The sequence below is a fragment of the Rufibacter radiotolerans genome, from assembly GCF_001078055.1.
In the GTDB taxonomy this organism is placed as follows: Bacteria; Bacteroidota; Bacteroidia; order Cytophagales; family Hymenobacteraceae; genus Nibribacter; species Nibribacter radiotolerans.
Map to the genome: position 1 here is coordinate 4,252,125 of NZ_CP010777.1, position 115,343 is coordinate 4,367,467.

Genomic DNA, 115,343 nt, shown 5'->3' on the forward strand with positions numbered 1-115,343 from the left:
TCTTTGGCGGCATCACCAACACCTTAAACTACAAAGCAATTGACCTAAGCTTTTTCTTTCAGTACTCATATGGCAATGAGCAGCTAAACTGGAACCGCTTCTTTTTAGAACATGGCGGAACAAGAACTTCCCAGTTTTCTACCAGTCAGTTAGACAGATGGCAGAAGCCAGGTGACCAGACCATGGTCCCAAAAATGACATCTGCCAATTATGCCAGTGACCTTAGACCCTCCCGGTTTCTGGAAGATGGATCTTATCTACGCCTTAAGAACATTACCCTGGGCTATACTTTGCCTAACGGGCTCACCAGCAGGGTTGGAATCTCATCAGCCAGAGTGTATCTGTCTGGGCAGAACGTATTCACCGTCACCAACTACACCGGCCTAGACCCTGAGATTACGGCCACCGCATCTAATACCCTAACGCAGGGCATTGAATTCTTCAGCATGCCTCAGCCCAGAGTATTTATGGGTGGTTTTAACATCAACTTCTAAAACTCCTGATGGCTGTAATCATGCAAAAGAATTCAACCCTCAGAACAGCTGATAAAGGCGATATCAAAACTTCTACTTCTAACGCATTTCATATGAGATATCATAATTACTTATTAGCCTTCTGCTTTCTTATAGCACTGGGCGCCTGCGATGACATCTTGGAGCAGGAACCTCAGACACAGATAGCGCAGGAAAGGGCTATCACCAACAAAAAAGGTGCTGAAGCTGCCGTGGCAGGGATGTACAATGAGCTCCAGGATGCAGATTACTACGGCAGAAACTTCCAGATCATGAGCGACATTTCTTCTGATGTGGCCCAAAGTATTGGCACTTGGGATTTCTACCGTGAGATGGACACCTATTTAACCTCCATAGGGAATACTGAGAACGGGAATTTCTGGACCAGGGCGTACCGGGCGGTTAACGTGGCCAACAATATCATAGATAAGGTTCCCCAGTTAACAGATGCCCAGGATCTGGAAAAAAACAGCTACTTAGGCCAAGCCTACTTTGTGAGGGCCCTTGCTTTTTTTGACCTTACAAAAACGTACGGCGGGGTACCCGGTGTCATAGGTACTTTAGGAGTGCCTCTTGTTACCAAACCTTCTGCAAGGGTAGATGAGTCTTTCTTTCCTTCCAGACCCACGCTGGCAGAATCTTACAAACAGGTAGAAAAAGACCTTCTAATGGCCATTGAGTTGTTGCCAGAGCAACACGCTTCTGATGTTGCAACCAGGTCACAGGCTGTAAAAGGAACAGCTAGAGCCCTTTTAAGCAGACTTTACCTATACACGAACCAGCCTGAAAATGTGATTAAGTACGCAGATCTGGTAATTGCGGACCCAAAGTACAGGTTTGTCGCCAACTACCTGGATATCTTCCAGAGCAAATTTACCACTGAAGCTATTTTTGAGTTAAACTTTAACTCTACAGATCAAAACGGACTGAGAAACTGGTATGTACCGTCAACCATAGGTGGCAGAGGTGATGTAGCAGCACACACAAGCTTTTACCAGGAAGTAACAGCCAACCCGAATGATATTAGAGGGAAATTGTTCGCCTATAATTCAGGGGCAAAGGTGTATTACCCCACCAAATACATCAAATCAGGCAACATTGACAATTCCCATATCATCAGGCTCTCTGAGGTTTACCTTAACCGGGCCGAGGCAAGAGCAAAAACCGGGAATATTGCCGGCGCGTTATCTGACCTTAATGCCATCCGGAGAAATGCTGGCTTAGGAAATATAACCACCACCGGTACAGAAGAAACGCTAAAGGCAATATGGCAGGAGCGAAAAGTGGAGCTTGCTTTTGAAGGCCACAGCTTTTTTGACATAGTACGCACTGGCCAGACATCAACAGAACTAAGGGGGGTAGAGCGCACAAACGGGCCGGCGGTTTCTTTGCTAGACCTTAACCGCCAGGTCTTCCCTATCCCAAGCTTTGATATAGACTCAAATAAAAACCTGGTACAAAACGAAGCCTATAAATAAGGCCCGTCTGGTACCAATGGTCAGGTCTACCGCATAAGCTGTTCCGGTGTTATTCCCTTCCTGGCGCCAGCAGACGCTTGCCGAGGAACCCTGTTTCCGGGCCGTTTTCAGGAAAACGGCCCGGAAACGCGGCGCCTGCGGATGCTCGCGCCAGACCACTCACGTGCATATAGGTGAAAACGGAAAACTCTAAACAGGTTCTACTATCTAAAACCCCCTTTCATGGTAACAAGACTACAAAACACTTTAAAATCAGGTTTTTTGTTAGCCGCCGCAACAGCCTTCCTTATCGCACCGCTGCCGGCAGATGCACAGAAGCAGAAAACCAGTAAAAAAACAGTTACTTCCCCTTATGCTCCTTCGCTATACAATGGCCTGACCTGGCGCTCTATTGGCCCTTACCGGGGCGGGCGCTCTGGCTCAGTGACAGGAGTGCCTGGCAAACCCAACCTGTATTATTTTGGCGCAACCGGTGGTGGTGTGTGGCGGACAGTTGACGCAGGGTCTACCTGGGAGAATATCTCAGATGGTTTCTTTGGAGGGTCTATAGGAGCCGTTGCCGTGAGCGAGGCTGATCCAAACGTGATCTATGCCGGAGAAGGGGAGCAAACGGTGAGAGGCAACGTATCCTCTGGCTTTGGGGTCTGGAAGTCTTTAGACGCAGGAAAGACCTGGCAGCATATTGGGCTAAAGAACACCAAGCATATTGGCCGCATCCGTATTCATCCTACAAACCCCAATATAGTGTATGTAGCCGCTATGGGTGATTTGTATAAGGCGAATGAGGAGCGTGGAGTCTATAAGAGCACAGATGGGGGTAAAACCTGGAAGCGCACCTTGTTTGCCAACCAGGATGCCGGTGCTGTAGACCTTATCATGGACCCTTCCAATGAACGGGTTCTGTATGCCAGCACCTGGAATGTACGGCGTACCCCTTACAGTTTCTCTTCCGGTGGCCCTGGTTCAGGTTTATGGAAAAGCACAGATGCCGGTGAAACCTGGAAGGAAATCTCCAGAAACGCTGGCTTGCCCAAAGGCACCCTTGGGATTATTGGCGTAGCCGTGTCGCCGGCCAACACAGAACGTGTTTACGCAATGGTGGAGGCGGAGGACGGCGGCCTGTTCCGGTCTGAAAACGGAGGCCTTACCTGGCAGAAAGTGAACGATGACCGAAACCTGCGGCAGCGTGCCTGGTATTATACCCGCCTGACGGCCGATCCTAAGGACCAGGACGTGGTGTATGTGATGAACGTATCTTACCATAGAAGCAAAGACGGCGGCCGTACCTTTGAGAGTGCCAATGCCCCGCATGGCGACCACCATGATCTGTGGATAGCACCGGAAGACCCCTCGCGCATGATCATAGCCGATGACGGCGGAGCACAAATAAGCAAAGACACAGGCAAGAACTGGAGCACCATGATGAACCAGCCTACGGCACAGTTCTATCGGGTGGTGACAGATAACCATTTCCCTTATCGTATTTATGGCGCGCAACAGGATAACTCCACCGTAAGGATTGCTCACCGTACTGAGGGGAATGAGATAACAGAAGCCGATTGGGAAGAGTCAGCGGGTGCTGAGAGCGCTCATTTGGCGGCTGATCCGCAAAATCCAGATGTTGTCTATGGGGGCAATTATGGGGGCTTCCTATCCCGTGTAGACCACAGCAACAAACAGGAACGTGTCATTAACGTGTGGCCAGACAACCCAATGGGTGCTGGCGCAGAGTCTATGAAATACAGGTTCCAATGGAACTTCCCTATCCTGTTCTCCCCTAATGACCCTAAGAAGCTATACACGGCTTCTAACCATGTTCACGTCACCACAAACGAAGGCCACTCCTGGCAAACCATCAGCCCGGACTTGACGCGCAATGACACCAGCAAGCTAGGTTCTTCAGGAGGGCCCATCACGCAGGACAATACCAGCGTGGAGTATTATGGGACTATCTTTGCTATCAATGAGTCTGCCATTGAGCCTGGGGTAATCTGGACAGGGTCTGATGACGGTTTGCTTCACATAACCCGTGACGGGGGTAAGAGCTGGAAAAACATCACGCCAAAGAACATGCCTGAGTGGATCATGATCAATAGCATAGACCCGCACCCTACCCTTAAAGGGGGAGCCTATGTAGCGGCCACCATGTATAAATCCGGTGATTTCCAGCCCTACCTATACAAGACAACGGACTATGGCAAAACATGGACCAAGATTACTGACGGCATTCCAGACACGCACTTCACCCGCGTAGTACGCGCCGATCAAAAGCGGCCCGGCTTGTTATATGCGGGCACAGAATATGGCATGTATATCTCCTTTAATGATGGGCAAAGCTGGCAATCCTTTCAATCTAACTTGCCTCTTGTTCCCATCACAGACCTTACCATAAAAGACAATAACCTGATAGCAGCCACCCAGGGCCGTAGCTTCTGGCTGATTGATGACATCACGCCTCTGCATCAGTTAACCGCTGGTATGGCAGACAAACAGTTTCACCTTTTCAAACCTCTGGACAGCTATAAGATGGCGGGAGCCAGAAAAGAACCTTCTAAAACAGCCGGGGAAAACCACCCCGGGGGTGTTATCATCAACTATTTCATGCAACAGAAGCCTGATACCACCACCGCAGTGAAACTTGATATCCTGGACCAGAATGGCAAGCTCATCCGCAGTTTTACTAGCAACGCAAAAGACAAGAAAGACAAAATAGAGGTTAAGCAAGGAATGAACCGCTTTGTCTGGGACATGTATTATCCTGATGCCAGCCGCTTTGAAGGCTTAATTTTATGGTCTGGCCGAGGTGTTTTAGCCCCCAAGGCTCTTCCGGGCACTTACAAGGCAAAACTAACGGTGAACAAGAGTAGCCAGGAGACTGACTTTGTTATCTTAAAAGATCCGCGCATCAAATCCTCGCAGGAAGATCTGCAGGCACAGTTTACGTTCCTGTCTGAAGTTCGGAATAAACTGACGGAGACGCATGATGCCATCAAAGAGATCAGGACTATGCGCACTCAGCTTAACACCCTGAAAAGCAACTTAAAGGGAGATGATAAAAACAAGGAGATTATAGACGCGGCCAACTCATTAGACAAGAAGATTACGGCCATTGAGGAAACCCTGTATCAGACCAAGAACCGCAGTAACCAGGATCCTCTTAACTTCCCTATCCGGCTGAATAATAAGTTAGCAAATTTGGTGCAGCAGGTGGGAACCGGAGATTTCCGCCCTACCGAACAGGCGTATGAGTTCAAGAAAGAGATAACTGCTAAAATTGACGACCAACTAAGCCTCTTCAAGCAAGTACAGCAACAGGACATTCCTGCCCTCAACAAATTAGTAAAGGACAAGGGTGTAAATTACATAAGCGAAAAAGAGAAGGCAGCCCCTATGCCAACTTCCTCCATACAGTAACCTTAAATCTGCCAAATGCCTGTCATACCTGACAGGCATTTGGCATTACAGGCTAAACGTAGTGGATGCTATAGAGCAATTGCTTTAGTAAGTGTCGGCTTCTTCATTACCAAATTAGCTTAGCAACGTGTCTTAAACACCATAAATATCATTATCCCTCTATGAAGAAACTGTTATACCCTCTGCTTTTCCTGGCAGCTACCCAGTTTGCTGTTTCGCCAGCGGCGGCTCAGAAAAAAAGCAAAGAAAAAGCAAAAGCAGAACATCAGACAGACCAGCTCAACCCCTATTTCAAAGCTGTGAAATGGCGCAACGTTGGTCCCTCACGGGGTGGCCGGTCTGTAACGGCAAGTGGCGTGGTCAATAATCCGCTAACCTATTATATGGGTACCACTGGCGGCGGCCTTTGGAAAACCGAGGACGCCGGACAGAGTTGGTTCAATATCTCTGACGGCTTTTTTAAAACAAGCTCGGTTGGCGCGGTCACAGTCTCTGAATCTGACCCCAACATTGTGTATGCCGGCATGGGCGAACATGCTGTAAGAGGCGTTATGACCTCACACGGCGACGGGGTTTACAAATCAACAGATGCAGGCAAGACCTGGACTAAATTAGGCTTGGACCTGACCCGGCACATAGCCGGGATAAGTGTCCATCCGCAGAACCCCGACGTTCTGTATGTGGCAGCCCAGGGCGCCCTGCACGGCCCCGGCCAAGAAAGAGGTGTCTACAAATCTGTGGATGGTGGCAAAACATGGAAAAAGACACTCTATGTAGATGAGAACACCGGCTGTGCTGACATAAGCATGGATATGAATAATCCTCGCATTCTTTACGCTTCCATGTGGGATCATCGCCGCTTGCCTTGGCAGGTGATTAGCGGGGGCAAGGGAAGCGGTCTATACAAATCTACTGATGCCGGCGAAACCTGGAAAAAGCTGGAGAACGGCTTACCTAAGGAACTTGGCAAAATTGGGGTCTCTGTTTCAAGAGCCAATTCCAATAAAGTGTACGCCGTTATTGAAAGCGACACCCAGAAAGAATTAGGCGGCCTGTTTGTAAGTGAAGACGGCGGCGGCAAATGGAATAGGGTGAGCAAAGATCACCGCCTTACACAGCGTGCCTGGTACTACATAGAGGTTTTTGCAGACCCTCAACAGGAGAACACGGTTTATGTGCTTAACGCCCCGGGGTTAAAATCTACTGACGGTGGCAAGACCTGGACACAGATCACAGGCACGCATGGAGATTACCACCAACTGTGGATGAATCCGAAGGATAGCAGGAACATGGTGGTGGCAAATGACGGCGGGGCAGCGGTAAGTTTCAACGGGGGCAAGACATGGTCTACGCAGGATAACCAGCCCACCGCTCAGTTCTACCGGGTAAACGCTGACAATCTATTCCCCTATAATCTATACGGCGGGCAGCAGGACAATACCTCTGTTAAGATAGCCAGCAGAAATACCGCAGGCGGCAGCATTGGGGAAAGAGACTGGTCTTTTAGCGCCGGCGGCGAAAGTGCTTTCCTGGCGTTTAACCCAGACAACCCGCGCTATGTGGTAGGAGGCAGTTACCAGGGCAACATAGAGGTGCATGATGTAGTGACTAACCTAAAGACGTCTATCATGGTGTCCCCTATCCTATACTTAGGCATGGAGCCCAAAGACATGAAGTATCGTTTTAACTGGAATGCCCCTATCATCTATTCCGCGCATGCGCCCAACACGTTCTACAACGCAGGCAACATTCTTTTCAAGACGGCAGACATGGGGAAAACCTGGCAGGCCGTTTCCCCAGACTTGACCAGGCATGACTCCACTAAAATGGTCATAAGTGGTGCCCCCTTCACCAATGAAGGAGCCGGCGGCGAAAACTATGGCACCATTGCCTATGTCATTGAGTCACCCCATGAAAAGGACGTGCTATGGACGGGCAGTGATGACGGCCTGGTACACCTCACCCGAGACGGAGGCAAAACATGGAGCAATGTCACGCCCAAGGGGCTAGGAGAAACCCTGGTGAATAGCATTGAGGTATCACCACATGACAAGGCCACAGCGTACATAGCCACCACCCGCTACAAATTCAATGATTTCTCCCCTTCGCTCTACAAGACCACAGATTATGGCAAGACTTGGGCTAAAATCACAAACGGCATACCCAGTGAGGCCTTTACCCGGGTGGTGCGGGAAGACAGTCAACGAAAAGACCTTTTGTTTGCCGGGACTGAACTTGGCCTGTACGTTTCTTATGACGGCGGTAAACAATGGAATAGCTTTCAGCTCAACCTACCCCTCACCCCTATTTCAGATTTGAAAATCCATCAAGGAGATTTAATAGCCGCCACCCAAGGAAGGTCATTCTGGATTCTGGATGACTTAAGCACTATCAGGCAGTACAATAAAAACCTGTCTGCCACCACCTTACACCTCTACCAACCTGAAGACAGCTACCGGGTAGCGGGAGGGAGTGCCCTGGATAAAGTAGAGAATGAGGAAAGCGGGTCTGGTATAGGGGGCCCGGCGGGCACTAACCCTGCATCTGGCGTCACGCTTTACTACCAGTTACCCGCCAACTTTGAGAAAGACAGCCTGGTTACCTTAGAGATAATGGATGACCAGGGCAAGATTGTCCGGAAATACTCCAGCAAGACAGACAAAAAGTTTGTGGCGTATCCGGGTGGCCCTACCCCAGACCCCACACTTTCTACCAAGCCGGGCCTTAACCGCTTTGTGTGGGATATGCGGTATGCTACCCTTCCGGGCGTACCCACCGCGTTTATGCCCTCCAGCTTAACGGGCCATAAATCGGCGCCAGGATCTTACCAGGCCAGGTTAAAAATTAACGGCCAGGAAAAGACCGTAGCCTTTAAAGTACTGGCAGATCCCCGGATTGACATCGCCCCTGGGGCCTTTAAAGAGCAACAGGTAGTTTTGACGGCGTTAGAGGACGGCGTTAGGGACATTCATACCTCAGTCTTAAGAATGCGGAAAGCCAAAGAACAGGTAAACGCCTTAGTTGAACTCCTGGAGGAAACGCCTGACATGAAACAGGTAATTGACCAGGGCAAAGCACTCACCAAAAAGATCACGGCCTGGGAAGATGAATTGATCCAAAATAAGTCACTGTCTAACAATGATTTCCTTAACTATGAAAGTAAGTTAAGCGCCCATTTGTTATATCTGAAAGATGACTTAGACACTGATATACCTTTTGTGACAAAGGCCCAGCAGGAAAGGCTAACCGAGCTTAACGCCTCCTGGCAAAAATCAAAAACGGACATGAATGAGTTGATACAAAAGGATATTGCCAACTTCAACCAGCTTACAAAACAAGCCAACTTGCAAAAGATCACCCTGCCGGGCCCTGTCACGGAGAAGGTCGTTTTCTAATGCTCCTTTTCCATTTTAATCTAAAGAGCTATTTTGCTACCTGATCTGACGCAACGGCTGCCTTAGGTTCTAGCCAGCCTAAGGCCTCCCACTTATGAGGGCCCTGAAGAGAAATACTGAAGGAGGTGCCCTTAGAAATTTGACCGGCCGCAAACAACTAAAAGGGTAGGTGAAGGAATACTGGGCAGGCCAAGGTCGCTATGCAAGATACTACCAGCAGAAAAGAGAATCCCGCTTCAGGTAATGAGGCGGGATTTTTGTTTTTGGGCTGTTTTCAGGAAAAGGGGCTGGAAACGCCTACGTCCTTTTACCAGGTGAGGAAGCAGGATGGTATCTCACAAAGCCTAAGTTGCTCACATGTTTTAATTACGCAGAAGCACTTGTCAAATTTTCGACTGAGGAATTAGCTAACCTTAACCATCCCTTGGCCAGCTGGTTAAATGCTATAATAGCTTAACGCGCTATTATATAGGCACTTACTAAACCTTTTATACAGTACCGCGTATAATATCTTGATCTCGTAAATCAAAAGTTTTGTAACTGTTTCTAGTTAGGTCTTCACCTAGAGTCAAAAAACCGGTGAGAATCTAAGCGAACAAAAGGAGTCTTATGGCAACATTAGGACTCCTTTTCGCATTTTAAGCCCCCTTGCCCAAACCAAGATAGTGCAGATTTCCTGAGTACTTGTCTATATTCCAATCTTCGCTACCATAAGAAAGGGGAAGCCTGCTTCAATTGCCTGGAGTAGGCTTTTTGGGGCCGTTTTGCAGAAAGGGGGCTTAAAACTGGGCTGTTGATTCTGAAAAAGGGGAACGGTGAGCAAACTTTCTTTTAGAATTGCATTACTAAAACAGTATATCTGGTTTTTGTGTAGCCACTTTTGATATTCATTAGAACGCTAAGTTTACTTGGAGAATTAGCCTTATAGCTCATCAATTCAGATAGAATGATTAAATTTTTTCTTTAAATATTAAAATTTAAATCATTTATCTAAATAATACTCTTACCTTCGGCATATCCTTCTACCTATATAGTATACAAATCAAATAGTTAATAATCCTACATCCACTCTGTTTCAGGGAATGGACTGACCTTATATTTTTAATATTTTAATAAATAAAAATTCCCCTTTCTTGTATGCTACCCCGGCTAATCTATAAATCTCTAACAAATTCTATCGCCTATTTCCTACCTACCCTTTTTGGCCTGCTCCTGTTGATGGTTCCCGTCTCTGCCCAAAAGAGAGCCATAGAGATGACAGTTGCCTCTACAGAAGCTAGGGCTGCCTTGGTAGCTGGCCGTGAACTGGCTGAAAATCAGCACCACGACAAAGCTCAGAAGTACTTCACCAAAGTGATCACCAAGGATCCGGCCTGCGCGATTGCCTATCTATACTTAGCCCAGTCTGTGGCCCCAGCCAGTACAGCTTATGTCAATAACCTAAAGCAGGCAATTACACTAATGGGTAAAGCATCTGAGGGAGAGCGTGCACTTATAGAAGTAGAAAAAGCTCAGGCAGAGGGTCATGTTACCAAGACCAAAGAACTGCTGCAAAAGTTGGTACGCCAATACCCTACAGACAAGCGGGTGTTCCTGGCCGTATCTGGCCACTACTTGAGGCTATTAGATTATACAGAGGCTGAGGCGGCACTTACCGCCGGCATGGCCTTAGACCCTGACTTCCCGCCTTTTAGCCTTTGGTTGGGCCATATAGCGGCAACCAAGGGCCAATTCCCTATTGCCACGCAGGCTTTGCAGACCTATCAAAAACTACTCCCCGATGAGCCAAACAGCTTTCTAGCCACGGGGCATCTTTATTTGAAACGAGGATTTTACACCGAAGCTATCAAGTCCTTTACAACAGCCTTGGACCTAGACCCACAGTTTTATCAAGCATATGGGGCGCTTGGCATGGCATATCTGGCAAATGATCAACTCACTGAAGCTAGGAATCAAGCAGAAAAATTATTGGGTTTGGCCCCCAATACTACTTGGCGACGCCAGGCCTATTATGCCCTCATTGGCACTTATTTAGAGGAAAGTAAACTCCACGAGGCATTAGCCTCCTTGGCTAAGAGCCGGGAGCTCGCGGAGAAGGACAAAGATTCCTGGGAGATCGCTCAGGACATGAACCTTGTCGGTGATATCCACTTGAGCCAGGGAAAAGTCAATGAGGCAACTGCGCAATACCAAAGCGCCCTCAAGGTGATGGAAACTGCTGACGCTTTCATAGGCATGAAAAACCAAGCGCGCCTTACTTATCTGACTCACGCTACAGAGGTAGGCTTAGCGACAAACGACCTTGCCGCCGCGCGCCGGCATATCACCGAATACAGGAAGCTGGCCAGTCTTCAGCAAACCCCTGGTCTCAACCAGGAACTACACAGGCTTCTAGGCTTAGTGGCTTTGGTAGAAAAGAAATATGAGGCAGCAGCACAGGAGTTCGCCAAATCTTCGCAACAAGACCCCCGCACCTTTCATCTTCTGGGAAATATTCACCTGGCCCAAGGAGACCAAGCTCAAGCCAAACTAAACTGGATGGCGGCAGCGCAACTAAACGACCCCACGCACAGCTACCTGCTGCTTCGCCGGAAGGCAAAGCAATAATATCCTTTCAAGGCGGAGGCTTCCTTCTGCTTGACTTTTCTGCTTCTCTCTATTCTCCGACCACTCTTTGCCTTGGCCGGTGCCTCGCCTTTTATGACCACTAAAATGATTTTAGTTTATCTACCAACTACTTTATGAAAAAAATCTACCCTCTATTGAAGACGCATTTAGATGATGCCAGGAGAGTCTCAAACCCCTGGTTCACTAGAATAGGTCTTTTCCTTTTGGTATTCTTGGCTCCTTTTTTAGCTAAGGCGGGCCATGACACCGGCTGGTCCAATGGCGCCAGTGATTATCACGTAAAGTTTACATACTCAAATTACTACAATGGTTGTAACCGGTGGATGATGTTTAACCCAAGTGGTCCACGGTTAGACCTTGGGGGCAATACCAGCGGAACTGCATACTTGATACTTGGGCCTAGCAAATCCATAAAATATTCTATAGTAATTGGTTATAATGGCTGTGACGACAGAGACGATGTGGCGCTAAATGGTGGCCCATGGGATTTTTACACATTAGCCATCAAACAACCTATTAATCTATCAGCGTCAAACAAAGAGGCGTTTGATTACATTGAGTTGAAATGGAAAAAAGACTCTGATATTCCGGACGCAAACTTAAGGTACAGGATTTACCGCGACAGCGGGTCTTCTCCAGTCGCTACCATTTCTGGCAACGGCACTGACATGACTTGGAAGGATCTCAGCGTGAATCCCGGTGAAAGCCACTCCTATCGCGTTACGTCTTATACTCCAGATTGGGGGGGGCATGAGTCTGCAGGAATTGGGGCAACAGGCTACACCAAACCATCTGGCATGGTAGTGTCCCAAGGCACTTACCAAAACCGCGTGAACATCACCTGGACCAACCTTTCCTCGTTTGCTGAGAATGTGAAAGTGATGCGTTCCATACCTGGCGTCGCCGCCGGCACCCCCGCAGATATCACCAAGTTGGAGGAACTTGAAATTCTCAACAAAAATGCCACGGCTTACAATGACTACGAGGCCGTGCCAGGGTTCAAGTATTCCTACTACATTTTTCCGGTGGCCGATGGCAGAAACTTTACCCCTACCAAGACAGATGGGTACCGGGCAGCTAACGGCATCATTAAAGGAACTGTTAAATCTAAATTTGGGGCGGCAGTAGCTGGCGTTACCGTTACCGTTACTAAAAAAACCACCACCATTCCCTTGGGAGCTATCACCTATGCCCCTTACACCGCCACCACTGATGAGACCGGGTACTATGAAATCAAAGGGGTATACTACTATGACGCCAGTGACTTTGAGGTGTCGGTGAAAAAAGGAACCCATGTGTTTACCAAAGATAAAATCACCCGCCGGCTTGATCTAAACACCCCTGTAGTTGCCGGCGTAGACTTCACAGATGAGACGGTCTTCACCGTGCAAGGCAAAGTGAAATGGCCATCGCCTAGCACGTGTGGCATCAAAGGGGTAGACATATTGATCAACGGCCAGAGCCGCGGAGTATTGACCGATGCTTTAGGCAATTATAAGGTAGCCCTCCAAGACGAGGGAACTTACACCTTTACACCCCAATACCTACATCATGGGTTTACTGCGTCAACCCAATCCGTCACCGGCGATATCTTCAACCTTAACTTTGACAATAAACAGACAGATACCCTGAAGGTGATTGTGCAGGGCGGTTGCCAACGCTCTGTTGCAGAGACCATTACGGTTCAATTGACCAATAATGACGGTGGCACCATGTGCTTCACCCAGAGTTACACCATTGGCGCCACTGGCGTCCTTTCCATACCCAACCTGCCGGCCCGCAGTTATTCGGTGAAAGTGCTGGGCCTCACCATGAAGGACGGGACCACCAACTCCAACATCATGTATCAGTTTGCCAATAAGGTAATTCAGGTAGATTTATCTAAGCGGGACACCGTAACCACCAAAGATTCCACCGCAGTTATCACCTATGTTGCCGCTAAAAATGAAACGCTGCCCAATGGAACCGTCATTGTCACCCCGGCCCGAAATGACACCACTTATAAAGTTACCTCCACTACAGCCGTACCGGTGCCTACCGCCGAGTTCATTTACCGGGCACCGGTTGAGATAAAAATTGACTATGCCGCCGCTGGCGTAGAAAGCGCCTGTTCAGGCACAGATCAAATCAAACTGATGGACCAGGGTGTCAAGTATCGCATGGCCATTTACCTGGCCGAGAAAAGCGTCAACGGCATTCCTGGCTGCCCCATCAATTCAGGTAAGGTAACCATTTACAATTTTGTGGGCGACGAGCCCCAGCCCATTACCCTGGACATTAATGAGCATGGGTACGTGTACTATGATGTTATAGCAGGTTCTCCTGAAATAGCCACCAGCACCACCCACAACCACCAGAAACTGCTCTATCTAAAAGCCGACATCGGCTTCCTGGCCCCTGTGGTATTGGAAGATTGGTTCCTGGTGCAGGGTTCTAAGGTGCTGGCTCCTTCCTTTATCACGCGTTCCCCTGATCTCCCTATGATTGTGATGCATGACCCGCCAGGAGACAAGAGTTTTGCCACTATCTCCAAAGGAACCACCTTCTCCCAATTCCAGACGTCAGAAGTCTTAGTAGGCGGCGAAGCTGGTCTATGGGCCAATCTGCTGGTTGGGGCCAAGGTGCTTACGCCTTTCTCCAGCACCGGCGCGGGCGCTGTTATCAATTTCAAGGCGGTAGCCGGTCGTGATAACTTCAATCGTTCTGGTATGGTTACCACCATCACTTTTAACGACGATTACTCTACCTCACCGGAATATGGCTATGTAGGCAATAACGGGGATGTTTTCATTGGCGCTGCCTTCAACCAGGAGTTCTCCTTTGCCGAAGAGCTTACCTTTGATAAGACAACCTGCACCGCCAAGGTGAGGGAAACGGCTTCTATGTCCATGACGGACTTCGCCACCACGTTCATCTATACGGAACGGCATATCAAGGAAACCTTGCTGCCACTGCTGGAAAACCTGCGCACTGCTGCTATTACCGTAGGTGACACCCTGGAGGCCAACCGTAATACGTATGCTATTCTGGCTTGGAAGAATATCCTGGAGAAAAACAACCTGAACCGCACCAAAGACGCTGAGTTCCAGAAAAACATCTCCTTTAGCGCCGGCGCCGCTTATACCAACACGGCCACTATAGATGTAACAGCCTCAGAGTCTTATGAGTACGCGCAAATGGTAAACACCGAGCTTGCGCTAGGGGCTAAAATAACCAATGAGGCCGGGGCCTGGTTTGACAGTGAGTTTGGGGTGACGGCTAACTTTCGGTGGTCTACCACCACCAACAAGGGCACAGATAACACTACCTCCCAGACCGTTAGCTACCACCTGGAAGATGACGATTCCGGCGACTTTTTTAGTGTGGATGTTCTGAAGGATAAAGCCAGGGGAGTCCCCGCTTTCTTCCTAAAATCAGGAACCAGTAGTTGTCCTAATGAGGAAGGAACGCAAGCCCGTGACAAAGCCCGGATCCAGGTTTTCCCGCCTACCCTAAGCAATGTGCCTTTGAATACCCCTGCCGTCTTCAGAGTGGCCCTAGCCAACCAGAGCCAAAGCAAAGAAGGACGTGAATACAAAGTGAAGGTCATTTCCACCACCAACCCAGACGGTGCCATTGTAAAACTGGGGGGCCAGATTATCAACAGCGAGCCCGCTACTTATTACCTGGAGTACAACCAGGTTATGAATGTGGCCCTCACCATTGAGCGCGGTCCTTTGGCCTCTGTGTATGAAGGCATAAAAGTCATCATGTACCCTTCCTGTGATGAAGCCAGCGATGGTTTTGATGATGGCAGCTCCACCACTGAAGGTATCAATGTGTATTTCCAAAGCCAGTGCACCAGCGTGGCCTTGCAACTGCCCGGCGATGGCTGGAAGATCATCAAAAGCAACAACAACAAGCTGAACGTCTCACTGACGGGATATGACAAGAACAATCCGTCGCTACAGTCGGTGAGCATTGAGTACCGCCGCAAAGGCGAAGGCTGGTCTACCCCTGTGACTTATCTGAAAGCAAGTGGCGCGTTTGACATGCCTTTCATAGATTTCCAGTGGGATGTGACCAACCTGCCAGACGGCGAGTATGATATTCGTGCAACTGCCTCTTGCGGAGAGAACGGTACTTCTACTTCCAGCATTCAGAGCGGTATTATTGACCGCACCTCTATTGCACCGTTTGGTTCACCAACTCCTGCAGATGGCTATCTGGCCAAAGGTGGCGAGATCAGCGTCTCCTTTGACAAACCCATTTATGCAGACTTGGCGCACTATGACACCACCTTCTCTAAACCGGTAATTACGTTGGTTCGCAAAGACACCGGGGCTAACATTCCTATCACGGTGCAGATATCTGGCCAGAAGCTGATCATTCAAACCAACCCGGCTTCTTTGATCAATACCTTAGAGGGGGTTGAATTGGTTGCTACTGTGGCAAACCTTCAGGATCTAAGCAAGAACATACAGAAGTACCCAGTTGAATGGGCATTTAAGGTAAATGCCACTCCTATCTTCTGGGATCCGGCGGAACTTGTAGCCTCAGCCTTCTTCGGAAAACAACAAGACTTACTGGCAGACCTTAAGAACGCCTCTAAAGTAACCAAGCTGTTCTCCATTACCGGCTCTCCAACCTGGCTTACGCCGAAGGTGATGACGGGCGCCATGCTTCCTGAAAACTCGTTCTCTCTGGCTTTCACGCCTAAGGCAGACCTGGCACCCGGAATCTATACCGGCACCATTACCGCCGAGGTAGACGACAAAACGCTGAGCTTACCGGTGAAGTATGAGTTACTGGCCATTCCACCAGCCTGGAAGGTGAACCCTGCCAACTATCAGTACAGCATGAACATAGTAGCGCAGCTTAGCCTCACCGATGCCAATGCCCCGCTCTCCTCAGACGTTCGCGACGCCATAGGAGTGTTTGTGAATGGCACGCCGCGCGGAACGGCTCGCATAGAATTCGTTCCTGGTTTAAACGTGTATGCTGCTTTTATCACGGTATACAGCAACGAGCCCTCTTTGCAAAAAGAAACCTTAAACTTTAGGATGTGGAATGCCCTTACCGGTATTGAATATGGCGCCAAGGAAACCACGTACTTTGTGCCAGATGGTACTCTGGGTACTGCCAAGGCACCGTACATCCTGCACCTGAAAGGCATACTCCAAACCATTCCGTTAAACCAAGGTTGGAACTGGGTATCATTAAATGTCTCTAATCCTGACATGACCCTGAAAACTTTGCTGAGCAGCATAGCCACGGACGATGCCACTAAAACCTTGTCTATCAAATCACAGACTCAGTTTTCGCAATACTCAGCTAGTTCTGGGTGGGTAGGTTCCTTGTCAACGCTCAATACGCAAGCAGGGTATTTATTGTACCTATCACACGGACCAGACACCCTTAGGATAGTGGGTTCCAAGATTGCCGCCATTGCTCCTCTTCCCCTATCGGGAACCTGGAACTGGATAGGCTATCCCCGCAACAAAAGCAGCGATGTGAACGAGTCATTGAAGACGCTTACCAACAAAGCTGGGGCTGTGATCAAGAGCCCATTGGCCTTTGCGACGTATGAAAGTGACAATAGCACCTGGGTAGGAAGCCTGAAATCGCTGACACCGGGGATGGGGTACAAGCTGAAGATGACCGGCAGCGGTGTCTTAAGCCAGACCCAGAACCAACGCTCCGGCAATAAGGTCAATGCGCAGAAGTTTGAGTTCAACATGACGGTGACCGCCCTTGTGTACCGAAGCCAAACCGGACTTGTTGCCGAAGACCAGGAACTCTATGTCTTTATAGACGGGGTAGCCCGCGGGGTAGCCCAGCAGGAATACCTACCAGGTCTGAATGCCTACCGCACCTTCCTAACCCTGCACGGTGATGCGGAAGACAACGGTAAACTTCTGGAGTTCAAATTAATTAACCCTTCTACTGGTGAAGAATCCAGCCTCCATGGAAATGCCTTGGTGTTTAGCCCAGACCAGATAGTTGGTAGCGTGAGCAAGCCGTTTGAGCTTAGAACCACAGGCACTGCCATGGCCTATGAACTAGGCCAGAACTATCCTAACCCTTTCAAAGGGGAGACGAGCATCAGGTACAGCATGCCAGAGCGCCAAGCCGTAAGGATTGTGGTTTACAACCAGATGGGTGCCCAGGTGAAAGTACTGGTAGATGAGGTACGGGACGCTGGCAACCATGAGGTCACCTTCAGCTCGGGTACTTTGCCGTCTGGTATCTACCTATACAAAATGGTGGTAGGCGAGCATGTGATATCACGTAAAATGGTGGTAGTGAGGTAAGCCCGCACTTTCTATTCCATCATACACATTCAGGGGGATTAACTGGTGAAAGCCACGTTAGTCCCTCTGTTTTTTTTTATGGTTGCCAGAAATGAGGGCATAAGAACTTTCTATATCGCTATCTTTGGTCTTTTTCTACCCAAGTTCTCCCTGACGGAAAAACCCCTTCTGGGAAAAACGCAGGTAATAGATTCTTTTCCTCCTCACGGCTTGCTTGCAACTAATAAGCGGCAGGCCGGGTTAGAGACATAGCCCGCACCCTTAACCCTACGCATGGACAATACCTTCGGCTTACCTATTATTCCGCAGAACGAAGAACAACGGCTTGCCAAACTACGCAGCTTAGATATATTAGACACCCACCAGGAAGAGGGGACGTTCAAGTACATTGCCAGCATGGCGGCGCGCATGTTCAACGTGCCCATTGCGCTGGTGAACCTGGTGGAAAGCGATTCGGTGGTGACCAAGGCGGGCGTGGGCATTGAAGACGGCACGGTAACCCCCAGAGGAGTTAGCCTGTGCTCGCTGGCCATTCTCAGAAAAGACCCCACTGTTTTCAAGAATGCCCTGGAGGAACCCTGCCTGCTCAGTAACCCTATGGTGACCGGCGAACTGGGCCTGCGGTTTTACGCGGCGGCTCCATTGACCACGTCAGACGGGTACAACATTGGCGCGCTGTGCATTGTAGACAAAGAGCCTCGGGACTTTTCTGCCACCGACCAAAAGATTCTGGAAAACCTGGCCTCTATTATCATCTCTGATATTGAAAAAGCCTAGCAGGCTTTTCTGTAAGACTTAGCCGGTTTGAGCTTTACTCTTTTCTGGTGGCTTGCCTCAAAGTAGCAGACATTATAAAACAGAAATCCCGCTCCATTACCTGGAGCGGGATTTCTGTTTCGGGGCTGTTTTCTTTAAAACGGGCTCTAAACGGGTAAATACTTCTGCCATCTGGTCATTCTTTGGATTTACGGGCCCACCTAAACCACAAGAGTTACTAACATTTTTGGGGTTATCAACAGAACTTACTAACATTATTAGACATTCATACACCTATATTGCCAATCTCTATATTTTAACCAACCACACTAGCAAAATCATATACCTCAAGCGTGAAAGATATTCTACCAGAACTACTCTGGCAATAATTTTCTGTCTAGACCCAAGAAATTGAAAATAAGAGATGATAAAGGTAATTATATGTAAGCAGGTCTAATTTGGCTCTCGTTCAGGTGAGGAGGAAATAGATTTATTGTCTACTTTCAGGCCCAGTAGCTAATGCCTTGTTATGCCCTCTCTTGCAGACACCCTGAAATTTTACCTCCAGAAATTTACCCGCTTGCGGCAGGGCGGCACCAAATACGGGCCGGCTCCCCACAAACCCATTTTTTTATTGAGCCTTCTAGAGCTTTTTGAGAAGGATGAACTACAGGAAAACAAGATTTACATTACCCCAGAACTGGTAGGCACGTTCAAAGAGAACTTTACGTTGCTGGTTACCACGGGGCATAACCCAGATTTTTACCTGCCCTTCTACCATTTGGCTAGTGAAGGCTTCTGGCACGTGAAAACCTTGCCGGGTAAAGAACTAAACTCCGCCATCAAAAGCTTTACGGTTCTGAATGGGTTAGTAGAATATGCCTATCTAACCGATGACCTTTATCTGCTCCTGCTGGCTCCGGAAACCAGAGGCGTTCTGAAAAACGCTTTACTGCAACGCTACTTCCCAGCCAGCAGTCACCAGTACCAACAGTCAAAAAGAGCCAGGGGCTATCTTCAAGATTTAGAGAATTATATTCTGAATGAACCCGCTGCCAACTACACTTCTATTCAGCAAATAGCGCCCGACGAAGAACAGGTTTTTGTGAGAGGTGGGTTGTTCAAGAAACTGGTACCACAAGTTTATAACTTCACTTGCTGCATTACCGGCATGCGCCTTATTTCTAACCACGGTTTCTCTATGGTAGATGCTTGCCACATAGTTCCATTTAGCCGCACCAATGATGACCGGGTGACCAATGGCATGGCCCTCTGCCCCAACCTGCACCGCGCTTTTGACAGAGGCTTGATTACCGTGGACCAGCAACTGAAAGTATTGGTTTCTACGGCCATCGCCGAAGATGAAGCGAACGCTTATGCCCTAAGGAAACTGGATGGAAAGCGGTTGAGTTTACCGTTTGGGGCCATTCACTATCCAGCGCAGGAGAACCTGGCTTGGCATAGGGAGCGGGTGTTTAAGGGGTAAACCTTTCACTGTTGTGGTATTCAAGAAAGCTCCTGTCAGGCAAGAATTTAGAAGGCAGGATCATTCTCGCATTATCGTACTTCAGAAAATAATCCTCGCCAGGATTGTCCACTTTATTCCTTTTAAGGGAGGAAGATATCTTGACGATATAATCAGGGGTAATGGTTAATAGGCCAGCCTCAAAGGCTTTGTCATGCAAGGCATTAAGGATTAATCCATTTCTAGGATTAAGCCGATTTTTATCATCAATTCCCCACGGCCTTATATGTCCCGCTATTAGAAGGGCTGGCATCTGGATACCCGTAATGCAGCAGGTTGAATTATAGGCAGCAAGAACTGTACGTCTAAAAAAAGCTTGGTTCACCCGCACTTTGACCATCTGTTCCCTCACTTTTCCCTCCCTAGGAAGTTCGGTTTCATCAATCTGACATGCCTGCTCCACCGTTGAGTGTTCAAACTCCGCCCGTAACTTCTCACTCTCATAAGGAAGATCGTCCCAGTTGTGGTAGAATTGATTCCAGACCTCTCTGTCCAGCTTGCTTGTGTTTTGGGCACCTTTGATGCCTCTGTCCTGCAAGCTCGGGTCTAAACTTGCGAAGTTTACCAACTTGTAAGCAACAGAACTACTGGTTCTTCCAATCAACTCCGCTAACCTAATTACCTCCGGGTTATTCCTATGAAGTTTTCCGAAAGGCAGTTTACAATACAAATTGATAGCCAATATCAATTCTTCTCGGGTCCAAAGACTTTGGCCTTCCTTCATACATCAAAACTAAATCACAGGTAGATAACCAATTACAGGGCTGCTTTCTGGCTTCTTCCCCAAAAACACCCTCAAAACACCCTCAAAACACCCTCAAAACACCCTCAAAACACCCTACAATAACAACGTATCCACCCTATGCGCGTGCACCATCATCTCACAGGGGGACCAGCTGAAGATGGTGAACCGGCCGTCTTGGGAGGCCACCATGGCAATGGCGTCCTGGTTGTCATGCACGAATTGGGCCGCCGAGAGGTGGCGGGTACCGCCGTTGTTGCTGGGGTGCACAATCACGGGTTCGCTGCCCAATACGGGTTCAGTGACTACAATCTGCTCCACCAGTTCATTGCCGTCAGACCTGATGATCTTCGCCCCGAAAGCCAGTAACTCATGCTGGTCACTGATCACGGTGGCCCCGTCTACGGCGGTAAGGCCAGCCACGCCGTCTATCTCGCGGCGCAGCGCGCCTTGCCAGATACTGCGGCTGCGGTCTTCCTTGTCCTGCTGCATGAGGTCTGCCAGGGCCGAGAACGCCGGGGTGATGGCGTAGGGCATGGGGCGCACCACAGACTCCTGCCATTTGTCTGATCCGGCGGGCACCACCAGCAGGGTACCGCCGCGGCCATGGGCGCGCATAGACACCGCCAGCTGCACCAGCACGTTCACAGAGTCGTCCCAGGTGGCGGGCGTGGTGAAACCCAGCAGAGAGGTCATCACGGCGGGGCAGTCGGGCAGGGTGTCACTGTGCTCGTCAATGATCTTGATGTCATCGCCTTTGAGAACGGCCACGTTGGCAAACTTGCCAAACCCGCTGGCACGCCGGTGCTTTACTACCAGCAGGCCGGGCTCAGAGACATCCAGCACAAAGCAGAAACTCAGGATCTCGCGGGTGGTACCCCAGAGGTAAAGCTCGCCTTTCTCCATCCAGACGCCCAGGTGAATACCAGGCCGCTCCACTCCGGGGGCCAGTTTGGTGAGGTTATGCGAGGTAAGGGGCAACCGGTAAGCAAACAGCAGCGGCTTGCTGGCCTGGTCAGGGGAGAGAAAGGCCAGCGAGATCTTGGGCGACTGCCCCTCTTCCTTGCGCAGGCTGGCCCAGAAAGCGGCGTCAATTAGGGCTTCAATCACCTTGGCGGGCGGGGCCGGGGCCAGGTTCTCTTCGCCTCTTAGCCGGGCGTCTGCCTGCTGCTCTGCAAAATGGGTTTCTATAACGGGAGCCACGGTTCTTGCCGCGGCATATGTAGACTTCCGGATCATGTTCCAATATTCATTTTCAAAAGCAACCCGGCAGGTGCACTACCCTGCCTGGCCGGGGCTACGCCTGAACCTACCAGGGCAGCAGGCGCCAGGATGATGGGCCGGCCAATGGCGCTGGTTGCTTTAAGTTCTAACTTACATTTTGTTTTGCAGTGCGCAAGCCAGCGGCGGCATTAGTTTTGCCCAAACCACGGTTCACTTTTGTTTTAAAGGCGTTTTCCTGAAAACAGGCCTAAAACGCAATGGTTTAATGGGCCAGATTACCGGCCCGGTTCTCAAAATAAAAATACTATATACGGCTTTGTCGATGCCCTCCAACCTATTATATTTCCTAAACATTTAACCCCAAAAACTCCCCCCTATGAAACACCTGTACCGTCCCCTGCTTTTGGCCCTTTTGATGGGCTTTGGCGTGTCTTGCTCCGTGGAAGACGTGGCTCCAGACCCGGCCATGACCCAGACCAACACCAGCAATGCCACCGCCACCCAGGACAATCACCTGACCATGGGCAACCCCAGCGCCGCCGGCACCAGCTACAGCAATTACCTGCACAGCAAGCCGCAGTTTGTCATGTCTTACAACAGCTACCGGGGCACGCCCAACTGGGTAAGCTGGCACCTGAGCAGCGCCTGGGTAGGCAGCACACCCCGGCAAGATGACTTTAGGGCAGACACCTCCTTGCCCAGCAGCTTTTACCGCGTGCAGTCCAGTGACTACACCGGCAGCGGTTTTGACCGGGGCCACAACTGCCCGTCAGCAGACCGTACCCTTACCGTGGCAGACAACTCAGCCACGTTCTTAATGTCTAACATGATTCCGCAGGCCGGCCCCAACAACCAGCAGACCTGGGCCAACCTGGAGAACTACTGCCGCACCCTTATCAATGCCGGCAATGAACTCTACATCATCATGGGCAGCTATGGTGTAGGCGGCACCGGAAGCGCCGGTTACAAAGAAACCCTGGCCGCCGGCAAGATCACCGTACCCAATCGCATCTGGAAAGTGATTGTGGTATTACCTAACGGCACCGGTGACGCCGCCCGCGTGACCACCAGTACCCGCGTCATTGCCGTGAACACCCCCAACAGCACCAGCATCAGCAGCAGCTGGGGTTCTTACCGTACCACGGTAGATGCCATTGAATCGGCTACTGGCTATAATCTGTTGTCTAACGTATCATCTAGCGTACAGTCCGTGATTGAGGCCAAGGTAGACGCTGGCCCTACGCAGTAAGTTTTAATCGCCCGCAGGGGAAACGCCTTCCCGGACATTTCCCCTGCGGGTTTACTTTTCTTTAGATGACTATGTCTGCTTTATTACCTGAGTTAGCGCAGGCCGCCCAAGGCTTGTTGTTCATAAGCGAGAGCGAGGCCCCTCTGGAACCCTTCACGCTGCCGGCCGGTACCCCCGCCGAGACCGAGGCCAGCTTTCTGGAAGCTATGGGGCATACAGGCCAGCCGGTGAAACAGGTAGAGCTGCCTTACTTTTTCCGGAACATGGTGCGCCCCTCAGAAGACCCCGCAGAGCAGGCTACCGCAGCGCGCTACCAGGCGCTGCAGACCTGGCTGCAAACCAACCTGCAGGACGTGAAAGTGTATAGGGTGGGGCAAATAGAAATACAGGCCTATATCATAGGAAAGGCACCTGATGGCACCTGGCTGGGCCTGAAAACTACCTTGATTGAAACCTAAACCTAGCGTAGAGTACAGTCTATACCAGTTCCTTTAAGAGGTTTTCCATAGACGTGGTCTTCAGGTAGGGGTCTAACTGCTCCTGCGAGGTAAACGTGCGTACCATGCCAATGCTGCCGCAATGTTCCAGCAGCCAGACCTCGGCGTAAAAGGTACCCATAAAATACAGACTGATGTGGCACCAGCCCTTGAGGCGCGCATGCAAATAGCGGCCCGAATTCTGCATATACCTGATCTGTTCAGTCAAAGGCAACTGGCTAAATTCCTTTACTTTCATTTCCATCTCTTCTTGTGCCGTACTGTTTTAAATTACGCTCCCTTCTGCTGCTTTAGTGTTTAAGGTAGCACTTTTATTTGATCTGCCTGGCTTGTTGCCACCCCGCTGCTAAAAGATTTTCTTGGCAAATTCTCCTTTCCCTTTACCGGCCATGAAGCCGTTTTTAGTAGCAGGCAGGAAATTAATCATCTGGCCTCTGGCCGATAGGGAAGCGCCTACCGCAGGCCCGGGAAGGACCATGTACGGCAGCAGTTCTTACAGACGCCTCTGGCAGAGAGCTACTTTTACAACGAAGCCTTTCTCACTTGGTTTTTGCTTGCCGCCAGAGTACAAAGAGGTTCTTTCTGCAATACTGTTTTAGGCTTATTTTTATAAAAACAGCCCTGAAACGCCATCCCTGTTTTAAAAATACAGAACCTGTTTATAGGAAAGAAAACAGAAGTGCAAAGTACCTGATGGGTTTGCTCCTTGGTAGCCGCTTGGCAGACATTACCCTTTTTACCTCAAGTGAGCTACCTGCCGCAAGCGTGCGCTAAGGCTTAGAGGCATGATTGAATATTACCTTCCTGCTCCTTATTATTTTTTGTCATCCTGGAAGAACCTGGTGGACGAACGGCAGTAGCGTTGATTCAATGTCTTTACCGTTCGCTACCAAGATCCTTTCAGGATGACAAAGAGGGAGCAAGAGAGAGGGAGAGAAAGTGGGAGAAGGAGGGAAAAAGCAAAGCATCTGGATGGCGAGGAAACCTAGCGGATGCTGACGCCTTATCATCTTTCCTTTTCATCTTTGGCAGCAGGTTAACATCAGGCGTTTTGGGCATGTTTTCAGGAAAACGGCCCTAAAACAGGAAGAGCGCTTACGGCGTGGGTGGGCAGAGGCGGGAGGCTTCTTCGGCGGCCGCCGAGAAACCAAGCCGGGCGGCTTTGGAGAGCAGTGCGCAGCTGGCCGCAGAATCTTTTTGGGCCTGCTTAACCTTGGCTTGCAGGTAATAGGCTTTGGCGTTTTGGGCATCGGTCTGCAGTGCTTCCTGGGCATCTTGCCAAGCCTGGTCATACTGCTGCGTGCGGTAATAGGCAAAGGCCCGGTACAGCAGTGGCTCTATTGAATCTTTAGCCGAGAGTCTGGCCGTTTTCAGGTACCGGCTAAGGTCTGCCTGCGCCTGGAGCCAGTTGTCTTCCAGTTGCAGGTGCACCAGGGCCCGGTCCAGGTACGCCGCGGAGAGAGCGCTGTCCAGGGTGAGGGCTTGGTTGAGGTCTTGCAGGGCGTTCTGGTATTGCCGGGTCTGCAGGTAGCTTTTGCCGCGGGCGGCGTACCAGCGGGCCGGTGGGGCGTCTTTTTCCTGCAGCGCCTGGGAGTAGTCTTCAATGGCGCCCGCCGGATTCTGCAGATGCGCCAACCGTAGGCCTGCCCGCTTCACCCGTGCTTCCTCCAGACCTGGTTTATATTCCAGGGCAGTAGAGTAGGCGTCATGGGCCTGCGCCCAGTTCATTTTCAACTCTGCTTCCTGGGCCCGCTGCATAGCCCTGCCTGAGGCAATCTGATTCCAGCCCAGTTTCAGGCCCAGCACCAGCAACACCACCAACAGCACTACCCCAATAATGATCTGCAGGTCTCGCCTGGAGAAATTGTGTTGCTTGGGCCGCTCGCGGTAATGGCGCTCCTGGAAACCGGCCGGCTGGCGGGTGTGGTGGTAACGCGGGGTAGCGTAGGCTTGCCCTTGCCGCTGGTGCAGCTCATATTGCTGCTGCAGGTCAAAAGAGGCGCGGCGCCGTGGGTTAGACAGCACCTGGTAGGCCTCGTTCACCTGTTTGAAGCGCTCCTCGGCGTGCTGGTTCCCGGGGTTTTTATCTGGGTGGAATTTAAGGGCCAGGCGCTTATAGGCCGCCTTTATCTCAGCGGTGCTAGCCTTGGAAGTGACTCCCAGTATATGATAATAATTATTTTTCAATGGGCTAAGGGCGCATGCACGGCTTCAAAAATACGAGAATCCTTCCCTGAACGGGTACAATTGCCCATGGTTTTTGCCCTGTTTCAAAAAAACGTCCTAAAAACACCTTTCTCTCCAGTGGGCACCTTATCCGCTGCCGCCTCATTTGCGTATGGAATTTTGTGGAGAAGTTTTTTTGGAATATTTTCCGGAGATGTTCCGTATATCTCTCCTACGCACCATCAACTAAAAAGAAACATGGCAGAAGACAAAAGCAAAACAGATAGCATCATTGGTAACCTAATGGGGTACATAGACACCCGCCTGGACCTGATAAAACTTGATTTACAGATTAAACTGAAAAGCATTTTTGTAAGCACTATCCATGGGGTACTGCTGGGGTTGGTAGGTGTGATGGTGCTGCTTTTTCTGAACGTGTTTATTGCCCTCTTATTGAATGACCTGCTGGATAGTTCCTACTGGGGCTTCGGGATTGTCACGTTATTTTACCTTATCTTGCTGGTAATTTTAATAGTGGGCCTAGACAAGAAAGTATTCCAGGGCATGGCCGACAAAGCCTTCCGGAACACCATCTACAAAGCAGACGAATCTGAACAAACGATCTAATCTATACCTGAAACTATGAGTGAACTTAACAATCCGCTTTTTGATGACCAGCGCGAGTTTCTGGAACGTCAGAAAGAAGAATATAAAAATGCCTTGCTGAGTGATGTCTCTGAGTTGAAAGACCAGTCGCAGAAAGTGGGTAAGAACCTGTTAATGGCCGGCGGCTTTTTACTGGGGGTTTTCCTGGTGAGCAAAGCCTTTGCCAGCGGCAGTGACAAGCCTAAAAAAAAGAAAAGAGGTAACCGCCTGGAGAACCCCGCCCGGTTCAAAGGCGCTGAAGACCGCGAATGGATCTCCTCTATCCCAGACGTGGAAGATGATGAGCCGTTGTACAGTGCCATTGAGCGCACCTACCCTGCCGTCTACCACCCCACCACCGGCACCGTAGGCGCACCGTACTCGCAGGAGCGGAGCAAAGGCGGTGGAGCTTCCTCGGTGCTGACGGCTTTCTTCCAGTCTGACCTGTTCAAGGTGCTGGAGCAGCAACTGGCGGCCGTCCTCATGGTGTACCTCACCAAAATGATTGAACAGTACACCCACCAAAACCGCGCCGCCCAGCCGGTGCTGGTAGAGGAGACCACCATTGATTACCAGTTACAGCCAGACCAACCTACGGATGCCCACCAACCGACGCAGCTATAAGCCTTTTTCAGATTTACTTACCCCAGCCACCGCTAACCGCCCCAAACGGTTAGCGGTTCTGTTGGACCCAGACCACCTCACCATTGCCCGCTGCCAGGAAGTCCTGGCCTTGAGCCACCGGCATGAGGTGGACTATTTCTTTATTGGCGGCAGCCTGATCTCCAACCCAGACCAAGCCTCATTGGTAGGGTACCTCAAGCAGAACAGCAGCATTCCGGTGATCCTTTTCCCCAGCAGCGGCCTCTACATAGACCCGCAGGCCGACGGCATGCTTTTGCTTTCCCTTATCTCGGGCCGCAACCCAGATTTCCTCATAGGCCAGCACGTGGCCTCGGCGCCTTTATTGAAGTCCAGCGGCCTGGCCCTGTACCCCACCGGCTACATGCTTATTGACTCTGGCCGGCAAACCACCGCCTCTTACATGAGCGGTACCACCCCTATCCCCCATGACAAGCCTTCTATTGCCGCCTGCACCGCGCTGGCTGGTGAGATGCTGGGCCTGCAGTATATCTTTTTGGACGGTGGCAGCGGCGCCATGTACCCGGTGAGCGCAGCCATGATCCAGGCCGTGCGGCAGATGGTCTCTGTTCCTATTCTGGTAGGCGGCGGCGTGAACACCCCTGAGAAAGCAGAAGCCGCCTGGAAAGCCGGCGCCGACGTGCTGGTGGTAGGCAACCACATTGAAAAGGCCCCGCAGTTCATTGCCGAGGTAAGCGAAGTGAAACTACGGTTCAACGTGGCCCTGCCGCAGGAACAAGCCTAACCCATTGCTTTTGCCTTGCTTTTTGGCTATCTTTGATACTATCCCTTACAAAAATGTACCCGTTTAGAGACATCCCCTCTACCCTTTTGCAGCCGTTCACCGGCCTGGTAGCAGCTTCTCATCATGCCTCCCTGCGTGATGTCCTGAACGGCTATTGCCTTTTCTTTTTCACGTCGCCCAAAGACTTTAATAAGTAAGCCGGAGCTATAAATTCCGGCACGCTCCCCTTTTGCCGTTACCGGCCAGAGAGGTAGAACCTATGTTCTGCTTCTCTGGCCGGTAACGGCTTCTTCTTTTCCGGTTTTTCCGTAGGCATCCCGCACCGCCCTGGCTTGCGGTAAAGGTGTTTCACCCGGCACTGGAACAGGCAAAGATGACACTCGCTCTCCCCCATTTTCTATTCACCTTAATTCTTACTTTTATGAACTCCGTTTTTTTAACCGAGCAGGACTATGAACGTCTTCATTTATTGGTACAGGCCCAGCGGTCTGTAGGCCCCGCCGCCCTGGTAGAGGGCCTTTGCAAAGAATTGCGCACCGCCACCCTTCTCCCGGCCAAGCAAGTGCCGGTAGACGTGGTCACCATGAACTCGCAGGTGCGCCTGCGCGAAAAGAAGAGCGGCACCGTCATGGACCTCACCCTGGTATACCCTAAGAACGCAGACGTGACTACCCGCAAAATCTCTGTACTGGCGCCCGTGGGCTTCGCCATACTGGGCCGGCAGGTAGGCCAGGAAGTGGAATGCCCCGCCCCCCGCGGCACCCTGCGCTACCAGATTGAACAGGTGATCTACCAACCGGAAGCCGCCGGCGATTTTAACCTATAGGCCAACCGCTTTTTATAACGCGCCTCATTCTTTCCGTTTTAAGCCTGTTTCCCGGAAAACAGGCTCAAAACGCGATCTGGTATGCCCTTACCTCAAGGTAGCCTCATCTGTAGGCCTTGCGAAAAGGCAGTCCTTACTTATTGCCTCTTTACCAGAGGATATTTCACATCTAAACCCGCAGCCATGAGAACTGAACTGATAAATGCTTTTGGGAATGTCTATTTAACCATTACCCTGGACCAGGAAAACAGATGGATACACGCCCAATGGCAAGGCTATTCCACTGAAGATTCCATCAAAACCGGCATAGAGGCCTATACCCAACTTCTGGAGCAAGGTGACTTCCACTCCATTCTGGTAGACACCCGCCTGATAATCGGCTCCTGGAACCACTCTCTGGATTGGATTCTGGAAGAGTGGGCGCCCCAGGCAGCCCGGGCCGGCCTCCAGTATTACGCCATGGTGGTGCAGCCCGAAACCTTTGCCGAAGCTTCCGCCGATGCCTTCTATGAGCAGGTGCGCTACTTTAAGGCCAAAGTATTTGATGATATTGAGGCCGCCGAAAACTGGCTGATGCGCCGGTCCAACTGGCTCCAGAGCAGGTCCTTTAAGTTTGCTTAAAGCCGAATGGTTTGAGCCTGTTTTCAGAAAAACGCCTTATAAACAGAAAGGCCCACTGAAAAGTGGGCCTTTCTGTTTACTCTAAATTTCTATATCTACTTACACGTTCATAGAAGACTCGCGGCGGCGCATTTTACCGGCCGGAATCCCGAACATCATCTTGAAACGACGGCAGAAATAGGCGGTGTCTTTGTAGCCTACGTCTTTGCCAATCTCCCTGATGCTTTTCTTGGTGGTGCGCAGCAAGAATACGGCCCGCTCCATGCGCTGGTATTCAATGTAATCCTGTGGGTTGATACCGGTCAGCATTTTGAAGTACTGCCCTACATAGTCTTCAGACACGTTGGCCACGTTGCTGAGCACTTTGTTAGACAGGTCTCCGCCCAGGTTCTCCTTGATGTAGTTGAACAGGTCAATGAGGCGCGGATCCTTGAAGTAGGTGCTGTTGGTAGCCAACTGCTCCACAAACATTTTGTTCTTCAGGATATAGCGGATCAGCTCCACCACCAATTGCTCCGTGTACAGGCTGATGATACGCTCCTTGCCCGGCAGGTCCTGCATGCTCTCCTCTACAATCTTGATCACCAGCGTGGCCAGCTTGTTGCTGGTAATCACAAACGCCGGCACCTCAAGCGAGGTAAAGAAGTTCACAGAGTCAAACACCTTGGCCTCAAAGCTTACAAAGCTGTGGCTGTCATCGGCTTCGCCGATGGCGTCCAGATCTGTGTTGCTTTTGAAGAACTTGTCTTTGGTGGTGATGTAGTCATCATTGGATATTACCCGGCTTTCTGTATCACCGTAATATAGTTTTGTGCTACGCCCACCCGGAATGAAAAGGATCTGCCCTTCTTCCGCTACTTGCTTGTCATCACCAAAGGCAATAATGCCATTGTGCACTAATATAAGGTTATTACCTACATCATAGTAATTACGAACAGTGAGGGGCTGCTGTAATACCAGGTTTTTAGCCTTGATGTAGCGCACTTTTAGTGACTCAATAATTTTATTGTAATCTTCCATGTAAGGGCACTAAGTTAAGGGTTGTTGGTTTTGTTGATTTTTTAAGTTGTCTGTCGCGATAAAACTAGCACTTATCTTTTAATTTATCAAACAAAAAACTAATATATTTATAAACCCTCAACTCCTATATACTTAAATACCAACTTACAGCGTTCTATAAACCTCCTTCTATTTTAATATCTCCCGTGAGATTACTATTTTCTGAATTTCTGAGGTTCCCTCGTAGATTTGGGTGATTTTTGCATCGCGCATGAGTCGCTCCACATGGTATTCTTTCACAAACCCGTACCCGCCGTGTATCTGCACAGCTTCAATGGTAGTGTCCATGGCTACCTTAGAGGAAAACAGCTTGGCCATGGCCCCAGATTTTGAATAATCCCGGTGTCCGTCCTTGTCGGCAGCGGCCTGCAGGCACAGCAAACGGGCGGCATCTATGTTGGTAGCCATATCGGCCAACTTAAATTGGATTCCTTGATGTTGGGAAATGGGAACGCCAAAGGCTTTCCGCTCCTTAGAATACTTCAAGGCCAGTTCATACGCGCCAGAGGCGATGCCCAGCGCCTGTGAGGCAATGCCAATACGGCCGCCGTTAAGCGTAGCCATAGCAAACTTAAACCCGAAGCCGTCTTCGCCAATGCGGTTCTCTTTGGGCACCTTCACGTCTGTGAACATCAAGGAGTGCGTGTCTGAGCCTCTAATGCCCAGTTTGTTCTCCTTAGGGCCTATCTCAAAGCCTGGCATGCCTTTCTCCACAATAAGAGCATTGATGCCGCGGTGGCGAAGCTCTGGGTTGGTTTGGGCAATCACCAGGTACACAGAAGCGGTACTGCCGTTAGTGATCCAGTTCTTGGTACCATTGAGCAGGTAATGGTCGCCTTTGTCTTCGGCGGTGGTGCGCTGCATGGTGGCATCTGACCCGGCCTCTGGCTCAGACAGGCAGAAGGCGCCTATGATTTCACCGGAGGTAAGTTTAGGCAGGTACTTTTGCTTCTGCTCTTCGTTACCGAACTTCTCAATCCCCCAGCACACCAAAGAGTTGTTCACTGACATGACCACAGAGGCAGAGGCGTCTACTTTGGAGATTTCCTCCATGGCCAGCACGTAAGACACGGTATCCATTCCGCCGCCGCCGTATTTGGGGTCTACCATCATGCCCATGAAACCCAGCTCGCCCATCTTCTTGATCTGCTCTGCTGGGAATTTCTGGTGCTCATCACGCTCAATAACGCCGGGGAGCAATTCGGTCTGGGCGAAATCGCGGGCAGCCTCTTGTACGGCTAAATGTTCTTCTGTTAATTTAAAGTCCATATACTGCGGTAATTATGAAAAGTATTTTTGTAAGGTTCAGGTACCAAATTTAAACAAAAATTTGGTATGCATGCAGACTATACTACATCTGCAACTACACAAAGCTAACAAATGTTAGCTTTTTTAGCTAACGGGTTTTTGCGGCTCCCGGATTTAAATTTTTAACCTAAAAAAAGAGGGTGACCAAGGCCACCCTCTTTTACAGGTATTTGATTCTAAGGTTACTAGTCCCGGCGCCCCAATAACATGGAGGCGTAATAGAGCAAGGTAGCCAGCGAGCCAATGGCGGCCACCACGTAGGTCATGGCGGCCCATTTGAGGGCGTCTTTGGCCATAGCGTGTTCCTGGGTAGTCACCACGCCTCTGGTATCCATCCAGGCCAGGGCGCGCTTACTGGCGTCAAACTCCACCGGCAGGGTAATGAAACTGAACAGCGTGGTTAACGCGAACAGCGCCACCCCAATGGCCAGCGGAATAGGCGTTGACTGAATCATGATCACGCCCAGCAACAGAATCCATTGCATGTAGCGGCTGGCCACGCTCAGGGCCGGCACCATTGCCGACCGGAACTTCAGGAACGTATAGGCTTTGGCGTGCTGCACGGCGTGCCCGCATTCGTGGGCCGCTACCGCGGCCGCAGCGGCGCTCCGGCTTTCATACACGCTCTCACTCAGGTTCACGGTCTTGTCTGCCGGGTTGTAATGGTCAGTGAGTCTACCGGCGGTGGAGATCACGCGTACGTCTGTGATGCCGTTGTCAGCCAGCATCATTTCCGCTACCTCGCGCCCGCTCAGGCCAGAGTGGAGCCCCAGTTTGGAGTATTTCTCAAACTTACTTTTCAATGTCCAGCTGACCAGTGCAGAGATCAGCATCATTGCAATCATTATAATCCAGATACCACCCATTTTCTTTGTCTTTTACTTTAAAGGTTAACTGTGTTGGTCGCCCAGGATCTTGGCCACCACCTGTGACGTGGAATATCCCTTCACCAGCGGAATGGTCTTTACGGTGCCTCCTTTGGCTAAAACAACGTCATGCCCCACAATGTTCTCCAAGGTATAGTCATCGCCTTTCACCAGAATATCCGGTTGCACCGCCTTGATTAGCTCCAGAGGGGTTTCCTGGTCAAACAACACTACGGCATCTACAAACCAAAAGGATGCCATAACCCTTATACGTGACATTTCGTCCTGTAATGGTCTGGAAGGCCCTTTTATCCTACTGACAGATTGGTCGGTATTCAGGCCCACCACCAGTTTATCGCCCAGCAGCCGGGCCCGCTCCAGGTAATCTACGTGCCCTATGTGCACAATATCAAAGCACCCGTTGGTGAACACAACTTTCTGGCCCTGCGCCTGCCACTCCCCCACCTTAGTTAAAAGCTGCGGAAGCGTAAAGATTTTCTCCTGAGACGGAAGCATAGACATAGTAAAGAAATTGGATGAATAAGCGTTTACAGATACGCCTGCCGGAAAGATAGGATAATTTCTGTTTTGGGCCTGTTTTACCAAAAACGGGCCTAAAACGCCTAGGCTACCTGCCGGGCCGCCCGGGCCCTGGATTGGGTAAGGCTGGCCATCAGGCTGAACCCGCCCATCACCACCACCAGAATGGCGCCGGTGGTATGGGTCACCAAGGCATAGGCCATGCCGGTGTTTATGGGAACGGCGTAAAGCAACAGAGCGGTCCTTACCAGAATGTGGTACACCCCAATACCGCCCTGCACCGGGGCAGACATGCCCAGGCCGCCCACCACCAGAATACCCACTCCGGCTTGCCAGCTAAGACCCGCCGTGCCCGGTAGCGCGAAGAACGCCAGGTAACTGGTCAGAAAATAGGTAAGCCAGATGAACAGCGTATGGAAGATAAACCAGCCTTTATGCTCTATATCCTTAATACTGAAGATACCCAGCCAAAGTCCGCGCACAAACTCGCCTACCTTCCTGAAGATTCTGCGGTGCCGCAGCTTCTCAATGTTCTTATAGATGACCCAGCCGGTGATGGAGGCGGCTATGATGGTAATAGTAGCCAGGATATACAGCGTCTGCAGGTTCTGCTGCAGGCTCAGGTACCTTTCTGAGAAGATGTCCAGGAAGAAACGGTGCAGCCGGTCAAACTCCAGCAGGAGCGCAAACCCCATGCACAAGAAGAGCATCACCAAATCCAGCACGCGCTCGGTGACCACCGTACCCAGGGACTCGTTCACAGGCACGTCTTCTGATCGCTTGAGAAATGTGCATCGCATCACCTCGCCGGCCCTTGGCAATACTATATTGGCCAGGTACCCCACCATCAGGGCATGGTAGGTGGCCCAAAGCCGGGGCTTGTAGCCCAACGGCCCGAATTGCATGCGCCACCTGATGGCCCGGCTTACATAGCCCGCCACCGACAAGGCTAGCGTAACCCCAATCCAGAGGTAATTGGCTTGCGCCAGTTCTGCTTTCACCGCCTCAAAGTTGATGCTGCGCAGGGCGTAAGCCATCAGGAAGATGGAGATCGCCAGCAGAAGCAAATACTTGAGTACGTTGACGATCTTCTTCATTCAGGGGCCAAGCTTAAACTAAGCGGTTATGCTGGTCCGGGAAAATGACCGTGGGCTCATGGGACCGGGCATCTGCAAAGTTGATGAGGGCATAGGAGATAATGATGATCACGTCGCCTACCTGCACCCGGCGGGCCGCCGGGCCGTTAAGGCAGATCATGCCGCTACCACGCTCGCCTTTGATAATGTAGGTTTCAAAGCGTTCACCGTTGTTCACATTCACAATGGTTACCTTCTCATGCGGCACCATGTTGGCGGCATCCATCAGATCTTCATCAATGGTAATGCTGCCCACGTAATGTAATTCGGCCTGGGTTACCTTAGCCCGGTGTATTTTGGATTTAAGAACTTCAATCTGCATCAAAAACAATCTAAAAACATGCAAAGTTATAGATTATTTACGAGACAAACAGGATAATGGGGTCTTAGAAGGCTCCCCTAGAATTGGACTTTGTTTTTTTGCTTAAAGCAGGATATTGTCAATGAGCCGCACCTCGCCTAAGAACGCGGCCAAGCAGAGCGCCACCTTCTCAGATTCCTCTACTTGCTCCACGGGCTGCAGGCTCTGGGCGTCTACCACCTCCAGGTATTCTACCCTGATTTCCGGGAAAGCTGCCAAAAACGCCTCTGTCTCTTCCTTTGCCTGCGCTACCGGCTGGGTGGCCAGTTTCTCCTCCAGTACCTGTAAGGCCTGGTATAGCCTGGGCGCCACGGCCCGTTGTTCTGGGCTAAGCCGCCGGTTCCTGGACGACATGGCCAGGCCGTCTTCCTCCCTGATAATAGGGTAGCACACCAATTCCAAATCAAAGTTCAGGTCTAACACCAACTGCTGGATGATGGCAAACTGTTGCAGGTCCTTCTGCCCGAAAAACGCCTGGTGCGGCGCCACCAAATGGAACAGCTTGCTCACCACGGTAGCCACCCCATTGAAGTGGCCCGGCCGGTGCGCCCCTTCCATGACCCGCTCCAGGTCCCCGAAGTCAAACGTGAGCTTGGCCTTGTGCTTGTACATCTCTTCGGCTAAGGGTGCAAACAGCACGTCACAGCCTTCCTGGGCCAGCATCTGGCCGTCTTTTTCCAGTAGGCGCGGGTACAGGCGGTAGTCGTCTGGGTTGTTGAATTGGGCGGGGTTCACAAAGACGCTGCAGACCACCACATCATTCTGGCTTTTGGCTGCCCTGATCAAGGAAAGGTGCCCTTCATGCAAGGCGCCCATGGTGGGCACAAAGCCAATGGAGAGCCCCTGCCGGCGAAGGGCTTCAGTATGATTTCTGATTTCTACCAGAGAGGAGAACTGCAACATAAAAGGCAGTGGGATTTTAAAGTGTTCAGAAAGTGTTCAGACAAAAGACGCCAAAGGTAGGATTTTATTCAAATAAATTGAAAATCAGCCAATAATTGCTTAATTTTGCATCTCGCAATACCTATTGCCTGTTTACAATTTAATTTCTCCAACCAATGTCCAAATTGAGAATCTTATACGCGGCCACCGAGATTGATCCCTTTTTGCAAACTACAAAAGTAGCGGAATTCCTGAGGATGTTGCCACAAGCGATGCAAGAGCGTGGGATGGAGGTTCGTATTTTTGTGCCCCGCTTTGGGTTGATCAACGAACGCAAGAACAGATTACATGAGGTTGTTCGTCTGTCTGGTATCAATATTGCCGTGGGCGAAGAAGAGAAACCCCTGATTATCAAGGTGGCCTCTATTCCTAATGCCAAGCTACAGGTTTATTTTATTGACAACGAAGACTATTTCCACCGCAAGTCCGTTTTGGTGGACAAAGACAATAAATTCCATGCAGATAATGATGAGCGTGCCATCTTCTTCTGCAAGGGCGTGCTGGAGACAGTGAAAAAATTAGGTTGGGCCCCGGACATTGTACATTGCAATGACTGGATGACAAGCTTAATGCCTTTGTATTTGAAGACCACTTACAAAAATGATCCTATCTTTAAGGCCGCAAAGTCGGTTTTCTCGGTTTATAACAGTGAGTTCACCCACAAGTTTGAGGGAGACCTTTTAGAGAAAGCCAAAATGCTGGATATTGAAGATGAGATGTTGGCTAACCTGCGGGCTGGCGACTTTGGCGCCTTCATTAAGATGGGAATGCAGTATGCAGATACCGTGATCAAATCTAATGAGGACTTCAGTGACAACATGAACGCTATGTTCACGGAGTACAACAACACCAAGCAGATCAACACCATCAGCACAGACGAAAACACCTTAGATTCTTACTTCAATTTCTATAATGAACTTGCGAATTAGCAAAGCAGCAGCCGCTCTCTTTCTTTCCTCTCTTGTTTTTTCCGCTTGTGAAGACCCTACTGCCATTGGCTTAGAACTGCAGGAACCCGGTACCCAGATTGGAACCACCTATTCAGACACGGCTACCGTTAAAGTTTCAACTGTTTTGCTGAACGACTCCGTTATCACCCTCAACTCAGCCCGGGTGCTGGTAGGGAGCGGATCAGACGCCACCTTTGGCTCGCTTACAGCCAAAACCTTCGCTGAATTTGGTATTCCTACGGCAGATATTGTCTTTGACGCCAATAAAGGCGCCGACTCACTGGTGCTACGCCTGGATTATGACTATTACTTTGGTGACACCACCCAGGCTATCACCTGGAACGTGTATAAGTTAACCGAGGGGTTCATTGACCAACGCACGTACTATACCTCTTCTTCTTTAGAGACCAGTGCTGAAGTGTTGGGAACGGTTACGTTTAGGCCGCGGCCTAAAGGTACCTACGTGACCCTTGGCGCCACCGGTGACACGCTTACCCGCAATAACCCGTACCTGGTCAACATAAAACTAGACAAGGCCCCCGGCGTGGAGCTGGCCAATGCCATTCTGGCTCAGTCTGGCAAAGAACCGCTTAAGACGCAGCAAGGCTTTCTGGATAACCTCCTGAAAGGCCTGGTGATTGCCCCGGCCAGTACGCAGAACAATGGAGCTGTTTTAGGCCTGAACCTGAATGCTGTTAATACAAAACTTACCCTGTATTACACCGCTACCGCAGACAGCAAGCCAAAGGAGTATAGCTTTATTCCTACGTCCCGGTTCTTCAACCAGATTCAGTCCAGCAGAGCCGGCACTCCTTTGGCCAGCCTGAGCGCCCATGGCTCCTCTATTTCTTCGGGGGCGGCCAATAACCTTGCTTTTATGCAGGCAGGCGCGGGTCTGGTAACTAAGATTGACTTACCCTACGTGACTAATTTCCGGACCCAAAATGGCGTTAGCAAAGACCTGGCCGTGAACAAAGCCGAACTGGTGATTCCTATTCTGGAGTCTTCGGTGGCCAACGGTAATGATTCTCTGAAACTTCCTGCCATTGCCACCGTATTGGAATCCACTCTCAACAACCGTATCTCCCGCACCACTGGTGGCGTACCAAACGCATTGGTGGGTGAAGGCACGGGCGCTGAGGCCAGGTTGGAATACCGCGGAAAAGGGAAAGGGTATAATTATGTGGTGAACATTACCAGTTATATGCAAAGCCTTCTGTACAACAGAAAGGCCAACAACGGGTTAATTCTGTACCCTTCTAATATCAGCGCTACGCCGTCCACGCCAACCAACTTCGCGCAAACGGTGAACCGCGCCATTATTGAGGCCAATCAAGGGAATACCAATCCTGCTGCCCGCAAGGTGAAGCTCCGGATCTTCTATTCAACCGCTCAATAATTCATTTATATAATTCAAAGTAAACAGACCTATACTATACTATGTGTGGAATTGTAGCATACGTAGGGCAGCGTGAAGCATGCCCTATCATTTTGAAAGGTTTAAAGCGGTTGGAATATCGTGGCTACGATAGTGCCGGAGTAGCCTTGCTAAGCGAAGGTGAACTAAAGGTTTTCAAGAAAAAAGGCAAAGTTGCTGACCTGGAGGCCTTTATAGGTGACCGTAACACCAGCAGCCATATTGGTATTGGACACACCCGTTGGGCTACCCATGGTGAGCCAAATGATGCCAATGCCCACCCCCATTACTCCAGTTCAAAAAAGATCGCCATTATTCACAATGGTATCATAGAGAACTATGCTTCTTTAAAGAAACACTTGATCAATAAGGGCTACGAATTCCACAGCGACACAGACTCTGAGGTTTTTGTGAACCTGATTGAGGACATTAGAGAGAACAGCAAGGTTTCTTTGCCTGAGGCCGTACGCCTGGCCTTGCATGAGGTAGTAGGCGCTTACGCAATTGTGGTAATCTCCCATGATTCCCCTACCCAACTGGTAGCCGCCCGTAAAGGTAGCCCGCTGGTGATTGGCGTTGGCAAAGGCGAGTACTTCCTGGCTTCAGATGCTACTCCTATCATTGAGTATACTAATGAAGTGGTTTACCTCAATGACTTTGAGATTGCTGTAATTAAAGACGGCGTCCTGGATATCCGTACAAAAGAAGACGTGGTTCAGACACCATATATCCAGACGCTGGAAATGGAGCTGGAATCCATTGAGAAAGGCGGTTACCCGCACTTCATGCTGAAGGAGATCTTTGAGCAGCCCCGTTCTATCCTGGACAGCATGCGCGGCCGTTTGGTAGCTGAGAACACGCAGCTGACCATGTCCAGCATCAGGGAATATGCTACCCGCTTTAAGAATGCAGACCGCATTATTATTGTGGCCTGCGGTACTTCATGGCACGCTGGCCTGGTGGCCGAGTACATGATTGAGGAGTTTGCCCGTATACCGGTAGAAGTAGAATATGCTTCTGAGTTCCGTTACCGTAACCCGGTGATCAGAGAGGGAGACATTGTAGTGGCTATTTCCCAGTCTGGTGAAACCGCAGATACCTTGGCGGCCCTGGAACTGGCTAAGTCTAAAGGAGCCCTGATCTTTGGGGTGTGTAACGTGGTGGGTTCTTCTATCGCCCGTGCCACAGACGCAGGTGCCTACACGCACGCCGGCCCTGAAATTGGGGTAGCCTCTACCAAAGCGTTTACTGCGCAGGTAACGGTTCTTTCCCTGATTGCGATGATGCTGGCTGAGATGCGCGGCACCATGGAAACCTCCGCCCTTCGTCAGATGATGATGGAAATGGAGCAGATTCCTGCCAAGGTGGAGAAAGCCCTGCAACTGGACAAAGAAATACAGGCGATCTCTGAGATTTTCAAAGACGCTACTAACTTCATCTACCTGGGTCGTGGTTTCAACTTCCCGGTAGCCCTGGAAGGCGCGCTTAAGCTGAAAGAGATCTCTTACATTCACGCAGAAGGGTACCCGGCGGCAGAAATGAAGCACGGACCTATTGCCCTGATTGATGAGAACATGCCGGTAGTGGTAATCGCTACCAAAGACAGCTCATATGAGAAGATCGTTTCTAACGTGCAGGAAGTACGGGCCCGTAAAGGACGCGTGATCGCTATCGTTACCGAAGGCGATACGGTGATCCCGCAGATGGCTGAGTTCGTGATTGAGGTGCCAGCCGCCCATGAAGCGTTGATGCCGCTTATCTCTGTGATTCCGTTGCAGTTGCTGAGCTACCACATTGCCGTAATGCGCGGCTGTAACGTAGACCAGCCCCGTAACCTGGCAAAATCTGTAACGGTTGAATAAGCTGTTCCAGACACAAATACTAAAAAGGGAAGCCATGTGGCTTCCCTTTTGTTTTGGGGTCGTTTTCTGAGAAACAGGCTTAAAACGCAAAAGGCTTTTCGCTACGCTATCTCTTACTTGATCTCATATAAGGTGGCCAGAAAGACGCAGGCTTTGTCTACGGCCCTGCGGGAGCTTTCCTGCAGAATGCTTACTTCCAAGACCTCGCGTTCAAAATTAGTAGAAGACGGGTGCAGGCCCACCAGGTGGAAATTAAGGGGCAGATAATCGGCCGCCAGGGCCTCCAGCTCAAACCCCGAGGCGTTGCAGAAGACCACTAGCTTGTCGGCTTTCCCTTCCTTGTTGTATTGCTCCATGCGCCAGGGCTGCTCGTGCAAAAGCAGGTCAAATACCAGGTCTGCCTGTGGTAACCATACAGCCAGTTCCTCTGGGGTCTGCAGATGCAGGTAGGCGCGGTTATAGAATCGTAACCCAAACTCTGCTTCCTGCTCCGGCGTTGCCAAAACCAATGTATTCATAATTCAGTACCTTTAGCCCATAAAGATAACGATTAAACTACATCTACTTATGGCAACCAACCTTATAGAAAGCAAATCTGCCCCGGCTCCCATTGGCCCTTACAGCCAGGCCGTGATGGCGGGTAACACCCTGTACGTATCTGGCCAGATTCCCTTAGACCAGGCTACCGGCAACCTGGTGCAGGGCGATATTCAGTCAGAAACGCACCAGGTCATGAAAAACCTGCAGTACATCTTAGAGGAGGCCGGCATGGATTTCAGCCACGTGGTGAAGTGCAGCATCTTCGTGAAGGACCTGGGTAACTTCGGCGCTATCAATGAAACCTACGGCAGCTATTTCACCAGCAACCCACCCGCCCGTGAGACCGTGGAAGTGAGCCGCCTGCCCAAAGACGTGAACGTGGAGATTTCCTGCATTGCGGTGAAGTGGTAGTTTGGTAATGTGCTAATTTTTTAATGTGCTGATGTGCTAAAGGGGAATTAGCAAGAACAGTTTCCTGAGAGAATGGCATATTGGCAATACTCCCGTTTTAGGCCTGTTTTTAGAAAAACAGGCCTAAAACATTTTAATAGTCAGGCAATTGAAGACACTACTTCTCAATTTATACAGCGCGTTATTTCAATAGCACATTAAAAAATTAGCACCTTAATTATTCCTCCTCCCCCTTGGCCTTTGCTTCATTAGGCCCGGGCTCGGCGTTTACCGGGGTGTGGCCTACTTCCACCTCATGGTTTTCCACGCGCACGGCAAAGGAAGACGGATAGATATCGGCGCCATAGCGGCGGGCGTATACCAACGTGAACTGGGCACCTAAAAAGATAATCTGCGAGGTATAGAAGACCCATACCAGCACCACAATCACAGAGCCGGCCGCGCCGTAAATGCTGGAAAAATCACTGTTGCCCAGATAAATCCCGATCAAGGATTTGCCCAGCGCGAATAGCAGCGCCGTTACCAGCGAGCCAACCCACACGTCCTTCCATTTGATCTTGGCGTCTGGCAGGTACTTGTAAATAAGAGCGAACAGGAAGGTCACCACGGCGGTAGACACCAGAAAATTGGTAATTTGGGTGAGGTGTATCATTGACGGGTCTACCTTCTTGGCCAGGTAGGAGGTAATCACCACCAGAATAGCATTCACAATCAAGCTCACCAGCAGCAAGAAAACTATACCAAAGATCATAGCGAAGGACAACAACCGGTCCACCAGAATCTTCAGGTATTCGTTTTTGGGCTTCGGCTTTACGCCCCATATCTGGTTCAATGATTCCTGCAAAGAGATGAATACCCCTGTTGCCCCCACCAGCAGCGTCAAGACCCCAATAATAGTGGCCAAGGTAAAGTCAGCGGACTGATGGATACTCTCCACCATCTCCTGAATATCGGCGGCACCTTTGCTGCCCATGAGCTCGCGCAACTGGGTGTATACCTCGCCCTGCACCGCCTCACGCCCAAAAACGGCGCCAGCGGTGTTGATCATGATAATGAGAATGGGCGGGAGCGCGAAGATGGTGTAATAGGCCAGCGCCGCCCCTTTCTGGAAGGAGTTGTTGTCCAGGAAGTCAAACCAGACTTCTTTAATGATACACCAGCCTTCAACAAATATTTTCTTAAACATAGACCTGGTTTTCCCTTTCATACGCACCTTACACGGTAGGTTTACAAACTTCCGGAAAGGTAACCTTATTTCATTGATAGAAGACCGCTTTCAGCAACGCAGGCCTCTCCTTTAAGAATACCTGACAGAACCGCAAGGTTTTACGGGTAAAAGCTTTAATGAAGCCTTGAAAAACTGTACTTTTGCACTCCTATTTATAACGTTGAATAACATGGAGAGAGAAGTACGAGTACGCTTTGCCCCCAGCCCAACCGGGCCTTTGCACATTGGTGGGGTGCGTACAGCATTGTATAATTACCTGTTTGCCAAAAAAATGGGCGGCAAGATGTTGCTGCGCATTGAAGATACAGATCAAAACCGCTTTGTGCCCGGCGCCGAGCAATACATTTTTGACAGCCTGGCCTGGTGCGGCATTAAGTTAGATGAAAGCCCTGTCCACGGCGGTCCGCATGCCCCTTACCGCCAGTCTGAGCGCAAGCCCATGTACATGGACTACGCCCTGCAATTGGTAAACGCCGGACATGCCTACTACGCCTTTGACACCGCCGAGGAACTGGAAGCCATGCGCGAGCGCCTGAAAGCCGCCAAGGTAGCCACCCCGCAATACAACGCCATTACCCGCGCCACCATGAAGAACTCCCTCACCCTGCCAGAGGATGAGGTGAAGCGCCGGCTAGAGAGCGGAGACCCGTACGTGATCCGTTTGAAAGTGCCGCGCAAAGAGGAGATCCGTCTCAAAGACATGATCAGAGGCTGGGTGATGGTGCATTCCTCGGCTATTGATGACAAGGTGTTGATGAAGTCTGATGGCATGCCTACCTACCACCTGGCCAACATCGTGGATGACCACTTGATGGAAATCACCCACGTAATACGCGGCGAAGAGTGGCTCCCGAGCGCGCCGCTGCACGTACTGCTGTACCGCTATTTTGGGTGGGAAGATACCATGCCTGAGTTTGCCCACTTGCCTTTGCTTTTGAAACCAGACGGCAACGGAAAGCTGAGTAAGCGCGACGGCGACAAGCTGGGTTTCCCGGTGTTCCCGCTGAACTGGGTAGACCCCGTGACCGGCGAGCAGTCCAGCGGTTACCGTGAGGCCGGCTACCTGCCAGAGGCCTTCGTGAACTTCCTGGCGTTCCTGGGCTGGAACCCCGGCACGCAGCAGGAGTTGTTTACCATGGACGAACTGATTGAGGCCTTCAGCATTGAGCGCATTGGTAAATCAGGTACCCGTTTTGACATTCAGAAAGCCCGCTGGTACAATGAGCAGTACCTGCGCGCCAAACCAGACGCCGAACTGGCGAAATACCTGCTGGCCGCCCTGCCGCAGGGCATTGACTGCTCAGAAGAACGCGCCGAGAAAATTGTGGGCCTCATGAAGGAGCGCGTGACCTATCCGCAGGACTTCTGGAAAGAGGCCGTTTACTTCTTTGAGGCACCTACCCAGTACAATGAGCAGGTAGCCGCCAAGAAATGGTCGGCGGCCGGTGCCGGCGCCTTTGAGCAGTTCAAGAACGAACTAGCCACCTTGCCAGACTTCAACGCCGAGACCGTGAAGGCCCTACTTTTGCAGGTGCTGGAGCGCAACGGCCTTAAGATTGGCCAAGTGATGCAGGCCTTGAGAATAGCGCTTACCGGCGTAGAGGCCGGCCCAGACCTGATGGCCATCATTGAGATCATTGGCCGGGAGGAAACCGAGCGCCGTATTGAGGCGGCTTTGGCCAAACTGGTGCAGTACGCCGTTTAACACATCCATTCCGTTTTAGGCCTGTTTTTGGTAGAACGGACCTAAAACGCTACCCGTGCTTTCTGCACGTAAACCTCCTTTATAAATTAGCGCCCGGCGTTTGTTTATGAAGGAGGTTTCTTTTTAATTCGTTTATCCTTCTTTGCGTTTTCCCGTTTGTAGTAGAACAAGCAAAACCGGGTGGCTTGCCGCACAGGCCTCCCCTAACCCGACACTACTATGGCAAAGAAGAAGTCTGATAACGGCAAAAAAGACAATAAACCAGAGAAAAAAGCGAAGGTACACCCAGAGCTGGAAGGCTTTGAGATCAAGATCAACCCCCTGGGCGATATTACCTCCAACTTCAACATTGACCAGCTTAACTCCTTTCTGGACCGCAACGTGAGCGATAAAAAGCTGGTAGGCGACCAGGGCAAGAAACGGGAGCAGGAAGAAGAGGAATACCCTATTGAGGAAACCGTGGAGGAGGAAGAGAACGAGGAAGATTTCTTTAAAGGGAGCACCGGCCTGGGCGAGGAAGATGCTGATGACATCGCGGGCAAAGACGAAAAACCCTCAGGCGACAAGCCTAAAAAGAAATAACCTTTTACACCCTTTATGAGATCCCACGAAATAGACTACCGCATTCACGGCAATGACATTCAGGTACTGGAAATAGAGCTGGACCCCCAGGAAACGGTCATCGCCGAAGCCGGCGCCATGGTGTTCATGGAAGACGGCGTTCAGTTTGAGACCAAGATGGGCGACGGCTCCAACCCGGCCCAGGGCTTTCTGGGCAAATTGGTGCAGATGGGCAGCCGCGCCCTTACCGGCGAGTCCTTGTTCATGACCCACTTCACGCACCGCGGATACGGCAAAGCCAAAGTGGGTTTCTCGGCCCCCTATCCCGGCACCATTGTGCCTTTGGATCTCACGCAGTTCCCCAACGGGCTCATTGTGCAGAAAGACGGGTTTCTGGCCGCGGCGCTGGGCACCAAGATTGCCATGCACTTTAACCAGCGTTTGGGCGCGGGCTTCTTCGGGGGCGAAGGCTTCATCATGCAGCGCCTCACCGGCGATGGCCTGGCCTTTATCCATGCAGGCGGCACCGTGATTGAGCGGCACCTGCACAATGAGACCCTGCGCGTAGACACTGGTTGCGTGGTAGCCTATGAAAACGGGATTGATTTTGACATACAGCGGGCGGGCGGCCTGCGGTCCATGGTGTTTGGCGGCGAAGGCCTTTTCCTGGCCACCCTCCGGGGCACCGGCCGCGTCTGGATTCAGTCTATGCCAGTGAAGAAACTTATTCAGGCCCTTATGCCGCACGGCGGAAATGCCAACAAAGAAGGCGGCCTTCTGAGCAGCTTCCTGGAGTAACTTTCTTAAGCGAAGACAATAAAAATGCCCGGCGTAAACCGGGCATTTTTTGTTAGCTCGTTTCGGGCCTGTTTTCTGAAAAACGGGCCCAAAACGATGCATTGATTTTATCAGGCACCCGCAGGCGGAATTGGGGCCGGTACCACGTTCTTAATGGGCGGCAATGATTTAAGATAGGCGAAGATGGCTTCCAGATCCTGGTCTGTCATGTTGCGGTAATTAGGCCAGGGCATGGGCGGAAGCAAGGTTCTGCCATTTTCCATGCCTTTGTACTTTCCTTTCCTCAGAGCTGTCTTGAAGTTATCTATGGTCCAGTTCCCTATGCCGGTGGCGTCTGGGGTAAGGTTAGCCGAAAAAGACGTGCCCCAAGGACCTACCCCCACTGTATTGTCCATGGAAAAAAGATGCCACCCACTTTTGGCGGCGCCTGCCAGCACAGGAGGAACCTTGTCTGAGGCGGGGTGCCCCGATAGCAACCGGCTGGGGTCCGGGGTCATAGGCGGAATCTTGTCTGTAGGCGCCAACTTAGGCGAGTGGCAGTCATTGCAGGAACCCACAGCGACTAGGTATTTGCCTCTTTCCACCAGCTCATCCTGGGTAAGTGCTGCAGGTTGGGTAGTGGTTTGGTTCAGGTCACTGGTAGTGCCGGCTTCCGCAGTGGTGCCTTCCTGCTTTTTATCTTCGCAGCTATAGAATACTGCGGCGGCACACAAGAGAGTCAGAATTTTTTTCATGGCTTTAAGAAGGTTATGGTGAGAGAAATGAGGGACTGCAGGCACAGGTGGAAACTCCCTATAGAGGGTAAGCAGTAAAATCTGTTGGGGAAATCTCAGGAAGCGGCCTTGGTTACTTTAATGCCAGGACACTCATTTATGTTAAATGCTTCAGCCATAGTTACAACCCACTGTAAGTGAGTGCCTACTTTACCTGATCCATTTCCTGCTTATGCGGCCTAAGCGGTGTTCCCAAGAAAACTTTCTAATAAATAAAGATAATAAATTAATACTTATTCTTTTATAAATACCAATTTATTTTTTTTAGAGAAATTTCTCTGGTATGCTTTTGCTTATCTATGAAGCTGTTTAGGAAAGAAGAAAACCAGACCAGTTTCTAAAGGAAAGGCCAGAGGAGGAAAGGCCAGAGTGGAAATAAACTCTGTACAGAAGATTGGAAGCTATCCCACTCTTCTAAAACACGAAGTCTGTTTTGAGCCTGTTTTTAAGAAAACAGGCTCAAAACGATTGCAAGAAATAGGGTCTATTGAGCCAGGTTATTTACTTCCAGGATTTCCTCCAGGTACTCCCGGTTGTTGGCCAGGCGCGGCACTTTGTGCTGGCCGCCCATTTTGCCTTTGAACTGAAGCCAGTTCAGGAAAGCGCCTTTGGGGGCCACGGTGATCAGGGGTGCCTGCAGGGCCAGGTCTTTATGGCGCTTGGCGTCATAGTCTGAGTTAACCGAGCGCAGGGTCTGGTCCAGCACTTGGGTAAACTGGTCCAGGCTGGAAGGCTGCTGGAAGAATTCTATCACCCATTGGTGCCCGCCTTTGCTCTTGCCCTCAAAGTAGACAGGGGCGGCCGTGAAATTGGTGATAGTGGCACCAGTGGCCTCACAGGCCTTGGTAATGGCCACCTCCGCGTTCTCCACCACTACCTCCTCACCGAAGGCATTGATGAAATGCTTGGTCCTGCCGGAGATCTTGATGCGGTAGGGCGCCAGAGAGGTGAATTTAACGGTATCGCCAATCTTGTAGCGCCAGAGGCCGGCGTTGGTGGAGATGATAAGCGCGTAGTTCTGGCCCAACTCCACCTGATCTAAGGTGAGCACCGTGGGGTTCTCCTGGTCGGCCTCCTCCATAGGAATGAACTCATAGAAGACGCCGTAGTCCAGCATGAGCAGCATCTCGTCCTTTAGGTGGGGCTCATCCTGTATCCCGAAGAAGCCCTCAGAGGCGTTATAGACCTCCAGGTAGTTCATTTTCTCAGACGGGATCAATTGCCTAAACAGCTCGCGGTACGGCCCAAAGGCCACGGCGCCGTGGGTGAACAACTCCAGGTTTGGCCATACCTCCATGATATCCTTGGCGCCCGTCTCCTCCAGAATGCGGTTCAGGAGCACGTAGGTCCAGGTGGGCACGCCCGAAAGGCTGGTCACGTTTTCTTTGACGGTGATCTCCACCATCTTCTCAATCTTCTCCTCCCACTTGTCCATGAGCGCCACCTTGAGCGGCGGGGTGCGCATGGCCTCGGCCCAAATGGGCAGGTTCTGCATAATCACTGCCGACACGTCGCCGCAGCGGGTGTTGGCGTTGAAGTCATTGGGGTGGTGGCTGCCGCCGATGGAAAGCCCCTTGCCTGAGAACACCTTGGTGTCTGGGTAGTTGTTCACGTAAATGGAGAGCATGTCTTTGCCCCCCTTGTAATGGCATTCTTCCAGCGCCTCTGGGGTCACCGGAATAAATTTACTGCGGGCATTGGTGGTACCCGAGGACTTGGCGAACCACTCTACCTTGCTGGGCCACAGAATGTTCTGTTCGCCCTTGAGCACGCGCTCAATGTGCGGATACAGGTCTTCATACGCGCTAATAGGCACCCGCTCCTGGAACTCCCGCACGCTCAGTTTGTCTGAGTAGCCGTACTGCTGGCCCCACTCTGTATTTTTTGCGGTATTGATAAGGTTGGAAAACAACTCGTTCTGCACATCATGCGGGTACTTCCGGAAGAGATCTATCTGATGGATTCTCTTCTTCATTACCCATGTCACTAGCGAATTGAATAACTCCACTATAGAATTGTTGATTGTTAGTTGTTGATTGTTTTTGATCTGCTTATGTTTTCAGGTTATCGTTGGTCAACTTAATTAGATTGTTGATCGATATAGGTAACCTTTACAGATTTTGGAATATGTGCTTGTACTGTTCTTCAGAGATTAAGTTTCTGACTTTTGCGTTCTCATTCCAATCCAAGCATTCATAAACAGAGCCGCGAGCGAAACGATAAAAGTTGATTTTGTCTTTCTTCCCGAACCTCCCGAAGCCCTCCGCCAGATTGGCTGAAAGGCTGTCCACTGCTCTTGCAAATTGCTTACCAACCATCTCTTTTTCAAAATGGCCCCATTTGGTTACTATTTCCCAAACATAATTGCTTAGTTTAAAAGCAGCTTTATAAGCTTCAATATCATTTAACTGCAGATATTTTCTCTCTTCCATCTAAAAAAAAAAACAATCAGCAATTAACAATCAACAAGTAACTAGATCTTCCGCTTCAGCTCAAAGTGCTTGCCCAGATAGACACGGCGCACTTGTTCGTCGGCGGCCAGCTCTTCGGCGGTGCCGGATTTCAGGATCTTGCCTTCAAAGAGCAGGTAGGCGCGGTCCACGATGGAGAGGGTCTCGTTCACGTTGTGGTCGGTGATGAGAATGCCTATGTTCTTGGTTTTGAGTTTGGCCACAATGGTCTGGATCTCTTCTACCGCAATAGGGTCTACCCCGGCAAACGGCTCATCCAGGAGCACGAAGCTGGGATCTACGGCCAGGGCCCTGGCGATCTCGGTGCGGCGGCGTTCGCCCCCGGAAAGCACCACGCCTTTGTTTTTGCGCACGTGCGTGAGCGAGAACTCCTCCAGCAACTCTTCCACTTTCTCGCGGCGCTCCTGCTTGTTCTTATCGGTCATCTCCAGCACGGCCATGATGTTCTCCTCCACGGTCAGGTCCCGGAACACCGAGGCTTCCTGCGCCAGGTAGCCCACGCCTTTTTTGGCCCGGCGGTACATGGGCAAGGTAGTGATGTCTTCGTGGTCCAGGAAAATGCGCCCGGAGTTAGGCTTCACCAGCCCCACAATCATGTAGAAGGAAGTGGTTTTACCGGCGCCGTTGGGCCCTAGCAGCCCCACAATCTCGCCTTGGTTTACCTCTACGCTCACATCATTGACTACCGTGCGAGACTTATATTTTTTGAACAGGTTTTCGGAACGTAAAATCATTGCCTTAAAATTAAGGAATAAACCTTAGATGTGGTATGGTAACGCAAAAGAGGGGGCTTTACGCATAAATTGTTAAATGGTTATATTATATTGTTGCACTCTGCTTATAAAGTGGTGTATATGAGTAATAAAATTTGCTGTTTCTCATCTTTTGCTTTACCTTTTACGTCCTTATTACTAGTAGATCAACGTAACCATGTTCTCCTTTTTCCACATCCTGCGTCGCAAAGGTACGGCACCGGTGGCCCTGTTCTTCATAAGCCTGTTTTTAATGGCGGCGGGGTCCACTTCCTCAGAATTTCTGCATGGCATTGATGTGTCCCGTTACCAGAAAGACGTGAACTGGGAGCATGTGAAGGAAGCCGAGATCCATTTCGCCTTCATGAAAGCCACCGAAGGCGATTTCCTGAAGGACCGGTACTTTGACACGAACTGGGAGAACAGCCGCAAGTATGGCATTAAGCGCGGGGCTTACCACTTCTACCTGCCAGATGTGAGTATTGAGGACCAGATTGAGATTTTCAAAAGAACGGTGACGTTGCTGCCCGGCGACCTGGCCCCGGTCCTGGATGTGGAAACTCCTTGCAACAGCATTTCTGATGCCCAACTTCGCCGCGACATCTTTCAGTGGCTCACTGCCATTGAGGAACACTACGGCGTGAAACCCATCATTTATACCAACCAGATCTATTACAACCGCAAGCTCAGAGGCTATTTCACGGATTATCCTTTATGGATTGCCCGGTACCAGAACGCCGAGCCTATTACGCACCCCAAAGACAACATGGCTTTCTGGCAATACTCAGAAACGGGCACCGTGAAAGGCATTGACGCCCCGGTAGACATGAACTGGTTTTTTGGAGACGTCTCTGCGCTGAACAAGCTTTGCGTTCCGGCCAAAGCGGCTGCCCCAGCCCCTACCGGCACCATGGCACAAAACAACGAGCTTTAAGCCCGTTTTCGGGAAAACAGGCGTAGAACGCCAGCCCATTCTTCGCCGGATACACCAGTCTGCCTAGCTTCTGGCTGCTCTTTTATTGAACAACAGCCACCCTAGCAAAAACCCTAAGCCGGCGCCCAGCAGAAACGGACGCGACGTGGAAACCGGGATAAACCTGGTCTTTTTGGCTGTTACCTCAAACACACCTTTCGGGACGGCATAGAGCCCTCCGCCGGCCCCTTCCCCGCTGGCGTCTTTCCCGGCTTCGGTCTTCTTATTGCCTTGCCCGTAGCCTCCGCCCAGACCCATGGCTACCTGCGCCACCGGAATAATGGTCTTGCCCTGGGTTTCTATGGGTTCCCCGAAGATATTCTTGATAGAGGCATTCTGGTTCAGGCTGGCCGCTACAACGGAACCAATATTGTGCTCTTCTAAAGTGCTGTCTGGCATCATAACGGTTTCCTTAAGGTGTCTTAGTTTGTACTGCTTCTTGTAGGGAATGTTGTTCTTGCCCAACGCGCTTCATCAACAGATAGACCCATAAAAAACGCCCGGCCCCTTTTCAGGAGTCGGGCGTTTTAGGCCTGTTTTCAGGAAAACGGCTCGGAAACGGGTTACCGCATGGTGTTAGGCTGGCTTACTGGCGTGGTGGCTGGCTGTTGACCGGGCGCGGGCGTGGCTGTGGCGGGTTCCTCAATCAGTTCAAGGCCGTACTCTTTGCCTTTCACCAGCGTTGGTACCCCTTTCTTCATCCAGGCAGGCTCTGGGGCGCCTTTCAGGTAATGGTCAAAGAACTGTGACATGCGCACCGAAAGGTCTTTGCGGTTCTTGCGTTGCACCAGGTTGTGGGCCTCGCCGTTATACACCAAAAGCCAAACGGGTTTGTTCAGGCGGCGCAGGGCCATGAACATCTCAATACCCTGGTACCACGGAACAGCACCGTCATTATCATTGGCCATCATCATGAGCGGGGTCTCCACTTTGGGTACGAAGAACAGCGGAGAGTTCTCAATGTACTGCATGGGCTTTTCCCATAGCGTTCCGCCAATACGGCTTTGGGTGCGCTCATATTGGAACTGCCGGCTCATGCCGCTTTCCCAGCGTATTCCGCCGTAGGCGCTAGTCATGTTGCTTACCGGGGCCCCGGCCATGGCGGCCTTGAACATGTTCGTGCGGGTTACTAGGTACGCCACCTGGTAACCGCCCCAGCTCTGCCCCTGCAAGGCCATGTTCTTCTCATCCACGAAACCTTTGGCCACCAGGCTCTGCACGCCCGGGATAATGCTGTGGTAGGCGCTCTCGCCGGGGTAACCGTCTTTGTACACGATGTCTGGCACAAACACCAGGTAGCCTTGGCTCACGAACAACGGAATGTTAATGGTAGAGGCGCTGGGGGCCGGCGAGCGGTAATTGTGAAGGGTCTCTGCGTTGCGTTCATAGAAATACACCAGCATGGGGTACTTCTTCTTGGGGTCAAAATTCTCGGGCTTGAACAACAGGCCTTCCAGGGGAACGCCATTGTCTGAGCGCCAGTCTACCAGTTCCACGCTGCCCCACAGGTACTCATTCTGCTGCGGGTTGGCGTTGCTGATCTTCTGCGGATTGGTAAAGCTGGTGTTGCTTACCCACAGGTCTGAATACTCTTTGAAGCTGGCCTTCCGGAAGATAAGGCGGTCGCTGTTTTTGGCTTTGCGCACGCTGGAGAAGCTGTAGGGCTGCATCAAAACTTTTTGCGGCGCTCCGGCCTTGGTTACGTGGTCGGTGTAGAAACCGGCGTCTTTGGTCTTCAGGTCCAGGGTGCGCAGCAGAATCTGGTCCTCTGAAGGGATCACGCGCTGGCTGGGGTTCAGGCTCAGGTACCGGAACTGCAGGTTGTTCTGACGGCCGTAGCCGTCGGTGATGTTCACGGCAGCCGCTTTGCCAGAAGGGTCCAACCGCCAGATGTCATAGCGGTCATTTACCAGCAGGTGCGCATCGTCTTTGGTCCAGCCGGTGATACCGTACTCCTCAGGCAGCGTAGGCATGTCATTCTGTTCATCATAAAACGCCACTTTCATTTTTTTTGTGAGGTTCACCGGGGTGCCAGCTTTCACAGACATCGCTTTCCAGGAACTATCAGCGGGCTCATACCAGTACAGGTATTTCCCGGCCGGCGATAATCTTGGGGTGCCGCGGGTGTTTTTTATGGCCAGTTTGCGGCTGCCGTCTTTCAGGTCAATGAGCCAGGTGTCTTGCCGGGACGGGGTGTCATAGCCCACACTCAACAGGTAGTTCACGTTGCTGCTGCCCACGGCCACATCAGAAGTACGACCGGGGTTCAAAGACACATCCGGAATCTCCAGGGTGGCCAACTGCACTATTTTCTTGCTTTTGAGGTCATACACGGCCAGGAACGAGCGTTTCTGCTCCCGCTCCAACTGCTTGAGCTGCATGGGCTGGATCAAAGGATCACGGTAGGTCCAGACATCAAGGCTCACTTTCTCCTCGTCTAGCTTGGTAGAGTCTTTCTCATACTGGGTAGGGCGCGGAAAGGTCCCGAAGAACAGGCGGTCGCCTTTGTCTGAGAAGCCCAACTGGGCGTGCTCGCTCACCATCCATTTTGCCGGCATGCCTTTGTAGGCGGTATCTGCTAGCACGCGGATTTTGTTGTCTTTGGCCACCCAGTGGCGTAGCTGAAAGTACCGGATGTCTTTGCCCGTGCTGTCCTTGCTGGTCACAAACGCCAATTGCTCGCCGGCCTTGTCTGACACCAGGTTCTTGTAGGTCACGCGGCCACTGTCAATAGGCATAGCTTTGCGTGAAGCCGTATTGAAGGCATGCACGCCAGCCTTATGTAGAGAGTCTTTGGCGGCTTTCACGAAGAACAGCATGTTGCCCTTGTCTGAGAACTGGAAATCAATGACGCGGTCAAAGCGGTATTCCTGGCCGGTAGCCAGATGGCGAAGTACCAGTTCAGAGGCCTCTTCCTTTTTGTCGGTTCCCGCGCCGGTAGCTCTGCCCGTAGGTCTGCTAGGGGCCGGGGCCGGAGTGGCCGCCTTGGTTTTGCTAGTATCTTTGGCGGCCTTAGTAGCCAAGGGCGCCTCCAACTGATAGGCTAGCCATTCGCCGCTTTGCTTGGGCAGTTTATAGGACTTCACGCGGGCCACGTACTGCGCGCTTCCTTTGGCCAGGTCATAGATAGCCAGGGAATCCTTGGGCATCTCCTCGGGCTTCTTCTTTTTCAACTTTGCCTGACGGGTAACGGCATAGGCAGGTTTGATCTGGAAGATGGCAAAACGGCTGTCTACGGTAAAGGCGCTTTTATAGCCATGCTTAAAGGCCTTGCCCGTGTTCTGGGTCAAATCTCTCAGGTGCAGGACGCCGTCGCCCTCCTGGGGTTCTACGCCGTAGAGCAGGAATTTACCGTCATTGGAAAGGGAGTCTGCCTCAATGCTCTTCCAGGAGTCATAGACATCATGGGTCAAGACTTTTTTAGCGGGCGCCTGGGCCTGCGACGTCAACGCACATGCGCTCAGCAAAAGCCCCGCCAAAACGATTTTGGGTTTCATATCTGGGAATGGTTGTTTGTGTAGGATGGAAATTTAAAAATACACTATCTGCTCCTTACATGCGAACTTATTCCCCGCTAAATCCTGGTTTAGAAGCGTTTTGAGAAAAACGGCCCTAAAATGGCTATGGCATGGAACGAGCAACCACAGAGAAACAGTGTTACCATTTGAACCGCCACGGACAGGTCAAGCCCTGTCCCTACACCAACGTGGCTTATTCTCCTATGTGCAAGGCCATTGGCGAAGACACTCGTAGGAGCTGCGCACGCTACGAGGTCTTTGGAGCCAGCGCAATCTGGCAAGAAGCAGGCACTCTTTCCTCTCCGCCTGAAAGGCGATACAGGCATGGCAACGGACCAAGCAGCAAACCAGTCGTGTACCCATAACCTTGCGGAGGGCCGCCACGCGTAGCCCGAAGCAGGGGCAAGCAGTAGCGGAACAAACAGTAATGGTGTAAGCTCCCTATGGAACAGATAGCCTTTGCCAGGTGGTACCGCGGTGAAGCCCCGCCTGTCTGAGCGGCAGCGAGTTCGGGGCTTCTTGATTCTTTTGGTTACTTTTCTCATCAAGGAGAAAAGTGACAGACGCCGGCCGGCCGCGACTCCCGCTAAGAGACTGGGCAGGAAGTTAATAAAAAGTAAAAGCTTATTGGTAGATGGAAAGGCAGTCTAAGTCGTTGGCCCCTAGGAACACCAACCACGGCGAGTAAAAGGCCAAATTAGAAAAAAGTCGTTTTAGGCCCGTTTTCTCAAAAACAGGCCTAAAACGGAAAGCACGATAAAACAGAAAGCTATTCCGCGAAGCGGATGTCTTTGATGCGAAGTTGCAAGGTCACATTGCCCCGGAACACATTCTCCTCCACGCAGTAACACACGTCAAACGGAATGCCTTTCTGAATGCGGGGATAGTATTCGGCCATGCCGAACGCGATGGCGTCAAAGGAAATGTCACCGTCTTGGGTGAGGCGCAGCTTGAGGTGGGCATCGCCTACCACGCGCGCTGAGCCGGTGTCATAGACGCAGGAGCTCACGAAGACCGGCGCCATGTTGCCCGGACCAAACGGCTCCATCTGCTTTAAGATGTTGAAGAACTTCTGGGAGATCTGGTGGAACTCCAGCGGGCTGTCTATCTCCACCATGGGCACCAACTGCTCCTCCAGAATGGTATTGGCTACAATCTCCTCAAACCGCTCCCTGAACGCCGGCACGTTTTCCACCGGCATGGTAAGCCCGGCGGCGTACATGTGCCCGCCAAACTGGTCTAAGAGGTCTGAGCAGGCCAGAATTGCCTGGTGCACATCAAACCCATGCACGGACCGGGCCGAGCCCGTGGCCTTGCCGTGGGACTCTGTGAGGATGATGGTGGGTCGGTAGTATTTCTCAATGCATCGAGAGGCCACAATGCCTACTACACCTTTGTGCCAGTTCTCTTTATAGAGCACTGTGGAGCGGGCGTTGCGCAGGAAATCATCATCCTGGATCATCTGCAGGGCCTCTTTGGTGATGCTGGTGTCATGGCCGCGGCGCTCTGAGTTGGAGACGTTAATGGCCTGGGCCATGTCAAAGGCTTCTTCCTTAGTTCTGGCCAGCAGCATGGCCACCGAGCGCTTGGCATCGCCCATGCGGCCGGCGGCGTTAATGCGCGGGGCAAACCCGAAAACAATCTGCGTGATGTCCAGCTCGCCGCGCAGGTCGGCCAGCTCTTTGAGCGCTTCCAGCCCGGGCCTGAGCAAGGCGCCGCTGTTCATGCGCTGCAGCCCATGGTAAGCCAGAATACGGTTCTCGCCGGTAATAGGCACAATATCGGCGGCAATACTGATCACCACCAGGTCTAGCAGCTCATACAAGGGCTCCAGGTCAAAGCCCTGGCTCAGGCAGAAGGCTTGCATGAACTTGAAGCCCACGCCACAGCCGGCCAGCTCTTTGTAGGGGTACGGACAATCTATTCGTTTGGCGTCCAGCACAGCCACGGCCTGAGGCAGCAGATCATCAGGTAAGTGGTGGTCACAGATGATGAAGTCAATGCCTTTCTCGTTGGCGTAGGCAATCTTGTCAATGGATTTGATGCCGCAGTCCAGGGAGATAATCAGGCTGAAGCCGAATTCCTGGGCGTAGTCAATGCCGGCAAAGGAAATTCCGTAGCCTTCGGCATAACGGTCCGGGATATAGTACTCAATTCTATCTTCAAAGAAAGTCTGCAGGAAGCTGAAAACCAGGGCCACCGAGGTGGTGCCGTCCACGTCATAATCGCCGTAGATGAGAATGCGCTCCTGGCGGTGCAGGGCCTCTACCAGCCGAAACACGGCCTTGTCCATGTCCTTGAGCAGGAAGGGGTCATGCAGGTCTTGGAGCGAAGGGCGGAAATACGTTTTTGCTTCCTCATAGGTACAGATGCCCCGCTGGCAGAGAATGCCCGCCAAGGTCCTGCTAATGCTCAGGCTATCGACTAAATTCTGTACTTTTGCGGCGTCCGGCGCTTCCTTTACTACCCATCGTTTCTGCATCGGCTGTGTTGCTGCGGTTTCATCTGTGATATGAGGCGACAAAAATACGAAATCTGACACAGAACTCGGGCACTCGTTTTACCAGCTACGCGTTTACCAGGAAATAATTCACCTTATGGCACGTCTTCACCCATGAAAAGAATCAAAGATATTTACCACAAATACAAAGACTACGGCCTGGTGGACGGCCTCATGTACCTGTCTTTTTTCCTTTTTCTGGCGCTGCTGTTTCTCTTCTTCGCGTAGCAGATTTCTGTTTTGAGCCTGTTTTTAAGAAAACGGCCCTTAAACAGGAAGTAAACTTCCCCTACACCTTATCGCCCCGCAGCTTCCTCAGCCGTTTGCGAGCCTCCGCCACGAACACGCTGCCCGGGTGTTTCTCCAGCAGCTTGCCGTAGAATTCCTGGGCTTTCTGGGGTTGCTTGAGGTTTTCCTCGTTCAGTTTGGCCAGCAGGAAAAGGGCATCATCTGAAAGGATATCATATTTGGGGTTGTCAATGATGAGCTGCAGGTTTTTAGCGGCCTCGTCAAATTTGCCCATCTGCTGCAACAGCTCGGCCTTCTGGAAATAGATCTCGTCGGTGAGGCTGTGGCCGGGGTATTTGGTCAGCAGCTTGTCCAGGGCGGTGAGGGCCTCTGGGTACTTGTGCTGGAATACCAGGAAATCAATGGCGGCGTATTCCTTGAGCGCCGCCGCCGAAGTATCCATACCGGTGTTGTCTATGATGAGCAGGCTCAGATCCAGGGCGTCATTGGCAATCTCGCGGCTGGTGGCCAGTTTCAGGATATCCAGGTGGCTCTGGGCCAGTTCAAAATCGCCTTTGTAATAGCTCAGGCGGGCATTGCGCAGTTTGGCCTCATAGCCCAGAGGCTGCTCTTTGTGCGTTTTCTCTACCTGGCTGTAGAGCAGGGTGCTTTCCCAGGGCTCGCCGCGCAGCAGGTACACATCGGCTAAGACCAGTTTGGCTTCAGCTACTACGTTTGGGTTGGCGCGGGGCATGTCTATCACTTCTTGCAGGTTCTTCATGGCCGGGGCCTGGGCGTCCAGGTAAAAGGCCTGCAGTTCCCCCAGCTCCTTGATGATCTCGGCGGTACGGTCAGAACGGCCCATTTCCTGAAGCAGGGCTTCGTACTCCTGTGCCAGCAGCTTTATCTTGGCCTGGTCAATAGGGAACGTGTTCTTCACCTGCTCTTCGCGGGCCTGGATGATGCGCTGGCGGGCAATGGGGTACAGCTCTCCGGTCTTGTACTGCTGCATCACATAGGTGTAGCCCTCAATCGCGGTTGCGAAATCTTTGTTCTGCAGGCTGATGTCTGCCAGGGAAAGCACCTGGGCGCCTCCGGCCTGGGTACGGCGGTCCAGCGCGCGGGTCTGCAATAGCGCCGGCCCGAAGTCCTTGCGTTGCAGCAGGGTCCAGATAAGGAGCTCCTGCACGGGCGTGGCGTCTGGATTTGCCTGCACCTCTACCATGAGGCGTTGTTCCAGCTTATTCAAAGACTCTTCATCGCGGAGCGTGTTCTGCAGCATGTTCTGGGCATAGGGCAGCGGAAGGGCGTTGTTTTTCAATTGGCGCAGCACTTCTTCAATGAGCGGGTCTGTCTTGCGTTGGTAGGCGTACAGCTGCAGCAGTTGCGGCGCGAAGCTTTTCTCGCTGCCGCTCAGCTCCCGGGCCTTCAGATAGGCTTTCTCGGCGTAGTCCAGCAGGTCTGCCTGCTGAAAAGAGGTGGCAATGGCATAGACATTCTCAGGGTTGGTGGTCTGGACCACCTGCGCCCATTTCTTTTCGGCAGCGGTGTTGTTGCCGGCGGCCTGCATTACCTTTCCTTCATCTATGGCGTAGGCTGGCACCGTGGGGTATTTCTTCTGGGCTCGTTTCACCAGTTTATCGGCTTCCTTGAAATTACGCAGGGCCAGCAGGGTCTTGAGGTAATCTGGGTACACCAACCCGAACTGTACGTCCTGGTCAATGAGCTTACTGAGTAGCACCTCGGCTTTGGCGTAGTCGTTCTGGCGCAGGTATTCCTTGGCCAGCGCCATCTGCTCCGGTATGTTCTGGGCCACGGCCTGCTGCGGCGCAGTCATTCCCCACCCCCAAAGGGCCACCAGGCATAGTATCCAAAACGGTCTTTTCATGTGCTGTAAAATGGGTAAGCTCTTCTTCCTTAACGTATTCTACGGAGATTCAATATAGCGTTTTAGGGCTCTTTTAAGAAAAACAGGCCTAAAACAGATTCCCCTGAAAAAGCAGAAGCCGCGCTGGTGGCGCGGCTTCTGTCTTCTATGTTAGAAATCCTGGTTCTAGAAGAACCGAACGCGGTTGTCTTCTACCTTGGCGTTCTTGCGTACGGCCTCATACAGGGCACCTTGTACACGTCCGGCACGGGTTCCTTGCAGTTGCTGCTTCACGGCCTTAATGTCAGCTACCGGTGTGGCTGGAGTGATGCTAGACAGTTCCACTACTACTACCCCACCTTCGCCGTCAATTGGCGCGGTGCGCTGGCCCGGCTTCAACCCGAAGGCCTTACCGATGGCTACTGGCTCAAAACCTAAACCTGGTACGTTGGCGGCACCCAAGGTCACGTCACTAGCCGGACGAACAATGGCGTCTGCGCCGTATTTGGCAGCGGCTTGCTCCAGGGTACCAGAAACAGCACCTAATTTCTCTTTGATCTTCTTCGCTTTCAGTTCATTGCGCACGGCAGCGGTCAGCTCATCACGTACGTCATCTACTTTGGCGGTTCCTTTTTCACGCTTACCGGTTACTACCGCTACCACGTATTGGTCATCCATGGTGATTACGTGTGACACGCTTCCTACTTTGGTGTCTTCTGAGAAGGCCCAACGAACCAGTTCTCTTCCGTTCTGGAGGTTATTCACGGCACGGTCTGCGGCGCTGATCTTGGCTTCAGCGGTGCTCAGGCCTTTCTCTGCGGCTACGGCTTTCTTGAATTCTTCCAGGTTTGAGCTGTTAGAGGCAATGGCGCCGGCACGGCTGTAGGCATACTCACGCGAGTTGTCACTTGGCGTAAGGGCCCGGGTTACCTGGGCTACCTGGTACGTTTTAGTGGTTTTAGGCTCCGTGATCTTTACAATGTGGTAGCCATAGTCGGTTTCTACCAGGTTAGGCAGCAAACCAGGACCGCTGGCCGCAAATACCGCTTTCTCAAATGCAGGCACCATGCGTCCTTCAGTGAACCAACCAAGGTCACCACCTACAGAGGCAGTTCCGTCAGTACCGTGTTGGGCTGCCAGTTGGGCGAAGTTAGCTCCTCCTTTGATCTGATTCAGGATGTCCTGGGCTTTGGCTTTGGCAGCGGCTTTGGCCTCTGGGGTAGCGCTCTCAGGCTTGATCAAAATGTGGCTGGCGCGTACAGAGGCTTTGCCGCCTTCTTTTACACCAATGATCTTGTACAGGCTAAAGTTTCCGCCCTGGGTGAAAGGACCGTAGATCTTGCCTTGCTCCAAAGATTGGGTCTTCAGTTCTTCCGGCAACTCATTAGCAGGTACGTAGGCTCCGTTGAATGGGGTATCAGACTCAGCTTTCACAAACAGGGAGTCATTCTCTGTGCTGGCAAAGCGGGCGGCCAGGTCAGCCGTCTCTGTGCTGTAGGCGGCGCTGTCTTCCTTAGAAGCACTTACCGGCACGGTTACGTAGGTGATAGACCGGCCTTCTTCTACTTCAAATTTCTTTTTGTTCTTGTTCAGATACTCGCTCAGCTGGTCATCGGTTACTTTCACCGTTGAGTCTGCAATGCTGAAATACGGGATGAACAGGTATTTCAGGCTGGCGCGGCTGTTTTGCTCGGCATTGAAACGCTTGGCCTCTTCGGTGGTCACGTAGTTAGAGAACGAGAACAGGTTGTAGTATTTGTTGCGCAGGCGGTCTGTGGCCAGATCCTGCTCGTATTTGCGCCAGGCGGCTTGTTGCTCCGGAGGCATGCTGCCCAGGTTACGCAAGGTCTGCTTTACCTGGTCTACGTTGAATTGGCCGGTTTGCGGGTCGGTGAACATTTGCTTGAGGGCAGGGTGCACGTTGCGGCCCTGTACCATGTCTACCTGCTCGTCTTCAGAGATACCTAAGCCTACTTTGTCAAACTCGCCCTCAAAGGCGTACTTGAAAACCAGTTGGTTCCAGGTCTGCTCACGCAGAGAAGCCAGTTCCGCCTCTGAGGGCTGACGGCCGTATTGGTTGGCATAATTGTTCTTAGCCTCTTCAAACATCCCCTCAAACTCCTGCACAGACACCTCATGCCCCGCAATTTCTCCTACCACCATCTTGTCTCCGAACAACCGGGAATTTGGTCCCAGCAGGTCTCCCAACACAATGAAAATAAGCAAGCCAACGGCAATAGCGCCAATGGCGAAGCCAGACTTTTCTCTAATCTTGTTAATTAATGCCATGTAAGTATTTGACGTATTTTAAGCGTTATGCAAAATAATCTGAATATGTGATAAAATCAAAATATAAGTCTCTATTAGGCAGCTTATTCTTCGGCGGCGCCCAACTTAACAGAGAGATGTACCGTATTGATGCGGTGTTCATCCATGGAAAGGATCCTGATCTCAAAAGGAGGAACCACAATCACGTCACCAGCCGAGGGAATCTCTTCCAGCACAGACAAGATAAAGCCCCCCAAAGTTTCATAGTCCCCCTCGGGCAGGTTCAAGTCATAGGCATCATTGAGGTAGTCAATTTCCTGGCGGGCACTGAACAGGTAAGACCCCGGTTCTGGCAGCGGTTGCTCCAGCAGGTCTTCCTCATCATACTCGTCATTGATATCACCTAAAATCTCCTCCATCACGTCTTCCAGGGTCACAATGCCCGAGGTGCCGCCAAACTCATCCAGCACCAGCACAATGCTGCGGTGCTCGGTAATAAACTTCACGAAGAGCTCTTTGGCCAGCATGTTCTCCGGCACGGCCTCCATGGGGGTAAGGATCTCCTCCAGCGTGGCGGGGTTGGTGAAAAGCGAGAATTGGTGGCAGTAGCCCAGAATATGGTCCAGGGAGTCCTGGTAGATGAGGATCTTGGAATGGCCAGTCTCAATGAAGGCCTGCCTGAGCACGTCTACCCCTTCCTCCAGCTCAATGGCGTCAATCTCGGTACGGGGCACCATGCACTCCCGCACTTTCACGGTCTTGAACTCCAGGGCGTTATGGAAGATCTTGCTGTCTACCTCACTGGAGTTCACCATGGCCAGGGTAGCCTCCTCTGGGGTCTGCAGCTTTACCGCAAACGGCTGGAACGCCAGGGCATTGGAAAGCAGCTCTTTCTCGTTTTCGGGGTCTTTTCCAGAAAACAGGCTAAAAACAGATGTAAGCAGCGCCGTGAACGGATAGAAGAGCAACAGAAAAAAAGCCACCGGCCCCGCCACCAGTTTCAACAACCCGGCCGGGGCCGAAAGGCTAGCCATGGTACCCACACCCACCACCAGCACCCAGTTGGCCAGCAGCGTGACGGTTCCGGCCAGCAGATAGGCCCAGACGGTCATCAGGAATTGGTTCAGGTAAAACGCCAGGCTGCCAAACAGGCCAAAACCCAGCAAGACTACCCCCAGCCCCAGCCCCAGTTGAATAGTCAGGAACAGCAGCTTTTCCCGGCGCAGCAGAAAGCCCAGCAAGGATGATTGGTTTTCTGAGGCCTCCAAGGAAATAAGAGGCCGCGTAGTATAGCGGGTAGCCACCTCAGCCACGCTGAAAAGCGATAGCAGCAGTACGCCCGCCGCAATAGCAATGTATAGGGTGGCTAAATCCATGGGCCGGAATAGGAAATCAAGGCTTTGGTCTGTTCATACGGAAAAGCATGAGAAAGATCACCGAGAGCATGAAGATCCAGTAGCTTTCCAGAATACCCGTCACCATGGCCTGGTGAATGCCAATGACCAGGCAGACCACGGCTAGGGCCAGATAAATGGTTTGCTTCAGGGTCATTGCTTTAACATAAAAGAGCCCGAGAACTGCTTGAGCTGGTAATTGGAGAAATCTTCATTGGCGGTGAGGCCTACGCCCGTCACTACTTCCTCGGCGCTGGTGATGCGCACAAACTTATCTGTGTAAATGCTTCTTTTCTGCCGCTGCCAGAACAATTCCTCTGTGTTGAGCTGCTCGTTTTTCTTAGTGTTTTTTACTACCACGTTGTTACGGGCAAAATAGAGGTCTTTGGCTTTGTCATACTTGGCGTATTTAGCCGAGATGATGCTGGTAGGCACCCCTTCTTCATAGAAGGTGATGTACAGGCCTTTGGGATAGACCACGTCGCCGTTCTGGAGCTGCTGCTCTACCGGGGCACTTAGCTTGAGCTTGGTCTTGGCCGAGTCACTGTAAATAGTCACCTGGTTGTAGGTCTCAGAACTGGGCCCTTTGTACTCAATAGGCTTCACCGCGTCATCTGCGCCCTGGCAACCCCAGGTAAGCACGCTGAGCAAAAGCATCAAATAAAATAGACCAATCCTACGCATAGATCTTGTTAGCAGAACCTGAAAATATCACTTATGGCTATAAACGCATCAGATACCAAACCATATCCCTTAAATGGGGCTATTGATTTGGTATCTGCTTTTTGCTAAACGCCGGGTAATGAGAATGTACTAGTCAAACTTGCGTTTAATGAACCAGCGGTTATTGAAGGTAACGCCCAGGCTCACCCGCAGGTATTGTTCCTTCAGGCCAGATTCCTTCGCTTCTAATTGACCAATAGCAAAACTGGTGTTCAGCATGGCTTGGGTATAATCTGGCGGACGAACCCCTCTCCCCAGCGGGAAGGAGAAGCCCCAGGTAAGGGCCATGTCTTTTAACGTCTGAATGCTACCCGTGGTGTTCCCCAGCGTAACGGCCTGTATCTCTGAGTTGCCATAGTACCCGCCCACACGGTAGGTGACCCGTTTCAGGTAAGAGCTCACGGAGTTAGGGTCTGGGGTGAACTCGGTACCAAGTCCTATTCTGTAGCTGTCTCCCAATTCCTGGCGGCCTTCGTTCTTGTTCAGGCTGAAGCCTCTGAAATCAGAGCCTTTGGTGGTGGAATAGTCCAGGCCGGCAGACCAGGTTTTGTTGTTGTCAATGGAAAGCCCCACCTGTACCATTTGCGGCAAAGTGGTATTTCCTTCCAAACTGTCTGTGGTAATGCCAGAGATCAGGGATTCATCCAGGGCTCTGCGCTCCTGGGCCACCTGCCGGTCTGCGTCAATCACGGCCTTGGTGGTGTAGGTAGAACCCAGCCCCATGCTTATTTTATCACTGAATTTCTTGCGGTAGTGCAGGCCTCCCTTGAACAGCAAGCCAGAGTACTTGGTGGTAGTATGGAAAAGCGTCTGCTGCAGGTCACTGGTCTCGCCTTCCTCCACCAGAATGGTAGTGGCTTGCTTGTCAATGGTACCAAAGATATAAGAACCAGTAACCCCGGCGGTAAGGCCATTGGCAATGCGAACCCCATTCCCGAAGGACACTTCATTAAGGCCTCCGGTGCCTTTGTATTGGGTAAAGGTACTGGCGGTGCCTTCCTCTACGCCGGCTACGGGAGCAGTCAGATAGGTGATATAGTTTACCCTGCTGTAGGGCTTCAGGCTTAAAGAAGAGGTCCAGAAGCGGGAAATAGGAACAGCCAGTGACAAATACCCCAGGTTGGCGGTACCGTCAATCTGTGATTCCTTTTTATCTGAGATGCGTTTGAGTTCAGAAGCCACGGCGGCCTCAAAGGTTACCAGATTGTTGTAATACAGCAAGGCCGGGTTCATGTCATTGATCAGGGCGCCGCTGGCGTTCCCTACCCCTACCTGGCCCATGCCCGCGCTGCGGATGGTACCAGTACCATGCACCACATCACCAACCCCAAAACGGGAATACGGGGAATTTGAGAGTTGTTGCGCCTGTAGCTGTTGCGAGCCAATACATAAACAGGAGAAAAGGAACAGTGCGCGGAAATGTTTATACATTATACTCAAGAATTCGGTTTAACCCGATTAAAACCAGTTCGGGAATGACAAAGATGCGTGCTTTTACTGTACTTTCAAAAAACGGGGCGTCACCGCCCGTCAATACCACCGTCAATGGTTTGTATTGACGGTCATAATGTTGAATCATGGCTTCGGCCTCTGCCTTCACCCCAAAGAGAATTCCTCCCTGTATGGCTTCTGCGGTGGTCTTCCCCGGCAAGGGCGGCAATTCATAGCCTTCCAGCAAGGGCAACTTACCGGTAAACGTATGCACCGCCTGGTAGCGCATGGTAATACCCGGTGAAATAGTACCTCCCTCAAAAGAACCGCTGGCCAGCAGCAGGTCATAGGTAATGCAGGTTCCGGCGTCTATAATCAGGCAGTTGCGCTCTTTGAACAGGTATTGCGCGCCCACCGCGGCAGCCAACCGGTCAACGCCCAGCGTATGCGGGGTGCCATAGTTGTTCTGCACCGGAACCGGTGTCTGGGCAGTATACAGAAGATGCTGCCCCGTTACCGGTAGCTGCTGCACCAAGGCCGCTGATTCCTGGCTCACCGACGCCATAATGGCGTTCCGGACCGGCAAACCCGCCAGTTTCTCCCCCAAGGAGGAGAAATCTGGGCAGGTGAATTGCTGTACCAGTTGCCCGTCTTCAAAAAGACCGGCTTTAAAGCGGGTGTTGCCCCGGTCAATGGCCAGATTCAGCATTCTTTGAACGGCAGATTACATAAAGTATTTCAGGCGCACCACTTCTTTTTCTGACAAGAAGCGCCAGTTGCCCCTAGGCAGGTCTTTTTTGGTAAGGCCGGCATATTGCACGCGGTCCAGGGTGACAACGTCATAGCCCAGGTGTTCAAAGATGCGGCGTACAATGCGGTTACGTCCAATGTGGATCTCCAGCCCCAGGAATTTGTTGCTGTCACCTAATAGGCCTAAGTCATCTACTATGGCTTTGCCGTCTTCCAGCTCCACCCCTTCCTGAATCTGCTTCAGGTGTTCCTGGGTGATAGGCTTGTCCAGCTCCACCTGGTAAATCTTAGAGACCTTGTTAGACGGGTGCGTCAGTTTCTGGGCCAGTTCGCCGTCATTGGTGAACAGCAACAGACCAGTGGTATTTCTGTCCAGACGGCCTACCGGGAACAAGCGCTCCTTAGAGGCATTCTTGATCAGATCCATGACAGTCTTGCGGCCTTCCGGGTCATCAGTAGTAGTCAGGAAGTCTTTGGGTTTGTTGAGGAGCACGTACACCGTTTTCTCCCGGCTAAGGGTTTTGCGGCCATATTGCACGGTATCAGAAGGCGCTACTTTATAGCCCATCTCGGTTACCACCTCTCCGTTTACCTTGATCTCACCGGCGGCAATAAGCTCATCGGCCTCACGGCGCGAACAAATACCGGCGTTGGCGATATAGCGGTTCAGACGCAGTTCATCACTGGCACCCTCTGGCTTTTTCTTCTTCTGGCGCTCTTCATAGCGTCTCAGGTTATAGGCCGGAGCCTCCTGGGTTTCTTCATCTGAACGGCCAAAACGGCCTTCCTTAAATCCTTTGCTGTCTCTGTCAGGGCGGTCAGAACGCTCTGGGCGGCTGTGGGCACGCTCCGGACGGTCATCACGGCGCTGGAATGAAGAGGAACGGTCCTCACGGCCACGGTTCTCACGCGGGGCGCTGCGGTCAAAAGGTCTGTCGCCTTCTCTGCGGGCCGGGCGTTCTCCGCTGGTTTCGTCTCTGTTTCCAGAAAACGGCCTGTTTTCGCGGGGAGCGTCACTGCGCCGGTCATCGCGGCGGTTAAAGCTGCCTCCTTCTCTGTCGCCGGTTCTTTCTCTGCGGTCATCGCCGCCGCGGCCTGCGCCACGGTCTGGGCGGTCAGAGGAGAAGCCTTCTTTTCTGAAACCACCCCGGTCGGGGCGGTCACCGCTACGGGCGCCACGGCTGTCTTCACGGCCGGCACCAAAAGCGGGACGGTCGCCAGAGCGGCGCTCGCCGCCACGGTCATCGCGGTTGCCAAAAGAACGGCGTTCGCCGCCTCTTTCCTCACCTCCGCGGGTTGGGCGGCTACCACCTTCACGGCGGTCCTGGTAAGAACCTCCGCTGCCGCGGCTATCTCTGCCTTCTGAAGGGTTAAAGCCGCCTTCTCTGGCCGGACGGTCAGAACGGTCTGGGCGGTCAGCGCCGCCACGGGGTCTGTCTGCACCACGGTCATTGCCGCGGTCTGGTCTTTCAAAGCCGCGGGCCGGACGGAAGTCGCCGCCTCGGCGGTCGTTTTCTCTTCTGGGAGCGCGCTCGCGGTCTTCGCGGCGGGTGTTTACTTCGCCGTCAGGCGCATCTTCGCGGCGTGGTCTTTCGGCACGGTCACCTGCGGGTCTGTCTGTATTTTCTGGTTTTCTTTCTCTGTTCCGGAAGCCGCCTTCACGGTCTCCGGGGGCAGGGCGGTCAAAGCGGGTGCCTCTGCCAAATACTTTTCTTTCGCCGCCGCGGGAGTTATCACGTGCGCGGTCGTTGCCTTCTTGAGGCGTATCTTCGTTTCTAGCCATGTTCTTGTGAAAATTGCAGTATCGCTACTGTATAAAAAGGATGTGATGGTATGCTTAAAGCGCAGCGGCTTCGCCGATGGTGTTTTCCTCCGGAGCCAGGTCACGGAGCTGAGGGAGGTCTTTGAGGTGATTCAGCCCGAAGTATTCCATGAACTTCTGGCTGGTGCCAAACAGGACCGGGCGGCCAATGGTGTTGGCTTTGCCCTTTATTTCCAGAAGGCCTTTGTCCAGCAAGCGCTGGATGGCGTAGTCACAGCTCACGCCTCTGATCTGCTCTACCTGGGAGCGGGTAATGGGTTGCTTGTAGGCAATAATGGCCAGGGTCTCCAGGGCGGAGGCCGATAGCTTCTTCTTGGATTTGTGCTTGAGCAGAATGCTTACCGAGTCCTGGTAAGCAGGTTTGGTGAGAAACTGATACCCACCTCCAATAGCGTAGATCTGAAATGCGAAAGCATCGGTGGAGAATTGAGTGTTTAACTCCTCAATTCCCTCCAATACATCACTTACGCTTACCTCCATGACCAAGGCCTCGGAAAGGCATTTCTGCAGTTCCTCAATAGACACCGGCGAAGTGGCGCAAAAAATCAGAGCCTGAAGGTGGTTCAGTAATAGGTTCAAATGGGTTCTCTTTATTAGTCGTTGCGGTTCATTTTGGCCTCAATAGTGTGCTGCGTGTGCGGCACGGCCTTTAAACGCTCCTTGGGGATCAGTTTCCCGGTTTTAATGCAAACGCCGTAGCTGCCGTTCTTGATCCGGATCAAAGCGTTCTCCAACTGCTGGATAAACTTCAACTGCCGGGAGGCCAATTGGTTCAGGCTTTCTTTTTCCTGAGTATCTGCTCCGTCTTCCAATACTTTAGAAGTTGAGGCGGTATTGTCTGTACCGGCGTCATTTCTACGGCTCAACGTTTCCTTTATAAAGCCAACCTCTTTGCGGGCGTTATTTAATTTCTCAATGATGATTTCCTGAAATTCGTTCAATTCCTCTTGGGAATACCGCTGTTTTTCTTCACTCATGGCTTTTTGGGTTCGTAACGGTTAAGCTATAGTTTGTTAGTATATAAGAACACTGAGCCGGCTCTATTTGGTTTCCTGAAGGCAAGATTCCAAACATTGTCTGCCTGTTTCAGGAAGACACCGGCTCCTTTTTTTTGCGCAAAAATACAGTTATTATTTCTTAAAACTATGCAGAGTATCAAAATGGTAGCCGAATTTTACTATTCCCTCCTGTAACAGGCTTCTTCCTTCCTCTTTTATGGCAGCAATAAAAATGCTCAGCTCCTTTACAGCAGCCGCTTCTCCACTTGGTCTCTCACCGTCCTCTCCCTTTATCGTGAGCTCTTCCTGAAGGCATTCCCCGGTTGTCCCTACCCAATATTTTTAGTCTAAGAGCGGTGGCTTTGACGGAATGGCAGAGCGGTTGTCTACAAAATCAGGTCCTTCCTCACTTAACATATTTAAATTCTATATATTTAAACAGCTCTTTCCCATGGGTGAGGCAGCGGGCTCTTTCTATCTGGAAACCTATTTTCTTTCAGAAGACAGTCACGCTAGTGGTGTATAGTGAAATCGCTCTCATCTACCGCAGTTGGGGCGGAGCGGTTTTTATAAAGTGCTACTTATTAACATGATTTGATATGAGAAAACTTTACTTCATAGCCGTGGTAGGCTGCTTTTTCCTGCTCCAACACACGGCCCAGTCGCAGAATCTGGTAAAGGCTAACTTGCTGGCCCCGCTTCTGCAGACAGGCTCTTTCTATTATGAGCGGGTCATTGATGATACTAAGAGCACCCAGCTGGGCGTGTTCTTCACCAAGTTTGAAGAGCTCTCAGGGTTTGGGGTGACCCCCGAGTTCAGGTTCTACCTTTCTGAAACCCCGGCGCCAGACGGGTTCTACGTGGCGCCCTTTCTGGGTTTTATGCGCTTTACCGTAGAAGACAATGAGTTTGAAAGTTACAAGGGCACCTCTACCAACTTTGGCGGCGGACTGGTAGCCGGTAGGCAATGGATCTTTAAAGACCGGGTTTCCTTTGATATTTTCCTGGGCCCTGAGTACACCGCCAGTAGTGTAAGCGTGGAGTCTGGGAACAAAGGTGACATAGAAGACGCCGCCTTTAGCGGTTGGATTGGCCGGGGCGGTATTAGCCTGGGTCTTAAGTTTTAGATAACTTGACCTTCAACAAGAAATGCCAGCCGCTTTAGAAGCGGCTGGCATTTCTTGTTTTATCTGTTTTTAAATATTGCTTAGTCCAGCCACTTGAGCATCTGGATGGCGGTAGCGGCTGCTTCCACGCCTTTGTTGCCGTGCTTGCCGCCGGCGCGGTCCCAGGCCTGCTGCTCGTCATTGGTGGTCACCAAGCCAAAGATTACCGGCTTGTTGAACTTCAGGCCTACCTGGGTGAGCCCGTGGGCCACTGCGTGGCAGATGTAGTCATCATGCTTGGTTTCGCCTTTGATCACTACACCCAGGGCGATGACGGCGTCAATCTCATTGCTCTGGGCCAGAAACTGCGACCCTAAGGTCAGCTCAAAGCTACCGGGCACGGTGTTGCGGTAAATGTTGTCTGGTTTGGCGCCGTGCTGTAGGAGCGTCTCATAAGCGCCCTTGCACAGGGCATCTGTGATTTCCTTGTTCCATTCTGCTACTACCAGACCAAATCTCTTTCCGGAGATGTCCGGCATACTATCTGAGTTATACTCACTGAGGTTCTTCAGGGCACTTGCCATTGAATTTCAACGTTTAAAAAAGAGGAATTGCTTTAGACCGGGCTGTTTTAGGCCTGTTTTGCCAAAAACGGCCCGGAAACGGTTCTACGCAAAATTGCATAAAAAAACGGAGCGGCTGCCATAAATTACTACAGCAGCCGCTCCGCGGGATTCTCTTTTCAGAAATTATTTCTTGGCCAGGCCTTCAGCGCGGGCTTTGTATTTCTTGGCGTCGTTTACCTCTGGGCTTACCGGATAGTCATTGATCACTTTCTCGTACACCTCCACGGCTTCTGCGTATTGGTTAGCCGACTCATAGGCCACAGCGGCTTTCATAAGGTACTGCGGCGAGAAGAAGTCATTGGCTTTGTGGTCGGCGGCTTTCTTGTAAAGGGCAGCCGCTTCCTCTTTCTTGCCCAGCTCCAGGTTGGCATCGCCTTGCAGGCTGTAGGCACGGGCCTGAAGCAACAAGTCATCAGACTTGAATTCCTCCAGGTAATCCAGGGCTTCCTGGTATTTGCCTTGCTTTAAAGATACCACGCCGGCGTAGAAGTTGGCTAGTTTACCAGCTTTGGTGCTGCCGTACTCATCTGCTACGGTTTTAAAGCCAGCGTTCTGGCCGTCACCGTTCATAGCTTTGTTCAGAGAATCAGCTTCTAGGTAATACTCGGCCTGGAACATGGCCGCCAGGGCCTCCTGATTTTTAGTCTGTTGGTTCTGGTAGTACAGGAACCCGCCCACCACAGCAGCCGCAATGGCCACAAACAGACCTATCAAAAGGTTTTTGTGACGTACCACAAATTCCTCTGACTGCACAAGGCGTTCGGCCAGCGCATCTGGATTCTCCACTAGCTCGAATTCGCTCTCGTGCTTCATTGTATTATTTGACATCAGTAAATATAAAAATATGATTAGCTGCTGGTTATGAGAAAAAGCCCTGCCCGCTGAACCCCATTTCAAGAGAGAGGGTTCCCGCGAGCGGGATTTTTAGTCCATCACGTAAGGATAGTTTTTCTCTACGTAAATGTCTGTGTATAATTCTTCTGGCGCCGGGTACGGAGACTTCTCTGCAAACTCTACAGATTCCTGCACCTGGGCTTTTATTTTGTTGTCTATGGCTTCCAGCTCCTGCTCGGTGGCATACTGGTTCTCCAGAATGGTGAACCGCACGCTCTCAATAGGATCCTGGTTGCGGTAGCTCTCCAACTCTTCTTTGGTACGGTACTTAGCCGGGTCAGACATGGAGTGGCCTTTGTAGCGGTACGTCCGGAACTCCAGGAAGGTAGGGCCTTCACCGGCGCGGGCACGCTCAGCGGCGCGGGCTACGGCATCATGCACGTCTTCACAGCGCATGGCGTTCACGGCCTCAGACGGCATGTCATAGGCCAGACCCAGTTTGTAGAGCTCGGTTACGTTAGAGGTACGCTGCACTGAGGTACCCATGGCATAACCGTTGTTCTCTACCACAAAGATGGCAGGCAGTTTCCAGAGCATGGCCATGTTAAAGGCCTCATGCAAAGCACCCTGGCGTACGGCGCCGTCACCCATGTAAGTGATGGACACGTTGCCGGTCTTGTTGTATTTCTCTGCGAAGGCTAAACCTGCACCCATAGGAACCTGCGCCCCTACAATACCGTGGCCGCCCACAAAATTCACCTCTTTGTCAAAAATGTGCATGGAACCGCCTTTGCCTTTAGAGCAACCGGTGGCTTTGGCGTACAGCTCGGCCATGACGGCGTTCGGCGAGGTGCCCAGCCCTAGCGGGTGCGCGTGGTCACGGTAGGCCGTGATCCATTTATCGTCTTTGGTAAGGGCGGTAATGGCACCGGCGGCACAGGCTTCCTGGCCAATGTAGAGGTGGCAAAAGCCTTTTATCTTCTGCTGGCCGTATAACTGACCGGCTTTCTCCTCAAATTTGCGCATGAGCTGCATCATCTCATACCAGCGCAGGTAAGTCTCTTTTGAAAATGCTGGGGCAGCGTTTACCTTTGCCTTTTTCGCATCTTTTGTCTTCGCTGCTTTCGTCTCCGCCATACTATTGGTTTGTTCGTAAGGGTTATTCAAGGAATATGGGAGCTTGCCTACACGCTAAATCTAGGTAGATTTAATGCCCGGTTGGCTCCGTAAGGTATTCTAACATGCGAAATTAAGTAAAAATCTTCAAACAAGTTCATGCTCCTCGAAAATCTACACCTTCTCCACTTCAAGAATTACGAGGAAGCCACCTTGCCTTTTTCAACGCACATCAATTGCTTTATAGGCGACAACGGCAGCGGCAAAACCAACCTGCTGGACGCCATCCATTACCTTTCGCTCACCAAAAGCGCGTTTACGGCCTCAGACCTGCAGAACATAAAGGAGGGCGAGGACTATTTTATAGTGCGGGGCCGGTTCAAAACCCAGGAGAAAGTGAGCGCGGTGCAGTGCTACCTCAAGGCGGGCCAAAAGAAGATCATCACGCTTAATAAGACGCCCTATGAGCGTGTGAGCGAGCACGTGGGCCAGTTCCCAGTGGTCTTGATTTCGCCCTATGACACCGACCTGATCAGGGAAGGCAGCGAGGAGCGCCGCAAGTTCTTTGACGCCCTCATGGCCCAGTTGGACCATTCTTACCTGGACCTGCTCATTCAGTACACCTACATTCTAAAGCAACGCAACTCCCTGCTCAAGCACTTCGCTGAGAAAAACTACATGGACCGCGAGTACCTGCAGGTGCTGGATGAGCAGCTCATGCCGCTGGGCACGGAGTTGAGCATCAGGCGGGCTGCGTTCCTGGAGACCTTTGAGCTGGTTTTCCAGCGCCACTACCACCACCTGTCTGATTCCTCTGAGGTAGTCACCCTGGATTACCAGAGCCAGTTGGTGCGGCAGAACTACGCTTACCTGCTGGACCAGAGCCAGCGCAAGGACCTGCTGCTGCAGCGCACTACCGTGGGCCCGCACAAAGACGACTTTGTGTTCTTGATGGATAACCGGAGTGTGAAGAACTTCGGGTCACAGGGGCAGCAGAAAAGCTATGTGATTGCGCTCAAGCTGGCCCAGTTTGAGGTGCTTTCCCTTCAAAAGGGCCAGAAACCGCTACTGCTCTTAGATGACATCTTTGACCGGCTGGACCAGAAACGGATCACCAAACTCATGCAACTGGTCGCGGATAACACCTTCGGGCAGATTTTTTTGACAGATACCCACTTGGAACGTACCGACAAGATCCTGCGCCCGCTCTCAGACAACATCCGGAGGTTCAGGATAGCTGAGGGCACGGCGGAGACGATTGATGATGAGGGGTAGTTGTTGGTTGGCATTCATTTGAAAGTATGAAATCAGTAGTTCTTATTGTTTCAATCTTCATCTTTTCCTCTTGTGAGTACAGAGAAGTAAAATACTCTGGTTTAAATGACTTAGTGGCAGGAGTTCAACAGGTCGTACTTTATGATAATGGTGAATTTTACTTAGTGCTTAGTCTTGGGGGAACAGAAGGAACCTATGAAATCAAAAATGACACTGTGCATCTTGTCTACACTGATAAACCTGAAAATTGGCCAGACAAACTATTAATAACTGACAACTACTTTATCACCATAAATAGCAACAGCTCAATAAAACCAATAAGAATCAGAAGGTAATTCGCCCTTGTTGGTGTTCTCACCAACAAGCACCTTAGCTATCCATTAAGTAAAACCCGTTTCAAGCCTGTTTTCCCAAAACCAGCCCCAAAACAGAAAGTGCATAACCCCGTTTATAAATGGGGATAACCTGGTGGGTAAATTCATTTGCCGCAAGACCGTTTGGCAGCCCGCAAATCACCTAACTTTGACCCATTCACAAGCCCATTAGACCCCACCTACCATGCGTCCGCTTAACCCCAGAAGTCCGTTTATGCGCAAAGCCGATACTATCTCCATCAAAGACAGTATTGATGCCATGCTGAAGGCGTATAAACTCAACGGAAAGCTGAGTGAGATGCAGTTGGTGAGTTCCTGGGAGAAGATCATGGGCAAGGCCATATCTATGAAAACTCAGGAGGTGTTTGTGCGCAACCGCAAGTTGTACGTGCGCCTAACCTCGGCCCCGCTCAAGCACGAGCTCAACATGGCCAAAGGAAAAGTCATGGCCCTGATTAACGCCGAAGTAGGCGAGCAAGTCATTGACGACGTGATCTTTCTGTAAATCTCCCCAAAATTCTGATACCGGTAAGGATTAGTTCGTTTTAGGCCGCTTTGCGTAAAAAAGGCTTAGAACCGGCCATAAATCCTTATGTCTACAGATCTCTCGCCATCTGAAGTTTGCCAGATCACGGGTAAGCGACTTCCGCTAAGCCAGCTCATGCCGGCCAACGCGGTTCGGGAGCCTTTGGTCAAGCTCATCTTGCGCGATCACCCCACCTGGAACCCCAACGGGTATATCTCTATGCAGGAACTCAACAAGTACCGCACTGCCTTTGTGGAAGATGTGCTGGAGGAGGAGTTCGGGAAACTGACCCAGTTGGAGAAAGAGGTGGTGACCAGCATCAGCCAGAATGAGCTGCTCTCCAAAAACCTGGAGACCGAGTACACCGGCCAGCTTTCTTTGGGCGAGCGCCTCGCTGATAAGATTGCCTCGTTTGGCGGGAGCTGGCGCTTCATCCTTCTTTTCCTGGGCTTTCTGGCCCTCTGGATGACGGTGAACGTGATCGCTTTCTTCGGGCGACCCTTTGACCCCTTCCCCTTTATTCTGCTCAACCTTATTTTGTCTTCCATTGCCGCCCTGCAGGCTCCGGTGATCATGATGAGCCAGAACCGCCAGGAAGAAAAAGACCGCCTGCGGGCCGAGCATGACTACCAGATCAACCTCAAAGCCGAACTGGAGATACGCCAGCTGCACGAGAAAATTGACCACCTGCTCATGCAACAGGGCCACCGCCTGTTTCAGATCCAGCAGATACAGATGGAGCTGCTCAATGAGATAAACGAGCGGCTGCAGAAAGAATAAGACCGGCGCCGCCGCCTGGCCCAAGGGCCGATGGTTGGGGAAGTTTCTGTTTTTGGCTTACTTTTAGCAAAACAGCGTCAAAACGCCATGCACCAACCCATCCCAGAACCAGAGCTTTTCCGGCCCGTCTCCCATTCCCGCACCACCCTCACCGAGCTGATGATCCCCAGCTACGCCAACTTCGGCGGTAAAATACACGGGGGCATTCTGCTCTCCCTCATGGACAAAGTAGCCTATGCCTGCGCCGCCAAGCACGCCGGCAATTACTGCGTGACGGTAACGGTAGACGGGGTGAATTTTCTGCAGCCCGTAGAGGTAGGCGAACTGGTCAGCCTCATGGCCTCCATCAATTATGTGGGGAACACCTCGCTGCTGGTAGGCATTAAGGTCATTGCCGAGAACGTGAAGTCAGGCACGGTTAAGCACACCAATACCTCTTACTTTACCATGGTGGCCAAGGGCGAAGACGACAAACCCACCAAAGTACCCGGCCTGCTCCTGGAAACCCCCGAAGACGCCCGCCGCTTTATTGAAGCCCTGCAGCGCAAAGAAATAAAAGCCCGCTCTGAGCAGGAGTTCAAAGAGATCAAGACCCACCTGGAGCTACGCCAGAACATTGCGGCTCTGGTAGGTCAGCGGTGCCAACTGGCCTTTGCACTATAAACCGTTTCGGGCCTGTTTTTTGAAAACAGGCCCGAAACGGAATTTGTCTAACAATAATCTTTAAGTGGATAATTCTAGGTGGCTGCCCATTTTTCCACAGCTTTACCCGTGGAAAACTAAACCGTAAAGTAACTTTCCAGCTGCTGAAGCGTGGTTTCGTCTGTTTTCATGTCTTCCACTATCTTCCCTTTCTCTAATAGCACAATGCGATCGCAGACTTCAATTACGTGGCTAAGGTCATGACTGGAAATAAACAGGGTCATGCCCTGGCGTTTTAGGTCTTTGAGCAGGTTCTTGAGGCGTATCTGCGAACTGGGGTCCAGGTTAGCGAAGGGTTCATCCAGGATGAGCAGCTCAGGGTCAGACATGACGGCGGCGGCCACCCCTACCTTTTTCTGGTTTCCCTTAGAGAAGTCTCTGATATACTTGCGCTGCCCCAGAATCTCGCCGTTGAAGAAATCGCTGAAGCGGTCCAGAAAGGCCTGGATATCGCCGGGCGTGAGGCCGTTCAGTTTGCCAATGAAGTTGAAGTACTCCTCGGGGGTAAGGTAGTCAATCAGGAAGCCTTCGTCCAGGTGCGAGCCGGTGTACTGTTTCCAGTCTTCGGTGGCGCGCACGTTCTCGCCTTTGCTGAATACCTCGCCTTTGGTGGGCCTGATCAAATCCAGAATCATCCGGAAGAAAGTGGTCTTGCCGGCGCCATTGTTGCCTACCAACCCTACGGTTTCGCCGGGCTGTACCACCAGGGCCGGAATATTCACTACCGTTACGCCGTTGTAGTTCTTTTGGAGGTCGCGTACTTCTATCATATGGTTATTTTTTAGACACAAGAACCAGGTGCCAAACACCATACCCTTATGTGGTTTTAACTTCTTTTACCTGTAGCCAACTAGCTACCTTTTACAATTTCCCTTATAGCTATATCTGCCGGTAGCCGGCGGCAATGGTGTATTTCTCCTGCTGGAAACGCTTTACTACCACGCCCAGCAACTGCTTATGAAACAGGAAACCCAGAAGACCCGCCACGGCTAGCGCCGCTATGCCCCACCAGGGGTTACCTAATAAGGAGAAGGCGAAATAAAGGAGGATGGGCAGTAACATGGCAGGCAGCATCATGATGAACTGTGAGGCCCCCACGCCCTGCCAATTGAAAGAGGCGCTTTTGCTCAGGTCAATCCGTTTCTTGTTGTAGGTGCTCAGGTACAGCACCACAAAGGTGTTAATGCCAATGTTGTACAGAAAGCAGGCCGTGTTTATCAACATGATCTTGCCGCCAGCAGCAGGCATTAAGCCGTACAACAGCGTCACCAGATAGGCCACGGTGCAGGCGGGCACAAACATCCAGAACTTGCCCAGATAGAACGTATAGGGGCTCAGGCGCTTGGTGAGCAGGGCATCAAAATGGGCACTTTGCCAGCCCGGCACAAACTGTCCGTAGCTCAGCATCATGAACCCCGTCATGAAAATGCCTGGGAAAATGAGCATGGCAAAGCCGTTTGTGTAGATTTTGTTAGTGTAAAAAAGGAAGCCGTACGCCATGAAGAGAACCGCCATGAGGATGGTGGATTTGGGCCGTTTATGGCGCATGATCAGCTTCAGCTCCAGTCCAATCAAAGTGCCTAACTCCCCAAACCGCTGCAGGAACCCAATCTCAGAGGAATCACCCACTTTAGCGGCTTTTCTAATGCGCATTTCCTCTGGGTACGTGTGTGCCACCAGGAACCGGTAGTTGAGCAGATACACGGCCACCAGCAGAACCAAGGGCACCAGTACCCATACCGCGTTGGTGCCTAAGGCATTGAAAAATGCCCCGGAGGCCGCTCCCAATGAGATATAACCCAGGTAATTAATGGCAGCCAAGGCCACTACGGCCAGCAGGAAACCACCCGTCACAAAGGGCTTTTCCACCAATTGGCGTTTGAAATACAGTGTTAAGTAGTTGTTGACCAGCGTGAGCAGGAAAAGGCCCGCCACCCAACTCCAGGCGCCACCCAGCCCGTATACCTCAGGCAACAGTTTCAGGGCGAAGGGAATGAACAACAGCAGCGGCAGGAAATTGAACAGGCTGGAGAGGGATTTCCAGAGCACAAAATGCACTAGCTTGCTTTTACCCACTGGCAGGTGCAGATACGGCTGAATGCCCAGCACCGGCAGTTCCTGCATCAGAAACCTGAAGCCCAGGTCAAAAAGGAAATAATAAAGCAGCACCCTGTTCACTAATTCCACCGGGTCCTCATCGGGCCAGCCGGCCTCCAGAATCTTGTCCAGGAACAGGCTGAGGAGCACCACATAGGACAGCAGCAGCAGTATGAAAAACCCCAGAACCAGGTTAATGGCCAGGTTCTTCTGCCACACCGATGACCGGGTGGATTCTTTCCATTGGTGCGAGAGCAGTAATCTGATCATAGGGCGCTTTATAGGAATCACTAATACCAGATTAGTAAGCGGCCTCAATTTTTTATTACAGCCTTTGCGCTATTTTATTTTCTGTTGCCTACCTGAAAACCTGCTTTTTACCGCCCTGGCCCATAAAAAAACGTCCCCTTTCCTACTCAGGAAAGGGGACGTTGGTGTTTTAAGCATGTTTTTTGTAAAACGGCCCTAAAACGCATTTGTCAATTGCAATGGCTTTCAGGAGCAGATGCTTTCAAGGCTAAGCGGCGGCTTCCAGGTTCTCCAGTTCGCCATAGGCCTGCTGCAGGGACTTAAGGTGATCCCCGAACATTTTCCTGATGTACCACTTCAAAAAGAAGTAGCCCAGCACCGCACCAATCACAAACCCTATCACCAGCCTAAGTCCCATCAAATCCCAGGGAAGGTGCGAGATGTTGATGCCCCGCGCCAGTTTCAGGTAGGCCAACTGCCCGGCAGCCAACCCGATGGGGGCCAGCAGCATATTGGTCCAGAAATACAGTCTGGTAAGCCCGGTGAGCATTTCTATGAGGTTCTTGAGCGTGGCCCTAAGGTTAGCCGTGGTCACGTTAAGGCTGCGCACATAGGTCAGGCGGGCCCAGAAATACGCCAAAAACGGCAGACACACCACCACTACCACCAGGCACAGCACCCTAAAGGCCAGGTCTCCGGAAGTAAAGATGGCCCCAGCCCCAAACAGAAGAATGGTCAGTACCTGCACCCCTAGCTCAAAGTAGATGTTCTGCTTCAGTTTGGTCACAGAATTCTCGGTACGGGCCTTTAACAGGACCGCTATCTGGTTTTCGGTGACCTTGTGCGCCGCCGCCGTCTGGGCGGCGTACGTCTGCCACACGTCTTTGAGGCTATCTAATTTCATCATACACCGGCGTTAACAACTTCTCTAGTTTGGCTTTTATTCTATTAAGCTTCACTCCCACATTAGACTTGGTGATACCGATAATCTCGGCCATCTCATCATAGGTTTTATCCTCTAAGTACAGCATGACAATGGCTTTCTCTACCTGAGAGAGTTGGTCAATGGCGGCGTAGAGGTACTTTATTTTCAATTCATACTCAGCGGAGGTATCCGGCGCGGCCGGAATCTGCAGGTCTGTCTCAGACAAGGACCCATGGTGCGGCCGTCGGCTTTCCTTCCGGAAACTGGAGACCGCCGTGTTCAGGGCCACCCGGTACATCCAAGTGCTTACTTTAGACTCGTGCTTAAACGTGGGATAGGACTTCCAAAGTTGCAGCACAATTTCCTGAAAGAGATCTTTCCGCTCCTCAGGGTCCCGGCAGTACATGCTGCACACCTTATGGATCAGGGCCTGATCCTGGGCAATGAGCTTAATGAATTCTGCACGAAGGGCCGGGTTCTCCACCGTTTTTAAGTTGGGGTTTGGGTATTAGTAGCCAAAGCCACGGGTAAATTACAATTTCCCGGGGAAAACTGCACGGGGAAAGGGGGTTTGGAGATACAGGTATGGGCGAGAATTATGCGTTTTGGGCCTGTCTTGCGGAAAACGGGCTAGAAACAGAGTTGATCTACAGAGGAGTGTCATCCCCCTACCCCCTTCAAAGGAGGACGAGGAAGAGGACTCAAGTGGTGGTTGGTGGCAGTAGTGGTTGTTGGTGAGAACACCAACAACGGCGGGCAGTATTGGGCATAGAAGAACAAAATATCAAAGAACGCTCTTTCGGATTTGCAATCCGGAAGTTACGAAAGGGGGATTTGTAATCCCCTTTGCGGCACCTTTCGAGTTTTAGTTATTTACCCACCATATGTGCTCTCCTGTGTAAACACCCCTCTGCGCTCCCCTCAAGGGGAGAGTCTGCGTTGTAGTAGGCACTATTGCGTTTTGAGGCTATTTATCGGGAAACGGCCTCAAAACGCAATTAATCAAAACCCCTCCCTCCCAAAACCAAGAAAGCCTTACCAGACACATCTGATAAGGCTTTCCTTCTAGCACTATTTTTCCCTTACGGAAAGATACCCAATGACTGGTAACTCACGCCTATCTTCTCAATAGCGGCATAAAAACCGGCGGTGCGCAGGTCTGTGATGCCTTTGATCTGGTGGGTGACTTCGCGCATTTCCTGGTAGGCGGTAATCATGGTGTCTTCCAGGCCGGAGTAGACAAGGTCCCGCTCATCGGCGCCGTGAATGATGAGGAGTTTTTCCTCGGCGCTAAGGCTTTTGCCGGTGGTTTTCTCAATGGTGTTCACCAGGCGTTTCAGGCTGGCTTCTTCGGCCCGCTTGCCCATACGCCCGAAGCGAACGTTAGACAGGTTCTTGAGCCACTCAAAGTAGGAAACCGTTACCCCGCCGGCGTTCAGGTACAAATCTGGGAGAATGATGACCCCGCGGGCGTGCAGAATGCGTTCGGCCTCCTGGGTGATAGGTCCGTTGGCGCCTTCGGCCACGATCTTGGCTTTCAGGCGCGGCGCGTTCTCCTCATGGATTACGTTCTCCAGGGCGGCCGGTAACAGCACATCACAGTCATACTCCAGCATTTCACTGGAATTAGGGATGAAGGCGCCTCCCTGGTACCCCTCAAAAGAGTTGTTTTCTTTGCGGTACTGGAAGATGCTGTCAATATCCAGCCCGTCTGGGTTAAAGATTCCGCCTTCCCGCTCAGCCACGCCAATGATGATGGCGCCATCGCCCTGTAGGAATTTACCGGCATGGTACCCCACGTTTCCTATCCCCTGGATAATGATACGCTTGCCAGCCACGCCGCTGGAAAGATTCAAAGGCTGCAATACCGCCCCGTCATGCAGGGCCTCGCGCAACCCGAAGAAGATGCCCAGACCGGTGGCCTCGGCGCGGCCCCTGATCCCGCCCTGGCCCACCGGTTTCCCGGTCACGCAGCCTAAGGCGTTGGTCTCGCCAAATTTGAAGGTATGGTAGGTATCGGCTATCCAGGCCATTTCACGGCTGCTGGTCCCGTAATCTGGGGCAGGCACGTCTACGGCCGGGCCGATGAGGTTCTTTTTGATCAACTCTGAGGCAAAGCGGCGGGTTACCCGTTCCAGCGTCTCTACGGAAGAGGTTCTGGGGTTTATCTTCACACCGCCCTTGGCGCCCCCGAAGGGCACGTCTACCACGGCGCATTTAAACGTCATCAGGCTGGCCAGGGCCACCACCTCATCTTCGTCTACGTGAATGCTATACCTGATCCCGCCCTTGGTGGGCAGTTTGTGTTGGCTGTGCTGGGCCCGTATTCCCTCAAACACCTGTACCTGCCCGTCCACCTCCACCGGAAAGTTTACCTTGTACACACTGTTGCAGATCTTGATCTGCGATAAAATGCCAGGATGAAGCTTGGAGTGTTGGGCGGCCTGGTCATAGTAGTAATGCACGCTGTCCAGGAACTCTCTTCCCGGGGAAATCTTTTGGCTCATAGTTTTCTACAGTTGGTGGTTACAGGGTACAACGTAGGGAGCCGCCGGTGCGTTGCTTAGGGGCCGGAATGTTCCACGGAGAACATTTGGGAAGTACCAGTTTTGGGCTACTTTCTGAAAAACACCCTTAAAACAGACTTCCTTCGGTTCCTACTCCTTTTTGGGTTTTACCAGATTAATGCAGAAATTACGGGATAGTTTGTAGTGCCTTATACCCATTCCCATCTAACATGACTTCTTTCTTTTCTTTGCCCCGCCTGGCCGCAATGGCCGCAGGGTTAGCATTATTTCCGCAGGTAACCCAGGCGCAAGCTATCATTAAGCAAGACCCTACCATCAAAGCCATGACCGAACAGGTGTCTGCCCAGGAACTGGAGCGCCTGGTGCGCGGCCTGGTCAGCTTTGAGACCCGCCACTCACTTAGCTCCGTCAAAGACAAAAAGAAAGGCATTGGCGCCGCCCGCAACTGGGCCGAGGCCGAGATGCAGAAAGCCGCCGCCACCTCGGGTGGGCGCATGACCGTGACCCAGGACAAATACCTGGTGAAGGCCGACGGCCGCCGCGTGAAAGAAGACGTGGAGTTTGCCAACGTGATGGCCACCCTCAAAGGCACCGACCCCAACGACGACCGCGTGTTCATTGTCAGCGGACACATTGACTCAAGAAATACAGACGTGATGGACGCCGTGGGCAAGGCACCCGGCGCGAATGATGATGGCTCTGGCACTGCGGCCGTGATTGAGCTGGCCCGCGTCATGGCCAAGCAGGCCTTCCCGGCCACCATCATTTTTGTGTGCGTACAGGGCGAAGAACAGGGTTTGATTGGAGCCCGTCATTTAGCGGAACGCGCCAAGAAAGAGAACTGGAACCTGGTGGCTATGCTCAACAATGACATGATCGGGAACTCGCTCTCAGATGAGACCGGCCTGGCAGACAACACCCGCGTGCGTATCTTCTCTGAAGGCGTACCAGCGCTGGAGACCCCAGAGATGACGGCCATGCGCAAAAGCACCGGCGGCGAGAACGACAGCCGCAGCCGCCAACTTGCCCGCTACATGAAAGAGATGGCCAACCGGTACGTGCCGCAACTAGAGGTAGTATTGAACTACCGCACCGACCGTTTCCTGCGGGGCGGGGACCACACTCCCTTCAGCCAGATGGGGTTCACGGCCATACGCGTCTGCGAGATGAACGAGAACTACCAGTACCAGCACCAGAACGTGCGCACCGAGAAAGGCATCGCCTACGGCGATTTTCCCGAGCACGTAGACTTTGAGTACATGCGCAAGAACACCGCCATGAACCTGGCCACGCTGGCCAACCTGGCCTCGGCACCCTACTCCCCGGAGAATGTGGGCGTGGTGACCAGCAACCTCACCAACAAAACCGAACTGAAGTGGGAGGCGCCGGCCAAGGGCAAAAAACCGGCCGGCTACTACATTCTCATGCGCGAAACATCCTCGCCTATGTGGGAAAAGAAAATCTACGTGGACGGCAACGCCACCACCACCATTCTGCCTTACTCCAAAGACAACTATTTCTTTGCCGTACAGGCCGTAGACGCGCAAGGTCATGAAAGCTTGCCGGTCATGCCTAAGCCGTTGAGGTAGATTCCGTTTTGGGCCCGTTTTCATGAAAACGGGCTTAAAACAGCCCGGTAAGATTGGCTTGCCGGGCTGTTTTAGATTTTAGGCCACCTATAATTCAACTTATCTCTCTTGCCAGGGCCGCAAATAGTGATTTTACAAGAGATAGTACCAACCTTTTGCGGCTTATACTAGTAAGTGCACCTAAGCAGCTTTGCCTTTGGCTTTTAGATAGAATACAAGCACTTTCTCCTTCCTTCAGAAGGCTTTCCTCCGTTACACGCTGAAAGAGAACAAAGCAAGGGCAAGAAGCCTACTTCTTCCAACATTTTTTCTGGTTTTATATGCATTCACTCTTATATGGTTTAAGGGTATTCCTGATTTTATTATTGCTGATGGCAGGCCAGAAAGTGGCCGGGCAAAAAGTGGGCCTGGTACTAAGCGGCGGCGGCGCCAAAGGATTGGCCCACGTGGGCGTCTTAAAGGTGCTGGAGCAAAACAACATTCCTATTGACTACATTGTGGGCACCAGTATGGGCTCAGTGGTAGGGGCCCTGTATGCCGCCGGCTACTCGCCCCAGGATATTGAGGACCTGGTGCTTTCGCCTAAGTTCCAGTACTGGGTTTCTGGCCGCCAGCTGGAAGACCATGCCTTCAACTTCTTCAGCCTGGACCCCTCCCCCGCGGCCCTGCGCCTGCCTGTCTCTCTAAAGAAGAATATTCAGGTACAGACCACCAGCGGACTGGTAAGCGATGTGAACCTCAACTATGCTTTGGCCTCTACCATGGCGGCGGGCGGTGCCATTGCCAATTATGACTTTGACAAGCTGTTTGTGCCCTTCCGGAGCCTTACGGCCGAGATCTTTACCCGGCAGCAGGTGATTCAGCGCAACGGCTCACTGGCAGACGCGGTGCGTAACTCCATGGCGGTGCCGCTGGCGTTCCGGCCTATCAGGCAGGCAGACGGGCGTTACCTGTTTGACGGGGGTCTGTTCAATAACTTCCCCACAGATGTGATGCGCTCAGAATTCAAACCCGATATCATTATTGGGGTGAACGTGGGCGATGTCTCCTACAAGAAATATCCCCATGAGAAGGATGACGAACTGCTGGGATCTTCGCTCATTTTCCTGAGCTTTGACGTGGCAGACACCCTAGCCGTGGGGCCTAACGGGGTTTTGATTCAGCCCGACCTGGAAGGCTTTGGCACCACCGCCTTTGACCGCGCCAAGGAACTCATTGACATTGGCGTGAAATCTACCCAGGAGAAACTGCCTTTGCTAAAGCAGCGCATCAAAAGGCAGGAAGACTCCGTGGCTTTGCAACAGAGACGGCAGGCCTTCACCAAAAAAGCCCCGGCGCCCAAGTTTACCAGCGTGAAGATCCAGGGCCTGGAGGCAAACCAGCATGACTACGTGCGCAGTTTCTTCCTGAAGAAAGGCGGCCATTATACCATCACTGACATAGAGGAAGGCTATTACCGCCTGGCGGCCAATGACTTCTTCAAGGGCATTTACCCCCGCATAAAATACTCTCCTGAGCAAGGAGGCTATGAACTGAGCCTGGATGCCCGCCAGAGCAACAACGCCACGGCAGAAGTAGGCGCCGTCTTCAGCACCCGCCCGGTAGACAACCTGTACGTGGGCCTGGAATACCGTTTCCTGAACCGCGTCTTGTACACCATTGGGGCCAACGCCAACATAGGCCGTTTCTACGCCGCCGGGCAATTCGGTTTCCGGGTGAATATGCCCAGCCCGCTGCCTTTCTACATTGAGCCGTCTGTGATGTACAGCTCCCTCAATTACCAGGACGTAAGCGATTTTCTGGACCGTGACGCCACCAGCACCCAAGTACGCCAACGCGATTTCAAGGTAGGCATGCAGGCCGGCATCAGCCATAATTTCAGGAGCCGGTTTGTGTTTGAGGGCGCCTGGTTCTCCAATGAAGACGAATATGCCAACAATATCAACGTTTCGTCAGATGACGTGCTTGATGAGACAGATTTCCAAGGGGTTACCGCCGCGCTGCGTTTTGAGCGCAACTCACTTAACCGCAAAATGTACTCTACTCGGGGCCACCGGGCGGTGCTGGGCGTACGCGGGGTCACCGGCGAAGAGCTCTATGACCCAGGTACCACCTCTCTGCTCACCGAAGGCCGCTCGGCCCGGCACCAGTGGCTGCAATTCTCGGCTACCTATGAAGGCTATTACCCTTCTAAGAATGACAAGAGCAGCTGGGGCTATTTTATTGAAGGCATGTTGAGTACCCAGGGCAGGTTCTCTAATTACCGGTCTACCCTTAACGTGGCGCCGGCTTTCTCGCCTTTGCCAGATTCCCGCACGCTGTTTCTGGATAAATACCGGGCCACCAGATACGCCGCCGTGGGCGGGCGCTTCTCCCGGAAGGTGCTGACCAAGTTTGAGTGGCGCACAGAGGCTTTCATGCACCTGATCCATGCGCCTTATGAAGAAGGCCCAGAGCAGCAAGCCCTGCGCGCCCAAGGCTTTGACCGTCCCCGCCTCACGGCCAGTACCGGCTTGATCTTCCAGCTGCCTATTGGCCCGGCAGCCCTCCAGGTGATCCATTATGACAATGACACCAACCGCTGGAATGTCTTCGGCCACGTGGGGTTCCTGCTGTACAGAGCACGCACGCTACAATAAATCGCAGCCATAGCCTTGGCTGTGCCAAATAAGAGAAGCTCCCGTTTTGGGGCCGTTTTACAGAAAACGGCTCCAAAACGGGAGCTTCTTTGTATGGTTGGATTAGTTTAGACCGAGGCGGCTGCCAGGTTGGAAAAGACTTTCAGCTCTAACACAGGTTTTCTTTTCCCTGGCGTTTTAGGCCCGGTTTTCAAAAAACAGGCTCAAAACACCTAATGCCTTTAAAGGATACTGCCTCTCCTAAAAGAGGTTCCTTACGCCCGCTTCTGCACTTTACCGCTGCCGCTCACCCGGCTGTCTACGTTGGGCTGGCCTTCATAGAAAACCCGGCCGCTGCCGCTTATGCTGGACTTTAAGGTAGAGGACGCGTTTATCTCACAGGAACCCGACCCACTGATGCTGATCTTGGCGTCATTGGTCTTAAATCCGAAGCCTTTCAACGAGCCCGAGCCACTCACCGCCACGGTGCTTTGCTTGCCTTCGCCCTCCAGCTCAATATTTCCTGAGCCTGAGATACGGCTGCTCATCTTATCTACGGAAGCCTGTAACTTAATAGACCCTGAACCACTCACCGCCAACTCCAAGTTGGTGGCCTTAAAGGAATCTTTGCCCAGTATCTTGCCTGATCCGCTCACAGACAAGGCTTCCACCTGAGGTACGGTAATGTAGATAGTCACCCGTTTCTGGTCCGTGTCAAAATTAAACATGCGGTCCTGGTCTTTTCTTTTGATGACCAGTTGCCCGTCTTTCACCTCCGTGATGAGTTGGGCCAGTTGCTCCGCGTCGCCATCTAGTTTCACGCTCTGGGTATTGCCTCTGCGCAGAATTACCTCGGCGGGGTAGCCCAGGCCAATCTTGGTGAATGCCGGCAGCGAGCGGGTCTCTTCTTGCATTATCGAGGGGGCACCTTTGAAAGAAGACAGGGAAACTACCAGGGCCAGAACGGCCAGAAACAGGAAAGCGGATAGATTTTTCATAGAAGTGTCTTTATGTTTCTTCTATAGATGAGCATAGGAGAGAAAGGGTTGCACGAGACTCCCATAATTATTTCTTATTCCCAGGCAGGCATAAAAAAAGGGCTACCCTGCTGGGTAGCCCTTTCTACATTCACAATCTTTTGCGCTCTTAAAGCTTAGGCCTGGGGGGTTGAAGGGCGCCATTTAACTGGTGCCAAACGCCATTGGTATACAGTTGGTCGGATTCCAGCAGCTTAACGCCATCTACCAGAATTGCCCCCTTCTTGCGGTAGATACGCAGGTTATTGCCGTTTATGTTCTTTATATCGGTGCCGTCTTTCAAATCTTCTGAGGTAATGCTGGACGCCACCAGATGCTGGCCCAGGAAAGCCCTAAGGTCCTCGGGAGAGGCGTCTTTATAGGCCGCCAGTGCCGCTTCTGAAGGGGCGAAGAAAGTATAGGGGTCACTATGTGATAACAGGGGCATTAAACCCGCCTTGGTCACTAGCTCCAGCAAAAGCGTCTGTTTGTGGGTGATACCTTCGGCCAGGGTCATGTGGGCCATCTTGGCCGTAGCCGCCGCCCCGGTCACCGTAACCTGGGCCTGGGTGCCTATGGGAACGGCCGTGCAGACCAGAAGCAAAAGGCAAATCTTTAGATAAGTAAAATTCTTCTTCATCTCCCCTACTGTAAATAACCTGTTATATACCTAGTATACGGTGATTTACAGAAAATAGATAAAGCCGTTTTTCTTTAGGAAGTGCAAAAATAAGGTTACCCCAGCACCTGGTCAAAGAAATTCTGGATCTGGCCTGGCACCAGAATAATGCTCACCACCAAGCCAAAGGCGGCGCCATAAAAGTGGGCACTGTGGTTAATACCGTCATGGCTCTTAGTGCTCATGTAATAGGATAGAGCCAAGTAAAGCGCACCGAAGATATAGCCTTGGATAGGGAATGGAATTGGGAAAATTAACAGCTCCGTTAGCGGGTTGAAATAGATGCTGGAGAAGATAATGGCGGCCACCCCACCCGAAGCCCCCAGGGAATAATACCGGCTGTCATTCTTATGCTTAAAATAAGTGGGCAGGTCTGACACGATAATAGCCACTAAATAAAGCACTACATAAATCACCGCCCCTACCGGAAACCCGAAAATGCCTAAGAATATCTGTTCTACTACCCCGCCAAAAATGTACAGGGAGAACATGTTAAAGAACAGGTGCATGAAATCTGCGTGCAGAAACCCTGAGGTAAGCAAACGCCACCACTCCTTGTCCTGCGCCACCGACTGCGGATGATGCACCCAGGCCTCCATTAAATTCTGGTTCTGCCAGGCATACAAAGAGACAAGGACCGTGATGGCAATAATGATAAGGGTGATGGAAATGACCATGGAAAATCTGAAATAGGTTGGGCTGAGAAATTTGCCGGTAAGAAAAGCGGTCGTTCTGAGCCGTAAAAGGGAAATTATAAAGCAAGGCAGCTATTAACTGTCCCGTTCAATCAACTGGATAGCCATTAACCTGAGCAGCTCTTTCTTGCTGTTCAAGGCGTTTACTTCATTTAAATGGTGCAGCCCCTTCTGGAAGTAGTGGTTGATCTGGTTTTGGGTGAGGTTCTGGATATCCAACTCGTCATACAGTTCTTTGATCGCCTGTACTTTGCCATCTACTTCGTCTGAACCGTTAACCCCTTGCCATTTCTCCAGGGCCAGTTTTTGGGTGGCAGAGGCGCGCTCCAGGGCGGTAAGCAGCAAGTACGTCTTTTTATCAGAGACAATGTCGCCGCCTACGCGTTTGCCAAACTTGGCCTGGTCCCCGTACACATCCAGCAGGTCGTCGCGCAGCTGGAAGGCAATGCCCATGTTAATCCCGAACTCCTTTAAATGCTGCGCATCGGCGGGAGAAGCGTCATTAAGCAGGGCTCCCAATTCCAGGGCAAAACCCAGGAGAACCGCGGTTTTAAGTTTGATCATGAGCAGGTACTCCTCAATCTGCACATCTTGCCGTTGCTCAAAATTCATATCCAGTTGCTGTCCTTCGCAAACCTGGGCCGCGCAGTTACTAAACAGCTTTAAAGCCTGCGGTAATTTATCTGGTTCAATGCCCAGGAACAACTCATAGGCCTTAACCAACATCACGTCCCCACTCAAAATAGCCGTGCTAGTGTTCCATTTCTCGTGCACGGTCTGTTTCCCTCTTCGCAGCGGGGCCCCATCCATGATATCATCATGCATAAGCGTGAAGTTGTGGAAAACCTCTACCCCAATAGCAGGCAAAAGCACCTTATCCACATTATCCTGAAAAAGATAGGCCCCTAAAACAGTGAGCAATGGGCGCACTCTTTTCCCTCCCAGCTCCATCATATACCTAATGGGGGCATACAGTTCAGTTGGGTTTTCCCCGTAAGTGAGCGTGGAAAGGGTCTGGTTGATTCGCTCTGAAAAATGTGAGATATCCACAGTAATAAATCTTAAGCTGAAAAGGTAAAAAGCTTCCTGCCAGGCTGATAAAACGGCTTCTTTACCGGCAACCAAAGCTACGGTAAAATCAGGAAGGAAGCCTTTTTGTTTTTAATTATCGTTAAAAAGCGTTTATGACCACTTTTAAGAAAAAGAGGTCATAAACGCTTAAGGTTACTTAGAAAGCCTAGGCTTAGATTTTGTCTATCAGTTCCAGGTCAATGGTTCGCTCTAAGACATTGGCAGCTTTCACCTGCACCATCACCTCATCCCCGAAGGAGATGATCTTCTTATTGCTACGACCAATGATGCGGTAATTGGCGGCATCCAGCTCGTAGAAATCGTCTTTTAGGTCAGCCAGACGAACCATGCCTTCGCACTTGTTCTCCTCAATCTCCACGTACATGCCCCACTCGGTCAGGCCAGAGACAATGCCCTTGAACTGATGCCCGATAAAGCCACTGATGAACTCTACCTGCTTGAACTTAATGGAAGCCCGCTCCGCATCGGCGGCGCGTTTCTCCATGTCTGAGGAATGCAGGCTGCGCTCCTCGTACTCTTCCAGCTCAGCGCTTTGCCCGCCTTTCAGATACTGGTCAATGAGGCGGTGGGCCATCATATCTGGGTACCTTCTAATAGGCGAGGTGAAGTGCGAGTAGTGCGCGAACGCCAGGCCAAAGTGCCCTTCGGCCTCGGTGCTGTACTTGGCTTTGGCCATGGTCCGGATGGCCAGGCTCTGCAGCACGTGCTGCTCGGGCTTGCCTTCGGTCTGGGCGGCCAGCTTGTTCAGCTCCGCAGAGATATCACGGCCTTCCTCCAGGTCAATCTTATACCCGAACTTACGAGCGAACAAAGAGAAGTTCATCAGTTTCTCGGGGTCTGGCGAGCCGTGGGTACGGTACACCATGGTGAGCTTGTTCTTACCGGTGCGGAGTTTGAACACGTGCTCGGCTACGTATTTGTTAGCCAGCAGCATGAACTCCTCAATAAGCTTGTGCGCGTCTTTGCGTTCCTTCACGTACAGTGACAGCGGCTTGCCGTTCTCATCCAGCTTGAACTTCACCTCAATGGTCTCAAAATTCACGGCCCCGCCCTTAAAGCGTTTGTCCTTAAATTTCTTGGCCAGTTCGTTCAGCTTCAGGATCTCCGTGGAAAAATCTCCCTCCAGGGTTTCAATCACCTGCTGGGCTTCCTCATAGGAGAAGCGGCGGTCTGAATGGATGATGGTACGGCCAATCCAATAGTCGTGGATCTTGGCGTTCTCATCAATCTCAAACACCACGGAGAAAGTCAGTTTGTCTTCATTGGGGCGCAGAGAGCACAACCCGTTAGATAAACGCTCTGGTAACATAGGAATGGTGCGGTCTACCAGATACACCGAGGTGGCCCTACGATAGGCTTCTTTCTCCAGTTTGGTGTTAGGCTGCACGTAATGCGTTACGTCGGCAATGTGCACGCCAATCTCCCAGTTGCCGTTCTCCAGTTGACGCACGCTCAGCGCATCATCAAAATCCTTGGCATCTGCCGGGTCAATGGTAAAGGTAGTCACGTCCCTGAAGTCACGGCGCCGGGCAATTTCCTCCATCGTGATGCCTTCCGAAATAGCGTCGGCCTCTTTCTCCACAGACTCCGGGAACTCAAACGGCAACCCGAATTCCGCCATGATGGCGTGGATCTCGGCGTTGTGCTCTCCGGCCGGGCCGAAGACTCGGGTGATTTCTCCGGTAGGGCTTTTGGTGGGGTCGTCTGGCCATTCGGTGATGTGCACCAGTACCTTGTCTCCGTCCTGGGCATCGGCTAGGCCGCGTTCCCCCACAAACACATCAAAGTACATTTTCTTCTGGTCGGGCACAATGAAACCGTAGCCCTTGGACATCTCCAAACGACCTACAATCTCTTCACGCTCGCGTACCAGTACCTCTACTACCTGACCTTCGGGGCGCTCATTGGCCCGGCGGGTGCCTCTCAGTTGCACGCGCACGGTGTCACCGTCCATGGCAAACATGAGTTTCTCCACGGGCACGCGTACATCCTGGTCAGTTTCTTCGGTAACCACATAGGCGTGGCGGGCATTGGCCAGGTCTACCTTACCAATAATGGTAGGGCCTCCTCTTCTGGAGACGGCTGGCCCACGGTCACGATCGCGGTCGCGGCCCCGGTCAGAATCACTGCGGCGGCTGGCACGCTCACCGCGGGTGGTTTCCGGTTCAGAGCGCACAAAGTCCGGGTTGAACTTATAGGAGTCGTCCTGTAAATGGACCAACTCTCCGTTCTTCCGCATTTTCTTCAGGAGCTCAGAGACTACCTCACGCCCTTCTTTGGTGGTAATGCCTAACCTTCTGTGCAACTGACGGTACGTGAATACCTGCTTAGGCTCTTTCAGGAACACGTTCAGTAACACCTCTTTTGATACTTCGCCAACGTTCTGGCTCTGGCGTCTTCCGCGTGGCGCGCCTTTATCTTTTCCTGCACTATTGGAGCGGGGGGCAGAATCTTTGCCCGCGCCACGCTCTCTTCTTTTTCTTTCCATTAATCTTTTCAATGTGGGCTGGCTCACCTCTCCTACAAGAAAGGAGCAGAACCACGCCTGGCAGCATGCTTTTTTAGGCTGCCGTTAAATTTTTCATTTTTTGGCCTTCCGTTTCAGAAAGCCTTTTCATTTGCGTTTTGGGCCTGTTTTCAAGAAAACGGGCTTAAAACGGGTTAGATACGGGTACAAATATATCTATTCGTCTATACTTGCTTTAAAGGTATTTCGTTTCCTTTGGGCCGCTAAAATATCTGGTACCTCGCTTGACGGAATAGCCTGTAGCAATGCCTTGGTAAACGGGTGCTTTGGATGCGTGAAGATTTCCTGCCCTGTGCCCTGCTCCACTATCTCTCCCTTGTCCATGACAAACACACGGTCGGCCATAAACTTGGCCACCGCCAGGTCATGGGTGATGAACAAGACCGTAAGGTTAAACTGTTGTTTGAGGCGGTTGAGAAGGTTGAGGACCTGCGCCTGTACAGATACATCCAGGGCAGAGACAATCTCATCACAGATGATACACGTGGGTTCTAGCGCCAACGCCCTGGCAATGCAGATACGCTGTTGTTGGCCGCCAGAGAATTCATGGGGATAACGGTTAAAATGTTCGGGGAGAAGATTTACGGTTTCCAGTAACTCCAGGACACGCTGCTTCCGCTCCCGATCATTTTTTAACACCTTATGCACCTGCATGGGTTCCATGATGGCGTCCCCTATTTTCATGAGTGGGTTAAGCGAGGCATACGGGTCCTGAAAGATGATCTGGAAGTCCTCGCGTTGCTTTCTTACCTCTTGGTTAGATAAGTTGCTCCAATCTTGCCCGTTGAAAACTACCTTTCCGCTGGTCGGCTCTATCAACCGGACCAAGGCCCTGCCCAAAGTAGTTTTTCCACAGCCCGACTCCCCTACTAAAGCAATGGTCTCTTGCGGGAAAACCTCAAATGAAACCCCGTTCACAGCTTTGCTCAGTTCTTTTTTCTGCCAAAAGAAGTTCCGGTGCCTGGTAAAGGTTACGTGGAGATCCTCTACTGTGAGAATAGGCTCCAGAGGAGTTGGTACTTGCGGCATTACGGCGTTAAATCCTTCGTTATCCACAGCAGAGCCACTTGCCCATTGGTGATGAAAAGGATTATTTTCTAAAGGGGGGCTAACCCCGGCACCCATAAAATCTGCCACGGTGGGCAATACCGCCACGTTTGTTTTCATGGTAGGACGGCAGGCCAGCAAGGCTTTGGTATAGGGGTGCTGCGGATCTGAAAACAGTTGCTGCACCGTGCCTTCCTCTACTATCTGCCCCTGGTACATGACCAATACCCGGTCGGCTACCTGCGCCACCACGCTTAGGTCATGCGATATGAACAGTAGGGCCATTTCCTTTTCCTGCCGAAGCTCATTCAGTAACTTTAGAATGCTGGCCTGCACCGTGACATCCAGAGCCGTGGTAGGCTCGTCTGCGATTAAAATAGCCGGGTCGCAGCTCATGGCCATGGCCAGCATGACCCGCTGCTTCTGCCCCCCAGAAAGCTCATGTGGATAACTCCTGAATATCTTCTCTGGCAAAGGAAGCTTTACTAACTCAAAAAGGGCAATGGTGCGTTGGTAGGCCTCTTGTTTAGAGATAGGCAAGTGAATTAACAACGCCTCCGCCACCTGCTTTCCACAGGATATAACGGGGTTCAAGGAAGACATTGGTTCCTGAAAGATCACGGAGATTTCCTTACCGCGTATTTTCTGTAGCTGCTTTTGAGAAAGCTGGTACAAATCTACCGGGCCTGCCTGCGGGGACTGGAACTCCGCCGTTCCGGAAGTGATTTGGGCCGCTGCCGGCAGGAGTTGCATTAAGGAAAGCGCCGTAATGGTCTTCCCTGATCCAGATTCTCCCACTATAGCGACTGCTTCCCCGCGCTGCAAAGCAAAGGATATACTAGTAACCGCCTTCACCCTTCCCTGCTGCGCAGGAAACTCTATGGTAAGATCATTGACCTGAAGAAGAGGGGCAAAAGAAGTCATGTAGGCGGTGATGTTCTATTATAAATAGGAAGCTGGCTTTAAGGCTGGCCCCCTGGAAAAGCAGAATATGGAAGGGTGTTATAAACTTTTCTCTCCTGGCAATTATGAAGGCAATTGGTGCTACCATTCACTTTTGTTTCACCCCATAGGATAGGCAATCTTTTACCGTGGCTCTTTCCTGGAACAGCTAACTAGTAGACGCTTTGGCACTTAAAAACCTCTCCTGCGTAGGGAAAGCCGAAAATGGTTGCGGAACACAACTAAATTTATAAAATTTAAGTAATGCAGGGTACATTATTCCATCCCCCTTATTTTCCTGTCTTGTTAAAGGTTTTATGAAACATCCTTTTTACTCTCGCGCCCTTGTCATGAAACTGTTCTTGGTAGGAATGCTCTTGCTATTGGTAGTACCCTCCCTTTCGGCGCAGCACCTGTACCCAAACCATTTCCGGACGGGGGTTGGGTTTGCCTATATCTTGGAAGGCGATAACAGTGGGGCACTTTTCTCACAGCAATACAACCGGGAGCTCACTGACAAGATCCACTTTGCCGTTTCCGGTGAATACCTGAGTTCTTCCCGGTATGATCACCAGCGCAGCATCTTCACTTCGCGCAAGGCGTTTGTGATGTTTGACACCTCCGTTTTCTTTGACTTAACGGAAACCGGAAGATACACCATTAAATTTGGTTTTGGCCCGGCGGTGCGCAGAAGGTCTGAGTTAGACTTGGTTAAGGGTACAGGCGGCGGCGGCGGCGGGACCATTACCCCCGGCGTGGCCACCGACGAGGTGTTTGTGCATATAAGGGAAAAAGATATTGGCGGAAAAGCGGTCTTTGAATCTGATTTCTTTAACGATAACCGCCTCTTCTTTGGCATGCGCGCCAGCGGCTATATGTATAACAAAGGAACCGCTATTTTTGCCGTAGGATTGAATATGGGATATTCCTTCTAGACAAGTAACATCATTTCATAAAAGCAGCGAGGGCCGTCAGTTAATGACGGCCCTCGCTGCTTTTATGCCTCTACGGCATTCATTTCGTGCTTCTCATGCGTAGATGGTGGGTTCAGGAATCTGTTCTGGTTAAAGATAATAATCAGGACCCCTACAAAGATGGCCGCGTCTGCCACGTTAAAGATTGGCCAAAGCGACATGGGCGTCCCTCCAATCACCGGAATCCAATGCGGCAGGATGCCTTCCCATATATCAATGTAGAACATGTCTATGACCTGGCCGTGCAGCCAGGGAGTGCTGGCGTCATAGGGCGCATTGTCTAAAAACACCCCGTAGAAAATACTGTCTACCAAATTACCAATCGCTCCGCCCAGGATCAAGCCCACGCACCAGATCAAGCCCTGGTGGTAGCGGTGCTTGACCAGGTAATACACTAAATAGCCAATGCCAACCATGGCCACCATCCTAAAGACGGTCAGAATGATCTTGCCGTAGTCAGAGCCCAGCTCCACACCGAAGGCCATGCCGGGGTTTAGGGTGTAATGCAGCTTGAACCACTCCCCAAAAACCGGGATTTGCCCTGGCAGGCCCATTTGCATATTGTAATGCACCAGCATCTTCACCGCCTGGTCAATCGCAATCACCAATAGGGCAAGCAGATAATATTTAGCGTATTTCATGTGTTAGGGTTAACCCTTGCGTTTAGGGCCTGTTTTGGGTAAAACAGGCCCTAAACACCGGAGCGTTCAATTTTATTTAGTTCTCGCTGAAAAGCGGCAGGTATTACCTGGCCACCTCCAGATTTACCGGCAAGCTGAAACCTTCCATCTCCAGCACGGTGGCTTTGTCTACCGGTAAGGACGGCACCAACGCCAGTTCCACGGCCTGCACCTCTTCAGAGATATAGCCTCCAAAGGCTTGAACGGCGGCGGCTACCTCTGCATTGCCTTCCTGGATCTGTACCCTTATTTTATCCTGCACTTCCAGGCCGCTGTCTTTGCGCAGGTTCTGCAGACGGTTCACCAACTCGCGGGCCATGCCTTCCAGGCGAAGTTCCTCGGTGATGTTAATGTCCAGGGCCACGGTCAAAGCTCCTTCCGAAGCGACCAGCCAACCCGGTATATCTTCAGACATGATCTCCACGTCCTCGCGGCTCAACACGGTGGTGTCATCCTCCACCGGAATCTCAAAGAAACCTTCGCGCTCCATCTTGGCAATGTCTTCCTGGTTCATCTGCTGGATCTGGGCGGCCACCAACTTCAGCTTCGGCCCGAACACCTGGCCCAGACGCTTGAAGTTAGGCTTGATCTTTTTCACCAGAATGCCGGTGGTGTCTTCCAGGTACTCCAGGCTTTTTACGTTCACCTCAGAAAGGATCAGGTCAGACACCGCCTCCAGTTGGGCCTTCATCTTCTCATCCAAGATAGGAACCAGAATACGGCTCAAGGGTTGACGTACCTTGATCATGTGCTTCTTGCGGAGCGAGTGCACTAAAGAAGATACATTCTGGGCCAGATGCATGCGCTGCTCCAGGTCTACGTCAATCAGGTTTTCCTGCACCTGCGGGAAATGCTCCAGGTGGATAGACTCAGACTGGCTGCGGCCGCTCACGCGGTTCAGGTCCAGGAACAGGCGGTCCATGTAGAACGGCGCGATGGGCGACGCCAGCTTGGCCACGGTTTCCAGGCAGGTATACAACGTTTGGTAAGCAGCCTGCTTGTCCTGGTTCAGTTCGCCTTTCCAGAAACGTTTGCGGTTCAGGCGCACGTACCAGTTGCTCAGTTCATCGGCCACGAAATCCTGGATGGCGCGGGCGGCCTTGGTAGGGTCGTAATCGTCAAAGTACGCGCCTACTTCTTTCACCAGGGTATTCAGGCGGGAAATGATCCAGCGGTCACTTTCGGTGCGCTGGCTTACCGGGATCTCTGTTCCCTCAAAGGTGAAGCCGTCCAGGTTGGCATACAGCGCGAAGAACGAGTACGTGTTCTGCAGAGTCCCGAAGAAGCGGCGCTGTACCTCGGTGACGCCGTCCAGGTTGAACTTGAGGTTATCCCAAGGCGGGGCGTTCACGATCATGTACCAGCGGGTGGCATCCGGACCGAACCGGCCGATGGTCTCAAACGGATCCACGGCATTGCCCAGGCGCTTGCTCATCTTGTTGCCGTTCTTGTCCAGCACCAGTCCGTTGGCAATCACGTTTTTGAACGCCACGCTGTCTTCCAGCATCACGGCCAGCGCGTGCAGGGTAAAGAACCAACCGCGGGTCTGGTCCACGCCTTCGGCGATGAAGTCGGCCGGGAAGTTGGCTCTGAATGTCTCTTCGTTCTCAAACGGGTAATGCCACTGCGCGTACGGCATGGCCCCGGAGTCAAACCAAACGTCAATAAGGTCCAGCTCGCGGTTCATGGGTTTGCCTTCGGGGCTTACTAACACAATGTTATCCACGTACGGGCGGTGCAGGTCAAAGCCTTCGTAGTTGAAGTCGGTGATGCCTAGTTCAGAGCGGGGCTCCTCGGTACCGGTGGGGCTTAGCGCAAACTCACCGGCGAATTCCAGCAGGGTGTTGGCCTGGTGATCGGCGGCGGTGCCGGTAGGTTTCTCCACATGCACCTTAGCCAGGCGCAAGGGGTTCTCAGACATGAAACCGGCGGCAATGCTGCGCTCAATCTCATGGTCCAGCTCGGCCACGGACCCGATGCAGATTTCCTCATCCCCTTCCTCGGTGCGCCAGATAGGCAACGGCGTGCCCCAATAGCGGGAGCGCGACAGGTTCCAGTCCACCAAGTTTTCCAGCCAGTTACCGAAACGGCCCGAACCGGTTGACTCCGGTTTCCAGTTGATGGTCTTGTTCAGCTCAATCATCCGGGCCTTTACGGCGGTGGTTTTGATAAACCAGCTGTCCAAGGGGTAATATAACACCGGCTTATCGGTGCGCCAGCAGTGTGGGTAACTGTGTTCGTACTTCTCAACCTTAAAGGCCTTGCCCTCCTCTTTCAGTTTGATGGAGATGAGCACATCAGTGCTTTTGTAGTCTTTGGCGTTCTCGTCCAGGCCGTCATAGTTCTTCACCGGCATACCGGCAAAGTCGGTGACTTCTTTCACGAAGCGTCCCTGGCGGTTTACCAAGGGAGCAGGCTTGCCGTTCTCATCGGTTACCAACAGCGCAGGGATGTCATTCTGGGCAGCTACCCTGAAGTCATCGGCACCAAACGTAGGCGCGATGTGCACAATGCCGGTACCGTCTTCAGTGGTCACGAAGTCCCCGATCACTACCCGGAAGGCCGGTTTGTCTGGCTGCACGTACGGCATGAGCTGCTCGTACTCTATGCCGGCCAGTTGCTCTCCGGTAAACTCATTCACTATTTTGAAAGGGATGAGTTTGTCACCTGGGTTATAGGCGTCCAGTTTCAGCTCGGCGGCTTTAGGCGAGAAATATTGCCCCACTAGGTCCTTGGCCAGGATCACGGTTACCGGAGTAAAGATGTACGGGTTGAAGGTTTTCACCTGCACGTATTTGATGTTCTTGCCTACGGCCAGCGCGGTGTTGGCAGGCAGGGTCCAGGGGGTGGTGGTCCAGGCCAAGAACTGGTTGTTGTCTGCCACCTTGAACAGGAACTCAGACTTCTCATTCTGCTTGATCTTGAACTGCGCCACCACCGACGTGTCTTTCACGTTGCGGTAGGTGCCCGGCTGGTTAAGCTCGTGAGAGCTAAGACCGGTACCGGCCGCCGGAGAGAAGGGCTGGATGGTGTAGCCTTTGTAAAGGAAGCCTTTGTCATAGAGTTTTTTGAGCAGGGCCCAGTTAGACTCTATGTATTGGTTCTCAAAGGTGATATACGGATTATCCAGGTCTACCCAATAGCCCATGCGCTCAGTGAGGTCGTCCCACTGGTCTTTGAACCGCATCACGGTCTCGCGGCAGCGGGCATTGTACTCCTCCACGGAGATGGTCTTCCCGATGTCTTCCTTGGTGATGCCCAATTCCTTTTCTACCTGCAGCTCAATAGGCAGGCCGTGGGTGTCCCAGCCGCCTTTGCGCTGCACCTGAAAACCCTGCAGGGTTTTGTAGCGGCAGAAAATGTCTTTCACGGCGCGGGCCATCACGTGGTGGATACCCGGGGCACCGTTGGCCGAAGGCGGCCCTTCATAAAACACGAACGTGGGCTGACCGGCGCGGGTCTCCACTGATTTTTCAAAAATGCGGTTTTGCTTCCAGTAGGCTCTCACCTCCTCGGCTAAGCCGGCATAGTCTAGTTGTTTATACTCGTTGTACTTCACCTTTTGGTCTATATGGTGGTAGGTGTAATTCAATTCTTCTTAAGAGAAGCCCCTAAAAGAAAACCAGGTTTCTAAAGCAGCTACTTCTGAACCCGTTACACCCTAAATGAAATCCATCTCGTGCGTAACGGTTCTATTAGCAAAGTTAAGCAATAAAAACTTGTGAGGGAGGCACAACTGGTTTTTCCGTTTTGGGCCTGTTTTGGCTAAAACGGCTCCATAACGGAAAACAACTCTTGATAGGAAGGACTAGGTTTCATTCTTTAAGGCATTGCGCTAGCCAGCAGTTGGGTTCGCTTCTTGTAAGATGGGATAGAAAAACTATTTCTGCGGTTTCTGTTTTAAGCCTGTTTTTTGAAAAACGGCCACAAACCAGTATGTGGATTTCTGATATTTTGATTTCCGCTAAAATTACGTTCTGTACATTTCAGGTAGATTATTACGCTCACTATTATCATTCTTTGTTTATTTGCCCTATCACTTATCCACTCCTCTGTATGTCTCCCACCCAAATAGTTTCCGTCCGTTTTCAGTCTTTGAACCTGCCCTTATTAGAACCCTTCGCCATTGCCACGGGCACGCAGCACCGGGTAGAAAATGTAGTGGTGCAGGTGCAGCTCGCCGACGGGACAACCGGCTTAGGCGAGGCCGCCCCCTTCCCGGCGGTGAGCGGAGAGACGCAGGAAAGCACGCTGGCCGTGTTGCAGGAACTGGAAAAACAGCTGCTGCAAAAGAACGTGAAAAACTGGCGGACCCTAGCCACGCAATTAGAGGAATTGGCGCCGCAGGCGCCCGCCGCCCGGTGCGGACTGGAGATGGCCATTCTAGACGCGCTCTGCAAGCATTACCAAATGCCGCTCTATGTTTTCTTCGGGGGCGTGGAGACGCAGCTGAAAACCGACCTGACCATTACCGCCGGAGACGAAGCCCACGCCGCCGCCTCAGCCCGCTCCATTGTAGAACGCGGCTTCTCTATTATAAAGGTAAAGACTGAAGGCGTGGATGTGGATTACGATGTACGGCGTCTGCAGGCCATCCACACGGCAGCCCCTGCGGCTAAACTGATTGTAGACGGGAATTGCGGCTATGATCTAATCCGGGCCCAGGACTTTGTCAACAGACTAGCGGAAGCCAGAATCCCGGTTATCCTGCTGGAACAGCCACTTCCCAGGGAATGTTGGGAGGACGTGGCCGTGTTGGCAACTACCTGCCCTTTCCCCATTGCCGCAGATGAATCGGCGCGTAGCGCCCGCGACGTAGCGCGGTTGGCCCAAGACCGAAGTGCCTCGGTTGTCAACATAAAACTGATGAAGTGCGGGGTGCTGGAGGCGCTGCAGATGGCGGCCCTGGCACAGGTGCACGGTTTGGGCTTAATGATTGGCGGCATGGTGGAGAGCATCTTGGCCATGACGTTCTCGGCCCATTTCGCGGCGGGCATTGGCGGGTTTGAGTACATAGACCTGGACACGCCGCTCTTTATAGCCGAGCATCCGTTCACCGGCGGGTTCCAGCAGCAGGGCGAGAATTTGGCCCTGGACCCAGACGTTGCCGGGCACGGGGTAATCTTGCCAGAACTACTTTGCTAGAGGAAAAGAGGAAATAGGTAGAAATGCGTTTCAGGCCTGTTTTTTGGAAACCGGGCCTGAAACGCATTTCTCGTTTAACGAAACTTGGCTTTTTAAATTCTGTAGGGGCAATCCCTTGTGGTTGCCCAATGGTTGCAGAACAGCAAAGGGCAATCACAAGGGATTGCCCCTACAGCCATGCGTGGAAAACCTGTGAGCCAAGAATTCTCCCATTGAAGTTAGACACTCATAAAAAAAAGCCTCTGCTATGTGCAGAGGCTTTTTTTATGGTGGAAACGTTTTCGGCCCGTTTTCAGAAAAACGGCCTTTATTCACAATCTATAGTTTCTCAAAAATACGCTTGAAGCTAACCGCGTCACCTATGTATTGGCGAAGCTCAGAGATGTGCATACGCTTTTGTTCGCGGGTATCACGCTCTCGTACGGTGACGGTATCGTTTTCCAGGGTCTCGTAATCTACGGCAATACAGAACGGGGTCCCAATCAGATCCTGGCGGGTGTAGCGTTTGCCAATGGCGTCGCGCTCCTCATAGATCATCTTGAAATCAAACTTGAGGTCGTCAAAGATCTGCATGGCTTTCTCAGGAAGGCCGTCTTTCTTCACCAGCGGAAACACGGCGGCTTTGATAGGAGCAATGGCCGGGTGGAATTTCAGGAAGGTACGGGTCTTGGTGTTATCGCCTTCGGTGATTTCCTCTTCCTGGTAGGCGTTGCAGAGCGTCATCAGGAACAGGCGGTCGGCACCTACGGAGGTCTCTACCACGTACGGCACGTAGTTTCCGTATGGTTTTCCGTCCTCGTTGAGGTCATTATCAAAGTACTGCTGCTTCTTGCGGCTCAGGTTCTGGTGCTGGGTCAGGTCAAAGTCAGAACGGGAATGGATTCCTTCCACCTCTTTAAACCCGAACGGGAACTCAAACTCAATGTCCACGGCGGCTTTGGCGTAGTGGGCCAGCTTGTCGTGGTCGTGGAAACGGAGCTTTTCGGTGGGCACGCCCAACGCCAGGTGCCAATTTTTTCTCCAGGCTTTCCAGTTTTCGTACCACTCGCCTTCCGTGCCAGGGCGCACGAAGAACTGCATCTCCATCTGCTCAAACTCGCGCATCCTGAAGATGAACTGACGGGCCACAATCTCGTTCCGGAACGCTTTGCCAATCTGGGCAATCCCGAAGGGCACTTTCATGCGGCCAGATTTCTGCACGTTCAGGAAGTTCACGAAGATTCCCTGGGCGGTTTCTGGGCGTAGATAAATAGTGCTGGAGTCCTCGGCCACGGATCCCACCTGGGTGGAAAACATCAGGTTGAACTGACGGACCTCGGTCCAGTTAGAAGTGCCTGACACCGGGCACTTTATATTTTCTGAGATAATGAGTTGCTGTACGGCTTTGAGGTCTTCGGCCTCCAGCAGGCGGCCCATTTCCTTGAGCAGCGCCTGGGCTTTGGACACATCACCGGCTTTCTCGTACTCGGCGGCTTTGTCTTCCAGGAGCACATCGGCGCGGTAGCGCTTTTTGGAGTCCAGGTTGTCAATCATGGGGTCATTGAAGGAGTCAATGTGGCCCGATGCTTTCCAGGTAAGCGGATGCATGAAGATGGCGGCGTCAATGCCCACTACGTTCTGGTGCAGTTGGGTCATGCATTTCCACCAAAGGGTCTTGAGGTTGTTTTTCAGTTCAACCCCGTTTTGGCCGTAATCATAGACGGCCTGCAGGCCGTCATAAATCTCGCTGGACGGAAACACGAAGCCGTATTCCTTGGCATGCGATATAATATCTTTCAGCTGCGCGTTTTCTGTAGTTTTCTCAGTAGTGCTCATAGGCGCAAATATATAGGTTTCTGCTGCACTTTGTTCAAGTAATCTTGCATGACCGCTCCTACTTAATTGGTCTATTTGCGTATGGGTGCACTAGTATCTGCTTGTAATTTGCCCACTTATCTTCTTCTTTGAGTTTTATTTAACAATTCGGTAACATTGCCCGGGTTATAAAACCATAATTTTGGCAGCTTTTTTCTCACCTCTATACACTTATGTTCGGATTAGAAACTGACTTATTGATCCTGCTGATTATCTGTTTACTGGCAGCCTGTCTTTTTGAATTTGTGAATGGCTTCCATGACACGGCCAACGCGGTAGCCACCGTTATTTACACCAATACCCTTCGCCCGTGGGCGGCCGTGATCTGGTCTGGTTTCTGGAATTTTATTGGCGTCTTTGCCGGCGGAATTGGGGTAGCCATGGGGATTGTGTACCTGCTGCCCATTGAAACCCTTATTGACCAGGACGTGTGGCACGGGGTTGCCATGATTGGCGCCTTGTTGATAAGCGCCATTATCTGGAACCTGGGCACCTGGTACTACGGCCTGCCTTCTTCCAGCTCGCACACCTTGATTGGTTCCATCTTGGGCTTAGGCATTGCCTACTCTCTATTGCCCTCCACCACTGAGGCCACTTTTGCCTGGTCTGAAGCCACCAAAACCGGTTTGTCTCTTATTGTATCTCCGTTCCTGGGCTTTACCCTTACCGTTTTCCTGATGTTCATCTTGAAGCGGTTTGTGAAGAACAAGACCATCTTCAAGGAGCCGCACAAACGGAAGGCTCCGCCGCTCTGGATTAGAATTATCCTGATCCTTACCTGTACGCTGGTTTCTTTCTTCCATGGTTCCAATGACGGGCAGAAAGGCGTTGGTCTGGTGATGTTGATTCTGATTGCCATTGTGCCTACCTATTTTGCCCTGGACAACACCAAAAACCCGTTTGAGCTGCAGACCTCTATTAATAAGGTGGAACTGGTGCTGGCCAAGGTAGACAGCACTACCCTTTCGGCCTCAGATGCCCAACAGTTGACCTTGCTGAACGACGAGGTACGGGAAATGAACGGAATCTTTGCCGCTAACGCCGGTATAAAGGAATTGCCCAAGGATTCAAGATTCAAACTGAGACGCGATATCCTGCTTATCACCAAGGGCACCGACAAGCTTCTGGAAAGCAAAGACGTGACCCTGAGCCAGCGTGACAAAGACACCTTGAAAGAAGGCGTGACCGGCATGCGCTCTTTCACCGACTATGCCCCTAACTGGGTAATTATGATGATTGCCCTTTCTTTGGGTATTGGTACCATGATTGGCTGGAAACGGATTGTGAAAACCATTGGCGAGAAAATTGGAAAGGAACACCTGACCTACGCGCAAGGCGCCTCGGCTGAATTTATGGCCGCCAGTGTGATTGGTTTCTCTACGTTCGTGTTCAAGCTGCCGGTAAGTACCACCCACATCTTGTCTTCTGGTATTGCGGGTAGTATGGTGGCCAACAAGGGAATCAAGAACCTGAACCCTTCCACTATCAGAAACATTGCTATGGCCTGGGTCTTGACTTTGCCAGTGTCTATGTTCCTCTCAGGATCGTTGTTCATTCTTTTCCGGTGGTTATTGTCATAACCCATTCTTTATCTTAAAACAAAAAGAGCCGCCTTAGTAAAGGTGGCTCTTTTTGTTTTAAGGGCTGTCTGCAATGATTTTAAGTATAGAACTGATAAGAAGATTCCAATGCTGAAAGCCTAGCTTTCGCAAATTTTTGCCAGCCTCTTCTTCCTTTATAATAGTCAGACAACTTAGAAATGAAACCTGGCATATGTTCCACGGAATTACGCTAGGCAAACTAAGCACTTAAGACAGCCTCTATAAGGGCGGCAGATAAAATAACTAGAGGAGATGCCAGCGGCTATTCAAAGAGCACCAATGGCCTGTAGAATGGAAAATCAATTTTGAAAAAAACTCGGCCTGCCCTCTTTTAAAAACCAGTCTGAACAGGAGACTTGCTTCATTTCAAAAAAACCGCTCCTTCCCTTTCTCTTCCAAGAAACTTACGCCGGCCCTCTTATTGTATGAAACCGCCAAAGGCGGACGATTTTTTTGAAATTTGGCCTTTTGCGCCAGGCATGTATACATCAGTTTCTCTGTTTTGGAGCTCTTTTTCTAAAAACAGGCCCGAAACAGGAGGAACCTTATACAAAAAAGAGAAGCCCCACCTCAGCATTTATACCTGGGTGGGGCTTCTCTTTAAATTAAAAGGAATCTTACGCCTGGTTTTCCTCTGGCCAGAGTACTTCCAGGTTTTCGTCCATGTGCACGCCGAAGTTCACGGCCAGTAGCTTGCCTTCTTCAAAGTAAAGGTCAATCATTTCGTTTTCGTAAGAGAGGCAGGTCACGTTGTTTTCCATTTTCTCTTTCTCCACTTCCTGTATGCCTTGCTGTTTGAAGAGCTGCTCTACCTCCTGCTGGCTCATTTCAAAAATATTCTTGCCCCACAGGGTTACGTTAGGGTTAGCGGTCTCTATGCAGCTGAGGCGGTAGTCGTCTTCTTTGTCAAAATAGAAAGAGAAGCCGCTGTCCCAGTAGTTCCAGGCCTTGTGCTCAAACTCATCTTCCTCATCAGACTCTTCTACCTCTTCGGGCTCGCCCATGATCTCCTCCACCTGGTCCATGCTCAGACCAAAGCGCAGGTCGCCTATGCCGTAGCCTAATTTTATCTCGTGATCGAATTGTTCTCTATCCTGTTCCATAGTTTCTGTTGGTTATATGGGTCCGTTTCCGGCTTGTTTTTTATAAAACTACTCAAAATTGGGGTTTATTCCACATTCTTCCGGCAAACGGAGACTCTTCTGATTTTCCGCGCCGCGCCCCAGCTCCCCTTTCTCCTACCCGATCTTCCGGCTTTTCCCACTTTTCCACTTTCCCCACGTGATATTTATTATAAAATGATTTTTCATAAAATAAATCTTTTTCATCATTAGGACTGTGCAGAAGTGGATAAGATTTCTTTTCCTCAGGTTATCCCCGGCCTTCTGAATAATCCCCGTGGTAGTACCGGTTATGCCGACTTCTTTGTGGATTCTTGTTTGGTCTCTGTCAAGCACTTAAATGAGCTTTCCACCTTTTCACACAAAATGTGTCTAAAACCGGCCAACGTTTATACTCACGTGAATAACTTCCGGCAATTCCTGTTTTTATGCACCGGCTCCCACAAGTTAGTAGGAGAAGCACTGTTTCACGGTTTTGGTAAAATCATTTATCAGACTTACGCTTGAGTTGTCCAGAAGTTTGTCCACAGTTGTGCACAGGGTTTCCACCTAGAATTGGATGGTGGTGGTTTCAATTTCCCAGTTGCTCCTGATCTCAAAAATTTCGGCTGGTAACACCACTGGTTCCGGTAATCTGCGGTCTTTTAAAGAGCCATTGTCCCATTTCCCGTTCCCGTTGGCGTCCACCAGAATGCGCAGTTGGTAGCTGCCGGGCTCCAGATCATTCCAAAGAATGGAGGTTCTGTTTTTCACCTCTTTCACTACCTGCCCCTGCCTAAGGAGCTGCACCAAGAAGTTCTTTTGTTTTGTGGACAGTTTTACCTGCAGGCTTCCGGTGGTGGCTTTGTCTGAAACGGTCAGCTTTTGGGTACTGGTGGCGTACCGGTCTCCAATGAAAGGAACCACTTTGGTAGAGTCCAGGGTAATAGTGATGTTCTTTTTGGCCTCCATAGGAAGTTTCACGGTGATCTCGGTGCCCGTTTGGTTTAGTTCCAGGTCTTTGGCGTCTTTGGTGGAAACAGTTTTAACAGAATCATAGACCAAGGTGACGGCGCCCTGGGGCTGAAGGATCTTGGTGGGCACTTCAAATTGCAGCCTGAGGGTCTCACCGGGTTTAATGGAGGCGCCGTTGGCCACCGCAAAGCTGTTGTTCTTGCGGGGGGCACGGGTGCCGCTTAACCTAACGGCGATGGTATCTACCTTTATGTTATTGGCGCTATCCTGTACTTCTATTAACCATTTTTTCTCCTCGGGCTTGGCCGGGAACAGACGCAGGGTTTTCCCGCTGGCATCTAAAAGCCATTTAATCTCTTCACCTTTTTCAGCCCCTAACACAGTGGCTTTGGCCAGGCCCTCATTGTAGGTTACCTCATAGGTATTGGTGAAGCCCTTGCGGGAAATCACGTTTGGCCTGGTTACGTCCTGGGTGTGTAAGATTAGTTTTAGGTCTTTTACGGCGGGCTTTACCTGAATAGAATCTGCCAGGTAGGCAATAGATTCCTTTTCATTGTCATAGCGCAGGTTGTTGTTGGCCTCGGTGAGGGCGTAGATATGGTAGTTGCCTTCCTTTATATTAGTGAAGGTGAAATTTCCTGCGGAATCTGAGGAGGTGACATACAACGGTCTTCCCTTCGCTACCTGGGCGGTATCATTGGCCCGGTACAAAAGCACGCTCGCTTCTTTTGGCGGGGTATTGCTGAAAAGATTGGCCACCCTACCAGTCACCCTACCTGAATCCAGAAAGCCGCCGGTGGCGAAGGTGATCACCAGGTTCTTGGCGGCATTTTTCTCCGTTACGTCTGTGATCCCTTTCCTGAAATTAAGGTTGTAGGTAGTGTTTTCCAGCCAAGGCTCCGTGAAAGTGATTTCAATGGTCTCGTTCTTTACTTTAGTCTTGTAAGTATTGTCCGTCAAGGGCGCGATGAGTAATTCCCGGGTCAAGTCCGGGGCCTGGATATCTTCATCGAAGGTGAGGATGATATTCTCGGGCTTTATATTGGTTTGGCCATTGTTTGGGGTACTGGAAATCAGTTTGGGCGCGGTTACGTCTCTGTCTCCGCCTTCGGGGCTGGCAATGCTGGCGCATCCTGCAAGGAACAAGGCTGCCCCGGTAAGGGCGTTTTTGATCTGTTTTTTCATTTTTGGCTTTAAAATGGAAATGACCTTACAGTATACACTATAAGGTCATTGCTCTTTCTTTTCTATAGTTTATTTTTTCTGGGCAATAAATATCTGGCTGGAGTAGGAGTTCCCGTTATACGCGCCGTGCAGGTTAGACCTGAATCCGGTGAAGAAGGAACCCAGCATTTTGGTTTGGCCATGTTTATACTTTTCGCTCAAGATACTTACGTAATAGGCGTCCCACTTCATAGGTAACACCTCCTTCAGGTCCAGGCGGTGTTTTTTCAGCAAGCGTTGCATGCTGGCTTTGTTGAAGTGGTATAAATGGCGGGGAACGTCATATGCCGCCCAATCTGCCCCGTATTTTTTAGCGTCGTAAGAATCGGCGTTGGGTACGGCAATCACAATATAGCCTCCCTTTTTGGTGGCGTTAACCAGCGTCTTTACCGTTTCATTCAGCTGATGGATATGCTCCAGCACATGCCAGAGCGTAATCACATCATATTCTTCCTGACCCAGTTCCTCTAAGGAGCCATGGAACACCGGCTTTCCCAGTTTTTCCTCGGTCTGCTGACGGGCTATTTCATTTGGTTCATACCCTTCTACCTGCCAACCTTGCTTCTGGCAGGCTTTGAGAAAGTACCCTACCCCACAGCCATAATCCAGAATCTTCCCTTTCTTACTCAGCCGGTTTACTAGATCTACCTTGTTCTTCACAGCCATGGACCTAACCAAACGGTAGGTTTTATTGAAGAGACCTTTGCTGGTATCTGAGTGGGAAATGTATTCCTCAGATGCATAGTAAGGGCCAATACTTTCTTCGGGTGGGCGCGGGTTAGTGAACTTGAGTTGGCAATTAAGGCACTGTACTAGCACAAAGCTTTCCTGGGAAACGCTTTTGTCTTGTACTACCAGAAAATTTTTAAACTCGGTTTTTGAACAAATGGGGCAATTATCTAGCCGTTCGTAGTTCATTCTATTTTCCTAAATATACCATCAGGATGGAGATATCTGCGGGAGATACGCCACTGATGCGCGATGCTTGTCCTAAGGTTTCCGGCTGTACCTTAAAGAGTTTCTCACGGGCCTCGTTTGAAAGCGCTGTGATTCCCTTATAGTCTAGCCGGCCTTTAATAATGTAGTTCTCCAGTTCCTCCATTTTAGAGGCCATCTGGTTTTCTTTGTCAATATAGCTCGCATATTTCAAAGAAATAACCGCTTGCTCCAGGCTGTCTGGTAAATATTTACCCAGGAACAGGTTCAGGCTTTCAGAAGACCGGAGTAAATGCTCCAGTTCCACGTTTGGCCGCTTTAGCAGATTACCCGCCTTGGCTCTCTCACTGATCGGTGCAGAATCCAGGGATAGCAGCATGGCGTTTACTTCTTCCGGCTCAATTCCCTTCTGCTGCAGGTACGCCAGTACTTCGGCGGTCTCTTCCCGCTTGCGGGTCACTTTCTGCAGGCGCTCCTCAGAGGCGAGACCCAGATGGTAGCCTTTCTCGGTTAACCGAAGATCGGCATTATCCTGACGGAGCAGGATGCGGTGCTCGGCGCGGGAGGTGAACATACGGTAAGGCTCCTCGGTGCCTTTGTTCACCAAGTCATCTATCAAAACACCTATGTAAGCCTCTGATCTTTTCAAGACAAACGGTTCTGCGTTATGCACCTTATTGTGGGCGTTAATTCCCGCCATAAGGCCCTGGCAGGCCGCTTCCTCATAACCCGTGGTACCGTTTATCTGCCCCGCAAAGTAGAGGTTTTCCACCAGCTTTGTTTCCAGGGTCAAGTTCAGTTGGGTTGGCGGGAAGAAGTCATATTCAATGGCGTAACCCGGACGGAACATCTTAGCATTCTCAAATCCCTGAATCTCGCGGAGGGCCTTTAACTGCACATCTTCCGGCAAGGAACTGGAGAAACCGTTCACGTAAACTTCCACGGTGTTCCAGCCTTCGGGCTCCACAAAGATCTGGTGACGGTCACGCTCTGCGAAGCGGTTGATCTTATCTTCAATAGACGGGCAGTAGCGGGGGCCCAGTCCCTGGATTCTTCCTTGGAACATAGGTGACTGCTCAAAGCCTGTTTTCAGGATATCATGAACCTTGGTATTGGTATAGGTAATGTAGCAGCTTCTCTGGTTGGTAAGGGCTGGCGTATCTGTGTAAGAGAATTTAGACGGATTCTCATCGCCTTTCTGCTCTTCCATGAGATCATAGTTGAGGCTACGGCCGTCTACACGAGGCGGGGTACCAGTTTTCATGCGGCCGGCCTCAAAGCCTAAACGTACTAGTTGCTCTGTGATACCTTTGGCAGATTTCTCAGCGGCTCTTCCTCCCCCTAGTTGTTTCTCCCCAATATGGATGATACCGTTCAGGAAAGTTCCGTTAGTAAGCACTACCGCCTTTCCTTTGATTTCAATACCTAAGCTGGTTTTCACACCGGTTACTTTTCCATCTTCTACCAGAAGTTCAGAAACCATCTCCTGCCAGAAATCAATATTAGGCGTTTGCTCCAAGGTAAGTCTCCACTCCTCAGCGAACCGCATGCGGTCGCTTTGGGCCCTGGGGCTCCACATGGCGGGGCCTTTTGACATATTGAGCATCCTGAACTGGATCATGGTTTTATCCGTGATAACTCCGCTCATTCCGCCTAGGGCATCAACCTCCCGGACTATCTGCCCTTTGGCCACCCCACCCATGGCTGGGTTGCAGGACATTTGGGCAATAGTATTCATGTTCATAGTTACGAGTAATACCTTCGATCCCATGGTGGCGGCCGCGTGTGCTGCTTCACAACCGGCATGTCCCGCCCCAACAACTATTACATCATAATTTGTGAACATAATGTGGATTAGTGTGATGTTTCACGTGAAACATTGTTGATAAGTGAGGTAAAACTAAAGAAAGCTGTGTTTAAAACTTTATAAGGGCTAAACACTCTTCTTCTTTAGATTGCATTATTGCTTGCTTTTCGGGGGTTTTATCATCAAAACCAAGTAAATGGAGTAAACCATGTGCCATTACCCTATGCAACTCTTTTTCTATTGGTGTGTTGAAAGTAGTGGCGTTGTCCACAATACGGTCTATACTAATGAAAACATCACCTTCAATAACTCCTTCTATATCGGAATTATCAAAGGTGATGACATCAGTGAGAGTATCATGATCTAAGTATTCTACATTCATCTGATGAAGATATTCATCGGAACAAAAAATGTAGTTCAAAGATTCTACTTCGAAGGAATATTCTGAAATAATCTCAAAAAGCCACTCCTTGACTTTTGTTTCGTTCTTTACTTCAAAGTCTACCTCTTCGGTAAAGAACTCAATTGGCAGTTCCTGCATTCTCAATATTAAAGGTTAAGGAAACGGTGCGGCCGTTATTGCTGAAGGTAACGTCATCACAGAGGTTGCGCATTAAGAAGATGCCACGTCCGCCGGGGTTCTCCAGGTTTTCAGGGGCAGTAGGATCGCTTAGAGAGTTAGGGTCAAAGCCACTTCCCTCATCTTCTATCTCAAAGCGTAGTTGGTTGGGCTCTACAAAAAGAGAAAGATAGACGTTCTTATCTTTATCAAACTTGTTACCGTGTCTAATGGCGTTGTTCACAGATTCCGTCACGGCAACCATAATATTACCATAGATATCATCTTCAATCTGGAACTTCTCCCGGGAGTTGTCAATGAAGCTCTCCACGATACGGATATTCTCAATGATAGAAGGAATCTGAATTTTTACTTGATTCATAATATGTATACTATATCTGAAATGTCTGCAAATCTAATAACCTAATTGCTTAAAATAAGCATCTACCTGTTTTTTATAATAAGGAGTTAGTGCAGGTAGGTTCTGACGGAGCGTTTCTGTCTGCTGTTTTTGCCTTTCCTGGTACTTTTGAAGCGATGGCGGAATGCGGGCGGGCAAATCCTTAGCGGTATTGGCTTCCCTTTTTTCATCCAGATCGCGCTCATTAGCGGCCTTCTCAGCTTGCAGCAGACGCGTCAGAATCTCTTTCTGCCGCATCATGGTCTGCTCCGTAAGACGTTTATTAACGAGATCAGTTTCGGTTTGTTCCATGAGCTTACTCAAATTACTGAGTTTCTCCCCTCCTTCTTTGCCCCCCGGGGCACCCGGCGACGGGGCCAGGTCTTTCATGGCGTTGCGCAGCATTTCCTGCTGGGCAGCCAGCCGGGCCAGTTGCTCAGACAGTTCTTTGCCGCTTTTGCCGCTCTGTTGCAGTTGCTGAATCTGCTCATTGAGCTGTTGCTGCATCTGCCCCATCTTGCCGGGCTGGTTTTTGCCGTTCTTGCCTTTGCCTTTCTTTTTGCCGGGCCCGCTTTGCTGCATGGCCATCATGGCCTGTTGCATCTGCTTCTGCACATCGCTTAGCATAAGCGCCAGGTTGTTCATGGAGGTCATGGCCAATTGCTGATGGTTTCCGGTCTTGCCCAGGTTCCGTTCTTTGATGGACTCAGAGCTTTTGCTCATCTGTTCCTCCATGGCACCTACCTCACGGGTCACAAAGGACTCTATCTGAGGGACGCGTTTGGCCAGGGATAAAAGGCTGTCTTCAATGATGGTGGCGTCATCTGATAGTTTAAGCTGCTGTTGGGCCAGGCCAATGAACCGGGGGTCTGTCTGCTGCACCGCCCTGAAGTCTTTCATTAGCTTCTCCTGGTCAAAGGAAAGCGTTACCAGGTTTTCCAGGATGTCACGCAGGTGGTCCAAGTTTTCCTGCATCTGCTGCATATCGCCGCCCATTTCTTGGCTTTGCATCTGCTGGGCCAACTGCTTCATTTTCTGGGCCGCCGCTTTCTGCGATTGGCTTGCTTTCTGGTTCTTGCCTTTCTGCATAGATTCCTGGGCGTTCTCCTGCTCCTGCTCAATCTGTTCCTCGGTCTGGTCGGTGTCAGGTATGTTCTCGGGGTTCTCCAGTTCCTTGTTCAGCTTCTCGGCTTCCTTCAGATCTTCCTGCATCTGCTTGAATTCCTCTTGCAGGGCTTTTTGCTCCTGCTGCAGGCCCTGATCTGCTTTTTCTTTCTGCTCTGCTGTCTTTTTACCCAGGTCTTCCTGCTTTTTAGACAGCTCGTCCAGCTTCTGTAAGGCGTTGTCCAGTTTTTGCTCTACCTGAAGCTGTTTGAACATCTCCAGCAGGCGGTCCAGCTCTTTCTGGAGGTTATCTTCCTTGTTATTAAGTTTGTCCAGCAGGGGTTGTATCTGGGCCGGGTCTGGCTGTTTCTGTTGGAGCAGTTTCTCCAGTTGCTCGTACAGCTTCTTGGTTTCCTCGTCCAGGAGCTGGTCCATCATCTTCTGGAGCTGCTCTCGTTTTTCGGCTAGTTTCTCGTTTTGGGGCGAAAAACGTTCTTGCTGCTGATTCAGCTGCTCGTTCATCTTCTTCATGGCCTCCAGATCCTCCTGTAGCGCCTTTTTCTTTTCTGCCAGTTCCTGTAGGGCTTTTTTGTCCTGGTAAGACAGTTCTTTCTTCAATTTGGTCTTGTCCTCGTTCTGCTCCAGGGACTTTTTCAGCTCCTCGGCTTTGGTGAGAGATGATTTCATCTGGGACTGTACCTGCTGCGAGGTCTCCTCAATGGATTTGCGGAGCTCAGACGGGTCTGGGTACTTGAAAATGAAGGTAGACGTACGGGCACTCTTAGGCTGCGGCACCTGGTCATTGTCTGTCACCTGCACGTAGTACTCCAGTTTGTCGCCGGGCTGCAGGTTAAAGGGTTTCAGGTTAAGCTGGTAGAAGTAAGACTGCGTGGCTAGGGAACCACTGAAGGGCAGCCCAACCGTCCTATACCCGCCGCCGGTTTGGTTGCCTTTGAGCACGCGGTAATGCAGCGCCAGCCGACTGAAACCATAGTCATCTGAAATGGTACCCCCTACTACCAAATAAGAGTATAGCACCGAGTCTTTGAATTGCTCCAACGTGATCTCAGGGGTCTGGTCCGGGATAACGGTCACCTGGTGCGAGATTTGCTCCTTGTTCTCAGAGTACCGGTTCTTGAGGTGCATGCTGTAGGGTTGGCTCTGCAGGAAGGTTTTACGGACTACATATTCCTCATCATCCGCCTCGGCTTTCACGGTTTGGGCGGGAGCATGGAACTGGAGCCAGAGCGAGTCGGCGTTATCGGCGGCCAGGCGCCAGGTTACCTGAGTCCCCTCCGGAACGGTCAAATCTCCGGTATTGTCCAGCATTTCAGCAGGCTTGCGGGTATAGGCAGGGTATTTCAGCTCGGCCCTTAAGGCCCGAAGCATGGGGCGGGCCACCACGTTTAAATGGTTAGAACCTGAGTAAAAGCCAGCACCGGTCAACTGAAAGTCCACGGGCTCCTGCACTTGCTTGAACTCATAGACATAGGTATTCTCCCCGGTTTGCTTAAGCGGCAGTACCCGCCCGTCTAGCACCAAGGCCACTTCCTCCGGGATGGATCTGCCTTCAATGGTCACCTTCAGCTCAAAGTCCTCGCCTTTGAAGGCCTGCAGGGACTTGTTCTCAATCTTAAACTCAAAGGGAGCCTTGGGGGTGTAATGGCGCTTGAAATGGATGATCCGTTCGGTGCCCTGCACAAAGAGAGCCGGGTAAATAAAGGCGAGCACTAAAACCAAAGACAACGGCAGCAGCAGGTATTTGAAGTACGAGCGGTTCTGGGCGAGCTTAATACGTTCCGGAAAGCGGTAACCCGCCAGTTCTTCAGAGCGCTGCTCCACGCTGGCGGCCACCAAATCATTGGTCAGGGCCACGTTCTTGAGTTGCAGCAAATTCAGGAGCCGGTCCTGGATCTCGGGGAAGTACTGCGACACTTGCCGGGCCGCCTGCTCATCTGAGAGCAGCTTTTTAAGGTTAGCCAGCGCCAGAAGGGGCGTCCAAAGCCACCTGATAACGGCAAAGGCGCTAATGGCCAAGAAAGAGAAAAGCAGAAAAGCCCGTACTTTTGGCTGGAAGTAAAAGAAATACTCTAAAACGGTAATGAGCAGGAAGGAAGACAGTAGCAGCCCTATAGTGAGCAAAGCACCTTTGAAAAGCAGGTTCAGATAGAACTTGCGCTTGAACGCCTGAAGCTGCTGTAAAACTGAATCTAAAGAACCGGCAGCCCGCATACTTATTAATAGAGATAAAGAGGTAAGTAGGAGACAGGAACGCAGCAAGAGCAAGTACGAACCGTTTCCTTGCCTTTCATACGTAATTAGGTAGTAGAGTATTAACTCTTTTGCTCACTAATTTATTGTTAATTCTCTGGATTGGAAGTAAACACCGCGTTTTGCAGCTGTTTTTCAGAAAATAGCCTCAAAACACTCCACCGTAAGATATCTTAAGAGTAAAAATGAATGAGGCGCACCTCATTACTAGGTGCCTGGTCTCTAATGAAAGTAGAAAAGCAAAAAGCGTTTTGGAGCCGTTTTCGTAAAAACAGCCCCAAAACGCTTTCTAATTAAAAAGTAAAGTCTATGCCCCTACCGGATGCATCTCCAACAACACCGGGCAGTGGTCAGAATGCTTGGCCTCCGGAAGAATGGCGGCCCTTTTCATAAAAGGCTTCAGGTGATCAGACACCAGGAGGTAATCAATACGCCAACCCAGATTCTTGGTGCGCACGTTGGCGCGGTAGCTCCACCAGGTATACTGATGCGGCTCCTGATTGAAATGCCGGAAGGAATCTATATAGCCATCCTGCAGAAAACCTGAGAACCAATTACGTTCCTCGGGCAGGAAACCAGAGCTTTTGGCGTTTGATTTTGGGTTGTGGATATCTATGGCCTGGTGACAGATGTTATAATCGCCGCAAATGACCAAACCGGGCACCGTTTGCCTTAAACCCTGCATGTACTGTTGAAAATCACGCAGCCACTCCATCTTAAAGGCCTGCCTGTGTTCCCCGCTGGAGCCTGATGGCATGTACACGTTCAACACCGAATACCCGTCAAAATCGGCGCGGATAACCCTTCCCTCCTGGTCATACTGCTCAATGCCGCAGCCAATGCATACGTTCTTAGGCTCCGCCTTTGAGAGGATGGCCACGCCGCTATACCCTTTCTTGGTGGCCGGGTGCAGATACACCTTATATCCCAGTTCCTCAAAGGGAGCTTTGTCAAATTTGTCAACGCAAGCCTTTATTTCCTGCAGGCACAATACGTCTGGGTTGGCGGCCTTTACCCAGTCCACAAATCCTTTGGAGATGGCAGACCGGATACCGTTTACGTTATAACTGATGATTTTCATTTAACTCATTTGGTCAAAGTATTCCAAGGCGTGCCATTTGAGCATGCGCTCCTGTTCTTTCAGGTTGCAGGCAGGCAATTGCTTGATAGATTTCCAGTGCGGCCAGCCGTCTTGGTCTGTCCCCTCCAGTTCATAGAACCCCGACAAGCTGAGCAGCTTGCAGGTAGCAATGTGCATGAGGTCCTGCTTTTCCTCTTTAGTGAACTCCCGCGCGCCCTGTCCTAGTTCCTGGATGCCTATTAAAAATAAGATGGTATTGAGGTCGGGCTTCTTGCCGAACTTCTTCTTGAAATCCTGGCGTAGCGCTGCCCACCTGACATCAAAATCTTCTTCGTTCTCCATGGGTGCCGTGTGTGAATAAGTGTGAGGTAATGAGAAAGTATAAGCTGTGGAAAGAGTTCGTTTTTACCTTGAGTAAGGATCGTATTTTAGGCCCGTTTCTGCTAAAAAAGGACGGAAACGTAATTTTTATGTTTTCCTTACTTTCGGTGAAAGCATGAATAGAACTCATCTAAATCTGATGTAATCCACATTTCTTCAGAGATATTTTTAAGCTTGTTTTCTGAAAAATAGCTCAAAAACAAAATCCGTCCTGCTTATGATTTCCCTTATCCTTGCTGTTCGGTCTTCAGTTCTTCCCAATACTCTACCGCTCTTCTGAAGTGCGGAATCACGATGGAACCGCCAATTAGGTTAGCGATGGCGAACACTTCATACACTTCCTCATCGGTGAGGCCACATTCAAAGCATTTGCCCAAATGATACTTGATGCAGTCATC

92 protein-coding genes (2 of these 92 cut by a window edge) are annotated in these 115,343 nt (G+C 51.3%); 35 read left to right on the plus strand and 57 right to left on the minus strand.

Annotated features, from left to right (window positions below):
* The 8 genes from TH63_RS17300 to TH63_RS17340 form a co-directional block, all read left to right on the plus strand.
* Positions 1-494, plus strand: partial view of a SusC/RagA family TonB-linked outer membrane protein gene (locus TH63_RS17300; protein ID WP_048922054.1) — the 3' end only. The gene continues 2,461 nt to the left of window position 1, outside the view; only the last 494 of its 2,955 coding nucleotides appear in the window; its start codon lies off the left edge, out of view; the stop codon is at positions 492-494.
* Positions 495-586: 92 nt separating this feature from the next.
* Positions 587-1,990, plus strand: coding sequence for a RagB/SusD family nutrient uptake outer membrane protein (locus TH63_RS17305; protein ID WP_048922936.1), 1,404 nt, complete (start codon positions 587-589; stop codon positions 1,988-1,990).
* A 222-nt stretch (positions 1,991-2,212) separates the two neighbouring features.
* The gene (locus tag TH63_RS17310; protein WP_048922055.1) at positions 2,213-5,404 is read left to right on the plus strand and encodes a VPS10 domain-containing protein; all 3,192 of its coding nucleotides are present in this window, start codon (positions 2,213-2,215) and stop codon (positions 5,402-5,404) included.
* Between the two features lie 161 nt (positions 5,405-5,565).
* The gene (locus tag TH63_RS17315; protein WP_048922056.1) at positions 5,566-8,799 is read left to right on the plus strand and encodes a WD40/YVTN/BNR-like repeat-containing protein; all 3,234 of its coding nucleotides are present in this window, start codon (positions 5,566-5,568) and stop codon (positions 8,797-8,799) included.
* Between the two features lie 1,137 nt (positions 8,800-9,936).
* Entirely contained in the window at positions 9,937-11,406 is a 1,470-nt protein-coding gene (locus TH63_RS17320) for a tetratricopeptide repeat protein (RefSeq protein ID WP_048922057.1), read from the plus strand.
* A gap of 482 nt (positions 11,407-11,888) precedes the next feature.
* A complete protein-coding gene (locus tag TH63_RS17325) occupies positions 11,889-17,720 on the plus strand; it encodes a T9SS type A sorting domain-containing protein (protein ID WP_197088586.1) in 5,832 nt (1,943 codons plus the stop codon).
* A gap of 273 nt (positions 17,721-17,993) precedes the next feature.
* On the plus strand, positions 17,994-18,497 hold the full coding sequence (locus tag TH63_RS17335) for a GAF domain-containing protein (RefSeq protein ID WP_048922060.1): 504 nt from the start codon (positions 17,994-17,996) through the stop codon (positions 18,495-18,497).
* Between the two features lie 508 nt (positions 18,498-19,005).
* Positions 19,006-19,962, plus strand: coding sequence for an HNH endonuclease (locus tag TH63_RS17340; RefSeq protein WP_048922061.1), 957 nt, complete (start codon positions 19,006-19,008; stop codon positions 19,960-19,962).
* Here the strand turns inward: TH63_RS17340 and TH63_RS17345 are convergent.
* Both TH63_RS17345 and TH63_RS17350 read right to left on the minus strand, forming a co-directional pair.
* A complete protein-coding gene (locus TH63_RS17345; RefSeq protein WP_048922062.1) occupies positions 19,952-20,725 on the minus strand; it encodes an HNH endonuclease in 774 nt (257 codons plus the stop codon). The two genes, TH63_RS17340 and TH63_RS17345, sit on opposite strands and share 11 nt — an antisense overlap.
* Positions 20,726-20,839: 114 nt before the next feature.
* A complete protein-coding gene (locus tag TH63_RS17350) occupies positions 20,840-21,982 on the minus strand; it encodes a putative sensor domain DACNV-containing protein (RefSeq protein ID WP_048922063.1) in 1,143 nt (380 codons plus the stop codon).
* Positions 21,983-22,343: 361 nt separating this feature from the next.
* Here TH63_RS17350 and TH63_RS17360 point away from each other — a divergent pair, with 361 nt between their 5' ends.
* Both TH63_RS17360 and TH63_RS17365 read left to right on the plus strand, forming a co-directional pair.
* On the plus strand, positions 22,344-23,216 hold the full coding sequence (locus TH63_RS17360; protein WP_053093842.1) for a DNA/RNA non-specific endonuclease: 873 nt from the start codon (positions 22,344-22,346) through the stop codon (positions 23,214-23,216).
* Between the two features lie 71 nt (positions 23,217-23,287).
* Positions 23,288-23,674 carry a nuclease A inhibitor family protein gene (locus tag TH63_RS17365; protein ID WP_048922065.1) on the plus strand — a complete coding sequence of 129 codons (387 nt, stop codon included), beginning with the start codon at positions 23,288-23,290 and terminating at the stop codon, positions 23,672-23,674.
* A 19-nt stretch (positions 23,675-23,693) separates the two neighbouring features.
* Here TH63_RS17365 and TH63_RS17370 read toward each other — a convergent pair whose 3' ends face one another.
* Positions 23,694-23,957, minus strand: a complete 264-nt coding sequence (locus TH63_RS17370) for a hypothetical protein (RefSeq protein WP_156180686.1) — start codon at positions 23,955-23,957, stop codon at positions 23,694-23,696.
* 851 nt (positions 23,958-24,808) lie between these two features.
* Positions 24,809-25,900, minus strand: a complete 1,092-nt coding sequence (locus TH63_RS17375) for a DnaJ domain-containing protein (protein WP_048922067.1) — start codon at positions 25,898-25,900, stop codon at positions 24,809-24,811.
* Between the two features lie 237 nt (positions 25,901-26,137).
* On the opposite strand from TH63_RS17375, the gene TH63_RS17380 reads away from it, so the two are divergent.
* The 6 genes from TH63_RS17380 to TH63_RS17400 all read left to right on the plus strand — a co-directional run bounded on the left by TH63_RS17380 (position 26,138) and on the right by TH63_RS17400 (position 29,358).
* On the plus strand, positions 26,138-26,506 hold the full coding sequence (locus TH63_RS17380) for a phage holin family protein (protein ID WP_048922938.1): 369 nt from the start codon (positions 26,138-26,140) through the stop codon (positions 26,504-26,506).
* Positions 26,507-26,521: 15 nt separating this feature from the next.
* A complete protein-coding gene (locus tag TH63_RS17385; RefSeq protein WP_048922068.1) occupies positions 26,522-27,148 on the plus strand; it encodes a hypothetical protein in 627 nt (208 codons plus the stop codon).
* The gene (locus TH63_RS17390; RefSeq protein WP_231583502.1) at positions 27,090-27,911 is read left to right on the plus strand and encodes a geranylgeranylglyceryl/heptaprenylglyceryl phosphate synthase; all 822 of its coding nucleotides are present in this window, start codon (positions 27,090-27,092) and stop codon (positions 27,909-27,911) included. The genes TH63_RS17385 and TH63_RS17390 overlap by 59 nt, the downstream gene beginning before the upstream one ends.
* Before the next feature lie 53 nt (positions 27,912-27,964).
* Positions 27,965-28,108 carry a hypothetical protein gene (locus tag TH63_RS20410; RefSeq protein WP_156180688.1) on the plus strand — a complete coding sequence of 48 codons (144 nt, stop codon included), beginning with the start codon at positions 27,965-27,967 and terminating at the stop codon, positions 28,106-28,108.
* Positions 28,109-28,332: 224 nt separating this feature from the next.
* The gene (gene rnk, locus TH63_RS17395) at positions 28,333-28,737 is read left to right on the plus strand and encodes a nucleoside diphosphate kinase regulator (RefSeq protein WP_048922070.1); all 405 of its coding nucleotides are present in this window, start codon (positions 28,333-28,335) and stop codon (positions 28,735-28,737) included.
* 183 nt (positions 28,738-28,920) lie between these two features.
* Positions 28,921-29,358, plus strand: a complete 438-nt coding sequence (locus TH63_RS17400; protein WP_048922071.1) for a hypothetical protein — start codon at positions 28,921-28,923, stop codon at positions 29,356-29,358.
* Positions 29,359-29,457: 99 nt separating this feature from the next.
* Here TH63_RS17400 and TH63_RS17405 read toward each other — a convergent pair whose 3' ends face one another.
* The 7 genes from TH63_RS17405 to panC form a co-directional block, all read right to left on the minus strand.
* Entirely contained in the window at positions 29,458-30,378 is a 921-nt protein-coding gene (locus TH63_RS17405) for a helix-turn-helix domain-containing protein (protein WP_048922072.1), read from the minus strand.
* A 168-nt stretch (positions 30,379-30,546) separates the two neighbouring features.
* On the minus strand, positions 30,547-31,686 hold the full coding sequence (locus tag TH63_RS17410; RefSeq protein ID WP_048922073.1) for an acyl-CoA dehydrogenase: 1,140 nt from the start codon (positions 31,684-31,686) through the stop codon (positions 30,547-30,549).
* A gap of 224 nt (positions 31,687-31,910) precedes the next feature.
* Positions 31,911-32,591, minus strand: coding sequence for a zinc metallopeptidase (locus tag TH63_RS17415; RefSeq protein ID WP_197088587.1), 681 nt, complete (start codon positions 32,589-32,591; stop codon positions 31,911-31,913).
* 24 nt (positions 32,592-32,615) lie between these two features.
* A complete protein-coding gene (gene rfaE2, locus TH63_RS17420) occupies positions 32,616-33,113 on the minus strand; it encodes a D-glycero-beta-D-manno-heptose 1-phosphate adenylyltransferase (RefSeq protein WP_076606683.1) in 498 nt (165 codons plus the stop codon).
* Positions 33,114-33,214: 101 nt separating this feature from the next.
* The gene (locus TH63_RS17425; protein ID WP_076606524.1) at positions 33,215-34,228 is read right to left on the minus strand and encodes a lysylphosphatidylglycerol synthase transmembrane domain-containing protein; all 1,014 of its coding nucleotides are present in this window, start codon (positions 34,226-34,228) and stop codon (positions 33,215-33,217) included.
* Positions 34,229-34,241: 13 nt separating this feature from the next.
* Positions 34,242-34,589 carry an aspartate 1-decarboxylase gene (gene panD / locus TH63_RS17430; protein WP_048922074.1) on the minus strand — a complete coding sequence of 116 codons (348 nt, stop codon included), beginning with the start codon at positions 34,587-34,589 and terminating at the stop codon, positions 34,242-34,244.
* 102 nt (positions 34,590-34,691) lie between these two features.
* Positions 34,692-35,531, minus strand: coding sequence for a pantoate--beta-alanine ligase (gene panC, locus TH63_RS17435; protein WP_048922075.1), 840 nt, complete (start codon positions 35,529-35,531; stop codon positions 34,692-34,694).
* 155 nt (positions 35,532-35,686) lie between these two features.
* On the opposite strand from panC, the gene TH63_RS17440 reads away from it, so the two are divergent.
* Genes TH63_RS17440 through glmS form a run of 3 tightly spaced genes read left to right on the plus strand, consistent with a single transcriptional unit; the run spans position 35,687 to position 39,799 of the window.
* The gene (locus TH63_RS17440; RefSeq protein ID WP_048922076.1) at positions 35,687-36,499 is read left to right on the plus strand and encodes a glycogen/starch synthase; all 813 of its coding nucleotides are present in this window, start codon (positions 35,687-35,689) and stop codon (positions 36,497-36,499) included.
* On the plus strand, positions 36,483-37,919 hold the full coding sequence (locus tag TH63_RS17445; protein ID WP_048922077.1) for a DUF4270 family protein: 1,437 nt from the start codon (positions 36,483-36,485) through the stop codon (positions 37,917-37,919). Before TH63_RS17440 ends, TH63_RS17445 begins: the two co-directional genes overlap by 17 nt.
* A gap of 41 nt (positions 37,920-37,960) precedes the next feature.
* Positions 37,961-39,799, plus strand: coding sequence for a glutamine--fructose-6-phosphate transaminase (isomerizing) (gene glmS / locus TH63_RS17450; RefSeq protein ID WP_048922078.1), 1,839 nt, complete (start codon positions 37,961-37,963; stop codon positions 39,797-39,799).
* A 113-nt stretch (positions 39,800-39,912) separates the two neighbouring features.
* Here glmS and TH63_RS17455 read toward each other — a convergent pair whose 3' ends face one another.
* Positions 39,913-40,317: a hypothetical protein gene (locus TH63_RS17455; protein WP_048922079.1), complete on the minus strand. Its 405-nt coding sequence runs from the start codon at positions 40,315-40,317 to the stop codon at positions 39,913-39,915.
* A gap of 49 nt (positions 40,318-40,366) precedes the next feature.
* On the opposite strand from TH63_RS17455, the gene TH63_RS17460 reads away from it, so the two are divergent.
* A complete protein-coding gene (locus tag TH63_RS17460) occupies positions 40,367-40,750 on the plus strand; it encodes a RidA family protein (protein ID WP_048922080.1) in 384 nt (127 codons plus the stop codon).
* Between the two features lie 217 nt (positions 40,751-40,967).
* Here the strand turns inward: TH63_RS17460 and TH63_RS17465 are convergent, their stop codons facing one another.
* On the minus strand, positions 40,968-41,936 hold the full coding sequence (locus TH63_RS17465; RefSeq protein ID WP_048922942.1) for a YihY/virulence factor BrkB family protein: 969 nt from the start codon (positions 41,934-41,936) through the stop codon (positions 40,968-40,970).
* A 211-nt stretch (positions 41,937-42,147) separates the two neighbouring features.
* On the opposite strand from TH63_RS17465, the gene gltX reads away from it, so the two are divergent.
* The 3 genes from gltX to TH63_RS17480 all read left to right on the plus strand — a co-directional run bounded on the left by gltX (position 42,148) and on the right by TH63_RS17480 (position 45,042).
* Positions 42,148-43,683 carry a glutamate--tRNA ligase gene (gene gltX / locus TH63_RS17470; RefSeq protein WP_048922081.1) on the plus strand — a complete coding sequence of 512 codons (1,536 nt, stop codon included), beginning with the start codon at positions 42,148-42,150 and terminating at the stop codon, positions 43,681-43,683.
* A 219-nt stretch (positions 43,684-43,902) separates the two neighbouring features.
* Positions 43,903-44,265 carry a hypothetical protein gene (locus TH63_RS17475; protein WP_048922082.1) on the plus strand — a complete coding sequence of 121 codons (363 nt, stop codon included), beginning with the start codon at positions 43,903-43,905 and terminating at the stop codon, positions 44,263-44,265.
* 15 nt (positions 44,266-44,280) lie between these two features.
* Positions 44,281-45,042, plus strand: coding sequence for a TIGR00266 family protein (locus TH63_RS17480; RefSeq protein ID WP_048922083.1), 762 nt, complete (start codon positions 44,281-44,283; stop codon positions 45,040-45,042).
* Between the two features lie 110 nt (positions 45,043-45,152).
* Here the strand turns inward: TH63_RS17480 and TH63_RS17485 are convergent, their stop codons facing one another.
* The 4 genes from TH63_RS17485 to lptB form a co-directional block, all read right to left on the minus strand.
* The gene (locus TH63_RS17485) at positions 45,153-45,776 is read right to left on the minus strand and encodes a c-type cytochrome (protein WP_082161776.1); all 624 of its coding nucleotides are present in this window, start codon (positions 45,774-45,776) and stop codon (positions 45,153-45,155) included.
* A 523-nt stretch (positions 45,777-46,299) separates the two neighbouring features.
* Positions 46,300-47,790 carry a GH3 auxin-responsive promoter family protein gene (locus TH63_RS17490; protein ID WP_048922084.1) on the minus strand — a complete coding sequence of 497 codons (1,491 nt, stop codon included), beginning with the start codon at positions 47,788-47,790 and terminating at the stop codon, positions 46,300-46,302.
* 136 nt (positions 47,791-47,926) lie between these two features.
* Complete coding sequence (locus TH63_RS17495; RefSeq protein WP_048922085.1) at positions 47,927-48,247, minus strand: four helix bundle protein; 321 nt, start codon at positions 48,245-48,247, stop codon at positions 47,927-47,929.
* Between the two features lie 41 nt (positions 48,248-48,288).
* Positions 48,289-49,020 carry an LPS export ABC transporter ATP-binding protein gene (lptB, locus tag TH63_RS17500; protein ID WP_048922086.1) on the minus strand — a complete coding sequence of 244 codons (732 nt, stop codon included), beginning with the start codon at positions 49,018-49,020 and terminating at the stop codon, positions 48,289-48,291.
* Positions 49,021-49,216: 196 nt separating this feature from the next.
* Here lptB and TH63_RS17505 point away from each other — a divergent pair, with 196 nt between their 5' ends.
* Entirely contained in the window at positions 49,217-49,972 is a 756-nt protein-coding gene (locus TH63_RS17505; protein ID WP_053093843.1) for a glycoside hydrolase family 25 protein, read from the plus strand.
* A gap of 63 nt (positions 49,973-50,035) precedes the next feature.
* Here the strand turns inward: TH63_RS17505 and TH63_RS17510 are convergent, their stop codons facing one another.
* From TH63_RS17510 to TH63_RS17565, 13 genes are all read right to left on the minus strand, one after another.
* Positions 50,036-50,413 carry a GerW family sporulation protein gene (locus tag TH63_RS17510; protein ID WP_197088588.1) on the minus strand — a complete coding sequence of 126 codons (378 nt, stop codon included), beginning with the start codon at positions 50,411-50,413 and terminating at the stop codon, positions 50,036-50,038.
* Between the two features lie 161 nt (positions 50,414-50,574).
* Positions 50,575-53,508, minus strand: a complete 2,934-nt coding sequence (locus TH63_RS17515) for an alpha/beta hydrolase family protein (RefSeq protein ID WP_082161777.1) — start codon at positions 53,506-53,508, stop codon at positions 50,575-50,577.
* A gap of 790 nt (positions 53,509-54,298) precedes the next feature.
* The gene (gene recJ / locus TH63_RS17520; protein WP_048922088.1) at positions 54,299-56,011 is read right to left on the minus strand and encodes a single-stranded-DNA-specific exonuclease RecJ; all 1,713 of its coding nucleotides are present in this window, start codon (positions 56,009-56,011) and stop codon (positions 54,299-54,301) included.
* A gap of 307 nt (positions 56,012-56,318) precedes the next feature.
* Positions 56,319-58,145, minus strand: a complete 1,827-nt coding sequence (locus TH63_RS17525; RefSeq protein WP_082161778.1) for a tetratricopeptide repeat protein — start codon at positions 58,143-58,145, stop codon at positions 56,319-56,321.
* A gap of 165 nt (positions 58,146-58,310) precedes the next feature.
* Positions 58,311-60,413 carry a peptidylprolyl isomerase gene (locus TH63_RS17530; RefSeq protein WP_048922090.1) on the minus strand — a complete coding sequence of 701 codons (2,103 nt, stop codon included), beginning with the start codon at positions 60,411-60,413 and terminating at the stop codon, positions 58,311-58,313.
* An 83-nt stretch (positions 60,414-60,496) separates the two neighbouring features.
* On the minus strand, positions 60,497-61,768 hold the full coding sequence (locus TH63_RS19865) for a hemolysin family protein (RefSeq protein ID WP_053093845.1): 1,272 nt from the start codon (positions 61,766-61,768) through the stop codon (positions 60,497-60,499).
* 16 nt (positions 61,769-61,784) lie between these two features.
* Complete coding sequence (locus TH63_RS20415; RefSeq protein ID WP_156180690.1) at positions 61,785-61,943, minus strand: hypothetical protein; 159 nt, start codon at positions 61,941-61,943, stop codon at positions 61,785-61,787.
* Positions 61,940-62,470, minus strand: a complete 531-nt coding sequence (gene lptC / locus TH63_RS17540; RefSeq protein WP_076606526.1) for an LPS export ABC transporter periplasmic protein LptC — start codon at positions 62,468-62,470, stop codon at positions 61,940-61,942. Before lptC ends, TH63_RS20415 begins: the two co-directional genes overlap by 4 nt.
* Before the next feature lie 129 nt (positions 62,471-62,599).
* Complete coding sequence (locus TH63_RS17545) at positions 62,600-63,940, minus strand: hypothetical protein (RefSeq protein WP_076606527.1); 1,341 nt, start codon at positions 63,938-63,940, stop codon at positions 62,600-62,602.
* Positions 63,933-64,649, minus strand: a complete 717-nt coding sequence (locus TH63_RS17550) for a type III pantothenate kinase (RefSeq protein ID WP_048922093.1) — start codon at positions 64,647-64,649, stop codon at positions 63,933-63,935. The genes TH63_RS17545 and TH63_RS17550 overlap by 8 nt, the downstream gene beginning before the upstream one ends.
* Positions 64,650-64,664: 15 nt before the next feature.
* Positions 64,665-66,473, minus strand: coding sequence for a pseudouridine synthase (locus TH63_RS19870; protein WP_076606528.1), 1,809 nt, complete (start codon positions 66,471-66,473; stop codon positions 64,665-64,667).
* 54 nt (positions 66,474-66,527) lie between these two features.
* Positions 66,528-67,091 carry an SMC-Scp complex subunit ScpB gene (gene scpB / locus TH63_RS17560; protein ID WP_048922094.1) on the minus strand — a complete coding sequence of 188 codons (564 nt, stop codon included), beginning with the start codon at positions 67,089-67,091 and terminating at the stop codon, positions 66,528-66,530.
* 14 nt (positions 67,092-67,105) lie between these two features.
* Positions 67,106-67,489 carry a TraR/DksA family transcriptional regulator gene (locus TH63_RS17565; protein ID WP_048922095.1) on the minus strand — a complete coding sequence of 128 codons (384 nt, stop codon included), beginning with the start codon at positions 67,487-67,489 and terminating at the stop codon, positions 67,106-67,108.
* A gap of 620 nt (positions 67,490-68,109) precedes the next feature.
* On the opposite strand from TH63_RS17565, the gene TH63_RS17575 reads away from it, so the two are divergent.
* Positions 68,110-68,637 carry a DUF3575 domain-containing protein gene (locus TH63_RS17575; RefSeq protein ID WP_048922097.1) on the plus strand — a complete coding sequence of 176 codons (528 nt, stop codon included), beginning with the start codon at positions 68,110-68,112 and terminating at the stop codon, positions 68,635-68,637.
* An 80-nt stretch (positions 68,638-68,717) separates the two neighbouring features.
* Here the strand turns inward: TH63_RS17575 and ribH are convergent, their stop codons facing one another.
* From ribH to pdhA, 3 genes are all read right to left on the minus strand, one after another.
* A complete protein-coding gene (gene ribH / locus TH63_RS17580; RefSeq protein ID WP_048922098.1) occupies positions 68,718-69,200 on the minus strand; it encodes a 6,7-dimethyl-8-ribityllumazine synthase in 483 nt (160 codons plus the stop codon).
* A gap of 165 nt (positions 69,201-69,365) precedes the next feature.
* On the minus strand, positions 69,366-70,070 hold the full coding sequence (locus TH63_RS17585; RefSeq protein WP_048922099.1) for a tetratricopeptide repeat protein: 705 nt from the start codon (positions 70,068-70,070) through the stop codon (positions 69,366-69,368).
* A 96-nt stretch (positions 70,071-70,166) separates the two neighbouring features.
* Positions 70,167-71,213 (minus strand): pyruvate dehydrogenase (acetyl-transferring) E1 component subunit alpha, encoded by a 1,047-nt coding sequence (gene pdhA / locus TH63_RS17590; RefSeq protein WP_048922100.1) that lies wholly within the window; start codon positions 71,211-71,213, stop codon positions 70,167-70,169.
* Positions 71,214-71,351: 138 nt separating this feature from the next.
* Between pdhA and recF the strand changes: the two genes are divergently transcribed.
* From recF to TH63_RS17610, 5 genes are all read left to right on the plus strand, one after another.
* Positions 71,352-72,467: a DNA replication/repair protein RecF gene (gene recF, locus TH63_RS17595; RefSeq protein ID WP_048922101.1), complete on the plus strand. Its 1,116-nt coding sequence runs from the start codon at positions 71,352-71,354 to the stop codon at positions 72,465-72,467.
* Positions 72,468-72,493: 26 nt separating this feature from the next.
* Complete coding sequence (locus tag TH63_RS20420; protein ID WP_156180692.1) at positions 72,494-72,802, plus strand: hypothetical protein; 309 nt, start codon at positions 72,494-72,496, stop codon at positions 72,800-72,802.
* 223 nt (positions 72,803-73,025) lie between these two features.
* On the plus strand, positions 73,026-73,346 hold the full coding sequence (locus TH63_RS17600) for a DUF721 domain-containing protein (RefSeq protein ID WP_048922102.1): 321 nt from the start codon (positions 73,026-73,028) through the stop codon (positions 73,344-73,346).
* A gap of 87 nt (positions 73,347-73,433) precedes the next feature.
* Positions 73,434-74,147, plus strand: a complete 714-nt coding sequence (locus TH63_RS17605) for a DUF1003 domain-containing protein (RefSeq protein ID WP_076606529.1) — start codon at positions 73,434-73,436, stop codon at positions 74,145-74,147.
* A gap of 87 nt (positions 74,148-74,234) precedes the next feature.
* Positions 74,235-74,810 carry an acyl-CoA thioesterase gene (locus TH63_RS17610; RefSeq protein ID WP_048922103.1) on the plus strand — a complete coding sequence of 192 codons (576 nt, stop codon included), beginning with the start codon at positions 74,235-74,237 and terminating at the stop codon, positions 74,808-74,810.
* Positions 74,811-74,926: 116 nt separating this feature from the next.
* On the opposite strand, the gene TH63_RS17615 is transcribed toward TH63_RS17610, so the two are convergent.
* The 5 genes from TH63_RS17615 to TH63_RS17635 form a co-directional block, all read right to left on the minus strand.
* Entirely contained in the window at positions 74,927-75,619 is a 693-nt protein-coding gene (locus TH63_RS17615) for an ABC transporter ATP-binding protein (protein ID WP_048922949.1), read from the minus strand.
* Between the two features lie 109 nt (positions 75,620-75,728).
* Positions 75,729-77,216: a DUF5687 family protein gene (locus TH63_RS17620; protein WP_048922104.1), complete on the minus strand. Its 1,488-nt coding sequence runs from the start codon at positions 77,214-77,216 to the stop codon at positions 75,729-75,731.
* Between the two features lie 247 nt (positions 77,217-77,463).
* A complete protein-coding gene (locus tag TH63_RS17625; RefSeq protein WP_156180694.1) occupies positions 77,464-78,102 on the minus strand; it encodes a hypothetical protein in 639 nt (212 codons plus the stop codon).
* The gene (locus tag TH63_RS17630) at positions 78,086-78,604 is read right to left on the minus strand and encodes an RNA polymerase sigma factor (protein ID WP_048922106.1); all 519 of its coding nucleotides are present in this window, start codon (positions 78,602-78,604) and stop codon (positions 78,086-78,088) included. The genes TH63_RS17625 and TH63_RS17630 overlap by 17 nt, the downstream gene beginning before the upstream one ends.
* 598 nt (positions 78,605-79,202) lie before the next feature.
* Positions 79,203-80,627, minus strand: coding sequence for a Glu/Leu/Phe/Val family dehydrogenase (locus tag TH63_RS17635; RefSeq protein WP_048922107.1), 1,425 nt, complete (start codon positions 80,625-80,627; stop codon positions 79,203-79,205).
* A gap of 230 nt (positions 80,628-80,857) precedes the next feature.
* On the opposite strand from TH63_RS17635, the gene TH63_RS17640 reads away from it, so the two are divergent.
* Positions 80,858-82,237 carry a M20/M25/M40 family metallo-hydrolase gene (locus TH63_RS17640; protein WP_082161779.1) on the plus strand — a complete coding sequence of 460 codons (1,380 nt, stop codon included), beginning with the start codon at positions 80,858-80,860 and terminating at the stop codon, positions 82,235-82,237.
* A gap of 320 nt (positions 82,238-82,557) precedes the next feature.
* Positions 82,558-84,876 (plus strand): patatin-like phospholipase family protein, encoded by a 2,319-nt coding sequence (locus tag TH63_RS17645; protein ID WP_076606530.1) that lies wholly within the window; start codon positions 82,558-82,560, stop codon positions 84,874-84,876.
* 254 nt (positions 84,877-85,130) lie between these two features.
* Here the strand turns inward: TH63_RS17645 and TH63_RS17650 are convergent, their stop codons facing one another.
* The 6 genes from TH63_RS17650 to TH63_RS17675 all read right to left on the minus strand — a co-directional run bounded on the left by TH63_RS17650 (position 85,131) and on the right by TH63_RS17675 (position 92,835).
* Entirely contained in the window at positions 85,131-85,853 is a 723-nt protein-coding gene (locus TH63_RS17650) for a head GIN domain-containing protein (RefSeq protein WP_048922109.1), read from the minus strand.
* A gap of 148 nt (positions 85,854-86,001) precedes the next feature.
* A complete protein-coding gene (locus tag TH63_RS17655) occupies positions 86,002-86,511 on the minus strand; it encodes a fasciclin domain-containing protein (protein ID WP_048922110.1) in 510 nt (169 codons plus the stop codon).
* 95 nt (positions 86,512-86,606) lie between these two features.
* Complete coding sequence (locus TH63_RS17660; protein ID WP_316931930.1) at positions 86,607-87,227, minus strand: rhomboid family intramembrane serine protease; 621 nt, start codon at positions 87,225-87,227, stop codon at positions 86,607-86,609.
* A gap of 93 nt (positions 87,228-87,320) precedes the next feature.
* The gene (locus TH63_RS17665) at positions 87,321-88,295 is read right to left on the minus strand and encodes a polyprenyl synthetase family protein (protein ID WP_048922952.1); all 975 of its coding nucleotides are present in this window, start codon (positions 88,293-88,295) and stop codon (positions 87,321-87,323) included.
* 193 nt (positions 88,296-88,488) lie between these two features.
* A complete protein-coding gene (gene rnr / locus TH63_RS17670; RefSeq protein WP_082161836.1) occupies positions 88,489-90,825 on the minus strand; it encodes a ribonuclease R in 2,337 nt (778 codons plus the stop codon).
* A gap of 195 nt (positions 90,826-91,020) precedes the next feature.
* Complete coding sequence (locus TH63_RS17675) at positions 91,021-92,835, minus strand: ABC transporter ATP-binding protein (RefSeq protein WP_048922111.1); 1,815 nt, start codon at positions 92,833-92,835, stop codon at positions 91,021-91,023.
* Between the two features lie 368 nt (positions 92,836-93,203).
* Here TH63_RS17675 and TH63_RS17680 point away from each other — a divergent pair, with 368 nt between their 5' ends.
* A complete protein-coding gene (locus tag TH63_RS17680; protein ID WP_048922112.1) occupies positions 93,204-93,788 on the plus strand; it encodes a hypothetical protein in 585 nt (194 codons plus the stop codon).
* A 62-nt stretch (positions 93,789-93,850) separates the two neighbouring features.
* Here TH63_RS17680 and TH63_RS17685 read toward each other — a convergent pair whose 3' ends face one another.
* Both TH63_RS17685 and ileS read right to left on the minus strand, forming a co-directional pair.
* Positions 93,851-94,468, minus strand: coding sequence for a lipoprotein signal peptidase (locus TH63_RS17685; RefSeq protein WP_048922113.1), 618 nt, complete (start codon positions 94,466-94,468; stop codon positions 93,851-93,853).
* A gap of 103 nt (positions 94,469-94,571) precedes the next feature.
* On the minus strand, positions 94,572-98,066 hold the full coding sequence (gene ileS / locus TH63_RS17690) for an isoleucine--tRNA ligase (protein ID WP_048922954.1): 3,495 nt from the start codon (positions 98,064-98,066) through the stop codon (positions 94,572-94,574).
* Positions 98,067-98,563: 497 nt separating this feature from the next.
* On the opposite strand from ileS, the gene TH63_RS17695 reads away from it, so the two are divergent.
* A complete protein-coding gene (locus TH63_RS17695; protein ID WP_048922114.1) occupies positions 98,564-99,652 on the plus strand; it encodes a dipeptide epimerase in 1,089 nt (362 codons plus the stop codon).
* 318 nt (positions 99,653-99,970) lie between these two features.
* Here TH63_RS17695 and TH63_RS17700 read toward each other — a convergent pair whose 3' ends face one another.
* On the minus strand, positions 99,971-101,467 hold the full coding sequence (locus TH63_RS17700; protein WP_048922115.1) for a glycine--tRNA ligase: 1,497 nt from the start codon (positions 101,465-101,467) through the stop codon (positions 99,971-99,973).
* A gap of 212 nt (positions 101,468-101,679) precedes the next feature.
* On the opposite strand from TH63_RS17700, the gene TH63_RS17705 reads away from it, so the two are divergent.
* Positions 101,680-103,086, plus strand: a complete 1,407-nt coding sequence (locus tag TH63_RS17705) for an inorganic phosphate transporter (RefSeq protein WP_048922116.1) — start codon at positions 101,680-101,682, stop codon at positions 103,084-103,086.
* Between the two features lie 638 nt (positions 103,087-103,724).
* On the opposite strand, the gene TH63_RS17710 is transcribed toward TH63_RS17705, so the two are convergent.
* The 10 genes from TH63_RS17710 to TH63_RS17760 all read right to left on the minus strand — a co-directional run.
* Complete coding sequence (locus TH63_RS17710) at positions 103,725-104,210, minus strand: hypothetical protein (RefSeq protein ID WP_048922117.1); 486 nt, start codon at positions 104,208-104,210, stop codon at positions 103,725-103,727.
* A gap of 567 nt (positions 104,211-104,777) precedes the next feature.
* Positions 104,778-106,367 (minus strand): Ig-like domain-containing protein, encoded by a 1,590-nt coding sequence (locus TH63_RS17720; protein WP_048922119.1) that lies wholly within the window; start codon positions 106,365-106,367, stop codon positions 104,778-104,780.
* Between the two features lie 69 nt (positions 106,368-106,436).
* A complete protein-coding gene (locus TH63_RS17725; protein WP_048922120.1) occupies positions 106,437-107,324 on the minus strand; it encodes a class I SAM-dependent methyltransferase in 888 nt (295 codons plus the stop codon).
* 1 nt (position 107,325) lies between these two features.
* Positions 107,326-109,188, minus strand: coding sequence for a tRNA uridine-5-carboxymethylaminomethyl(34) synthesis enzyme MnmG (mnmG, locus tag TH63_RS17730; RefSeq protein WP_048922121.1), 1,863 nt, complete (start codon positions 109,186-109,188; stop codon positions 107,326-107,328).
* Between the two features lie 70 nt (positions 109,189-109,258).
* Positions 109,259-109,690, minus strand: a complete 432-nt coding sequence (gene ybeY, locus TH63_RS17735; RefSeq protein ID WP_048922122.1) for an rRNA maturation RNase YbeY — start codon at positions 109,688-109,690, stop codon at positions 109,259-109,261.
* The gene (locus TH63_RS17740) at positions 109,671-110,090 is read right to left on the minus strand and encodes an ATP-binding protein (RefSeq protein ID WP_048922123.1); all 420 of its coding nucleotides are present in this window, start codon (positions 110,088-110,090) and stop codon (positions 109,671-109,673) included. The genes ybeY and TH63_RS17740 overlap by 20 nt, the downstream gene beginning before the upstream one ends.
* A gap of 33 nt (positions 110,091-110,123) precedes the next feature.
* The gene (locus tag TH63_RS17745) at positions 110,124-113,444 is read right to left on the minus strand and encodes a DUF4175 family protein (RefSeq protein ID WP_048922124.1); all 3,321 of its coding nucleotides are present in this window, start codon (positions 113,442-113,444) and stop codon (positions 110,124-110,126) included.
* 346 nt (positions 113,445-113,790) lie between these two features.
* Positions 113,791-114,564 carry an exodeoxyribonuclease III gene (locus TH63_RS17750; RefSeq protein WP_048922125.1) on the minus strand — a complete coding sequence of 258 codons (774 nt, stop codon included), beginning with the start codon at positions 114,562-114,564 and terminating at the stop codon, positions 113,791-113,793.
* Positions 114,565-114,906 carry a hypothetical protein gene (locus TH63_RS17755; RefSeq protein ID WP_048922126.1) on the minus strand — a complete coding sequence of 114 codons (342 nt, stop codon included), beginning with the start codon at positions 114,904-114,906 and terminating at the stop codon, positions 114,565-114,567.
* Between the two features lie 266 nt (positions 114,907-115,172).
* Positions 115,173-115,343: the 3' portion of a carboxymuconolactone decarboxylase family protein gene (locus TH63_RS17760; protein WP_048922127.1), read on the minus strand. Its footprint extends 180 nt past the window's final position; only the last 171 of its 351 coding nucleotides appear in the window; the start codon falls outside the window, past its right edge — the gene reads right to left on this strand; the stop codon is at positions 115,173-115,175.

Coding starts and splice junctions, on each gene's coding strand:
- TH63_RS17305 (WP_048922936.1), top strand. CDS start 587: ATGAGATATCATAATTACTTATTAGCCTTCTGCTTTCTTATAGCACTG.
- TH63_RS17310 (WP_048922055.1), top strand. CDS start 2,213: ATGGTAACAAGACTACAAAACACTTTAAAATCAGGTTTTTTGTTAGCC.
- TH63_RS17315 (WP_048922056.1), top strand. CDS start 5,566: ATGAAGAAACTGTTATACCCTCTGCTTTTCCTGGCAGCTACCCAGTTT.
- TH63_RS17320 (WP_048922057.1), top strand. CDS start 9,937: ATGCTACCCCGGCTAATCTATAAATCTCTAACAAATTCTATCGCCTAT.
- TH63_RS17335 (WP_048922060.1), top strand. CDS start 17,994: ATGGACAATACCTTCGGCTTACCTATTATTCCGCAGAACGAAGAACAA.
- TH63_RS17340 (WP_048922061.1), top strand. CDS start 19,006: ATGCCCTCTCTTGCAGACACCCTGAAATTTTACCTCCAGAAATTTACC.
- TH63_RS17345 (WP_048922062.1), bottom strand. CDS start 20,725: ATGAAGGAAGGCCAAAGTCTTTGGACCCGAGAAGAATTGATATTGGCT.
- TH63_RS17350 (WP_048922063.1), bottom strand. CDS start 21,982: ATGATCCGGAAGTCTACATATGCCGCGGCAAGAACCGTGGCTCCCGTT.
- TH63_RS17360 (WP_053093842.1), top strand. CDS start 22,344: ATGAAACACCTGTACCGTCCCCTGCTTTTGGCCCTTTTGATGGGCTTT.
- TH63_RS17365 (WP_048922065.1), top strand. CDS start 23,288: ATGTCTGCTTTATTACCTGAGTTAGCGCAGGCCGCCCAAGGCTTGTTG.
- TH63_RS17370 (WP_156180686.1), bottom strand. CDS start 23,957: ATGGAAATGAAAGTAAAGGAATTTAGCCAGTTGCCTTTGACTGAACAG.
- TH63_RS17380 (WP_048922938.1), top strand. CDS start 26,138: ATGGCAGAAGACAAAAGCAAAACAGATAGCATCATTGGTAACCTAATG.
- TH63_RS17385 (WP_048922068.1), top strand. CDS start 26,522: ATGAGTGAACTTAACAATCCGCTTTTTGATGACCAGCGCGAGTTTCTG.
- TH63_RS20410 (WP_156180688.1), top strand. CDS start 27,965: ATGTACCCGTTTAGAGACATCCCCTCTACCCTTTTGCAGCCGTTCACC.
- rnk (WP_048922070.1), top strand. CDS start 28,333: ATGAACTCCGTTTTTTTAACCGAGCAGGACTATGAACGTCTTCATTTA.
- TH63_RS17400 (WP_048922071.1), top strand. CDS start 28,921: ATGAGAACTGAACTGATAAATGCTTTTGGGAATGTCTATTTAACCATT.
- TH63_RS17405 (WP_048922072.1), bottom strand. CDS start 30,378: ATGGAAGATTACAATAAAATTATTGAGTCACTAAAAGTGCGCTACATC.
- TH63_RS17410 (WP_048922073.1), bottom strand. CDS start 31,686: ATGGACTTTAAATTAACAGAAGAACATTTAGCCGTACAAGAGGCTGCC.
- TH63_RS17415 (WP_197088587.1), bottom strand. CDS start 32,591: ATGGGTGGTATCTGGATTATAATGATTGCAATGATGCTGATCTCTGCA.
- rfaE2 (WP_076606683.1), bottom strand. CDS start 33,113: ATGTCTATGCTTCCGTCTCAGGAGAAAATCTTTACGCTTCCGCAGCTT.
- TH63_RS17425 (WP_076606524.1), bottom strand. CDS start 34,228: ATGAAGAAGATCGTCAACGTACTCAAGTATTTGCTTCTGCTGGCGATC.
- panD (WP_048922074.1), bottom strand. CDS start 34,589: ATGCAGATTGAAGTTCTTAAATCCAAAATACACCGGGCTAAGGTAACC.
- panC (WP_048922075.1), bottom strand. CDS start 35,531: ATGTTGCAGTTCTCCTCTCTGGTAGAAATCAGAAATCATACTGAAGCC.
- TH63_RS17440 (WP_048922076.1), top strand. CDS start 35,687: ATGTCCAAATTGAGAATCTTATACGCGGCCACCGAGATTGATCCCTTT.
- TH63_RS17445 (WP_048922077.1), top strand. CDS start 36,483: ATGAACTTGCGAATTAGCAAAGCAGCAGCCGCTCTCTTTCTTTCCTCT.
- glmS (WP_048922078.1), top strand. CDS start 37,961: ATGTGTGGAATTGTAGCATACGTAGGGCAGCGTGAAGCATGCCCTATC.
- TH63_RS17455 (WP_048922079.1), bottom strand. CDS start 40,317: ATGAATACATTGGTTTTGGCAACGCCGGAGCAGGAAGCAGAGTTTGGG.
- TH63_RS17460 (WP_048922080.1), top strand. CDS start 40,367: ATGGCAACCAACCTTATAGAAAGCAAATCTGCCCCGGCTCCCATTGGC.
- TH63_RS17465 (WP_048922942.1), bottom strand. CDS start 41,936: ATGTTTAAGAAAATATTTGTTGAAGGCTGGTGTATCATTAAAGAAGTC.
- gltX (WP_048922081.1), top strand. CDS start 42,148: ATGGAGAGAGAAGTACGAGTACGCTTTGCCCCCAGCCCAACCGGGCCT.
- TH63_RS17475 (WP_048922082.1), top strand. CDS start 43,903: ATGGCAAAGAAGAAGTCTGATAACGGCAAAAAAGACAATAAACCAGAG.
- TH63_RS17480 (WP_048922083.1), top strand. CDS start 44,281: ATGAGATCCCACGAAATAGACTACCGCATTCACGGCAATGACATTCAG.
- TH63_RS17485 (WP_082161776.1), bottom strand. CDS start 45,776: ATGAAAAAAATTCTGACTCTCTTGTGTGCCGCCGCAGTATTCTATAGC.
- TH63_RS17490 (WP_048922084.1), bottom strand. CDS start 47,790: ATGAAGAAGAGAATCCATCAGATAGATCTCTTCCGGAAGTACCCGCAT.
- TH63_RS17495 (WP_048922085.1), bottom strand. CDS start 48,247: ATGGAAGAGAGAAAATATCTGCAGTTAAATGATATTGAAGCTTATAAA.
- lptB (WP_048922086.1), bottom strand. CDS start 49,020: ATGATTTTACGTTCCGAAAACCTGTTCAAAAAATATAAGTCTCGCACG.
- TH63_RS17505 (WP_053093843.1), top strand. CDS start 49,217: ATGTTCTCCTTTTTCCACATCCTGCGTCGCAAAGGTACGGCACCGGTG.
- TH63_RS17510 (WP_197088588.1), bottom strand. CDS start 50,413: ATGATGCCAGACAGCACTTTAGAAGAGCACAATATTGGTTCCGTTGTA.
- TH63_RS17515 (WP_082161777.1), bottom strand. CDS start 53,508: ATGAAACCCAAAATCGTTTTGGCGGGGCTTTTGCTGAGCGCATGTGCG.
- recJ (WP_048922088.1), bottom strand. CDS start 56,011: ATGCAGAAACGATGGGTAGTAAAGGAAGCGCCGGACGCCGCAAAAGTA.
- TH63_RS17525 (WP_082161778.1), bottom strand. CDS start 58,145: ATGAAAAGACCGTTTTGGATACTATGCCTGGTGGCCCTTTGGGGGTGG.
- TH63_RS17530 (WP_048922090.1), bottom strand. CDS start 60,413: ATGGCATTAATTAACAAGATTAGAGAAAAGTCTGGCTTCGCCATTGGC.
- TH63_RS19865 (WP_053093845.1), bottom strand. CDS start 61,768: ATGGATTTAGCCACCCTATACATTGCTATTGCGGCGGGCGTACTGCTG.
- TH63_RS20415 (WP_156180690.1), bottom strand. CDS start 61,943: ATGACCCTGAAGCAAACCATTTATCTGGCCCTAGCCGTGGTCTGCCTG.
- lptC (WP_076606526.1), bottom strand. CDS start 62,470: ATGCGTAGGATTGGTCTATTTTATTTGATGCTTTTGCTCAGCGTGCTT.
- TH63_RS17545 (WP_076606527.1), bottom strand. CDS start 63,940: ATGTATAAACATTTCCGCGCACTGTTCCTTTTCTCCTGTTTATGTATT.
- TH63_RS17550 (WP_048922093.1), bottom strand. CDS start 64,649: ATGCTGAATCTGGCCATTGACCGGGGCAACACCCGCTTTAAAGCCGGT.
- TH63_RS19870 (WP_076606528.1), bottom strand. CDS start 66,473: ATGGCTAGAAACGAAGATACGCCTCAAGAAGGCAACGACCGCGCACGT.
- TH63_RS17565 (WP_048922095.1), bottom strand. CDS start 67,489: ATGAGTGAAGAAAAACAGCGGTATTCCCAAGAGGAATTGAACGAATTT.
- TH63_RS17575 (WP_048922097.1), top strand. CDS start 68,110: ATGAGAAAACTTTACTTCATAGCCGTGGTAGGCTGCTTTTTCCTGCTC.
- ribH (WP_048922098.1), bottom strand. CDS start 69,200: ATGGCAAGTGCCCTGAAGAACCTCAGTGAGTATAACTCAGATAGTATG.
- TH63_RS17585 (WP_048922099.1), bottom strand. CDS start 70,070: ATGTCAAATAATACAATGAAGCACGAGAGCGAATTCGAGCTAGTGGAG.
- pdhA (WP_048922100.1), bottom strand. CDS start 71,213: ATGGCGGAGACGAAAGCAGCGAAGACAAAAGATGCGAAAAAGGCAAAG.
- recF (WP_048922101.1), top strand. CDS start 71,352: ATGCTCCTCGAAAATCTACACCTTCTCCACTTCAAGAATTACGAGGAA.
- TH63_RS20420 (WP_156180692.1), top strand. CDS start 72,494: ATGAAATCAGTAGTTCTTATTGTTTCAATCTTCATCTTTTCCTCTTGT.
- TH63_RS17600 (WP_048922102.1), top strand. CDS start 73,026: ATGCGTCCGCTTAACCCCAGAAGTCCGTTTATGCGCAAAGCCGATACT.
- TH63_RS17605 (WP_076606529.1), top strand. CDS start 73,434: ATGTCTACAGATCTCTCGCCATCTGAAGTTTGCCAGATCACGGGTAAG.
- TH63_RS17610 (WP_048922103.1), top strand. CDS start 74,235: ATGCACCAACCCATCCCAGAACCAGAGCTTTTCCGGCCCGTCTCCCAT.
- TH63_RS17615 (WP_048922949.1), bottom strand. CDS start 75,619: ATGATAGAAGTACGCGACCTCCAAAAGAACTACAACGGCGTAACGGTA.
- TH63_RS17620 (WP_048922104.1), bottom strand. CDS start 77,216: ATGATCAGATTACTGCTCTCGCACCAATGGAAAGAATCCACCCGGTCA.
- TH63_RS17625 (WP_156180694.1), bottom strand. CDS start 78,102: ATGATGAAATTAGATAGCCTCAAAGACGTGTGGCAGACGTACGCCGCC.
- TH63_RS17635 (WP_048922107.1), bottom strand. CDS start 80,627: ATGAGCCAAAAGATTTCCCCGGGAAGAGAGTTCCTGGACAGCGTGCAT.
- TH63_RS17640 (WP_082161779.1), top strand. CDS start 80,858: ATGACTTCTTTCTTTTCTTTGCCCCGCCTGGCCGCAATGGCCGCAGGG.
- TH63_RS17645 (WP_076606530.1), top strand. CDS start 82,558: ATGCATTCACTCTTATATGGTTTAAGGGTATTCCTGATTTTATTATTG.
- TH63_RS17650 (WP_048922109.1), bottom strand. CDS start 85,853: ATGAAAAATCTATCCGCTTTCCTGTTTCTGGCCGTTCTGGCCCTGGTA.
- TH63_RS17655 (WP_048922110.1), bottom strand. CDS start 86,511: ATGAAGAAGAATTTTACTTATCTAAAGATTTGCCTTTTGCTTCTGGTC.
- TH63_RS17660 (WP_316931930.1), bottom strand. CDS start 87,227: ATGGTCATTTCCATCACCCTTATCATTATTGCCATCACGGTCCTTGTC.
- rnr (WP_082161836.1), bottom strand. CDS start 90,825: ATGGAAAGAAAAAGAAGAGAGCGTGGCGCGGGCAAAGATTCTGCCCCC.
- TH63_RS17675 (WP_048922111.1), bottom strand. CDS start 92,835: ATGACTTCTTTTGCCCCTCTTCTTCAGGTCAATGATCTTACCATAGAG.
- TH63_RS17680 (WP_048922112.1), top strand. CDS start 93,204: ATGAAACTGTTCTTGGTAGGAATGCTCTTGCTATTGGTAGTACCCTCC.
- TH63_RS17685 (WP_048922113.1), bottom strand. CDS start 94,468: ATGAAATACGCTAAATATTATCTGCTTGCCCTATTGGTGATTGCGATT.
- TH63_RS17695 (WP_048922114.1), top strand. CDS start 98,564: ATGTCTCCCACCCAAATAGTTTCCGTCCGTTTTCAGTCTTTGAACCTG.
- TH63_RS17700 (WP_048922115.1), bottom strand. CDS start 101,467: ATGAGCACTACTGAGAAAACTACAGAAAACGCGCAGCTGAAAGATATT.
- TH63_RS17705 (WP_048922116.1), top strand. CDS start 101,680: ATGTTCGGATTAGAAACTGACTTATTGATCCTGCTGATTATCTGTTTA.
- TH63_RS17710 (WP_048922117.1), bottom strand. CDS start 104,210: ATGGAACAGGATAGAGAACAATTCGATCACGAGATAAAATTAGGCTAC.
- TH63_RS17720 (WP_048922119.1), bottom strand. CDS start 106,367: ATGAAAAAACAGATCAAAAACGCCCTTACCGGGGCAGCCTTGTTCCTT.
- TH63_RS17725 (WP_048922120.1), bottom strand. CDS start 107,324: ATGAACTACGAACGGCTAGATAATTGCCCCATTTGTTCAAAAACCGAG.
- mnmG (WP_048922121.1), bottom strand. CDS start 109,188: ATGTTCACAAATTATGATGTAATAGTTGTTGGGGCGGGACATGCCGGT.
- ybeY (WP_048922122.1), bottom strand. CDS start 109,690: ATGCAGGAACTGCCAATTGAGTTCTTTACCGAAGAGGTAGACTTTGAA.
- TH63_RS17740 (WP_048922123.1), bottom strand. CDS start 110,090: ATGAATCAAGTAAAAATTCAGATTCCTTCTATCATTGAGAATATCCGT.
- TH63_RS17745 (WP_048922124.1), bottom strand. CDS start 113,444: ATGCGGGCTGCCGGTTCTTTAGATTCAGTTTTACAGCAGCTTCAGGCG.
- TH63_RS17750 (WP_048922125.1), bottom strand. CDS start 114,564: ATGAAAATCATCAGTTATAACGTAAACGGTATCCGGTCTGCCATCTCC.
- TH63_RS17755 (WP_048922126.1), bottom strand. CDS start 114,906: ATGGAGAACGAAGAAGATTTTGATGTCAGGTGGGCAGCGCTACGCCAG.